The sequence below is a fragment of the Streptomyces sp. NPDC091287 genome (assembly GCF_044768525.1).
GTDB lineage: Bacteria > Actinomycetota > Actinomycetes > Streptomycetales > Streptomycetaceae > Streptomyces.
In genome coordinates this window covers 274,354-386,481 of sequence record NZ_JBIVUV010000001.1, presented here as the reverse complement: position 1 = coordinate 386,481, position 112,128 = coordinate 274,354, and the positions used below count along the sequence as shown (strand labels likewise).

95 protein-coding genes, 2 tRNA genes, 4 pseudogenes and 1 riboswitch (1 of these 102 only partly in view) are annotated in these 112,128 nt (G+C 71.7%); of the genes and pseudogenes, 46 read left to right on the top strand and 55 right to left on the bottom strand.

The genetic code is table 11. The annotated features are described in order from the left end of the window. Positions 1-441, bottom strand: the 5' portion of a protein-coding gene (locus ACIQRW_RS01630; protein ID WP_403752822.1) for a DUF1206 domain-containing protein. The gene continues 402 nt to the left of window position 1, outside the view; only the first 441 of its 843 coding nucleotides appear in the window; it begins with the start codon at positions 439-441; its stop codon lies off the left edge, out of view. A gap of 152 nt (positions 442-593) precedes the next feature. On the opposite strand from ACIQRW_RS01630, the gene ACIQRW_RS01625 reads away from it, so the two are divergent. The 3 genes from ACIQRW_RS01625 (at position 594) to ACIQRW_RS01615 (ending at position 4,077) form a co-directional block, all read left to right on the top strand. After that, positions 594-1,172, top strand: a complete 579-nt coding sequence (locus ACIQRW_RS01625) for a fasciclin domain-containing protein (protein ID WP_403752819.1) — start codon at positions 594-596, stop codon at positions 1,170-1,172. 119 nt (positions 1,173-1,291) lie between these two features. Continuing rightward, positions 1,292-1,792, top strand: a complete 501-nt coding sequence (locus tag ACIQRW_RS01620) for a MarR family winged helix-turn-helix transcriptional regulator (RefSeq protein ID WP_403752815.1) — start codon at positions 1,292-1,294, stop codon at positions 1,790-1,792. Between the two features lie 149 nt (positions 1,793-1,941). Continuing rightward, complete coding sequence (locus ACIQRW_RS01615; protein WP_403752812.1) at positions 1,942-4,077, top strand: MMPL family transporter; 2,136 nt, start codon at positions 1,942-1,944, stop codon at positions 4,075-4,077. On the opposite strand, the gene ACIQRW_RS01610 is transcribed toward ACIQRW_RS01615, so the two are convergent. Together ACIQRW_RS01610 and ACIQRW_RS01605 are read right to left on the bottom strand one after the other, a co-directional pair. Beyond that, positions 4,041-4,592 (bottom strand): hypothetical protein, encoded by a 552-nt coding sequence (locus tag ACIQRW_RS01610; protein ID WP_403752809.1) that lies wholly within the window; start codon positions 4,590-4,592, stop codon positions 4,041-4,043. The two genes, ACIQRW_RS01615 and ACIQRW_RS01610, sit on opposite strands and share 37 nt — an antisense overlap. After that, positions 4,592-5,119 (bottom strand): DoxX family protein, encoded by a 528-nt coding sequence (locus ACIQRW_RS01605; protein ID WP_403752806.1) that lies wholly within the window; start codon positions 5,117-5,119, stop codon positions 4,592-4,594. Before ACIQRW_RS01605 ends, ACIQRW_RS01610 begins: the two co-directional genes overlap by 1 nt. A gap of 202 nt (positions 5,120-5,321) precedes the next feature. Here ACIQRW_RS01605 and ACIQRW_RS01600 point away from each other — a divergent pair, with 202 nt between their 5' ends. Together ACIQRW_RS01600 and ACIQRW_RS01595 are read left to right on the top strand one after the other, a co-directional pair. After that, positions 5,322-7,337 (top strand): FAD-dependent oxidoreductase, encoded by a 2,016-nt coding sequence (locus ACIQRW_RS01600; RefSeq protein WP_403752803.1) that lies wholly within the window; start codon positions 5,322-5,324, stop codon positions 7,335-7,337. A gap of 80 nt (positions 7,338-7,417) precedes the next feature. Next, the gene (locus ACIQRW_RS01595) at positions 7,418-7,948 is read left to right on the top strand and encodes a PadR family transcriptional regulator (RefSeq protein ID WP_403752801.1); all 531 of its coding nucleotides are present in this window, start codon (positions 7,418-7,420) and stop codon (positions 7,946-7,948) included. Positions 7,949-7,994: 46 nt separating this feature from the next. Here the strand turns inward: ACIQRW_RS01595 and ACIQRW_RS01590 are convergent, their stop codons facing one another. After that, complete coding sequence (locus ACIQRW_RS01590) at positions 7,995-8,963, bottom strand: DMT family transporter (protein WP_403752798.1); 969 nt, start codon at positions 8,961-8,963, stop codon at positions 7,995-7,997. Next, positions 8,960-9,940, bottom strand: coding sequence for a phosphatase PAP2 family protein (locus tag ACIQRW_RS01585; RefSeq protein WP_403752795.1), 981 nt, complete (start codon positions 9,938-9,940; stop codon positions 8,960-8,962). Before ACIQRW_RS01585 ends, ACIQRW_RS01590 begins: the two co-directional genes overlap by 4 nt. 160 nt (positions 9,941-10,100) lie before the next feature. Here ACIQRW_RS01585 and ACIQRW_RS01580 point away from each other — a divergent pair, with 160 nt between their 5' ends. From ACIQRW_RS01580 to ACIQRW_RS01555, 6 genes are all read left to right on the top strand, one after another. Next, complete coding sequence (locus ACIQRW_RS01580; RefSeq protein ID WP_403752792.1) at positions 10,101-10,730, top strand: TetR/AcrR family transcriptional regulator; 630 nt, start codon at positions 10,101-10,103, stop codon at positions 10,728-10,730. Positions 10,731-11,028: 298 nt separating this feature from the next. Continuing rightward, positions 11,029-11,823 carry an SDR family oxidoreductase gene (locus ACIQRW_RS01575; protein ID WP_403752789.1) on the top strand — a complete coding sequence of 265 codons (795 nt, stop codon included), beginning with the start codon at positions 11,029-11,031 and terminating at the stop codon, positions 11,821-11,823. A 55-nt stretch (positions 11,824-11,878) separates the two neighbouring features. Next, complete coding sequence (locus ACIQRW_RS01570) at positions 11,879-12,892, top strand: SPFH domain-containing protein (protein WP_403752786.1); 1,014 nt, start codon at positions 11,879-11,881, stop codon at positions 12,890-12,892. Beyond that, positions 12,889-13,788, top strand: a complete 900-nt coding sequence (locus ACIQRW_RS01565) for a hypothetical protein (RefSeq protein WP_403752783.1) — start codon at positions 12,889-12,891, stop codon at positions 13,786-13,788. The genes ACIQRW_RS01570 and ACIQRW_RS01565 overlap by 4 nt, the downstream gene beginning before the upstream one ends. Before the next feature lie 80 nt (positions 13,789-13,868). Beyond that, complete coding sequence (locus ACIQRW_RS01560) at positions 13,869-14,369, top strand: NUDIX hydrolase (RefSeq protein WP_403752781.1); 501 nt, start codon at positions 13,869-13,871, stop codon at positions 14,367-14,369. A 103-nt stretch (positions 14,370-14,472) separates the two neighbouring features. Continuing rightward, entirely contained in the window at positions 14,473-14,877 is a 405-nt protein-coding gene (locus tag ACIQRW_RS01555; RefSeq protein ID WP_403752778.1) for an SHOCT domain-containing protein, read from the top strand. A 147-nt stretch (positions 14,878-15,024) separates the two neighbouring features. Here the strand turns inward: ACIQRW_RS01555 and ACIQRW_RS01550 are convergent, their stop codons facing one another. From ACIQRW_RS01550 to ACIQRW_RS01540, 3 genes are all read right to left on the bottom strand, one after another. After that, on the bottom strand, positions 15,025-15,708 hold the full coding sequence (locus ACIQRW_RS01550; RefSeq protein ID WP_403752775.1) for a DUF1345 domain-containing protein: 684 nt from the start codon (positions 15,706-15,708) through the stop codon (positions 15,025-15,027). Positions 15,709-16,182: 474 nt separating this feature from the next. After that, positions 16,183-16,256 (bottom strand) — tRNA-Pro (locus tag ACIQRW_RS01545). A 50-nt stretch (positions 16,257-16,306) separates the two neighbouring features. Beyond that, the gene (locus tag ACIQRW_RS01540; protein WP_403752772.1) at positions 16,307-18,961 is read right to left on the bottom strand and encodes an ATP-binding protein; all 2,655 of its coding nucleotides are present in this window, start codon (positions 18,959-18,961) and stop codon (positions 16,307-16,309) included. Positions 18,962-19,071: 110 nt separating this feature from the next. Here ACIQRW_RS01540 and ACIQRW_RS01535 point away from each other — a divergent pair, with 110 nt between their 5' ends. Further along, positions 19,072-19,551 (top strand): DUF309 domain-containing protein, encoded by a 480-nt coding sequence (locus ACIQRW_RS01535; RefSeq protein WP_403752769.1) that lies wholly within the window; start codon positions 19,072-19,074, stop codon positions 19,549-19,551. 86 nt (positions 19,552-19,637) lie between these two features. Beyond that, the gene (locus ACIQRW_RS01530) at positions 19,638-20,102 is read left to right on the top strand and encodes a hypothetical protein (protein WP_403752766.1); all 465 of its coding nucleotides are present in this window, start codon (positions 19,638-19,640) and stop codon (positions 20,100-20,102) included. A 26-nt stretch (positions 20,103-20,128) separates the two neighbouring features. Here the strand turns inward: ACIQRW_RS01530 and ACIQRW_RS01525 are convergent, their stop codons facing one another. After that, positions 20,129-20,950, bottom strand: a complete 822-nt coding sequence (locus tag ACIQRW_RS01525; protein ID WP_403752763.1) for a sulfite exporter TauE/SafE family protein — start codon at positions 20,948-20,950, stop codon at positions 20,129-20,131. A 136-nt stretch (positions 20,951-21,086) separates the two neighbouring features. On the opposite strand from ACIQRW_RS01525, the gene ACIQRW_RS01520 reads away from it, so the two are divergent. Continuing rightward, positions 21,087-23,012 carry a DUF2264 domain-containing protein gene (locus tag ACIQRW_RS01520; RefSeq protein WP_403752760.1) on the top strand — a complete coding sequence of 642 codons (1,926 nt, stop codon included), beginning with the start codon at positions 21,087-21,089 and terminating at the stop codon, positions 23,010-23,012. Between the two features lie 64 nt (positions 23,013-23,076). On the opposite strand, the gene ACIQRW_RS01515 is transcribed toward ACIQRW_RS01520, so the two are convergent. From ACIQRW_RS01515 to ACIQRW_RS01495, 5 genes are all read right to left on the bottom strand, one after another. Next, positions 23,077-23,709 carry a lactate utilization protein C gene (locus ACIQRW_RS01515; protein WP_403752757.1) on the bottom strand — a complete coding sequence of 211 codons (633 nt, stop codon included), beginning with the start codon at positions 23,707-23,709 and terminating at the stop codon, positions 23,077-23,079. Further along, positions 23,706-25,283, bottom strand: a complete 1,578-nt coding sequence (locus ACIQRW_RS01510) for a lactate utilization protein B (protein WP_403752754.1) — start codon at positions 25,281-25,283, stop codon at positions 23,706-23,708. Before ACIQRW_RS01510 ends, ACIQRW_RS01515 begins: the two co-directional genes overlap by 4 nt. Continuing rightward, positions 25,280-26,047: a (Fe-S)-binding protein gene (locus tag ACIQRW_RS01505; RefSeq protein WP_403752751.1), complete on the bottom strand. Its 768-nt coding sequence runs from the start codon at positions 26,045-26,047 to the stop codon at positions 25,280-25,282. Before ACIQRW_RS01505 ends, ACIQRW_RS01510 begins: the two co-directional genes overlap by 4 nt. 221 nt (positions 26,048-26,268) lie before the next feature. Further along, positions 26,269-27,000, bottom strand: coding sequence for a FadR/GntR family transcriptional regulator (locus tag ACIQRW_RS01500; protein WP_403752748.1), 732 nt, complete (start codon positions 26,998-27,000; stop codon positions 26,269-26,271). Positions 27,001-27,150: 150 nt separating this feature from the next. After that, on the bottom strand, positions 27,151-27,438 hold the full coding sequence (locus ACIQRW_RS01495; RefSeq protein WP_403752745.1) for a DUF3040 domain-containing protein: 288 nt from the start codon (positions 27,436-27,438) through the stop codon (positions 27,151-27,153). A 291-nt stretch (positions 27,439-27,729) separates the two neighbouring features. Here ACIQRW_RS01495 and ACIQRW_RS01490 point away from each other — a divergent pair, with 291 nt between their 5' ends. From ACIQRW_RS01490 to ACIQRW_RS01480, 3 genes are all read left to right on the top strand, one after another. Further along, positions 27,730-28,683: a HAMP domain-containing sensor histidine kinase gene (locus ACIQRW_RS01490; RefSeq protein WP_403752742.1), complete on the top strand. Its 954-nt coding sequence runs from the start codon at positions 27,730-27,732 to the stop codon at positions 28,681-28,683. Between the two features lie 2 nt (positions 28,684-28,685). After that, positions 28,686-29,378, top strand: coding sequence for a response regulator (locus tag ACIQRW_RS01485; RefSeq protein ID WP_403752739.1), 693 nt, complete (start codon positions 28,686-28,688; stop codon positions 29,376-29,378). A gap of 75 nt (positions 29,379-29,453) precedes the next feature. Continuing rightward, the gene (locus ACIQRW_RS01480; RefSeq protein ID WP_403753462.1) at positions 29,454-30,362 is read left to right on the top strand and encodes a DUF2510 domain-containing protein; all 909 of its coding nucleotides are present in this window, start codon (positions 29,454-29,456) and stop codon (positions 30,360-30,362) included. A 99-nt stretch (positions 30,363-30,461) separates the two neighbouring features. Here the strand turns inward: ACIQRW_RS01480 and ACIQRW_RS01475 are convergent, their stop codons facing one another. Further along, positions 30,462-32,528 carry a phosphocholine-specific phospholipase C gene (locus ACIQRW_RS01475; RefSeq protein WP_403752736.1) on the bottom strand — a complete coding sequence of 689 codons (2,067 nt, stop codon included), beginning with the start codon at positions 32,526-32,528 and terminating at the stop codon, positions 30,462-30,464. Positions 32,529-32,618: 90 nt separating this feature from the next. Then, the gene (locus ACIQRW_RS01470; protein WP_403753459.1) at positions 32,619-33,275 is read right to left on the bottom strand and encodes an alpha/beta hydrolase; all 657 of its coding nucleotides are present in this window, start codon (positions 33,273-33,275) and stop codon (positions 32,619-32,621) included. A 64-nt stretch (positions 33,276-33,339) separates the two neighbouring features. Here ACIQRW_RS01470 and ACIQRW_RS01465 point away from each other — a divergent pair, with 64 nt between their 5' ends. After that, positions 33,340-34,056: a DUF899 domain-containing protein gene (locus tag ACIQRW_RS01465; protein WP_403752733.1), complete on the top strand. Its 717-nt coding sequence runs from the start codon at positions 33,340-33,342 to the stop codon at positions 34,054-34,056. A 96-nt stretch (positions 34,057-34,152) separates the two neighbouring features. On the opposite strand, the gene ACIQRW_RS01460 is transcribed toward ACIQRW_RS01465, so the two are convergent. The 10 genes from ACIQRW_RS01460 to ACIQRW_RS01415 all read right to left on the bottom strand — a co-directional run bounded on the left by ACIQRW_RS01460 (position 34,153) and on the right by ACIQRW_RS01415 (position 52,011). Further along, positions 34,153-34,785: a DUF2461 family protein gene (locus ACIQRW_RS01460; RefSeq protein ID WP_403752730.1), complete on the bottom strand. Its 633-nt coding sequence runs from the start codon at positions 34,783-34,785 to the stop codon at positions 34,153-34,155. 155 nt (positions 34,786-34,940) lie between these two features. After that, positions 34,941-36,107 carry a N(5)-(carboxyethyl)ornithine synthase gene (locus ACIQRW_RS01455; RefSeq protein WP_403752727.1) on the bottom strand — a complete coding sequence of 389 codons (1,167 nt, stop codon included), beginning with the start codon at positions 36,105-36,107 and terminating at the stop codon, positions 34,941-34,943. A gap of 130 nt (positions 36,108-36,237) precedes the next feature. Next, on the bottom strand, positions 36,238-36,549 hold the full coding sequence (locus ACIQRW_RS01450) for an NIPSNAP family protein (RefSeq protein ID WP_403752724.1): 312 nt from the start codon (positions 36,547-36,549) through the stop codon (positions 36,238-36,240). A 43-nt stretch (positions 36,550-36,592) separates the two neighbouring features. Next, the gene (locus ACIQRW_RS01445; RefSeq protein ID WP_403752721.1) at positions 36,593-38,428 is read right to left on the bottom strand and encodes a hypothetical protein; all 1,836 of its coding nucleotides are present in this window, start codon (positions 38,426-38,428) and stop codon (positions 36,593-36,595) included. Beyond that, entirely contained in the window at positions 38,425-42,405 is a 3,981-nt protein-coding gene (locus ACIQRW_RS01440; protein WP_403752718.1) for a DUF5682 family protein, read from the bottom strand. The genes ACIQRW_RS01445 and ACIQRW_RS01440 overlap by 4 nt, the downstream gene beginning before the upstream one ends. 3 nt (positions 42,406-42,408) lie before the next feature. Continuing rightward, positions 42,409-43,677 carry an AAA family ATPase gene (locus tag ACIQRW_RS01435; protein ID WP_403752715.1) on the bottom strand — a complete coding sequence of 423 codons (1,269 nt, stop codon included), beginning with the start codon at positions 43,675-43,677 and terminating at the stop codon, positions 42,409-42,411. Then, positions 43,674-48,917 carry a hypothetical protein gene (locus tag ACIQRW_RS01430; protein WP_403752712.1) on the bottom strand — a complete coding sequence of 1,748 codons (5,244 nt, stop codon included), beginning with the start codon at positions 48,915-48,917 and terminating at the stop codon, positions 43,674-43,676. Before ACIQRW_RS01430 ends, ACIQRW_RS01435 begins: the two co-directional genes overlap by 4 nt. Further along, a complete protein-coding gene (locus ACIQRW_RS01425; RefSeq protein WP_403752709.1) occupies positions 48,914-49,774 on the bottom strand; it encodes a DUF4132 domain-containing protein in 861 nt (286 codons plus the stop codon). The genes ACIQRW_RS01430 and ACIQRW_RS01425 overlap by 4 nt, the downstream gene beginning before the upstream one ends. A gap of 342 nt (positions 49,775-50,116) precedes the next feature. Continuing rightward, complete coding sequence (locus ACIQRW_RS01420) at positions 50,117-51,052, bottom strand: NADP-dependent oxidoreductase (RefSeq protein WP_403752706.1); 936 nt, start codon at positions 51,050-51,052, stop codon at positions 50,117-50,119. Between the two features lie 80 nt (positions 51,053-51,132). Further along, positions 51,133-52,011 (bottom strand): DODA-type extradiol aromatic ring-opening family dioxygenase, encoded by an 879-nt coding sequence (locus tag ACIQRW_RS01415; protein WP_403752703.1) that lies wholly within the window; start codon positions 52,009-52,011, stop codon positions 51,133-51,135. Between the two features lie 123 nt (positions 52,012-52,134). On the opposite strand from ACIQRW_RS01415, the gene ACIQRW_RS01410 reads away from it, so the two are divergent. Further along, positions 52,135-52,608 carry a MarR family winged helix-turn-helix transcriptional regulator gene (locus ACIQRW_RS01410; RefSeq protein ID WP_403752700.1) on the top strand — a complete coding sequence of 158 codons (474 nt, stop codon included), beginning with the start codon at positions 52,135-52,137 and terminating at the stop codon, positions 52,606-52,608. A gap of 467 nt (positions 52,609-53,075) precedes the next feature. Here the strand turns inward: ACIQRW_RS01410 and ACIQRW_RS01405 are convergent, their stop codons facing one another. Together ACIQRW_RS01405 and ACIQRW_RS01400 are read right to left on the bottom strand one after the other, a co-directional pair. Then, a complete protein-coding gene (locus ACIQRW_RS01405; RefSeq protein WP_403752697.1) occupies positions 53,076-53,231 on the bottom strand; it encodes a hypothetical protein in 156 nt (51 codons plus the stop codon). Next, positions 53,231-53,764: a MarR family winged helix-turn-helix transcriptional regulator gene (locus tag ACIQRW_RS01400; protein WP_403753456.1), complete on the bottom strand. Its 534-nt coding sequence runs from the start codon at positions 53,762-53,764 to the stop codon at positions 53,231-53,233. The genes ACIQRW_RS01405 and ACIQRW_RS01400 overlap by 1 nt, the downstream gene beginning before the upstream one ends. 82 nt (positions 53,765-53,846) lie before the next feature. Here ACIQRW_RS01400 and ACIQRW_RS01395 point away from each other — a divergent pair, with 82 nt between their 5' ends. Then, positions 53,847-55,487 carry a DHA2 family efflux MFS transporter permease subunit gene (locus ACIQRW_RS01395; protein ID WP_403752694.1) on the top strand — a complete coding sequence of 547 codons (1,641 nt, stop codon included), beginning with the start codon at positions 53,847-53,849 and terminating at the stop codon, positions 55,485-55,487. A 172-nt stretch (positions 55,488-55,659) separates the two neighbouring features. On the opposite strand, the gene ACIQRW_RS01390 is transcribed toward ACIQRW_RS01395, so the two are convergent. Next, entirely contained in the window at positions 55,660-56,109 is a 450-nt protein-coding gene (locus ACIQRW_RS01390) for a carboxymuconolactone decarboxylase family protein (RefSeq protein WP_403752691.1), read from the bottom strand. Positions 56,110-56,219: 110 nt separating this feature from the next. Here ACIQRW_RS01390 and ACIQRW_RS01385 point away from each other — a divergent pair, with 110 nt between their 5' ends. The 10 genes and pseudogenes from ACIQRW_RS01385 to ACIQRW_RS01340 all read left to right on the top strand — a co-directional run. Next, positions 56,220-57,071: a sigma-70 family RNA polymerase sigma factor gene (locus tag ACIQRW_RS01385; protein ID WP_403753454.1), complete on the top strand. Its 852-nt coding sequence runs from the start codon at positions 56,220-56,222 to the stop codon at positions 57,069-57,071. Between the two features lie 668 nt (positions 57,072-57,739). Then, positions 57,740-58,330: a hypothetical protein gene (locus ACIQRW_RS01380; protein WP_403752688.1), complete on the top strand. Its 591-nt coding sequence runs from the start codon at positions 57,740-57,742 to the stop codon at positions 58,328-58,330. Positions 58,331-58,422: 92 nt separating this feature from the next. Further along, positions 58,423-58,800 carry a SpoIIE family protein phosphatase gene (locus ACIQRW_RS01375; RefSeq protein ID WP_403752685.1) on the top strand — a complete coding sequence of 126 codons (378 nt, stop codon included), beginning with the start codon at positions 58,423-58,425 and terminating at the stop codon, positions 58,798-58,800. 137 nt (positions 58,801-58,937) lie between these two features. Continuing rightward, positions 58,938-59,545 (top strand): annotated as a pseudogene (locus tag ACIQRW_RS01370) (aromatic amino acid lyase); the annotation flags it as partial. A 194-nt stretch (positions 59,546-59,739) separates the two neighbouring features. Next, positions 59,740-61,257, top strand: a complete 1,518-nt coding sequence (locus ACIQRW_RS01365) for a hypothetical protein (protein WP_403752682.1) — start codon at positions 59,740-59,742, stop codon at positions 61,255-61,257. Continuing rightward, positions 61,250-62,095 (top strand): hypothetical protein, encoded by an 846-nt coding sequence (locus ACIQRW_RS01360; protein WP_403752679.1) that lies wholly within the window; start codon positions 61,250-61,252, stop codon positions 62,093-62,095. The genes ACIQRW_RS01365 and ACIQRW_RS01360 overlap by 8 nt, the downstream gene beginning before the upstream one ends. 10 nt (positions 62,096-62,105) lie before the next feature. Further along, complete coding sequence (locus ACIQRW_RS01355; protein WP_403752676.1) at positions 62,106-66,548, top strand: hypothetical protein; 4,443 nt, start codon at positions 62,106-62,108, stop codon at positions 66,546-66,548. Beyond that, on the top strand, positions 66,535-67,695 hold the full coding sequence (locus tag ACIQRW_RS01350; RefSeq protein ID WP_403752673.1) for a Wadjet anti-phage system protein JetD domain-containing protein: 1,161 nt from the start codon (positions 66,535-66,537) through the stop codon (positions 67,693-67,695). The genes ACIQRW_RS01355 and ACIQRW_RS01350 overlap by 14 nt, the downstream gene beginning before the upstream one ends. 220 nt (positions 67,696-67,915) lie before the next feature. Beyond that, complete coding sequence (locus ACIQRW_RS01345; RefSeq protein WP_403752670.1) at positions 67,916-69,586, top strand: tetratricopeptide repeat protein; 1,671 nt, start codon at positions 67,916-67,918, stop codon at positions 69,584-69,586. A 220-nt stretch (positions 69,587-69,806) separates the two neighbouring features. After that, a pseudogene (locus ACIQRW_RS01340) lies at positions 69,807-70,226 on the top strand (tyrosine-type recombinase/integrase); the annotation flags it as partial. Positions 70,227-70,335: 109 nt separating this feature from the next. Here ACIQRW_RS01340 and ACIQRW_RS01335 read toward each other — a convergent pair. Further along, positions 70,336-70,409, bottom strand: a tRNA-Pro gene (locus tag ACIQRW_RS01335). A 127-nt stretch (positions 70,410-70,536) separates the two neighbouring features. Here ACIQRW_RS01335 and ACIQRW_RS01330 point away from each other — a divergent pair. Both ACIQRW_RS01330 and ACIQRW_RS01325 read left to right on the top strand, forming a co-directional pair. After that, positions 70,537-71,247 carry a transketolase gene (locus tag ACIQRW_RS01330; RefSeq protein ID WP_403752667.1) on the top strand — a complete coding sequence of 237 codons (711 nt, stop codon included), beginning with the start codon at positions 70,537-70,539 and terminating at the stop codon, positions 71,245-71,247. Between the two features lie 88 nt (positions 71,248-71,335). Next, positions 71,336-72,238, top strand: coding sequence for a transketolase family protein (locus ACIQRW_RS01325; protein ID WP_403752664.1), 903 nt, complete (start codon positions 71,336-71,338; stop codon positions 72,236-72,238). 327 nt (positions 72,239-72,565) lie between these two features. On the opposite strand, the gene ACIQRW_RS01320 is transcribed toward ACIQRW_RS01325, so the two are convergent. Next, positions 72,566-72,976: an MmcQ/YjbR family DNA-binding protein gene (locus tag ACIQRW_RS01320; RefSeq protein WP_403752661.1), complete on the bottom strand. Its 411-nt coding sequence runs from the start codon at positions 72,974-72,976 to the stop codon at positions 72,566-72,568. 221 nt (positions 72,977-73,197) lie between these two features. Between ACIQRW_RS01320 and ACIQRW_RS01315 the strand changes: the two genes are divergently transcribed. The 3 genes from ACIQRW_RS01315 (at position 73,198) to ACIQRW_RS01305 (ending at position 78,123) form a co-directional block, all read left to right on the top strand. Continuing rightward, positions 73,198-76,698, top strand: coding sequence for a ThuA domain-containing protein (locus tag ACIQRW_RS01315; protein ID WP_403752658.1), 3,501 nt, complete (start codon positions 73,198-73,200; stop codon positions 76,696-76,698). Between the two features lie 8 nt (positions 76,699-76,706). Beyond that, a complete protein-coding gene (locus tag ACIQRW_RS01310) occupies positions 76,707-77,579 on the top strand; it encodes a sugar phosphate isomerase/epimerase family protein (protein ID WP_403752655.1) in 873 nt (290 codons plus the stop codon). A 211-nt stretch (positions 77,580-77,790) separates the two neighbouring features. Then, positions 77,791-78,123 (top strand): hypothetical protein, encoded by a 333-nt coding sequence (locus ACIQRW_RS01305; protein WP_403752652.1) that lies wholly within the window; start codon positions 77,791-77,793, stop codon positions 78,121-78,123. Between the two features lie 109 nt (positions 78,124-78,232). Here the strand turns inward: ACIQRW_RS01305 and ACIQRW_RS01300 are convergent, their stop codons facing one another. Genes ACIQRW_RS01300 through ACIQRW_RS01290 form a run of 3 tightly spaced genes read right to left on the bottom strand, consistent with a single transcriptional unit; the run spans position 78,233 to position 80,972 of the window. Continuing rightward, positions 78,233-79,063 (bottom strand): ABC transporter ATP-binding protein, encoded by an 831-nt coding sequence (locus tag ACIQRW_RS01300; RefSeq protein WP_403752649.1) that lies wholly within the window; start codon positions 79,061-79,063, stop codon positions 78,233-78,235. After that, positions 79,060-80,082 carry an ABC transporter substrate-binding protein gene (locus tag ACIQRW_RS01295; RefSeq protein ID WP_403752646.1) on the bottom strand — a complete coding sequence of 341 codons (1,023 nt, stop codon included), beginning with the start codon at positions 80,080-80,082 and terminating at the stop codon, positions 79,060-79,062. Before ACIQRW_RS01295 ends, ACIQRW_RS01300 begins: the two co-directional genes overlap by 4 nt. Before the next feature lie 26 nt (positions 80,083-80,108). Further along, the gene (locus ACIQRW_RS01290) at positions 80,109-80,972 is read right to left on the bottom strand and encodes an ABC transporter permease (protein ID WP_403752643.1); all 864 of its coding nucleotides are present in this window, start codon (positions 80,970-80,972) and stop codon (positions 80,109-80,111) included. A 256-nt stretch (positions 80,973-81,228) separates the two neighbouring features. Here ACIQRW_RS01290 and ACIQRW_RS01285 point away from each other — a divergent pair, with 256 nt between their 5' ends. After that, entirely contained in the window at positions 81,229-82,251 is a 1,023-nt protein-coding gene (locus tag ACIQRW_RS01285; RefSeq protein WP_403753451.1) for a LacI family DNA-binding transcriptional regulator, read from the top strand. 26 nt (positions 82,252-82,277) lie between these two features. Here ACIQRW_RS01285 and ACIQRW_RS01280 read toward each other — a convergent pair whose 3' ends face one another. The 5 genes from ACIQRW_RS01280 to ACIQRW_RS01260 are packed head-to-tail and all read right to left on the bottom strand — an operon-like array spanning position 82,278 to position 86,472. Next, on the bottom strand, positions 82,278-82,862 hold the full coding sequence (locus ACIQRW_RS01280) for a GAF domain-containing protein (protein ID WP_403752640.1): 585 nt from the start codon (positions 82,860-82,862) through the stop codon (positions 82,278-82,280). Continuing rightward, entirely contained in the window at positions 82,859-83,482 is a 624-nt protein-coding gene (locus ACIQRW_RS01275) for a GTP-binding protein (RefSeq protein WP_403752637.1), read from the bottom strand. Before ACIQRW_RS01275 ends, ACIQRW_RS01280 begins: the two co-directional genes overlap by 4 nt. Then, positions 83,460-83,831: a DUF742 domain-containing protein gene (locus ACIQRW_RS01270; RefSeq protein ID WP_006128964.1), complete on the bottom strand. Its 372-nt coding sequence runs from the start codon at positions 83,829-83,831 to the stop codon at positions 83,460-83,462. The genes ACIQRW_RS01275 and ACIQRW_RS01270 overlap by 23 nt, the downstream gene beginning before the upstream one ends. A 2-nt stretch (positions 83,832-83,833) precedes the next feature. Then, positions 83,834-84,268, bottom strand: coding sequence for a roadblock/LC7 domain-containing protein (locus ACIQRW_RS01265; RefSeq protein ID WP_403752634.1), 435 nt, complete (start codon positions 84,266-84,268; stop codon positions 83,834-83,836). Next, the gene (locus tag ACIQRW_RS01260; protein ID WP_403752631.1) at positions 84,265-86,472 is read right to left on the bottom strand and encodes an ATP-binding protein; all 2,208 of its coding nucleotides are present in this window, start codon (positions 86,470-86,472) and stop codon (positions 84,265-84,267) included. The genes ACIQRW_RS01265 and ACIQRW_RS01260 overlap by 4 nt, the downstream gene beginning before the upstream one ends. Before the next feature lie 423 nt (positions 86,473-86,895). On the opposite strand from ACIQRW_RS01260, the gene ACIQRW_RS01255 reads away from it, so the two are divergent. Further along, a complete protein-coding gene (locus tag ACIQRW_RS01255) occupies positions 86,896-88,341 on the top strand; it encodes a glyceraldehyde-3-phosphate dehydrogenase (RefSeq protein WP_403752629.1) in 1,446 nt (481 codons plus the stop codon). A 117-nt stretch (positions 88,342-88,458) separates the two neighbouring features. On the opposite strand, the gene ACIQRW_RS01250 is transcribed toward ACIQRW_RS01255, so the two are convergent. The 4 genes and pseudogenes from ACIQRW_RS01250 to ACIQRW_RS01235 all read right to left on the bottom strand — a co-directional run bounded on the left by ACIQRW_RS01250 (position 88,459) and on the right by ACIQRW_RS01235 (position 91,356). After that, positions 88,459-88,959, bottom strand: coding sequence for a nuclear transport factor 2 family protein (locus tag ACIQRW_RS01250; RefSeq protein ID WP_403752627.1), 501 nt, complete (start codon positions 88,957-88,959; stop codon positions 88,459-88,461). 62 nt (positions 88,960-89,021) lie between these two features. After that, positions 89,022-89,950 (bottom strand): annotated as a pseudogene (locus tag ACIQRW_RS01245) (oxidoreductase). Positions 89,951-90,050: 100 nt separating this feature from the next. Further along, complete coding sequence (locus tag ACIQRW_RS01240; RefSeq protein WP_403752624.1) at positions 90,051-90,479, bottom strand: pyridoxamine 5'-phosphate oxidase family protein; 429 nt, start codon at positions 90,477-90,479, stop codon at positions 90,051-90,053. Between the two features lie 403 nt (positions 90,480-90,882). Continuing rightward, entirely contained in the window at positions 90,883-91,356 is a 474-nt protein-coding gene (locus ACIQRW_RS01235) for a hypothetical protein (RefSeq protein ID WP_403752621.1), read from the bottom strand. Positions 91,357-91,792: 436 nt separating this feature from the next. Between ACIQRW_RS01235 and ACIQRW_RS01230 the strand changes: the two are divergent. After that, positions 91,793-91,879: pseudogene (locus tag ACIQRW_RS01230) on the top strand (MerR family DNA-binding transcriptional regulator); the annotation flags it as partial. A gap of 151 nt (positions 91,880-92,030) precedes the next feature. Here ACIQRW_RS01230 and ACIQRW_RS01225 read toward each other — a convergent pair. Both ACIQRW_RS01225 and ACIQRW_RS01220 read right to left on the bottom strand, forming a co-directional pair. Then, complete coding sequence (locus ACIQRW_RS01225; protein ID WP_403752618.1) at positions 92,031-93,248, bottom strand: MBL fold metallo-hydrolase; 1,218 nt, start codon at positions 93,246-93,248, stop codon at positions 92,031-92,033. Positions 93,249-93,352: 104 nt separating this feature from the next. Further along, a complete protein-coding gene (locus ACIQRW_RS01220; protein WP_403752615.1) occupies positions 93,353-93,793 on the bottom strand; it encodes a PPOX class F420-dependent oxidoreductase in 441 nt (146 codons plus the stop codon). A gap of 113 nt (positions 93,794-93,906) precedes the next feature. Between ACIQRW_RS01220 and ACIQRW_RS01215 the strand changes: the two genes are divergently transcribed. Next, complete coding sequence (locus tag ACIQRW_RS01215; RefSeq protein WP_403752612.1) at positions 93,907-94,563, top strand: TetR family transcriptional regulator C-terminal domain-containing protein; 657 nt, start codon at positions 93,907-93,909, stop codon at positions 94,561-94,563. Positions 94,564-94,601: 38 nt separating this feature from the next. Here the strand turns inward: ACIQRW_RS01215 and ACIQRW_RS01210 are convergent, their stop codons facing one another. Continuing rightward, positions 94,602-95,603 carry a DUF6745 domain-containing protein gene (locus ACIQRW_RS01210; protein ID WP_403752609.1) on the bottom strand — a complete coding sequence of 334 codons (1,002 nt, stop codon included), beginning with the start codon at positions 95,601-95,603 and terminating at the stop codon, positions 94,602-94,604. Positions 95,604-95,669: 66 nt separating this feature from the next. Further along, positions 95,670-95,996 (bottom strand): hypothetical protein, encoded by a 327-nt coding sequence (locus tag ACIQRW_RS01205; protein ID WP_007449868.1) that lies wholly within the window; start codon positions 95,994-95,996, stop codon positions 95,670-95,672. 194 nt (positions 95,997-96,190) lie between these two features. Here ACIQRW_RS01205 and ACIQRW_RS01200 point away from each other — a divergent pair, with 194 nt between their 5' ends. From ACIQRW_RS01200 to ACIQRW_RS01175, 6 genes are read left to right on the top strand one after another with little or no spacing between them, the layout of a single operon-like run. Continuing rightward, entirely contained in the window at positions 96,191-97,141 is a 951-nt protein-coding gene (locus tag ACIQRW_RS01200; protein ID WP_403752606.1) for an STM4015 family protein, read from the top strand. A 5-nt stretch (positions 97,142-97,146) separates the two neighbouring features. After that, positions 97,147-98,106 carry an STM4015 family protein gene (locus tag ACIQRW_RS01195; RefSeq protein ID WP_403752604.1) on the top strand — a complete coding sequence of 320 codons (960 nt, stop codon included), beginning with the start codon at positions 97,147-97,149 and terminating at the stop codon, positions 98,104-98,106. Beyond that, complete coding sequence (locus tag ACIQRW_RS01190) at positions 98,087-99,244, top strand: STM4014 family protein (RefSeq protein ID WP_403752601.1); 1,158 nt, start codon at positions 98,087-98,089, stop codon at positions 99,242-99,244. The genes ACIQRW_RS01195 and ACIQRW_RS01190 overlap by 20 nt, the downstream gene beginning before the upstream one ends. A 43-nt stretch (positions 99,245-99,287) precedes the next feature. Next, positions 99,288-100,118 carry an STM4013/SEN3800 family hydrolase gene (locus tag ACIQRW_RS01185; RefSeq protein WP_403753448.1) on the top strand — a complete coding sequence of 277 codons (831 nt, stop codon included), beginning with the start codon at positions 99,288-99,290 and terminating at the stop codon, positions 100,116-100,118. Next, positions 100,115-101,497: an STM4012 family radical SAM protein gene (locus tag ACIQRW_RS01180; RefSeq protein ID WP_403752598.1), complete on the top strand. Its 1,383-nt coding sequence runs from the start codon at positions 100,115-100,117 to the stop codon at positions 101,495-101,497. The genes ACIQRW_RS01185 and ACIQRW_RS01180 overlap by 4 nt, the downstream gene beginning before the upstream one ends. Before the next feature lie 7 nt (positions 101,498-101,504). After that, positions 101,505-102,428, top strand: coding sequence for an STM4011 family radical SAM protein (locus tag ACIQRW_RS01175; protein ID WP_403752595.1), 924 nt, complete (start codon positions 101,505-101,507; stop codon positions 102,426-102,428). Positions 102,429-102,434: 6 nt separating this feature from the next. Here ACIQRW_RS01175 and ACIQRW_RS01170 read toward each other — a convergent pair whose 3' ends face one another. Continuing rightward, positions 102,435-103,262: an SGNH/GDSL hydrolase family protein gene (locus tag ACIQRW_RS01170; RefSeq protein WP_403752592.1), complete on the bottom strand. Its 828-nt coding sequence runs from the start codon at positions 103,260-103,262 to the stop codon at positions 102,435-102,437. Positions 103,263-103,436: 174 nt separating this feature from the next. After that, entirely contained in the window at positions 103,437-104,393 is a 957-nt protein-coding gene (locus ACIQRW_RS01165; protein ID WP_403752589.1) for a peptidoglycan DD-metalloendopeptidase family protein, read from the bottom strand. Between the two features lie 2 nt (positions 104,394-104,395). Continuing rightward, positions 104,396-104,556, bottom strand: a riboswitch (cyclic di-AMP (ydaO/yuaA leader). 444 nt (positions 104,557-105,000) lie between these two features. Here ACIQRW_RS01165 and ACIQRW_RS01160 point away from each other — a divergent pair. Next, a complete protein-coding gene (locus ACIQRW_RS01160; protein ID WP_403752586.1) occupies positions 105,001-105,813 on the top strand; it encodes a tyrosine-protein phosphatase in 813 nt (270 codons plus the stop codon). Between the two features lie 48 nt (positions 105,814-105,861). On the opposite strand, the gene ACIQRW_RS01155 is transcribed toward ACIQRW_RS01160, so the two are convergent. The 6 genes from ACIQRW_RS01155 to shc all read right to left on the bottom strand — a co-directional run bounded on the left by ACIQRW_RS01155 (position 105,862) and on the right by shc (position 111,950). Continuing rightward, the gene (locus ACIQRW_RS01155; protein ID WP_003964843.1) at positions 105,862-106,035 is read right to left on the bottom strand and encodes a DUF6126 family protein; all 174 of its coding nucleotides are present in this window, start codon (positions 106,033-106,035) and stop codon (positions 105,862-105,864) included. A 63-nt stretch (positions 106,036-106,098) separates the two neighbouring features. Beyond that, positions 106,099-106,707, bottom strand: coding sequence for a helix-turn-helix domain-containing protein (locus ACIQRW_RS01150; protein ID WP_403752583.1), 609 nt, complete (start codon positions 106,705-106,707; stop codon positions 106,099-106,101). An 81-nt stretch (positions 106,708-106,788) separates the two neighbouring features. Then, positions 106,789-108,186 carry an aspartate aminotransferase family protein gene (locus ACIQRW_RS01145; RefSeq protein ID WP_403753445.1) on the bottom strand — a complete coding sequence of 466 codons (1,398 nt, stop codon included), beginning with the start codon at positions 108,184-108,186 and terminating at the stop codon, positions 106,789-106,791. 91 nt (positions 108,187-108,277) lie between these two features. After that, positions 108,278-109,297, bottom strand: a complete 1,020-nt coding sequence (gene hpnH / locus ACIQRW_RS01140) for an adenosyl-hopene transferase HpnH (RefSeq protein WP_265598038.1) — start codon at positions 109,295-109,297, stop codon at positions 108,278-108,280. Between the two features lie 5 nt (positions 109,298-109,302). Then, complete coding sequence (locus ACIQRW_RS01135; RefSeq protein WP_403752580.1) at positions 109,303-109,950, bottom strand: 1-hydroxy-2-methyl-2-butenyl 4-diphosphate reductase; 648 nt, start codon at positions 109,948-109,950, stop codon at positions 109,303-109,305. Further along, the gene (gene shc / locus ACIQRW_RS01130; RefSeq protein ID WP_403752577.1) at positions 109,950-111,950 is read right to left on the bottom strand and encodes a squalene--hopene cyclase; all 2,001 of its coding nucleotides are present in this window, start codon (positions 111,948-111,950) and stop codon (positions 109,950-109,952) included. Before shc ends, ACIQRW_RS01135 begins: the two co-directional genes overlap by 1 nt. Between the last annotated feature and the right edge of the window lie 178 nt (positions 111,951-112,128).

The following is a 112,128-nucleotide window of genomic DNA, read 5'->3' as shown; positions in this document are numbered from 1 at the left end:
CTTCGACTGCTGGTCCGACGATCCGCCCCCGCTGCCCGAGTCGCCTGCGGCGAAGGACAGGACGGAGTAGGCGACGAATCCGTAGAAGACGGCACGGCCCGCCGCCATGGCCCGCTTGGTGGGCTTGCGGCCGTCGGGCCCGGCCGAGCCGACCAGGGCCTCGGACAGCCGCCAGAGCGCCATCCCCACCAGGGCGATGCCCAGCACCCACAACAGGATCTTCCCGAAGGGCTTCTCGGCTATCTCGCCGATCGCGCCGCCCCGGTCGGCCTGTTTCCCACCGCCTCCGGACAGCGCGATCTGCAGGGCGAGAGCGCCCACGAGAACGTAGATCACCCCACGGGCCACGAAGCCCGCGCGGGCCCCGGCCTCCATCGCGGTACTGTTCGCGGCTCTCTTGGCCTGGCCGCGTCCCTGCGCTGCTACTGAACGGGTATTCATGAATCCCAGTTGCCCCGGTCCGGCGGATCAATGTCATGCGCGCCCGGAAGGTGACTTTCGACGCAGAAACGACGCGGCGCGCGGTCCCAGCGGATGGGCGTCAGCATGGGAGAGAAGGAGAAGACCCACCCCCGCTCGCCGGAGGAGACATCATGACGATCACCCGTCTGCAGCGCACCGCGGCGGCCGCCGCGGCCCTGGCCTTTCCCGCCTCTCTGGCGTTCTTCGCTCCGCAGGCCCAGGCCGAGGCACCTGCCGAACCGTACGGCCCCGCCTGCTCCTCCGTACCGAAGGAGGGCGCGGGCAGCCTGGAGGGCATGGCGAAGGACCCGGTCGCCACCGCCGCGTCCAACAACCCCGAACTCTCCACCCTCGTCAGCGCGGTGAAGAAGGCAGGCCTGGTCGACACGCTCAACAACGCGAAGAACATAACGGTGTTCGCGCCGACCAACGCCGCCTTCGAGAAGATCCCGCAGGCCGATCTGGAGGCACTCCTCAACGACAAGGCCGAGCTCACCAAGGTGTTGACTTACCACGTGGTGGGCGAGAAGGTCACCACCCAGCAGATGGAGGACGGCACCTTCAAGACGCTGGAGGGCAGCAACCTCACGACGAAGGGCTCGGGCACCGAGTTCACGGTGAACGACTCCTCGAAGATCGTCTGTGGCAACGTACCGACGGCCAACGCCACGGTGAATCTGGTCGACACCGTGCTGATGCCTCCGTCGTAGAGACGGTTGCGCCGCCGTCTCCACGCACAGCGGATCCCGTACCCGGACCCCGCGACGGTCCGGGCACGGCGCGCCGGTCCGGGCACGGGATCCGCGCGCCCGTTCTATACGCTGAGGGCGTGACCAGCGCCGACGACCGACCGACCCGCAGCGGCGCCCCGGAGCCCGGGGCGCCGCTCGCGGACCTCCAGGCGTTCGCGGTGGAGCTCCGCCGGATGAACGGCGAGATCAACCGGATGACCCACGGCTTCGCGGCGAACCAGCAGTTGCATCCCACGGACGTGAGCGCGCTCGCGGCCATCCTCGACGCCCCGTCGCCCCTCACCCCGGGGGCGCTGCGCGAGCATCTGGGTCTCACCTCCGGCGCGGTGACCGCCTGTCTGGACCGGCTGGAGCGGGCCGGCCATGTCCGGCGGGCCCGGGAGAGCACCGACCGCCGGGTGGTGCACGTGTACTACGAGGCGAGCGCCCGGACGGCCGCCCGCGACTACTTCATGCCGCTCGCCGAGGCCACGGCACGAGCCAGGGCGCGCTTCAGCGAGACGGAGCTGGCGACCGTCCTGCGCTTCCTCGCCGCCATGAACGAGGAGCTGGGCGAGGCTCCCCCGGCGCGTCGCTGAGCTTTCCCCGCCGGGTCGGGTGCGCGTCCACGGGAGGGTGGGGGCGGCCGTCGAGCCCACCCCCTGCGGTTGTCCGCCGAGCAGTCCCGTAATGTATTTCAACGATTGAGATTGTTCATTACTGAGATATCTCCACCCCCGGGAGAGACATGTCCACCCCTGCACGCTCCGCACGGTCGATCCGCTGGCTTGTCCCCGTCGTGCTGCTGATCGCGTGGCTCGGCGTCGGCGGCGGCCTCGGCCCGTACGCCGGGAAGCTCGGTGAGGTCGCCACCAACGACCAGGCCGCCTTTCTGCCCCAGAACGCGGAGTCCACCCAAGTCATCGACGCGCAGAAGGCGTTCCAGCAGAACGAGACCCTGCCGGTGATCGTCGTCTGGACCTCGGCGGAGCAGGACGCGCCGGTGAGCGACGAGCAGCGGAAGGCAGCCACCGGTGCCCTCTCCTCGCTCGCCGGGAGCGAGGGCGTCGTCGGAGCACCCTCCCCCGCACTGCCGTCGAAGGACGGTCTCGCGCTCCAGGGCATCGTGCAGTTGAGCCCCGGCCTCGGGGACGGACTGCCCACGGTGCTGGAGAGGATCGAGGAGGCGGGCTCATCGGTGCCGGGCACGACGGTGCAGCTCGCGGGGCCCGCCGCGAGTCAGGCCGACCTGTCCGACGCCTTCGCGGGCATCGACGGACTGCTGCTCGGGGTCGCCCTGATCACGGTGCTGGTGATCCTGTTGCTGGTCTACCGCAGTGTGCTGCTGCCCTTCGTCATCATCCTCGGCGCCGTGTTCGCCCTCGCCCTGTCCAGTGCGATCGTCTACGTCCTCGCCGACCACGACATCGTGCGCGTGGACGGTCAGGTGCAGGGCATCCTGTCGATCCTGGTGATCGGCGCGGCGACGGACTACGCACTGCTGCTCACCGCCCGGTTCCGGGAGGAACTCGCCCTCCACGGCGACCGGTTCACCGCGATGCGCATCGCGGTGCGCGAGTCCTTCGGTCCGATCACCGCCAGCGCCGCGACGGTGGCGGCGGGCCTGCTCGCCCTGCTGCTCAGCGACCTCACCAACAACCGGGCCCTCGGGCCGGTGGGCGCGATCGGCATCGTCTGTTCGGTCCTGAGCGCGCTCACCTTCCTGCCCGCCGCCCTGGTGCTGCTGGGCCGCAAGGCCTACTGGCCGGCGAAGCCCAGGCCCGCCGACGACAAGGTGTCCGGCGGCCACGGCATCTGGCACAAGGTGGCCGCCCTCGTCGACCGGGCGCCGCGCAAGGTCTGGGCGATCACACTGGCGGCCCTGATCGCCTGTGCCGCGTTCGCCCCCACGCTCACCTCCAAGGGGGTTCCGCTCGACGAGATCTTCGTCAACGACGCCCCCTCCGTGGCCGCCCAGGAGACGCTGAGCGAGCACTTCCCGGGCGGTTCGGGGAATCCGGTCGTGATCATCTCGGCTGCCGACCGGGTGACCGAGGTCGGAGAGGCCGCCGGCCGTACCGACGGGGTGGCCTCCGTCGCGCCGGTGAGCGCGAGCGGGCGGCCGGGCGGCGAACCGCTCGTCGTCGACGGCAGGGTCCGCATCGACGCGACGCTCAAGGACGCGTCCGACAGCGACGGCGCCAAGGAGACGGTGGCCGCGCTGCGTACCGCGGTCCACGCCGTGCCCGGTTCGGACGCACTCGTCGGCGGCTACACCGCGCAGCAGTACGACACCCAGCGGACGGCGGAGGACGACCGCATGCTGATCGTGCCGGTGGTGCTGGTGATCATCCTCGTGATCCTGGTCTTCCTGCTGCGGTCGCTGCTGATGCCGGTGCTGCTGGTGGCGACCGTGGCGCTGAACTTCCTCGCCACCCTCGGCATCTCCTCACTGGTCTTCACCCATGTGTTCGGCTTCAGCGGCACGGACTCGTCGGTGCCCCTTTACGGATTCGTGTTCCTGGTCGCCCTGGGCGTCGACTACAACATCTTCCTGATGTCCCGGGTCCGGGAGGAGTCGCTGCGGCACGGCACCAGGGAGGGCATCCTGCGCGGGCTCACCACGACCGGCGGGGTCATCACGTCGGCGGGCGTCGTCCTGGCGGCCACCTTCGCCGCGCTGGGTGTGATCCCGCTGGCCTTCCTGCTCCAGATCGCGTTCATCGTGGCGTTCGGCGTCCTGCTGGACACGCTGGTCGTCCGGTCGCTCCTCGTCCCGGCGCTGGTACGGGACATCGGGCCGAAGGCGTGGTGGCCGGGGGCCCTGAGCCGGGAGGGCGCGGACGGTCAGCGCGGCACGGTCGCGGAGGCCGGGTCCCGGTAAGCGGCCAGGGCCCAGATGACGAAGATGTCCAGGGCGATGACGATCACCGACCACAGGGGCGCGTACGGCAGGAAGAGGAAGTGCGCGAAGAGGTTCAGGGAGGCGAAGAGGATGCCGGCCACCCGCGCCCAGCCCGCCCCCTTGAGCAGTGCGGCCCCGGTGACGGCCACGCTGACGCCGAGCACCAGGTGGATCCAGCCCCAGCCGGTGAGGCTGATCCGGTAGAGGTACTCGCCGACGTCGCCGTAGACGTCCCCGTCGGCGAGGGCCGCGATGCCCTCCAGGGCCGCCACGGCGCCCTGGCAGAGCATCAGGATCCCGGCGAAGAGCATCCCGCCGGTCACCCAGAGGCTGTCCGGATCCGGCACCGGTGCGGGGCCGGCCGGACCGTCGGCGCGCTGCCATGGCGCGTCCCCCTGGCCGGGTCCGGTCCGGGGCCCCTGCGGGAAGCCGGCCGGTGGCGGCGTGGCGTCGGGACCGGCCGGGTCGGCGGCCCGGGAGGGGTCCTCGCCCATCAGGACTCCTCCTGCGGCCGGCCGGACTGCGCCTTCGTGCGCTTGCCGACCACCGCGGCGGCGGCGACCGCACTGCCCGCGAAGGCCAGCGCGACCATCCAGGCGCGGTCGAAGACATGGCAGGTGGCATGGTCCACGGAGTAGCGCCCGGGACCGGTCAGCCCGATGGCCGCCGCGGTGAAGCCGAGGAACGCCGGGTACTCGTAGCCGCCACCCTGGGCGAAGAAGCCCGCCGGGGCGTGCACGGCCACCGCGCCGGCCATCGCCCCGGCGGCCGCCGCGCCCGCCGCCGGGGTGGCGAGGCCCAGGGCGAGCAGGACGCCGCCGCCCGCCTCGCCGAGCCCGGCGGCCACCGCGCTGTGCTTGGGCGGGTGGAATCCCATCGCCTCCATCGCGGCCGTGGTGCCCTGGATGCCTCCGCCGCCGAACCAGCCGGCCAGTTTCTGGCTGCCGTGGGCGGCGAGCACCGCGCCGGTGCCGACGCGCAGGGCGAGCAGACCGAGATCACGCCGGTTGAGGCAGACCATGAGGACTCCCGGGGTGGGGGGGGTGGGGTACGGATCCCACTCTCGTCGCCGGGTGACAAGCAAGCGCGGCCGGGTACGCCGTCCGTGGCACGGACCCGTCGCCCCAAGGGCAGGGTGCGACGCAGATCATTGTGCAACTTGTTGCATAAGCGCTTGACGGTGGTCTACAACTGACCCGACGACCCTGTGCGGAGGAGACCTCGTGAGCCTGTACCCGAACCTGCTGAGCCCCCTCGACCTCGGGTTCACCACCCTGCCCAACCGGGTTCTCATGGGATCGATGCACATCGGCCTGGAGGAGGCCGAGCGCGGTTTCGAGCGGATGGCCGCGTTCTACGCGGAGCGCGCCCGGGGCGGCGTCGGCCTCATGGTCACCGGCGGTATCGCCCCCAGCGAGCGGGCCTGCTCCTTTCCCGGCGGGGCCAAGATGACGACCGAGGCGGAGGCGGAGCAGCACCGGGAGATCACCTCGGCGGTGCACGCGGCGGGCGGCCGGATCGCCATGCAGATCCTGCACTTCGGGCGGTACGCGCACCACCCCGACCTGGTGGCGCCGAGCGCGCTCAAGGCTCCGATCAGCGGATTCACCCCGAACGCGCTCACCGATGACCAGGTCGAGGAGACCATCGAGGAGTTCGTGCGCGCCGCCGGTCTCGCGCGCCTCGCGGGCTACGACGGCGTCGAGATCATGGGCTCCGAGGGCTATCTGATCAACGAGTTCATCGTCTCCGCGACCAATCACCGCACCGACCGCTGGGGCGGCAGTTACGAGAACCGTATGCGCCTGCCCATCGAGATCGTGCGCCGGGTCCGCGAGCGGGTCGGCGACGACTTCATCCTGATCTACCGGCTCTCCATGCTGGACCTGGTGCCGGGCGGCTCGACGCTGGAGGAGGTCGTGACGCTCGCGAAGGAGATCGAGGCGGCGGGCGCGACGATCATCAACACCGGCATCGGCTGGCACGAGGCGCGGATCCCGACCATCGCCACCTCCGTGCCGCGCGGCGCGTTCAGCTGGGTGACCGAGAAGGTGCGCGGCGCGGTCTCCGTACCGCTGGTGACGAGCAACCGCATCAACACCCCCGAGGTCGCCGAGGAGATCCTCGCCTCCGGCCGGGCCGACATGGTCTCCCTGGCCCGCCCCTTCCTGGCCGACCCGGAGTTCGTCGCGAAGGCGGCGGCGGGCCGGGCGGACGCCATCAACACCTGCATCGGCTGCAACCAGGCCTGCCTGGACCACATCTTCAGCCTCAAGATCACCTCCTGTCTGGTCAATCCGCGCGCCTGCCACGAGACCGAGCTGGTCATCGGCCCGACCCGGACCCGTAAACGCGTCGCCGTGGTCGGCGCCGGGCCGGCGGGCCTCGCGTGCTCCGTGACCGCGGCCGAGCGGGGGCACGCGGTGACCCTGTTCGACACGGCGGACGAGATCGGCGGGCAGCTGAACGTGGCGCGCCGGGTGCCGGGCAAGGAGGAGTTCGACGAGACGCTGCGCTACTTCCGTACGCGGCTGGCCGAGCTGGACGTCGACGTACGGCTGGGCGCCCGGGCGGACGCCGGTTCGCTCGACGGCTTCGACGAGATCGTGCTCGCCACCGGCGTCGAGCCGCGCACCCCGGCGATCCCCGGCACGGACCACCCGAACGTCGTCAGCTATCTGGACGTGCTGCGCGACGGGGCGCCGGTCGGCGAACGGGTCGCGATCGTCGGCGCGGGCGGCATCGGCTTCGACGTCGCGGAGTTCCTGACCGACGGCGGCGACGCGGCGAGCCTGGACGCGGACACGTTCTTCCGGCAGTGGGGCGTCGACACCGCCTACGCGGAGCGCGGCGGGCTGCGCGCTCCCGAGCGTCCCGAGTCGCCGCGCACGGTCCACCTGGTCCAGCGCAGGACCACCAAGGTCGGTGCGGGGCTCGGCAGGACGACGGGGTGGATCCACCGCACCGAACTGCGCCACCGGGGCGTCGAGATGATCGCCGGAGCCTCCTACGACCTCATCGACGACGAGGGCCTCCACCTCACCGTCGACGGTGAGCGGCGGGTGCTGCCGGTCGACACGGTGGTGCTGTGCGCGGGCCAGGAACCGCGCCGCGAGCTGTACGAGGAGCTGCGCGCGGGGGCCGTCCCGGTCCATCTGATCGGCGGCGCGGACGTGGCGGCCGAGCTGGACGCGAAGCGGGCCATCCGCCAGGGCACGGAGCTCGCCGCCGCGCTGTGAGCTCCATGGACGTACGGGGACCGGGGCGCCCACGAAAGACGGCGCGCTCGCGGTCTCCGTACGTCCTTAGGATGCACCCCATGTCACTGCCGCACGCGATTCTCACCGCTCTGCTGGAGAAGCCGTCCTCGGGTCTGGAACTGACCCGCAGGTTCGACCGGTCGATCGGCTACTTCTGGTCCTCGACGCACCAGCAGATCTATCGCGAGCTGGGAAAACTGGAGCAGGCCGGGCGGATCAGGGCGCTGCCCGCGGCGGTGCCGGCCCGGGGGCAGAAGAAGGAGTACGAGGTACTGCCCGCGGGCCGTGAGGAACTGGCGGCCTGGGTGGCCCTCCCCGAGGATCCCCGGCCGGTCCGCGACCCGCTCCTGCTGCGGATGCGGGCGGCGGCGGTGGTCGGCGCGGATGGCATGGGCGCGGAGCTGCGCCGCCATCTCGCCCTGCACGAAAGCCAGTTGGCGGAGTACCGGGAGATCGAGGAGCGGAACTTCAGCCCCGCGCCGACGACCGACGAGGACCGGCTGCGGTATCTGGTGCTGCGGGGCGGCATCGACCTGGAGACGTTCTGGATCAGCTGGCTGACCCGCGCCATCACCGACCTGGACGGCTGAGCGATCGGAGCCGGCGGCCCGCCGACCGCTTCCGCTCCGCGGCCGGTCAGCCGCTCGCGTGCGCGGGGAGGGGTTCCGGGACGCCCGCCGGGGGTGCGGTGTCCGCGCGCCGGGGGCTGCCGATGACGACCCTGGAGGGCACCTGGTCCCCCGGGACGGCGGCTTCGGGCGGGGCTGCCGGGTCCGTGCTCCGCGCCTGGGCCCGGCTGAGGAGGACCACTCCGCGCACGGCCGCCGCCGTACCGATGAGCGCGAGCACGAGACTGACCGGACCGCCCTGGAGGCGCTCGCCGAGCAGGGCCAGGCCGATCGCGGCGGCGGCTACCGGGTTGGCGAGGGTGACCACCGCGAGCGGTGCGCCGAGCCCGCCCCGGTACGCGGTCTGGGAGAGCAGCAGACCGCCCATCGCGAAGGCGGAGACGAGCAGCGCCACCGTCAGCAGCCGCCAGCTGAACAGCGGGCCGTCGGCGTGGTCGGTGACCGCGACGGTGAGGGTCTGGGTGAGCGCTGAGGCGACCCCGGAGGTGATCCCGGAGGCCGCTGCGTGCCGCAGCCCCGGGCGGGCCCCGGGCCGGCCGAGTCCGGCGACGACCGCCATGGTCGCCGCGCCGACGCCCAGCGCCTCGGGAAGGCTGAGGGTCTCGTGCGGGGCCGAGCCGCCCGCGGTCAGGAGCAGCGCGCCGAGGCCGAGCAGGGTCAGGGCCGTGCCCCGCCACTCGACGCGGCCGACCCGGCGTCCGGCGGCGCGCGCCCCGAGCGGGACGGCGACGACGAGGGTGAGCGCGCCCAGCGGCTGGACCAGGGTGAGCGGGCCGTAGTTGAGCGCGGCGACGTGCAGCAGCGCGCCGGCGGCGTTGAGGCCGACCGCCGACCACCAGGCGCCCCGGCCCAGCAGCCGCAGGACTCCGGTGGACGGGTCGGTGCGGCCGGCGAGCCGGGACTGCGCCACGGCGGCGGCCGCGTAGGCGCCGGCCGAGACCAGGGAGAGCGCGACGGCGAGCAGCGTGGCGTTCATCGCACCGCTCCAGCCCGGGCGGGTGCCTGTGATCCGGCATCCGCGCCGGTCGCGGGCCCGGCGGTTCCGGAGGACGGCGGCGAACCGGCCGCCGCGAAGGTCCCGGGCACGGTGGCCGGCCCTGGAGACCCCGCCGGGGCGGCCGACGCGAAGGCCCTGGGCCCCGCGCCACCCGCGTACGCCGGCACAGGAGACCCTTCGCCACTGCCGCACGGGGCCGGCCGGGGCAGCCGCGCGGGGGTGGTCCGGGCGGACAGCGGCAGCCGGAACACGGCGAGGGCGACGGCGAGCATCGCCCCGACGACGATCGCGTCGAGCCAGTAGTGGTTGGCCGTGCCCACGACGACGAGCAGGGTGAGAGCCGGGTGCAGCAGCCACAGCCAGCGCCACCGGGAACGGGTGGCGACGATCAGGCCGACGGCGACCATCACGGCCCAGCCGACGTGCAGCGAGGGCATCGCGGCGAACTGGTTCGCCATCGTGTCGGTCGCGGGCGTCTGTCCGTACACCGTCGGCCCGTAGAGCTGGCCGGTGTCGACGAGTCCGGCGACCGGCAGCATCCGGGGCGGGGCCAGCGGGAACAGCAGGTGCAGCACCAGCGCGGCGGCGGTGAGCGCGGCGAGAACGCGGCGCGACCGGACGTAGTGGCGGGGGCGGCGCCAGTAGAGCCAGACCAGGAAGAGAGCCGTGGCCGGGAAGTGCACGGCGGCGTAGTAGGTGTTCGCCGCGTGGATCAGGGGCTGGCTGTGCAGCAGCAGCCCCTGGACCGCGCCCTCGCCGGGCAGGTGCAGGGCGCGTTCGAGGTCCCATACGTTCCCCGCGTTGCGGAACGCCTCCTCGACATGACCGTTGGCGGCCCTGCGGCCGAACTTGTAGGCCAGGAAGAGTCCGGCCACGAGAAGGAACTCGCGGACGAGGGGCGGTCGGGCACGTATGTCCGGCTCCTGGTCCGTGGGCTCGGTGCGGGCGTAGGTCACCCGGTGCCCCCTTGGATGCGAAGCGGTGTCAGGACGGCCCGGTGAACTCCACGCCGTATCGATACGCCAGTGTACCGATACGCCGACGTATCGGTACACGCGCGTATCGGTACACTGGCGTATCGAGAACCTCGCCGCACCGCCGCAGGAGGTACAGCCCATGCCGTCGCCCGATTCCGCACAGGAGTCAGCCCTCACGTCCCGCCGGTCGAAGATCACACCGGAGCGGGCGCAGGAGCTCTACGGGGCGGTGCTGGAGCTGTTGCGGGAGAGCGGTTACGAGTCGCTGACGATGGAGGGCGTGGCCTCGCGCACGCGGTGCGGGAAGTCGACGCTGTACCGGCAGTGGGGCTCCAAGCCGGAGCTGGTCGTGGCCGCACTGCACGGCACCCGGCGGATGCGGCTCCCGAACATCGACACCGGGACGCTGGCCGGGGACCTGCTGGAGGCCGCGCGGACGATCGGCGAGGCCTCGGGGAGCGACACCCCGCTGATGCACGCTCTCAGCCACGCGGCGCTGCAGAGCCCCGAGCTGCTGTGCGCGCTGCGCGAGGCGCTGATCCTGCCGGAGATCGCGGCGATCGACGCGATGGTCCGGCGGGGCCGGGAGCGCGGCGAGATCGCGGCGGACCTTCCGGGGGCCGAGTTCGTCGCGGCCCAGCTGCTCGGCGTGATGCGCGCCCGGCCGCTACTGGAGGGGCGTTACGCCGACGCGGCATATCTGACCCGGTTCGTGGAGATGGCGATCCTCCCGGGCCTCGGACTCACGGCGGGAGCGCCGGAGTCCTGACAGACGTGGACGGCCCGCCCCAGCGGATGGGGGGGGCGGTCCACCCGCGCCGCACCGTGGGGACGGGGGCGGCGCACCGCCCGGCCGGCCGGTGACCTCTACGGAGGCCACCGGCCGCCCGTGTGTCCGCACCTCTTCACGGCCCGCCCCGATTTTCCGATCCGTCCACCCTCTGGATTCCCTAACAAGCGCTTGGTAGATTCCGGAAGGAGCAGGCGCGGGGGCGGTTGACGGCAGGACTCGGAAGGCGAGATCCCAGAAGGCGAGACTCCGGAACCAGAGGGGTGAAGGACGGGCCATGGACCAGTCCCACGCGATGGACTTCACCGGCCGAGCGGTGCTGGTCACCGGCGGCACCAGGGGCCTGGGGGCCGCGCTGGCGAGGGCCTTCCTCGCGGGCGGCGCGGACGTCATGGTCTGCGGCCGCGGCACGCCGGCCACCCTGCCGTCGACGGGCGGGCGCGAGGCCTCGTTCCGGGCCGCGGACCTGCGGGATCCCACGGCGGCGGCGGATCTCGTCACCGCGACCGCCGAGCGGTTCGGCCGGCTGGACGTGCTCGTGAACAACGCCGGCGGCTCCCCGGACGCCGACGCGGCGACCGTATCGCCGCGCTTCGTCGAGAAGGTGGTCGCGCTCAACCTCCTCGCCCCCTTCTACACGGCCCAGGCGGCGAATCTGGTGATGCGGGAGCAGCCGGACGGCGGGTGCGTGACCAACATCGGCAGCGTCTCCGCCCACGACCCGCAGCCGGGCACCGCCGCCTACTCCGCCGCCAAGGCGGGCCTGCTCGGGCTGACCCGGGCACTGGCCCTCGAATGGGCGCCGCGGGTCCGGGTCAACCACATCACCGCGGGCCTCATCCGCACCGAGAAGGCCACCGCGCTGTACGGCGACGACGACGGGGCCGCGGTGGCGGACATCGTCCCGATGGGACGACTGGCGGAACCGGACGACGTGGCGCGGGCCTGTCTCTGGCTGGCCTGCGACCTCTCCTCGTACGTCAACGGCGCCGATCTCGCCGTGCACGGGGGCGGCGAGATCCCGGCCAGGCATGCGGCCCGCCGGACCACACGCCCCTTTTCGTCACCTTGACTCAATTCACCTTCACCTCTTATCGTCGTACTGACGAAATCTAAGGGGTCCCATCATGGCCGACATCACCCGGCGCTTCGGCTGGCGCCACCTGCGCTCCGCGCCCACCGCCCACATCCGCCACCACCACCGCGGCCGGCTCACCCACGACGGCCAGGGGCTCAGCTTCTGGTACCGGTCGTTGTCGGCGGCGCTCTCCGAAGTGCCGGTCGACGACCGGGAGCTGGCCATGGCGTTCCACGCCCGTACGGCCGACTTCCAGGACGTCACCGTGCAGGCCACCGTCACCTACCGGATCACCGATCCGGCCGAGGCGGCGAACCGGCTCGACTTCTCCGTGGACCCGGACACCGGGAGCTGGCGCGGCGCACCGCTGGAACAGATCGCCACCCTCCTCACCGAGACCGCGCAGCAGCACACGCTGGACGTACTGGCCCGCACCCCGCTCGCGGCGGCCCTGGTCGACGGCGTCGCCTCCGTACGCGAACGGGTCGCCACCGGTCTCACCGCCGAGCCCCGCCTCCCGGCCACCGGCATCGACGTGGTGGCCGTGCGCGTCGTCGCGATCCGCCCCGAGGCCGAGGTCGAGCGCGCCCTGCGCACCCCGGCCCGCGAGCAGATCCAGCAGGAGGCTGACCGGGCCACCTACGAACGGCGGGCCGTGGCCGTCGAGCGCGAACGCACCATCGCCGAGAACGAGCTGGCCAGCCAGATCGAGCTGGCCCGGCGCGAGGAGCAGCTGGTCGACCAGCGCGGCACCAACGCTCGCCGCGAGGCCGAGGAGAAGGCCGCGGCCGACGGCGTACGGGCCGAGGCGGAGGCGGCCCGCAAGGTGCGCCTGGCCCGCGCGGAGGCCGAGGCGGCGCGCGAGACGGGCGCGGCGCGGGCCGAGGCCCAGGCCGCCTGGCTGCGGGTGCACGGCGAGGCCGATCCGGCCACGCTGCACGCCCTGGCGGCGACCCGGCTCGCGGAGAACCTGCCGCGCGTCGAGAGCCTCACCCTCTCCCCCGACGTCCTCACCGGGCTGCTCGCCAAGCTCGGCCGTCCGGAAGGCGGGGCGGGCGCGTGAGCCTGGCGCCCCGAGCGGTGATCGTCCACCGGCGGACGGAGTACGAGGAGCTGCTCGCCCGGCACGGGACACACGGGCAGGCCGCGTTCTTCCTGTCCAGCCGGGGGCGCTCGATCGACGAGGTGGCCCGCCGCCACGAGGACACCCGGCAGGCGCTGCGGGAGGTGGCGGCGGCGGTGCCGCTCACCTGGCGCAGCTCCCGGGTGGAGCGGGCGGACCTGGACCGCTTCCTGTTCGCCCCGGAGGACGTGGTGGTCGTGGTGGGCCAGGACGGGCTGGTCGCCAACACCGCGAAGTACCTGTCCGGGCAGCCGGTGGTGGGCATCGACACCGACCCGGGGCGCAACCCCGGCGTCCTGGTCCGCCACCGCCACGCCGACGCGGCCGCTCTGCTGCGCGCCGCGACCGCCGCGGGAGGGAGTGCCGAGGAGCTGACCATGGTCGAGGCCGTCGCCGACGACACGCAGCGCCTCCTCGCCCTGAACGAGATCTACCTCGGGCCGCCCGGCCACCAGACGGCCCGCTACCGCCTGGGCCCCGACGGCGAGAGCGCCCCCGGGGAAGCGCAGGCCTCCTCCGGGGTGCTGGTCGGCACCGGCACGGGCGCCACCGGCTGGCTCCGCTCGCTGTGGCTGGAGCGCGGTGGCACCCTGCCGCTGCCCGCGCCGTGCGACACGCGCCTCCTGTGGTTCGTGCGCGAGGCCTGGCCCTCCCCGGCGACCGGGACGTCCAGAGTGGCGGGCGAGCTGGGGCGCGGGCAGGGGCTGCGGCTGACCGTGGAGTCGGACCGGGTCGTGGTCTTCGGGGACGGGATGGAGTCCGACGCCCTGGAGCTGACCTGGGGGCAGAGCGTACGGCTCGGCATCGCGGAGAGGTCGCTGCGCCTGGTGACATGAGCGCGCCCGCCGCCCCGGCCGTCCGGGCCGCTTCGCTACGGTGGTCCGGACCCGGCACCGGAGAGCGGAGAACCAGCACCATGTCAGCCGACCCTGTCACCGAGCCCGCCCGCAACACCCGCCCGCCCACGGCACAGGCGGCCCTCGGGGTCGGCGTGATCGTCGAGGACGGCCGGGGACGTGTACTGCTGGGCCGGCACCACAGCGGTACGTGGGAGCTGCCGGGCGGGAAGGTCGACGCGACGCACGAGTCGATCGCCGCGGCGGCCGCCCGGGAGCTGCGCGAGGAGACGGGCCTGGTGGTCGACGAGACGGCCGTGGACGTCGTCGCGATGGTCCACGACGTGATCGGCGGGATCAACCGCGTCAGCATGGCGGCCTTCGTGCGGCTCGCCTCCGGCGTCCCCGAGGTGACCGAACCGCACCTGATCAGCGCCTGGCGGTGGACCGTGCCCGAGGAACTGCCGACCCCGCTGTTCGACCCGTCGGCACAGATCCTCGCGGCCTGGCGACCGGAGCTGGGCATCACCCACCCGCCCGCGCACGTGCTGCGGATCGCCCCGGACGAGAACCGCGCCTGACGCACCGCTCCTCCGCTCGCGCGCCTCCCCCGTACTCACAGATGCGAGCCAATCGGACCCACTGTATGAATAAGGGACCATCCGTGCGATAGGGAGTAGGCCCATGGACGATTACCCGCTCCTGGACGTCTTTCTGACCATGCTGTACCTGTTCCTCTGGGTCATGTGGTTCTTCCTGCTGTTCAAGGTCGTCACCGACCTCTTCCGGGACCACTCGCTGAACGGCTGGGCCAAGGCGGGCTGGCTGGTCCTCGTCATCCTGCTGCCGTACCTGGGCGTACTGATGTATCTGATCGTCCGCGGTCGCAGCATGCACGAACGCGACGAGAAGCTGGCCAAGGACTCGGAGGCGGCGTTCCGCAACTACGTGCGCGAAGCCGCGACGAGCCAGGGCGGATCCGGCGGCAGCGACCATGTGAAGGATCTGGCGAAACTCGCCGAGCTCAAGGACAAGGGCGCGCTCAACCCCGAGGAGTACGAGCGGGCGAAGGCGAAGCTGCTCGCCTGAGGCAGGGGTTCGTCCGGCGTACTGAGCTACCGGGCCCGTTCTGCCCCACCCCGCACGACGACCGCGCCGACACCGCGGTCGCGGCGACGGTCACCGGCCTCGGGGGACTGTGTTCTGTGTCCGCCTGCGGGGGAAGGAGAACGGTCTTCAGCCGCGGAGCGCGGAGACCAGGCTGGCGACAGTGACCGTGTTGAAGACAAAGGCGATAACCGCGTTCGCCGAGATGGTCCGCCGCATGTCGCGGGAGGTGACGTTGACATCGGTGGTGCCGAAGGTCGTCATGACCGCCACAGCGAAGTAGACGTAGTCGGCCCAGGCCGCAGCCCCTGCTCCGGGGAAATCGAGTGCCTCTTCGTTCTCCACGAGATTGTCGGCCTGGAAGGCAACTGCGAAGGCCACGACGACGCAGGTCCAGGCGATGACGACGAGCGACAGCGCGAGCAGGGCGCGAGCCCCCTCGCCGAAGGTGGTGCCGAGGTGGCCGGGCAGCCACACAACGGCCACGGCCAACGCGGCTGCCGCGATAAGGATGGACGCACCGGGCCCGGGCGCGGTGCCCAGGACGTACCGCTGCAGGAACGTGCCGCGGGCTTCGCGGTCCGCCCAGGAACGGATCCGTTCCGGTGAGGCGCTCAGGAAGGCGGTCAAGGTGATGGCCAGGTACGGGACCAGGTAGGCGAAGAGCACCAGCACGCCGACGTCGGAAGCCGAGATCCGCACGACACTGTCGAGGGGCAGCACCAGAGCCGTGCTCCCCGCGATGAGCAGGCACACGAGTGAGCGGCGTCGTTCGGACAGCCAAGTATTCACGGACGGGGTCCCTCCGGGCATTCACGATGCGGATGCGGCGATGCTGGATGAGTCAACTCCCGCTGAGGCCCTGAGCTCTCGCAGATTCCACGGGGTGGTGCGTTTCGCCCCCGAACGGCGCACGGAAGGCCGCTGACGTGTCGGCTCACGCCTCGGGATGGGGCTCATCGCTCCGGACTCGACCAGGCCACGAAAGCACCCACGCTCCGGCCTCGCTCACCGCCGGCACCCTGGCTGACACACCCGCATCCGCATGCGACACCAGTCAACTGGCCGCCCACGCCCGCATTTCGCCCGCCGGCGCCGGCGAGCACGCCACCGTTCTACGCAGCGCCGGACTCACTGCCCTGAGTCGACACGGCAAACACGCCCGACGCCACCTCACCCCGGCCGGCCGCGCCCACATACACGGGGTCCCCAACTGGTCCCCAGAAATGATCAAGGGCCGGTTTCGGATTGCTCCGAAAACCGGCCCTGATCTGCGACTGTCTCCAGTCGGGACGACAGGATTTGAACCTGCGACCCCTTGACCCCCAGTCAAGTGCGCTACCAAGCTGCGCCACGTCCCGTCGCGTTTCCCCCGGTTTTCCCCGGTTGACCGCGCAGGACAAACATTACCTCACTCCGAGGACCGTATCGACGCCCGTGCCTGTTGGGCGCGGGCCGCGAGCCCCTCGGCGCCGCAGGCCATCGCCTGCTTCTGGGCGCGGGCGAGCTCCCGGTGCGAACCGATCGCGATGCCGTAGTCGACCCGGGCGAGGGCGTGCTCGTAGGCGGAGGGGGACTTCTCCAGGTGTCCCACCGCCTCGGCGAGCAGTTGCGCGGACCGCTCCGGAGGCGCGAAGAGGGCGACGCAGCGCAGGGCCTCCCCCATGGCGGTGGGCGTACCGAACCTTTCGGCGTGCACGCGGTTCCGGGCGGCGAGGTGGGCCGCGCGGGCCGGGTCGTCATCGGCCAGGGCCCGCGCCAGGTCGCCGGCCCAGGGAGCCCAGACGCCGTTGAAGCGTTCGCGCGACTCCAGAGCGGCGCCCGCCGCTTCGAGCTCCGCGATCGCGTCCTCCTTGCGGCCCTCCGCCAGCAGCAGGCGGCCCCGCATGGATGGTCCGTCGGGCAGCACCATGGCGCTGGGGTAGGGCGGGCCGAAGTCGTAGCGGTCGGCGATGCGGCGGGCCTCTGCGGTGCGCCCGCGGGCCAGCAGGGTGTCGATGAGCAGACAGGCCGCGTCCCAGTGGACGGGGAGCCCGGAACCGACGCGGTCGGCGAGACGGAGCCCCTCGCGCAGGAAACCCTCGGCCTCGGCGAGACGGCCGCGACGGCGGTGGACCATGCCGAGCAGGGTGTGCGCGAACGCCAGGTGGGCCCCGCTCCAGCCGGAGATCTCGAAGGCCCGTACCGCTTCGCCGAAGAGGCTCTCGGCGCGGTCCAGCTGGTCGACGAAGGTGTAGGCGATACCGACCATGGTGGGGAGTTCGAAACCCCACTCGGAGTCGGTCCAGCCGAGTCCCCGCGCGGGACTGCCGTCGATCAGGGCGCGTTCGCACAGGTCCACGATGAGCTGGGCGTTCTCACCGCGCACCATGGCGTCGAAGGCGCGCAGCGTGAGCAGTGCCCGCTCCGCGTTGTCGCGGCCCTTGAGGTGGTCGGCGTTGCGGGTGAGCCGCCGGGAGCGGGCGGGTCCGTCGTCCTCGGTGGCCTGCATGCCCTCCCACATGAAGTGCGCTGCCTGCAGCCGCATCAGCCCGGGGCCGGGTGCGGTGCGCGCGGCCTCGGCGGCCAGCGAGAGCGCCGCGTCCTTGAGCTGGTTGTTGTGGGCGAGCGCGGCGGCGAGCCGGAAGGTGGCGTCGACCCGCAGCCCGTCGTCGAGCCCCGGCATGTCCAGGGCGGCGCGCAGGTGCTGGACCGTGGTGGGCGGGGAGCTCAGCAGCGTCGCGCAGCCCAGCTCGTACAGCAGGACGGCCCGGTCCTTGGGGCGCGGCGGCTCCTCCAGTGCCCGTTCCAGGCAGCGCCGGGCCGCTTCGGGCGCACCGACGGCGAGGTGCTGGCCGGCGGCTTCCCGCAGTTGCGCGACCAGTTCCTGGTCGTCGTCCGGGTGGACCTCCAGCAGGTGCCGGGAGGCCGCGGCGGCGCCGAGGCCGGCGCGGGTGATCGCCCAGGCGGCGCGCCCGTGCATGGCGGTGCGGGTGGCCGGCGGGATCGAGCGGTAGACCGCCGTCGCGATCAGCGGGTGGACGAACTCCAACGGGTCGAAGCCGCTGACGATACGGGCGTCTCGCAGCCGGGCCGTGCAGTCGGCGGCCTCCGCCGAGCTCATTCCGGCGAGTGTGGCGGCCAGTTCCTGCGAGATGTCGGTGCCCAGCACCGCCGCGGCCCAGGCGAACCGGTTGGCGTTCGTGCCGAGCCGCTCCAGGCGGGCGACGAGGCCGCTGCCCCTGGCGGAAGCGCCGAGCTCGCGCAGTTCGCCCGCGGATTCCTCCACCGGCGGCAGTTCGCGGTCCTGGACCTTGGCGACCAGTTCGACCGCCTCGTACGGATTGCCTCCGGTGACGGCCCACACCTCACGGCAGAACGGGTCGTCGGCGTGATCACCGAGGCCGGCGCGGACCAGTACGGCGGTGGCTTCCGGAGTCAGAGCCCGCAGGGCGACCCGGGTCACCGTCCCCTCACTGCCGAAGCCGCGCTCGGCCTCGCGGTCGGCGATGTAGTTGGCGTCGCGCTCGGCCAGCTCCTGCGGGCGGTGGGCCTGCACCACCAGGAGCGGCAGTTCACCGAGGCGGGCGGTGAACGAGGCCAGCCAGGCGAGGGATTCACCGTCCGCCCAGTGCGCGTCGTCCACGATGAGCAGTAACGGCCGGTGGCTGAGCCGGGACGCGAGTCGGCCGACGACGAAGTCCAGGCCGTCGCGCACACCCTGCGGATCGGGTTGCGGCCCGCTCGGCTCGGCGAGTCCCAGGGCCGGGGCGGTCGTCTCGTACCAGTCGCCGAACAGGGCGCGGGTCTCGTCGGGCGGGAACTGATCGAGTGCGGGCTGCAGCAACTGCCTTACGACGTGGAACGGTACGGAGGTGACGGTCTCGCCTCCCCGGGCGGACCAGACGGTGCAGCGGTCGGCGGCCATCCTCCGGATCTCCGCGAGCAGTGCGGTCTTGCCGATCCCCGCCTCTCCGCTGAATACCAGGAGTCCGCCGACGGCCTGCGCACCGCAGAGGGCGTCCACCGCCTTCGCGGCGGCGGCGAGTTCCGGTTCACGCTCGTACAACGGTTGGGACGGCTTCATGCCCACCCTTCCCACAGAGGCAGTCTTCTCGACGGTCGAGCCTAGTCGTGCGCGGGTGTTCGTCGACAGGGTTCGCGCGATTCTCCGCAGGTGCGGGGCACAATCGAGTGGTGAACGAGACGCGCAGAGACCGTGATGCCGAGGGCCGGGCGCGCAACGCGCGCCCCCGTGACGGGCTGGGACGCCCCCTGCCGTACGGGACGCCCGGCGTCGAACGACAGCCGGAGGGGGTCGTCCGCACGCCCTCGGAGACGCTCCGGGAGGCGCAGCGACTGCTGGACGCGGGAATGCCGTTCCACGCGCACGAGGTCTTCGAGGACGCCTGGAAGTCGGGTCCGGAGGACGAACGCGAGCTCTGGCGGGGGCTGGCCCAGCTCGCGGTAGGGCTGACCCATTCCGCGCGGGGCAACACCGCGGGCGGCGCGCGGCTGCTGCGCCGGGGCGCGGGGGCGCTCGTCCCGTTCACCGCGTCCGGGCCGCACGGGATCGCGGTCGCGGGACTGTCCGACTGGGCGCGGCAGTTGGCGGACCGGGTGGAGGCAGGCCCGACGGTTGACGCGGCGGCCGAGGCGCCCCGCCTGCGGAGGTAGCCCGAAGGCCGGGGCGGAGCGGGGCCAGGAGCGGAAGAACCGGGTCCGCGGGTCCCGGCTCCGTACAGCTACTACGATCCGGCTCCATGAGCACTTCTGACCAGGACCAGGACCAGCACCGGGACCAGCGCGAGAGAGACGGGGGCACCGGCTCCCCGATAGCCGACGACCACGCGGAGACGGAAGCGTCCACGGAGACGGAGACGGAGACGGCTACGGCTACGACTACGACTACGGCTACGGCTACGACTACGACTACGGTCGGAGGCGATGTTCCTGGTGGTGAGGACGGGAAGAGACTCACCCCGCGCCAGGCCCGGCGGCTGCGGATCGTGCTCTCCTCGGCGGGCATGGCGGCGATGGCCCTCGTGCTCGGGCTGCGCATCGCGAGCCGCTCGTCGGTACTCGTCGTCGGCGTCTACGGGCTCGCGCTCATCCTGTGCGGCGTGGTGATCGAGCTGAGCAGGAACGGACGCACCCGGCTGGCCAGCTGGCTGCTGGGGACCGGGCTGCTGGCCGCCGTGGGAGCGGACTGGCTGCTGCTTCCCTGAGGAGGCGGTCCGGCGGTCCGGCTGCCTCAGATCAGCAGCAGTTGAAGTCCGCCGATCACCGTCGCACCGATGACGATCCGGTCGAAGACCTTCTGGTTGATCCGGTCGACGCATACCCGGCCCAGGTAGGCGCCGGGCAGGACGAACAGCAGCAGGCAGGCGTCGAGCAGCAGGGAGCGGGCGTCGATCAGGCCGAGGCCCACACTGAACGGCACCTTGGACACGTTCAGGATCAGGAAGAACCAGGCCGAGGTGCCGAGGAAGCCGAGCTTGCGAAAGCCGGCCGAGAGCAGATAGAGCGACATCACCGGCCCGCCGGCGTTGGCGACCATCGTGGTGAACCCGCCGAGAACCCCGTAGCCGCGCGCGGCGGTCCGACCGGTGCCGGTAGCGGCTCCGACGCCCTCGGCGGGCCCGGTGTCCGCCTCGGTCCCGGTGTCCCCCTCGGTCCCGGTGCCCGCCTCGGTCCCGGCCTCCTTCTCCGCGATCCGGCGGCGCCACAGGGTCACGCCCGTCATGAACAGCAGGATCGCGCCGATGGAGGTACGGACCGCCGCGTCGTCGGCCCACAACAGGAACAGGGTGCCCGCCACGACGCCCACGGCGACGGCGGGGAACAGCCGGAGCAGGGTGGGCCAGTGGGCGTGACGGCGGTAGACGCGTACGGCGAGAAGATCGCCGACGATGAGGATCGGGAGCAGCACCCCGGTCGATTCGCGGGCCGGGAGAACGGCCGCGAAGACCGCGAGGCTGATCGTATTGGCACCGCTGACAGCTGTCTTGGAGAAGCCGACGAGGGTGGATGCCGCCGCGAGTGCGGCCAGTTGCCAGAGGCTGATGGTGTCCATGTCGGGAAAGATGGTAAGCACACCGGCTTTCCGGCCCCCAGGCCCATGCCCTCGCCCCCCTATGAGCGTTTGATCGATTCAGCCCGCATGTGATCGATCTATTGACCCTCTTCGATCAGTCGCTCAGGATTCCCGCATGACCGTCTCCCTTGGTGCCCTCTTCGAACTCCCTCCGGAAGACCGCGCGTCGAGCCCGTACACCGGATACACCCGCGCCCACTGGGAGGCGGCCGCCGACGGGATGCTGGACGCCGCGTGGAAGTGGGCCACGCCGGGTGGCGCCCGGCTCGACCTGCCCGGCCCCCCGTCGCACTCGGGTGTCCGCTCCGACGGGCTGGAGGGGTACGCGCGCACGTTCCTGGCGGCCGGCTTCCGGGTCGCGGGGGCGGGCGGCAAGGACCCGAACGGCCTGCTGGAGCGGTACGCGGACGGGCTCGACGCCGGTACGCGGACACCGGGCCGGGACGACGCGGAGTCCTGGCCGCTGATCCTGGACCACGATGTGCGGGGGCAGCCCATGGTGGAGTCCGCCTCGGTGGCCCTGGGGCTGCGGCTCACCCGGCCCTGGCTCTGGGACCGGCTGACGCCCGACGTGCGGGACCGGGCGGAGCACTGGCTGCGGGGCGCGCTGCGGCACGTTCCGGCGGGCAACAACTGGTATCTCTTCCCGTACACCGTGGCCGGATTCCTGGAGTCGGTGGGCCGGGGCGACGCGGAGACGGCACGGGCCCGGGAGCGGGCTCTGGAGCTGCTGGAGAGCTGGTACCGGGGCGACGGCTGGTACGCCGACGGGGACGGGCGCGCCTTTGACCACTACAACGGCTGGGCGTTGCACCTGTATCCGCTGCTCGACGCCCATCTGTCGGGCGACGCGCGGGAGTCGGCGCGGCACGGGGCGCGGTTGCGCGAGCATCTGGAGAGCTTCTCGATGATGTTCGGCGGCGACGGGGCCCCGCTGCATTTCGGGCGCTCGCTGACCTATCGCTTCGCCGCGGGCGCGGGTGTGGGTCTGGGCGCGGTGACCGGACACACACCGCTCGCCCCGGGGGCGTCCCGGCGGGTGGTCAGCGGGGCGCTGCGGTACTTCCTGGAGCGCGGCGCGGTCGACGGTAGCGGGCTGTTGAGCCTCGGCTGGCACGGCCCGCACGCGGCGACGCTGCAGACCTACTCCGGCCCCGCGTCGCCTTATTGGGCGTCGAAGGCGTTCGTGTCCCTGTTGGCTCCCGCCGAGCATCCATTCTGGTCGTCGCCGGAGGAGGCGGCGCCGAGCGAGGGACCCGACCGGGTGCTGTCCGTGCCCGCGGCGGGCTTTCTGGTGCAGTCGACGGGGGCGGACGGCGTGGTGCGGCTGCACAACCACGGCAGCGACCATGTCCGCCCGGACGAGGGCGAGTCCGCGGTCGACGAGGACCCGCACTACGCGCGGCTCGCGTACTCCACCGTGACCGGGCCCACCTCGGCGGCGAACACCGCGGACAACCATCTGTCGGTGACGGTCGGCGGGGCGCGCAGCGCACGGCGGCGCATCCATCCGCTCGGGTCCGGGCACGGCGACGGCTGGGGCTGGGCGGCCTCCTGGCACCTGCCGGTCTTTCGGGCGGGCCCGTCCACCGTCCCCGGGCTGCGGGTGGAGAGCGCGATCGTGGCACGGGGCCGCCATGAACTGCGGGTGCACCGGGTGCTGGGCGCGCCGGACGGGGCGCGGGCCGAGCTGACGGGCTGGGCCACCGGCCCCGGCGGCACGGTGCGCTCACGGTTGTGGGGGCTGCACGGCTGGGAGGCCCCCGAGGACGTACGGGTCCCGCAGGGGACGGCGTTCGCCCGTTGGGCGACCGTGCCGCGGCTCGGCGCCGACGTGACCGGCACGGTGGTCCTGGCCGCCCTGGCCTCCCTCACCGCCGCCCCGGAGGCCGACCCGGAGCCCGCCGAGGTGGTGGGCCGGGTGAGGGTGGCCGGTGACACGGTCGAGGTGCGCTGGGCGCAGGACGGGGCGCGGACGCGGATCACGTTCGGCGGTGCGGCGGTGACGGTGGATCACGGGCCGGCGGGCACCGCCGCCTGAGGCCTCTCGTGCGGATCAGGCCGGACCGGGAAGCCCGGCCTGCTCCGAACGCGAGGCCCCGGTGCTACGCGTCCGTGCGGATCACCACCACCAGCGTCCGGGGGCCGTGCACGCCCTCCACCCGCTCCAGCTCGATGTCGGAGGTGGCGGACGGGCCGCTGATCAGGGTCGTCGGCCGTTCGGGCACCAGGCGCGCCACCGCCTCGGGCACACCCACCTCGACGGTGGAGAGGTCCACGACGCACAGGTGCAGATCGGGGACGAGGGACAGCGCCCGGCGACCCTGGCCGGGCGAACCGTCCAGGAAGATCGTGCCGGTCTCGGCGCAGCCGGCGGCCGACGCCGTCACCACCGCGTCCAGGGCGTCGAGTTGTGAGGGCGGGACATCGGCGTCGTCCTGCCGCACCTCGCCGTCGTACCTCGCGAGCCAGTGCGCGTCCAGCCCGGCCGGCACGCCGATGCGGCGGACGCCGTGCTCCCGCAGGACGTCGCCGACGACCTCGGCGGTGCGGCCGGCCGTACAAGGGTGCACCCGCGCCTTGTAGTCGAGGAGCCGGTCGGTGAACAGGGCGAGGCGTTCGTCGTCGGGCAGGACCCGTCCGGTGCGGTAGGCGCGCGGGACGACGACGGCAGGTGTCGGGGCCAGCGCGAGGGCGTCGCGGATCCGGCCCAGCACGGTGTCGCGGGCAGTGTTCATGTCGCGTCCTCCTCGTCGTGCCCGCCGCCGGGGGCCGTGGTGCCGGGTCCGTCCGGAGCCGCGGCGTCGTGTTCGTCGGCCGCGGCCCGCAGGGCGGCCGCGCCCTCGTCGGAGGCGAACCAGGAGCGGAAGGTCTCCCGGGGCGGGGCCGCGGTGTCACGGCTGTCGCTCCAGCCGCTGAGCGGTGGGGGCAGCCGCGAGATCGTCCCGTCGCGCCCCGCGATGACGCGGCCGAGCCCGGACGCCTTCTGCGCGGCGGTGTATACGGCCGGTCGGCGCATCACGGCGGCGGCCGCCTTCATCACCAGCTTCTCCGGTGTGACACCGGTCTGTTCGGTGTGCTGATGGCGCAACTCCACCAGCAGCGAGGGGATGTCGATCTTGACCGGGCAGGCGTCGAAGCAGGCCCCGCAGAGGCTGGAGGCGTACGGCAGGGAGCTGTTCGGGTCGTCCTTCGCCGCGTGCATTCCGGCCAGTTGCGGAGTGAGGACGGCGCCGATGGGTCCGGGGTAGGTCGATCCGTAGGCGTGACCGCCGGTCCGCTCGTACACCGGGCAGACGTTGAGGCAGGCGGAACAGCGGATGCAGTTGAGGGCCGCGCGTCCGATGGCGTCGGCGAGGGCGGCGGTGCGGCCGTTGTCGAGGAGGACCAGGTGGAAGTCGCGCGGACCGTCGCCGGGCGTCGCCCCGGTCCACAGCGAGGTGTAGGGGTTCATCCGCTCCCCCGTCGAGGAGCGGGGCAGGAGCTGGAGGAAGACCTCCAGGTCCTGGTAGCGCGGAATCACCTTCTCGATGCCCATCACGGTGATGAGCGTCTCGGGCAGGGTCAGGCACATGCGTCCGTTGCCCTCGGACTCGACGACGGCGAGCGTGCCGGTCTCGGCGACACCGAAGTTGGCGCCGGAGACGGCGACCTTCGTCGAGAGGAACTTCTCGCGGAGGTAGCGGCGGGCTGCGGCGGCGAGGTGGGCGGGGACGTTGTCCAGATCCGGGTCGACGCCGGGGATCCGGTCGAGGAAGATCTGACGGATCTCGTCCCGGTTGCGGTGGATCGCGGGCACCAGGATGTGTGAGGGCTTGTCGTGGGCGAGCTGCACGATGAGCTCGGCGAGATCGGTCTCGTACGGGGTGATGCCGACGGACTCCAGGTGTTCGTTGAGTCCGGTCTCCTGGGTCGCCATCGACTTGACCTTGATGACCTCGTCGCTGCCCGCGGCCTTCACGAGCCGGGCGACGATCTCGTTGGCCTCGGTCGCGTCGCGCGCCCAGTGCACGGTGCCGCCGCGCTCGGTGACCTTGCGCTCCAGTTGTTCGAGCAGTTCGGGCAGCCGGTTCATGGCGTCGGTCTTGATGGCGGAGCCCGCGTCCCGCAGGGCTTCCCAGTCGGGCAGTTCGCCGGTGACGCTCAGGCGTTTGGCGCGGATGGTGCCGGTGGCGCGGCCGAGGTTGCGGCGGAGCTGGTCGTTGCCCAGTTCGTCGTGGGCGGCGCGGGGAAAGGCCCGGTCGCCGCGGAGGTTGCCGGTGCCGTACGGGGAGCGGGGCGGCGGGGCGGGCATGCCGAGGAACGTGCTCATGCGGTGGCCTCCGTCAGGACGTCGGGCGTGGTGCGGGTCGCGGCGAGGATCCGGGCGAGGTGCAGGGTGCGGGTCCCGGACCGGATCCGGGAGAGCCCGCCGCCGATGTGCATCAGGCAGGAGGAGTCCCCGGCGGTGCAGACCTCCGCCCCGGTCGCCGTGATGCTTGCCGTCTTGTCATGGAGCATCGCGGTGGACGTCTCGGCGTTCTTCAGCGCGAAGGTGCCGCCGAATCCGCAACAGGAGTCGGCCTCCGCCAACTCGACGAGGTCGATCCCCTCGACCGCGCGCAGGAGCCGGAGCGGTTTGTCGCCGACCCGGAGCATCCGCAGCGAGTGGCAGGTGGGGTGGTACGTCACCCGGTGCGGGAAGTACGCGCCGACCCGGGTGACGCCGAGGACGTCCACGAGAAGTTCGGAGAGCTCGTACGTCTTCGCGGCGACGGCGTCCACTCCGGCGCGGAGCGCGGCGTCCCCGTAGCGGTCGGCGACGATCCGGTGCTGATGCCGGACGGACCCGGCGCACGAGCCCGACGGCATCACGACCGCCTCGATCGAGGCGTCGCCGAACCCGTCCGCGAAGTTGCGTACCAGGGGCACGGGTTCGCGCTGGTAGCCGGTGTTGATGTGCATCTGCCCGCAGCAGGTCTGGCCCGGCGGGAACACCACCTCGTGGCCCAGGCGCGTGAGCAGGATCGCGGTGGCCTTCACCGCGTCGGGGAAGAGCGTGTCCCCCAGACAGGTGGCGAAGAGTCCGATGCGCATGGAGCCTCCCCGGTCGGGTTCTTCGCGGCGGTCGAGTGTCCGTCGCGTTTCACTATGAGGTTTCTATGGTCGGACCATACTAGGCACAGGCCGTTGAAGGGAACGTCCGCGCCACGCGTCGTGCGGCACACCGTGCACAAGTCCCGGACAGCGCGTCATGCGGGCACACGCCATTCAGGACACCGCGTGCCGGAGCAGGGGCCCGCTCGGACTGCGTGCTCCTACGGCGTGATGGGGCCTTCCACCAGCGTCCCGTGCAGTCCCCGGATATGCCGCTCCACCAGGTCCGCGGCTTCTCCGCCCCGTCCTTCCCGTACCAGCGCGAGGAGGGCCTCGTGCTCGGCGTTGAGCGCGCGAGCCGTGGCCGGCCAGTCCTCGGCGGCTTCCAGGGCGCGCAGGATCAGCGGCCGCACGGACTCGCGTACGGCGGCGGTGAGCGTGGACGTCAGGGCGTTGCCGGAGCTGCGGGCGATGAGCACATGGAAGCGGGTGTCCAGATCGTTGAAGCCGCTCACCCCGATGCCCTGCTGCGCCATGCCCGCCACCAGCTCCGCCGCCTCGTCGAGGTCCTCGGGCGGTGCTTGGCAGGCGGCGGCCTCGAAGCTGGACCGCTCCAGGACCACCCGGGCCTCCAGAACGTCCTGGAGGCTGTAGCTGCCGAGGGCGAAGTGGAGTCGGAGCAGTCGGCCCAGGGCGTCGTCCGGGTTGCGCACGATACGGGCCCCGGCGTCGGGTCCCCGGCCGGGCTGGGCCACCAGGACACCGATGGTCTCCAGCACCCGGAGCGCCTCGCGCAGGGCGGAGCGGCTGACGCCGAGCACCGGAGCCAGTTCCCGTTCGGGCGGCAGCCGGTCACCGGCGCGGAGCTCTCCGGCGAAGACCCGCTCCTCGATGCTGCGGAGCACGAGTTCATGGGTGCGGGACTGCCGCACGGGCTGCCATTCGACGGGCATCCGTCACTCCCTGCCTCGGCCGGATCCGGACAGGCAGCCTATGTCACACCGAGCGTGTGGTCGGACCTCAGCGAGCGGTCGGACCTGAACGAGTGGTCGGGCCTCAGCGTGTTGATCGGAGATGCGGGCATCGCCGGGAGGGGGCGGGGGTCAGGGGGCGCTGGGGATGTCCCGCCCGTGCAGGCGCCCGCGCTGCGGGTCGAAGAGCTGGGCCGCCGCTCCGGAGACGACCAGGCCGGCGGCGATCAGGAGACCGTGGCCCACGGCGATACCGGTGCCCAGTGCGGCGAGCCCGACGGCGAGCCACACCCAGGCGTGGCGGCGGCGGTACTCGCGCGGGGTGCGCGGGGTCCCGCCGGACATCGCCTCGGCGAACCCGGGATCGTCGTGACGCAGCTGCTCCTCCAGGTCACGCAGCTGCTCGTCGTACGTGGGCATGGTGTCTCCCTCCCGGTACGGAAACCCTCTCGGCTCCTGATGCCCCGGTCCCCGCGGTGCGGCACGGGGCAGGGCCCCCTGGGGCCCTGGCCTCATGGTCGTCGGGGGAGGCCTCCGGGGACCATCGGGGGCAGCACCCATATCCGGGGGTGCGCACCATGCAGACCGGGCGCGCGCGTGGGGTGTCGGAGTGGCGGGTCCGGGCGGCGACGGCCGTCCACCCGCGCAGCGGCGATAGTGGAGGCTGGCAGCGCGCCCGTGCGACCCGACCTCCGAAGGAGCCGTTCGACCTTGTCCCTGTTCTGGCGGATCTTCCTGCTCAACGCAGCCGTGCTGGTGGCGGCCGGCGCCCTGCTGCTGCTCGGGCCGATCACCATCTCCACCCCGGTCCTGCTGACCGAGGCCATGATCCTGACCGGCGGCATCGCTTTCATGCTCGCGGCCAACGCGGCCCTCCTCCGGCTCGGCCTCTTCCCGCTCCAGCGGGTCACCCGCGCGATGACGACCACCGATCTGCTGCGTCCGAGCCCGCGTCCCGAGGTCGCGGGGCACGGTGAGATCGCCGCGCTGATCGAGACGTTCAACACGATGCTGGACCGGCTGGAGGCCGAGCGGGCCACCAGCAGCGCCCGCGCGCTCTCCGCGCAGGAGGCCGAGCGCCGCCGTGTGGCGCAGGAGCTGCACGACGAGGTCGGGCAGACGCTGACCGCGGTTCTGCTGGAGCTGAAGCGGGTCGCCGACCATGCCCCGGAGCCGTTGCGCGGGGAGTTGCGCCAGGTCCAGGAGATCACCCGGGGGTCGCTCGACGAGATCCGCCGGATCGCGCGCCGGCTGCGGCCCGGGGTGCTGGAGGAGCTGGGCCTGGTGAGCGCGCTGACGGCGCTGATCACCGAGACCCCGACGCCGGACGGGCTGACGATCCGCCGCCGGATGGGTAAGGACCTGCCCGAGTTGGGCGCCGAGGCCGAACTGGTCGTCTACCGGATCGCGCAGGAAGCCCTCACCAACACCGTCCGGCATGCCCGCGCCACCCGGCTCGAACTGTCGCTGCGGCCCAGCCCCGGCGGAGTGGAGCTGCGCATCCGCGACGACGGCCGCGGCCTCGGGGACGCCCCGGAGGGGGCGGGACTGCGCGGTATGCGTGAACGCGCGCTGCTGATCGGCGCCGAGGTCTTCCTCGGTTCCGGCCCGCAGGGCGGCACCGAAGTACGTCTCGATGTGCCCGTCCCGAACGGAAGCCAGTGACCATGCCCACCTCACCGTCCATCGCCACGCCTTCCAGGGGCGCGACCGCTCCGACCCGCATCCTGCTGGCGGACGATCACGCCCTCGTGCGTCGCGGCGTCCGGCTGATCCTCGACGGCGAACCGGACCTGACGGTCGTCGCCGAGGCGGGCGACGGCGCCGAGGCCATCGAGATGGCCCGCGCCGAACGGCCCGACCTGGCCATTCTGGATATCGCGATGCCCCGCCTGACCGGCCTCCAGGCGGCGCGCGAGCTGTCCCGGGTGATGCCGGGTCTGCGGATCCTGATGCTCACGATGTACGACAACGAGCAGTACTTCTTCGAGGCGTTGAAGGCGGGGGCGGCCGGGTACGTCCTCAAGTCGGTCGCGGACCGGGACCTGGTGGAGGCCTGCCGGGCGGCGATGCGCGACGAGCCGTTCCTCTACCCGGGCGCGGTGACCGCGCTCATCCGCAACTTCCTCGACCGGGCCAGGGACGGCGAGGACCTGCCGGCGCGGGCCATCACGGAGCGCGAGGAGGAGATCCTCAAGCTGGTCGCCGAGGGCCACTCCTCCAAGGAGATCGCCGAGCTGCTCGTCATCAGCGTCAAGACCGTGGAGCGGCACCGCGCCAACCTGCTCCAGAAGCTCGGTCTGCGCGACCGCCTGGAGCTCACCCGCTACGCGATCCGCGCCGGGCTGATCGAACCCTGACCCACGGGATCGAGGGCGGCGCGGACAGTTCATGTGATTCTCACCCGGTCCGCATAGGGTGCCCCCGTGACCCAGATGACCCCGCCCGGCTGGCATCCAGACCCCGGGCACTCAGGCAATGGCCCCGCTCAGGAACGCTGGTGGGACGGAGCGCAGTGGACCGGCCATGTCCGCGCGTCGCCCGGCGCGGCGCGCCGTCGCGGGATCCGCATCGGTGTCGGTGTGACGGTGGGCGCGGTGGTGCTCGCCGCCATCGGGGGCGGCGTGTATCTGCTCGGCGAGGACAGCGGCGGCCGGCCGGACACGGCGGCCTCCTCGCCGTCCGCCGTCCCCGATCTGCCGGGCGCACCGGACGGCGGTGAGAAGGACGGCCAGGAGGGCGACGGGGGGAACGGCGGGGAGAACGGAGACGGTCAGGGCCCCGGTGAACAGCTCCCGCCGACCGAACCGGGCTTCGCCACGGACCTGGCCGCAGGGATCAGCCTCCCGGTGCCCAAGGGCTGGAAGGGAACCTCCGGGGCGGTCGGCGCCGGACTGACGACGGGTGAGCACCCGTGCCCCGGCGACACCGCCGAGACCTGCGTGCGCGGCGGAGTGTTCTCCGCCCCGGCGGCCGCCATGAAGCTCACCGCGGGGACGCCCGAGGAGGCGGCCAAGAAGGACATCGCCCTCAACGCGCAGGAGTCCTACGGCGGTAAGAGCTACGGGAAGATCTCCTCGCACGAGGAGCTGAAGTCCGAAGCCGTCACGGTGGCGGGCGGCAAGGGCTATGTCGTGCGCTGGAAGGTGGTGACGGAGAAGGGCGACGACGGCTACGTGGAATCGCTGGTGTTCCCCTCCCCCACCTCCAAGGGCATGCTCGTCGTGGTCCGGTCCGGTTTCGACGTCAACAAGGACGCGCCGAAGCTGTCCGTCCTGGACGACATCACCCGCGGGATCAAGGCCGCGTCCGGTGCCGGAGGAGGCGGCGGCGGAGCCGTCTGAACCGCCCCGCCCGGCGTCGCGTGACCGGCGGCGGCCCGGACCGTTCGAACGCGGGGACGGTCCGGGCCCCGCCGTTTCGCTGTCGGGTACTCCGTCTCGTCAGCCCGTGGCCGTTGCCGGGTCGCTGACCCCGGCGGCCCCCGTCTCGACATGACCGGCGAAGCGGCGCAGGAAGGCCGGAGCACCCTCGGCCGTGACGGACACGTCGTACCAGCGCCTTCCCGCCCTCAGGTCCATGGTGCGCGACACGGTGGCGCCGGGCCGGACGGTGACCGACTGCTCCGCTCCCCCGTAGGCGTCGGCGTTGGAGAGCGTGAGGCGCACCTCGGTGTCGCCGGGGTTGGTGAGGGTCAGGTCGAGGTTGCCGCTCCCGTCGTTGTGGCGGGCGGTGACCTCGGGACCGGCGGTGGAACCCGGGCTCCTGAACGTACGGAGGAAACCGTTGGGGCCATGGACCGTGAGGTCGTGGGTACCGCCGGAGTAGGCGGAGTTCCAGGCGTCCGACACCGTGCGGCCGGCCTCGGCGGTGTACGTCCACGGGGCGTCGGTCCGGTTCCCGGAGGTGACGTAGAACTGCGCGCCGGCCGCCGTGCCCGGGCTGAAGGTGAGCGCGATCTTCCCGGTGCCCGCGTCGACGGCGCCGTCGACGTACGGGGCGTACGGGAGCGGCCGGGCGGGTCGGCTGCCCGGCTCCTGCTTCGGCAGCGACCCGACGGCGGGCGGGGTGGGCCGGTAGTCGGGGTGACGTTCGCGGTCCGGGGGCTCGTAGGCGGAGGTGTCCGGCAGGTCGCCGGGGGCGGGCTCGGTGCGGGCGAAGTCGAAGGCGGAGGTCAGGTCGCCGCAGACGGCACGCCGCCACGGTGAGATGTTCGGCTCGCGCACGCCGAAGCGCTGCTCCATGAACCGCAGGACCGAGGTGTGGTCGAAGGTCTCGGAGCAGACGTAGCCGCCGGTGCTCCAGGGCGAGACGACCAGCATCGGGACGCGCGGCCCGAGCCCGTAGACACCGGGGCCGTACGAGGCGCCGCCCGCGTACACCTCGGTCGAGGTGTCGGCCGTGGACAGGCCCCGGTCGGCGGAGGTCGGCGGATAGGGCGGCACGACGTGGTCGAAGAAGCCGTCGTTCTCGTCGTAGGTGATGAACAGGGCGGTCCGGCTCCACACCTCGGGGTCGGACGTCAGCGCGTCCAGCAGCCGCGCGATGTACCAGGCGCCGTAGTTGGAGGGAAAGTTGGAGTGCTCGGTGAAGGCTTCCGGGGCGGCGACCCAGGAGATCCGCGGCAGTGTTCCGGCCCGGACGTCGGCGGCGATGCCGTCGAAGTAGCCGTCGCCGCCGGCCACGTTCGTGCCGGTGCGTGCCTTGTCGTACAGCGGGTTCCCGGGCTGGGCGTCGCGGTACTTGTCGAAGTAGAGCAGCGAGTTGTCACCGTAGTTGCCCCGGTAGGCGTCGTCGATCCAGCCCCAGCCGCCGGGGCCGTCCAGGCCGTCGCCGATGTCCTGGTAGATCTTCCAGGAGACTCCGGCCTCTTCCAGTCGTTCGGGGTACGTCGTCCAGCCGTAGCCGCGCTCCTCGTTGCCGAGGACGGGTCCGCCGCCGGTGCCGTCGTTGCCGGTGTGCCCCGACCAGAGGTAGTAGCGGTTGGGGTCGGTGGCCCCGATGAACGAGCAGTGGTAGGCGTCGCACACGGTGAACCGGTCGGCGAGCGCGTAGTGGAAGGGAATGTCGTCCCGGGTCAGATGGGCCATCGTGGTGGGCGTCTTGGCCGGGATCCAGCGGTCGTACCGCCCGTCGTTGTACGCCCGGTGGCCGCCCGCCCAGTCGTGGTTGAGGCCCTGGAGGAACTGCATCCCCAGGTCGTCGGCGGTCGGGTGGAACGGCAGGGTCTCCTTGCCCGTCGCGTCGGCCTGGTGCCAGACGGACTTCCCGCTCGGCAGCGTCACGGGCCGCGGGTCCCCGAACCCCCGCACGCCTTTCAACGCCCCGAAGTAGTGGTCGAAGGAACGGTTCTCCTGCATCAGGACGACGATGTGTTCGACATCCTGGAGCGTCCCGGAAGCCCGGTGGGCGGGGATGGCGGCGGCGCGGTCGATGCTGCCCGACAGTGCGGCGAATCCCGCCGTCGCACCGGCTATCTGGAAGAAGCGGCGCCGATTCATATCAGCCATGAGTGAGGGGCCTCTTGGAGTGTGGGGAACAGAAGCGAACAGGATGTTCCAAGAGAATCGAACAGAACGGAAGAGGCCGTGACGGATCGGTTAACGCCGAATGAGTTCCTCCAGGAGTTCGGCGAGGAGACCGGGGTGCCCCACGAACGGGGAGTGGCCCGTCCGCCACTCACGTACCTCGGTGCACCGCGCGGCCATCTTCCGTTGCAGAGCGGGGTCGATGGCCCGGTCCTGGCCGCAGACGACGTAGGTGGAGGGCGTGTCCTTCCAGCTGTGATGGAGCGGGACTCCTCGTCCGCAGCCGGGAGCTTGCGGACGGAGCAGGCCGACCGCCCAGGCGGCGAGGGGTTCGGAGCAGCCGTTGTAGAGAACCTCGGTGGCCAGATCGGGACGCAGACTGGTCGATCCGTCGGGCTCGGGGTTGATCGCCTCCTGGAGTCGCGGCGACGCCCCGCCCAGGGTGGCCGCGCTTTCGCCGGTGTCCGGCACGAAGGCCGTCAGATAGACCAGCTGTCCCGCTCCGCGCACTCCGGTGATCACCGACCCGCCGTAGGAGTGGCCGAGCACGAGCGGAGGCTTTGCCGTCAAGTCGACGGCGGCCTGGACCGCCGCGGTGTCGGCGGACAGCGAGCCTCGGTGGAGCTCGGGAACGACGACCTCGATTCCCGCGGTCCGCAAGCGTTCCGCCACCCTGACGAAGTGCTCGGGACGGTGGTACAGGCCATGAACCAGCACAACGGCAGACAGAGCACCCGCCTCCTCACGTAACGTTCCGACAGCTGGAAATGTACGACGACAGCGAGGACCGAAAATGAACAGTCCGGCGATTGTGTCGAGAGAAGAATGGTTAGCGGCCCGGAAGGAACTGCTGGCGCGGGAGAAGCAGTTCGACCGGGAACGGGACGCGCTCAGCGCACAGCGCCGGGCCCTTCCCATGGTCGAGGTCACCGAACCGTACGTCTTCGAGGGTCCGGACGGCACGGCAAGCCTCGTCGACCTGTTCGACGGTCGCAGCCAGCTCATCGTCTACCACTTCATGCTGGCACCCGACTGGGAGGCCGGCTGCACCGGATGTTCGCTCCTCGCCGACAACATCGGCCACCTGGCGCATCTGCACGCGGCCCGGACGTCATTCGCCGCTGTCTCGCGCGCGCCCCTCCCGAGGATCACGAAGTTCCGTGAACGCATGGAGTGGACCTTTCCCTGGTTTTCCTCCCACGGGACGTCGTTCAACTACGATTTCCACGTCACCATGGATGAATCCGTGACGCCCGTGCTCTTCAACTTCCGCACGAAGGAAGAGCTGCGGGAGGCCGGAGTCGGGTCCTGGGCCCTGAGCGGCGAGCAGCACGGCCTGAGCGTCTTCCTCCGCGAGGGCGACCGTGTGTTTCACACCTACTCGACGTACTCGCGTGGCACCGATCTCCTCAACGGCACCTTCAACTACCTAGACCTGACCCCCCTCGGGCGCCAGGAGGAGGCCGGGATCATGGACTGGGTCCGCCACCACGACGACTACGGCGGCTAGGGTCTCTCGTTCGGATCGCTACGGACTCATCCGCTGGAAGTACCGCACGACCCTTCCCGGTCACGCTCTGACGTACCGAGCGGTGCCCTCGTCAGGTCAGGCGGCGCGCTTCACGTGGCGGACCAGCCACATCAGCAGGGCGTCCAGGTCGGCGGCGGCCGAGAGGACCCGGTCGACCGCCTCCGGGGTGTGCAGCCACTCCTCGCAGCCGAGGGGACGTGCGGCGATCAGAGAGCGGTGGCGCAGCAGGTTCGTACGGGGGTGGTCTGTCGGATAGCCGCTCAGGGGGCGTTTCATCACGTCCCCGGAGATGTCGTAGCCCTTCTTCCGCACATCCTCGACGATGGCGGACAGTTCGCGGCCGCTCCCCTCGGAGGCCACGGCTTTGCGGAACATGTCCACCTGGCCGGGATCGGGGTACCACCAGGCGCCCTGGATCCGCAGGCCGTCCAGGGAGAACCGGAGACCGATCTCAACCTTGCGGCCCAGCCGAATCACCGCGCCCTGGTGCTGCCACCACCAGGAGTCGGTGCGGTAGTGCCAGACGGAGAAGTCCTCGTACCGGGGGTCGGCGTCCGCGACTTCGTTGAGGAGGGCGATCATCGGCTGCCGGACCAGGCGTTCGCGGTCCGCGCGGCAGCGCTCGCGGGTCGCGTGGGCCGGTTCGCCCTGGAGCTGCCACAACACGTCCATGGCCTGCTCCGGCCAGCCGGTGAACTGTCCGCGCATGCGCGCAGAATAGCTCACCCCTGATCGGCGCGCGGAGAGCAGGACGGGCAAGGTGCGTAACCCCCGGACCAGGCGGGAGGAACCTCGACGTCTTCGACTTCCGGCTCAGTCACGAGCCCCGTCCCACTCCGGGACCTGGGCCGGACTCGGCTCTCTCATGGCCCGGTTCGGAGCAACGCGTGCGGGTACTGTTCGGCGCGGTGCTGGAAGGCCAGGATCGCGGGGTTCCGGACGGTGCCGCCGCGGATCTCGATCGCCCGGCTGATCGTGCGGTTGTCGTCCCATCCTGCGGGCCCTTCGAGGACCGGCCGCAGGAACGGGATCAGCGCCTCGCTGTTCTCCCAGGTGGCCGCATCCCACAGGTGGGAGGGGCTGTGGTCCACGGCGTAGTAGTGGACCTGGTCGCCGACGGTGAACATCGGCTCGTCGAAGGTGGTGGGCCGAGCCCAGGTGAAGCCCATGCCCTCGTCGCAGGAGACATCGATGACGAGGGTGCCGGGCGCGAGCTTCGGCAGGTCCTCCTCTATCAGGAACATCAGCGGTGCCGCGGTGTCCTGCAGCACGCAGTTGACGATGATGTCGTGCCCGGCGAGGAAATCGGCCAGGGGCTCCGGGCCGTCCTCAGTGAGCGCGATGCTGCGCCGCGGGTCGAGGGTGGCTTCGGCCACTTCGTGGTCGAAGCGCACGATGCGTGCCGAGTGGATGGGTGAGCTGACGGCGGCGGTGCCGCGGGCGGTCAACACGTCCACGTCGTGAACGCCCAGAGCGCTGAGCGCGGTCACGGCGCCCCGCGCGGTGGCGCCGAATCCGATCACCGCCGCCCGCCGCCGCCGCCCGTAGTCACCGGTCGCCCCCGTCAGCTGCATGGCATGCAGCACTGACGAGTAGCCCGCCAGCTCGTTGTTCTTGTGGAAGACGTGCAGGCTGAATCCGCCTTGCCTGGTCCAGTGGTTCATCGCCTCGAAGGCGATCACTGTGAGCTTGCGGTCGATGGCGGCCTGCGTGACCTTCTCATCCTGAACACAGTGCGGCCACCCCCACAGCACCTGCCCGTCCCGCAGCTCCGCCAGATCTTCGTGCACCGGTTTGGCCAGCACGATGACGTCACACTCTGCGATCAGCTCCTCGCGTGAACGGAAGCCGGCGACCCAGGGTGCGAGCTGATGGTCCGGCACACCGAAGTGCTCTCCGTAATCGGTCTGCAGGTAGATGCTGGGCCGAAGGTCGACATCGATGCGTGCGAAGTGTGCTGGGTGGACCGGCAGACGACGCTCGTTCTCTTTGCGGGACTGCGACATGATTCCGAGCTTGAACTGCTGCACAGGGCCCCTTTGATTGTCCCCTGTCTAACACACGCGGGAGCCCGGGGACACCGTGGGCTCTACCCCCGCCGCAGGACTGCACCACGGCCGGCCCCGTACGACCCACCCGACGAGACTTTGCGGACACGACCTAGGAAAGGCCGTCGAGCGGCCGGAGGAAGCGGCGTTCGTACCGTTTGATGCAGCGGGTGTCACGGGCCAGCCGAAACGCCTCCTGGCACTCGGGGTCGGACATGCTGTCCGTGCGGTACTGCTCGTACGCGGCCAAGCTGGGGAAGGAGAAGAGGGCGTAGGCGATGTCGCTGTCGCCCTCACTCGGCAGGAAGTAGCCGTGGTGCGTTCCGCCGAAACGGTTGACGAGGCGGACCCAGCGACGACCGTACTCCTCGAAATCCTCGAGCTTGTCCGCGTCGATCTCGTACTTCAGGTGAATGGTGATCATGCCTGCATGATGCCGTGTGCCGCCGGGAACAGCGGGACAGCACTTATGCGACGCCCTCCTGCGCCGGTTCCCAGGCCGCCGAGCACAGGGACTCGGCCACGGCGGCCGTGTAGCGGGCGGCGGCCAGCCAGTGGGAGGCGAAGCCGTCGGTGTCGGCGGGGAGCAGGCGGCCGAACAGATCGCGGTCGCGTTGGGCCGCCGATGCGCACAGGGCGGTGAGGAGTCCGGCGGCCGTGGGGAGACCCGCGCGGCGGATCCGGCGGCTCTCGGCGGTGACGTCGCCGAGCAGGCCGAGGGCCGCACGGCCCGCCGGGACCGTCTGTTCCACCCGGCGCTCCAGGAGGTACAGCGGCGAGTGCGCTCCGGAGCCTCCGGGCCGGGGCGGGGCGGGGTGCACGGGGGCGTTCGGGTCCGGGAGGTCGGCGCGGCGCAGGCGGTCGAAGCCGAGGTCGATCGTGCCCTCGCCTGAGGGATGCGAGCAGGCGAGAAGGGTGAGCCGGGGGTGGGGGGCGGGCACCAGACGGCCGATGATCCGCAGCCGCGTCCCCGGTGCCGCGGCCAGCAGCATCACGTTGTCGCGATGGGCCAGCGCGGGGTCGTCGTCGGCGACGGTGAGCCGGACGAGAACGCCTCCCTCGCACCGCGCGAGCAGGCAGGATCCGCCCGACTCCCGTACCGCACCGAGGAGTTCGACGTCCAGGAAGAGCAGGTCGCTGCCGCCGCCCTCCGGGTCCGCGTAGCGGGCGGTGGACCGCAGGGCGCGGGCGGCCTGTTCGGACGGCGGCGTCTCCCACAGGGCGGTGAGCGGCGGTTCCGTCCATGCCGCACCCCGGGCGGTTACGGCCTTGACGCCCTTCCCGGCCCCCAGTCTGCCGTCCGGCGATGCCGTCGCCCCGGAGACCGCCAGGCCGGCCCGGCCCAGCTCCCGGTGGGTGAGCGCGCTGTCCCCCAGGCGCACGGCCCGGTCGGCCACGCCCAGGGCGCGTCCGACGCCGCCGGGCGCCACGTCGCCGACCGTGAAGAGGCGGCCGTCGGATGCGGCGACCCAGGTGCGGACGCCGCCGTGCCCCGAGTCGGTGACCACGGGTTCGGTGAACAGGCCGTACAGGCGCAGCGAGCCGTCCGGGCTGTACGGGCGGCGGGCGCGGCCTCGGACGGCGGCCAGCTCTGCCCCGGACGTCGTCCCCACCCGGTGCGCGGTGCCGAGGAGTTCGGCCAGGGCCGTGACGAGGTCGGCGGTGCGGTAGGACGGGTCACCTGCGCGGGCCGCGCGCAGCAGTGTGACGACGGACAGCGCGGCGGCCGCGGCACGGGGCAGCTGCCGGAGCCGGGCGGTGTGCGCGGCGCGGAGAAGGGCCGACTGGGTGACGGCGCCGGCTCCGTCGACGCCGGCCTCCAGCACGACGGCGCCCGCCGACCACAGGGCGTCGGCGGCGGCGCGCTGGGCCGGGCTCGCCACCTCGGGCGTGGAGGTGGAGCCGGGAGCGGGGGCCGTGTCCGTCACGGAGCCGGGTGCGGGGGCCAGGTCCGCTGCCGAGCCGGGTTCGGGGGCCTCCGCGGTGGGCCGGTCGACGAGCTCCGGCGGTAGGTCCGCCGCGGGGGCGGCGCAGGCGGCGGCCGCGCGGTGGACGCATGCCGGGGCGAGGAGGCAGCCGCAGGTGATGGCGTCCGTCGTCGCCACCACGCCGCCCGGGGCGTGCAGGCACAACTCGGTCTCGTCGTCGACCTCGATCGTCACGGTGTCCCCGTCGCGGCGCTTCGGGCGGGCGCCGATCTTTGTGACCGCCGCGTCCAGCCGCTTGCGCAGCCGGGGCGAGAGGTCCTCCACGAGCGTGGCCGTGACCTCCGGTGCGACGGGTGGCAACCGGTCGTCGTTCATGCGGTCTTCTCCCCTATCCAGCGGGCCAGTTCGAGTGGGCTGAGGGCCGCCACGGGCATACCGGCGGCCACGAGCTGCCCGGCGACGCCCGTCGAGTAGCGGGGCCGGCCGGCGTCGTCGAGACTCGCGCACCCGAGGACATGACATCCGGTGGTCACCAGGGCCCGCACCTCGGCCAGCAGTCCGGCGAGGGGCGCGCCCTCCTCGAAGTCGCTGATGACGACAACGAGGGTGCGGCTGGGCACCTCGATCAGACTGCGGGCGTGCCGCAGCCCGGCTGCGATGTGCGTGCCCCCGCCCACGCTCACCTCCAGCAGGAGGGAGAGGGGGTCGTGCACATGGCCGGTGAGGTCGACGACCTCGGTGGAGAAGGCCAGGAAATGGGTGCTCAGAGTCGGCACCCCGGCGAGCACCGAGGCGGTCAGCGCGGACCAGATCGTGGACGACTCCATGGATCCGGAGACATCGGTGACCAGGATCAGGCGCCAGTCGGCCGACCGGCGGGCACGGCTGCGGAACACGGGCTTCTCCGGGATCACCTGGATCGTTCCGTCGGCCGTGCGGCGGGCGGTGGCCAGGTTGGCCCGCAGCGTGCGCGGCAGGTCCAGCCTGCCGCCCGGGCGGCGGGTGGGCCGGGCCTGCATCGTGCCGGTGAGGGCGGGGCGCAGCCGGGTGGTGAGCTGCCGGGTCAGTTCGTCGACCAGGTGGCGGACCAGGGGCCGGAGCGCCGCGAGGCGGGCTTCGGGGAGCCCGCCGGCGTACCGAAGGATCGTCCGGAGCAGTTCCACGGAGGGGGTGGCGGCCGCCGGGTCAAGTTCGGCGAGGACGTCCTGTCGTCCTGTCACGGCCGCGGCGGCGAGGACCTCCTCGCGGACGCCGGGGCCGAACAGCGCGGCCAGTTCCTCGGACCACTCACGTACGCCGGGGAACGACGGTTCCCGGCCACCGCGCGGTCCGGAGCCGCCGTGACCGGGCAGGCCGCCACGGGACCCCTCGCCGTGCCCCGCGCCGTACAGCTCGTCCAGAGCGGTCGCCAGGCGGGCGGCGCCGGACGGCAGTTGATCGGGGCGCCGGCCGAGCACGAGCCGCCAGCGGTCGGCGGGCGCGAGGGTCCGCGCGGGGGCGGCCTCGGTGGAACCCGTGGAAGGTACGGGGGCGGGTGCGGTATCGGGTGTGGGGGTGTGTTCGGCGGAGGGTGCGGGGGCGGCCCCGCCATCGGGCGCGGGCGCGGTGGCAGCCTCGGTGTCGGGTGTGGCGGTGGGGCTCGTTGCGGTGGGGCGGCCGGACGGCGGTGGGATCAGGTCGTCCCGCGCGGGTGGCGGGACGGGCAGGCCGAGGCCGGTCAGGAGCTCGCGGGCCGCGAGGTCGGCTGTCGTCCGGCGGGCCAGCTCGGCCGGGTCGTCCGCGTCGAGGCTGTCCACCCGTTCACCGAGCCGCTCCTCGACGGTGTCCAGCAGCCGGTCCCGGGCGGCCGGGCTCAGGGTGTCGAAGCCACCGCGCAGGGCCGGCAGCCGGGCCAGGAACGCGGTGTCGTCCAGCTCGACGACCCGGTGCAGCAGCGGGTCGAGGGCGCCGACGCCGACGGTCAGGAGCGGGCCCGCCACCGTCAGGACACCGGTGAGGCGGGCGGTGAGCGCGGCCCTGGAGACGCTGTCCACGGCTCCGTCCACCCAGGAGGCGACGCGCCCCCCGAAGGACTCCGCCTCTTCGTGGCCCGTGAGCACCCTGACCGCTCCGGCGGCCGCGGCGATCAACGGGGTGCCGTCGGCGGCCAGCCGGGCGAGGGCGCCGGTGAGCCGGATGCCGCCCAACCGGTCTGCGCGCTGGGCCAGTTCGAGCAGCGCCCGCGCGTCCTCGGGGTCCTCGGAACCGGTCAGACCGTCGACCTGGCGTACCGCGGCCGAGGTCAGCAGTTCGGCCGCGTGCGCGGTACGGGCGGCACGGGCGGTGGTGTCCGGGGCCGTGGAGCCGTCGGGCGCGGCCAGCCCCGGCAGATGGCCGGCGTCTACACGATCCAGCAGGTCGAGGCCGGCGAGGAGTTCGGGAAGGGTACCGCTCGCGGGGAGTACGGCGGCGAGTTCCGTCAGCCGTTCGTCGGCCAGGGCGGGGAGTCCGCACTCGGCGGCCTCCGCGAGGCCGCCGACGACCTGGGCGGCCGTCGGACCACCCTCCGCGCGCTCGGCCGCGTGCCGCTGCCGCAGCACGCCCTCGGCGGCCTGGGCCGAGGTGACACCGCGGGCCCCGGCCGCCGTGAGCATCGCGGCCGTCGCCGGGGTCCACCGCACCTGCCAGCGCGTCGTCAGCCCTTCGCCGCCCGCCGCACCGGCCACCCCCTGCTCCCGCGCGTAGGGGATGCCGCACACCGTCAGCCTGCGCAGCAGCAGTTCGCGGCGTCGGTCCAGGGTGGAGCGCGCCGGGTCCAGCCGGAGGTCGCGCGGTGTCTTCTCGTGCGCTTCCTCCGGCCCGGGAAGCGCGAGCGCCGCGGTCTCGGCCTCGACCGCGGGGCCCAGTCCGCTGCGCGGCGCGGCGGGTGCGGGCCGTCCGGTGCGGGCTCCGACCAGTACGCGTTCGAGGGCCCCGGCGACGGCGCGGCCCGTGCCGTAGGTCTCTCCGCGCCCCAGCACCGTCTGCACGGCTTCCAAAAGTTCACCGCGACCGGGGGCGGGCAGGCCCCGCAGGCGGGCCAGGTCACCGGCCACCCGGACGACCTCGCGGCCGTCCGCCGGGCCGTAGGGGTGGCCCTGTTCGCGCAGGGCGGCGCAGACGCGGACCGCGGTGCGGATCAGCGCCTCGTGCAGGGCCGCCGGGTCCCCGGCCGCGTCCAGGACGGTGTGCTGCCACTCCGGGTCCCGGATGCCGGCCGGGTAGCCGGAGCGTGAGTCGAGCAGCGGGTACGTGTACGGGACCAGGGAAACCGTGCAACCGGTCGTCCCGGCGGTGCCGTGCGGGTGGCCGTCCGCACCCGGCTCGCGCGCGGCGGCCCGATCCGGCGTTTCCGTGCCGGCCGCCGCTTCCGGAGCTGCTGGTGCGTCCGGCGTTGCGGGTGCGTCCGGCATTGCTGATGCGTCCGGCATTGCTGATGCGTCCGGCGTTGCTGATGCATTCGGCGTTGCTGATGCATTCGGTTCTACCGGCGCTTTCGGTTCTACCGGCGCTTCTGACACGTGCGGCGCGGGGCCCCCAGCGGCCGCGGCGGCCGCGGCGGCGGACGGCAGCAGCGCCGGGGTGTGGAAGGCTCCCACCACCACGGCGGGCCGCCGCCCGCTCGCCAGGGCCTCGGCGACATGTCGGCGCATGCACGCCTCGCGCACCAGGTCCGTGCCGTGCACACCACCCCGTGCCTCGGCCTCGTAGCGCAGCGCCCAGCCGGTGAGCAGGGCGGCGCGGCGGAGCGCCTCGGGTGTCGAACCGGGCGCGAGGGCCTCCACCAGCCGGTCCCACAGGTCGTCGCCCTCGCGGCCGGTGAGCCGGGACCGGAGCGCGGCGGACAGCCCGTGCCCCTCCCCCGGCACCGGTGCGGAGTCGGCGCCGGGGACCGGGGCGGGGGTGTCGGGGCCGCCCCCCGCCCAGGCCCGGTCGGCCAGCGGCAGATCGCAGGCCACGGCCGGGACCCCGTTTCTCGCCGCCCAGCGCAGGGCGACCAGCTCCGGCGAGAAGTCAGCGAACGGGTAGAAGGCCGGCCCCCGTTCGCCCGCCGGCCCGGCGCCGGGCCCGTCCGCGGGCACGGCGGCCAGCGCCACCGGCGCCTCGGTCTCCTCGTGGGCGAGCCAGCCCAGCCACGGCTGGAACTCGGCGGGAAGTTCGACGAGGAGGACGTCGGGGGCCGCCGCGTCCAGCAGCGCCGGAAGGGCGGCCGCCAGCGAGGGCGCGTGGTGGCGCACCCCGATCAGGAACGGCAGCCCCGGGCCGGTCGCCGCGAGGGCCGCCACCGCGGCTTCCGAGGTGGACGGCGTCCCGGGGATGGTCGACTCGCTCATCCGTCAGTTCTCCAGCACCGCGCGCAGGTCCCACAGGGCACGCCAGGTGGCCGACCCCTGCTCGGCGCGCCTGCGCACCGGGCCGTCCCAGTACCCCAGGAGCCGTGCCGCGTCGGCGGGGTCGTCCTTGCGGACGACGCCGAGCAGATGGCCGGGCAGGAGGGAGAGCACGTCCCGGTCGCCGGGGAAGTAGGCGGCGGCCAGGCCGAGGGAGCTCGCGACGGAGACCGCCTCCGCCGTGCTCATCACCGTGGAGGGGCGCTCCACCTCCCAGCCCTCCACGGAGCGGCCGTCGCGCAGGTCCCGGAAGGCGGTGACCAGGGCTTCGAGGACCGCGTCGTCCACCTGGTAGGCGGCGCCCACGCGTTCGACGGCTGCCCGCGACTGGTGCCGTACGAGCGCGACCTCGGCGTCCACGTCCCCGATGGGGCCCACGGTCTCGAAGTTGAAGCGCCGCTTCAGCGCGGCGGACATCTCCGAGACGCCCTTGTCCCGCAGGTTGGCGGTGGCGATGAGCGTGAACCCGGGGGCCGCGTGCACCTGGGCGCCCTCGCTTCCCGCGAGTTCGGGGACCGCGATCCGCCGCTCGGAGAGCAGCGACACGAGAGCGTCCTGCACCTCCGGCAGGCAGCGGGTGACCTCCTCGACGCGGGCGACGGCCCCCCGGGTCATGGCGGTGAGTACCGGGGAGGGCACCAGGGCCTGCTCGGTGGGGCCCTGGGCGAGCAGCAGCGCGTAGTTCCAGCCGTACTTGAGCTGGTCCTCGGTGGTGCCCGCGGTTCCCTGCACGGTGAGTGCGCTGGTCCCGCAGACGGCCGCGGACAGCAGTTCGGAGAGCATGGACTTGGCGGTGCCGGGTTCGCCCACGAGGAGGAGCCCGCGCTCCCCGGCGAGGGTGACCACGCACCGTTCGACCAGGGCGCGTTCGCCGACGAACTTCTGCTCGATCACCAGGCGGCGCGGCACCCCGGCACCGGGGGCGGCGCCCTTCGGCAGGCCCAGTGCCTCGCCCGCGCTGCCCGTCACGAAGGTGACGACGGCGCGCGGGGTGAGCAGCCAGCCGGGCGGCCGGGGGCCGGGGTCGTGGGCTGCGAGGAAGGCCAGCTCGGTGGCGTACCGGTCCTCGGGGAGCGTGATCTGACGGTGCTCCCGGCCGGGCGCCGCCGCCCGGGCGGGGAGGCCGCCCGCGGTGGTGCTGTCGGTGGTGGTGCTTTCCGTGGTGGTGCTGTCCGTGGTGGTGCTGTCCGTGGTGGTCGTGGTGTCGTTCGTCATCGACGGCGGCCCTTCCGGGGTGCGCGGGTGTCCAGTTCTTCGAAGGCGGGGGCGTCGCCGTCGCGGACCCGTGTCCAGGCGGCCGCGTACAGCGCGGGCACGGGGAGGTGGGGCAGGGCCCGGGTGGACCCGGCCACGGGGTACAGGCGTTCCTTCCAGGTCTCCAGCGGCAGTCCGGGGGCTCCGCGTTCCAGCCAGCCGCAGGGGAGGAACAGAGTGCGGCCGGCGCGGGAGCGCTTCGCCTCCACGACGAGGCCGGTGGCGGCGAGTTCCGCCCGGGCCTTCTTGATCCGTGCGGGCTTCCACTCGGTCCAGCGGACGCAGTTGCGGTCCGTGGGGTCGGGCAGGGCGAGCAGCATCAGGTAGAGGGCGGCGGTGTCCGCGCTCAGGTCGAGGGCGTCTGCCGCCTCGGCCACCAGGTCCGGCACCGCACGCGTCGGGTCCTGGGCCGGGTGGTGCGGGGAACCGTCGGGGGCGCCCGCCGAGGCCAGCAGGTCGGTCTCCTCACCCAGCAGTGCGCGCAGGGCGAGCAGATCGCCGGTGCCGTGACTGCTGACGGTGCCCTCGACGAGGCCGAACGCCGGGTCGTCGGGGCCGGCCAGGCCGGCCGGGCGAATCAGCAGCTTCTCGTTGGCGCCGTAACCGGGGGCGAGGAGCAGCGCCGCACCGGCCCGGACCAGTCCGTCGGCGTCGGCGCCGCCGGACTCGGGGAGCCCGTGGGCGGCGCGGACCGTGGCGCCGATCGGGCCTCCCGACTCGGTCCAGTGCAGACCGAGGTCCAGCACCAGGTCCGGGTCGGCGAGGCGGCCGCGCAGGGCCGCGAGCCCAACGGGCAGGTGCGCCCGCAGGGGGTGCCCGTACGGCAGCGTGTAGGCGAGGGTGCGCAGGGCGGTCAGGGCGGAGGAGACCGTACCGCGAGCGCCCGTCACGCGCGGGCCCGGGCGACCGGTGCCGTCCTGGACGGCGGTGCCGTGGGCGAGCCAGGTCCGGGAGCTCGCGTTGAGGACCAGGTCGACGGCGCCCGGGGTGGTGCCCGAGAGGTCGAGGTCCAGCTCCTCGGGGACGCGGACGAGGGTGGCCAGGCGCTCCTGCCAGACCTCGGCGGCGGCCCGGACGTCGGGGCCGGTGGACCACAGCTCGACCGGGTCCTCGGGCAGCAGCGCTCGGAGCAGGGCGTGCCGGTCGTCGCGGGGCAGGGCGTCCAGCCGTGCCCCGGCTTCCTCGAAGGCACGTGTCTTCGCACCGAGCAGCGCGAGCGCCTCGGCGCCGGGCTCCTGGACGGCCGCCGACAGCAGGGCGGCGGACTGGAGGGGTCCGATTCCGGTGGCCGTGTGGAACGCCTCGGCGGCCTCCGGGCGCCAGGGTGCCGGGCCCTGCTCCCGTACCAGGGCGGTGAGCCGGGTGAGCCGGTCGCGGGCGATGCCCCGCCGGTGAACGCGCTCGCGGTCCAGGGTGAAGCCGGGGACGGGGCCGAAGGCGCCGGTCGGGTCGTGGTCCAGGGCGAGCCAGCAGGCCGCGTCGTCCCGGGTGTTCCGGCCGCGGTCGGCGAGGACGACGACCGTGCGGGCGCCCTTGCGCAGCACCTGGCCGAGGCGGTGCACGGCCTCGGGGCGTCCCCGCCCGGGCGTCGCTCCGCCGAGCGGTTCGACGAGCTCCACCTGCCGGACCGTGCCCGCCGGGTCGGCCAGCGGGCCCGCGGCGAGGGCTTCCAGCAGCACGAGGAGCCCGGTGCGGTGCTCGGTGGAGGTGGTCTCCGAGGCGGTCCGGTAGGCCAGTTCGGGCAGCTTGTCGAGGAGGGAGAGCCAGGTGAGGGAGTCTCCGGGCACGGTGTACTCGTCCCGCTGCCAGCCGTCCACAGGGGTGAACGGGACCTTCGACGGGGTGGGCGGGCCGAACGCCGGCTCGCCGCCGAGAACATGGTTGACGGCGAGGATCTGGCGGATCACGGTCCACCGGTTCCCCCCTCCCCACCAGTTGCCGTGCATCCGCTCGGAGCCCCAGGCGGAGGCGTCCCGCAGCGTCGCGTCGTCGCCGTGCTCGGGCTCGTGGTCGAAGAACATGCCCTTGGTGCGCGCGGTGTTCCGGGGAGTGGCCGGCTCCACGGGCTCGGGTGGTTCCACATACCGGGCGGCGGAGACGGCCCGGTCCACCGCGTTCCGGACGAGCGCGGTGACGCCGGCGAGGAGCCGGGCGTCGGACACCTCGGGCAGCACCCGGGCGGCGGCCTCCTCGGTCAGCTCCCGCGAGGAGGGCCCGGTGTACTCCTCGACGGCCCGGAACGCCTCCAGGTGCCGGGCGACCGCGGCGGCGACCTCGTTGAACAGTTCCTCCGCCCGGGAGTCCGTCAGGTTCCGCAGGGCCATGGAGCCCCGCTCGTCCCTCGGGCGCAGGGCGTGCCAGTAGGAGACGGGAGGCACGTAGAGAGTGCCCGCCGCGTCGTTCCCGCCGGAGCGGCCGGGGGTGACGGACCACAGGCTGCCGCCGGTGCCGTCGGTGTCCGCCGGATACACCTCCACGGAGTTGTGGTTCAGGGCCGCGACCGGCCTCGATCCGCCGGGCAGGGCGAGGGCGCCGAGCGGCACCGGGGAGCCGCCGCCGGGCAGCGGGTGCGGCAGGGTGACCGTGTGGCCGTCGGGGGTGCCGGCGACGATGCGGTGCCCGTCGGCGGGGGCGGCCGTGCCGGTCTCGGCGACCGTGCGGCGGACCCAGCGGCCGAGGACCGTGCCGTCCGTGCCGAACGGGGTGGTCTCCAGACCGGGCTGGAGGGGCAGCACCTGGCAGTGCTCGGCGAGCAGCCGGGCGCCGTCCCGCACCCCGGAGCGGAGGAAGGCGGGGAGGGACGCGCGGCCGTGCGTGCCGCCGGCCGGGTCGTACTCCAGCCACACCCGCTGCGTGCCCTGGTGGCCCTCGCGCCAGTGGCCGGTGCCGTCGGAGATGACGGCGCGCTGGGGCGGGAGGGAGGTGTCGCCCGCGTGCAGGGCCTTGCCGCCCGTGGCGCGGCCGCCGCCGGGCAGCGGCAGGCAGACCTCGTCCGAGGGGCCGGAGCCGCCCCAGCGGGGGAGTTGCTCGCCGCCGACGGTGAACACCTCGGCGGGGCGGTGCGACCAGTAGCCCCGCTGCTTGCCGTCCTCCCACCAGATGACCAGCAACTCGCCGTCGACGTAACGCAGGGCGATCGTCCGCCAGTGGTCGACGGTGGCGGGGAGCCGCAGGGTGTGCCGCAGCAGAACGCCTTCCGGGCCGACGACGACGGCCCGTTCGAGGGTGTTGAGGATCAGCGCGGGCCAGGCGCCGGTGACGCCGACGCTCTCCTGCCGGTTGCGTTGCCGGCGCGCGGCGGCGGCGGCCTCGGCGGCGAGTTCGGCGTAGGTCTCGTCGAGCGCGGGCCAGCCCAGTTCGTCGAGGACGCCGGTGCGCAGGGTGGCAGCGAGCAGCGGTACGACGTCGTGGCTCTCGATGAGCCGTACGGCGTCCGGGGCGACGTCCGCGACCACGGAACGGAACGACGAGAGCCTGTTGAGAGCGGTGCGCAGCCTGGGAAGGCCTCGCGCGGCCGTGTACTCCTCGGCGCGGGCGGTCAGCCACTCCCGCAGGATGACGGAGAGCACCGGGTGCGCCGCGACCTTCGCCAGGCCGGCGTCGCTCAGGCGCTGGCGGTGTCCGTCGCCCAGGTCCCCGACGTTCCGGCTCAGCAGGGCACGGAAGAACGGGCGTTCGGCGACGGCGGTGAGATCCCGCGCGCCGGGCGTGGTGTCGGTGAGCCACGGGCCGATCGGGAATCCGAGAGACCGCGCGGTCCTCGCGTCCTGGTCGTCCGGCTCGGCGACGGGTATGCCGGAGGCCAGGCAGAGGTCGAGAAGGTCCAGGTCGGCGGTGCGCTGCCAGCGACCCTGGAACAGTTCGACGGGGTGCCCGTCGGCGCGCAGCCGGTCCGCCATCCGGGCGGCCAGATCGAGGGTCCCCGGGCAGCGGCCCGAGGTGACCCGGCTGCGCCCGCGGTGTGCCTCCCAGCGGGCGAGCCAGTCCGCCGGCGAGACGGACGGGGTGGAGAGGGCGGCGGAGTCGGACGTCGCGTCGCCGGAGGGGGCCGGGAGGGCGGTCAGCAGCTCAGCGGCGCCGGACTCGGCCAGCAGGGCCAGCCAGCCTGGTTCGCCGTCCGCGTCCCGGGCGCTCTCGCTGAAGGTCTCCGGGAAGAAGCCGAGGAGCCGGGCCCGCACGGCCGCGTCCCGTCGGGCGAGTTCGATGAGCGAGGAGCGGTAGGTCTCCCAGAACGAGGCGGGTGCGCGGACGACTCCCGGCGAGCCGATCAGATCGGCCACCAGCTCGCGTTCGGCGGCCTCGCGGTCCAGCCCGGCGGCCTTGACCAGCGCGCGCACGTCCTGCGGCAGCGCCGCGTACGGGGGCATGCCGGCCGCGCAGCGCTCGACCAGCAGACGGCGGAACTGCGCCCAGGCGTCCGCCGGTGCGAGCCGGGCCACCAAGTCCCGTACGTACTGCCGGAGCGCCTTGACGGTCAGCGCGCCGACGAGGGCGAACTCCAGGAAGACAGCGCGCTGCCGCTCCTCGTCCACGACCAGCCCGTGCACCCGCTCGGCCTCGCGGGCCTTGCCGAAGAAGGAGGCGGCGTAGGTGGGGTTCTCGGCCTGGAGGAAGAGGCGTGCCACCTGCTCGTAGTAGGTGGGAAGGAAGTGGGGCACGGCCCGGCCGAGCCGGGTGCCGAGCGCGTCGAAGCCCTCCTTGGCCGCTCCGGCACGGCTCTTGGCCTGCCGGCCCAGCCGCTCGATGTCCTTGACCAGGGCCAGGGCGTGGTGCCCGTTGGCCGGGTCGTTGACCAGCGCCCAGGCCGGGAAGCCCAGCGTCTCGCGGCGCACCTGACCCACGACGGGGGCCTCGGCGGTCCGGGCCAGCCCGAGGAACTCCAGGGCCAGGTCCTCCGCTTCGCCGAGTGTGCCGGGCACGAGGCGGACCACGGGGCGGTCGCCGAGGGCGGTGTGCGTGTAGGTGCGGGCGGTCAGCGCGTCGGCGTCGTCCCGGTCGGTGGTGCCGGCCGGGAGGATCGCGCCCGCGTCCAGCAGGGCTGTCGCGCGAGCCCGGGCGGCGGGGCCGGAGGCGCTCCCGCCCCGGGCCTGGCCGGGAAGGGACGCCGCGTCCGCTGCCGCCGCGTCCGCTGCCGCCGCGTCCGCTGCCGCCGCGTGCGCTGTCGTCGTGTTCGCGTCTGTGTTCGTCGTCGTGATGCTCATGCCGCCCGCTCCTCGTCCTCGACGTCGCGGCCGGCGTAGAGCGCCGCCGCCATCCGCATGCCCTCCGACCACGCCACGGGGCCGACCTCGGCTGCCGTCAGCGCGCGCCCCGCGGGGTCGGTCCAGCCCAGGGGGCCCGTCTCGGTGTCGTAGGCGTCGTATCCGTCGTGTTCGCCGATCCAGATGCGCGCCTCGGCGGTGGCGCCGTCCTCGACCACGGGGCAGACCGCGTATCCCCCGCGCGACCGGTACCCGAGCTGAGTGACGCGGCCGTGCAGGAAGCGCAGTTCCTTGAACACGCCGCCGGCGTACGTATCCACGGAGGTGGTCTCCGGGGCGAGGCCCGGCGGGCGGCGCCACACCTCGCGGAACAGCTGCTCCACGTTCTGGCGCACCCCCAGTTCGACCGCGAACTCCCGCAGCTCGTCGAGGTCGTCGAGGAGCACGGGGTGGTCCACGCTGACCACGTCCGGGGTGATGCGGACCGTGTCGCCGTCCAGGTCGACGAGGCCGAGGCCGCGCTCGGAATCGACGTCGCGCAGGAACCCGGCGACCCCGCCGTCCGCGCCGGTGACCACCACGTCCCGCAGGGCCGCCTGCCACGCCGGGTCGGGCCAGACCCTGGCGAGCACGGCTGTGGGAACGGGCAGCGAGCGCACCATCCACTGCTCGACGTCGGTCAGGCACCGGCGTTCGTGCCGCTCCATCCACTCGGTCAACTGCCGGAGACTCACGACCGCCGGATCGTCCTTCAACTTGGCCGGAACGGACTTCAGCCGCCGTCCCTGCCCGTTGCGGCAGACCACCTTGCCCGCCTCCAGAGCGACTTCGTAGTCGCCTGCCGACACCCACCCCATGCGCTGTTCTCCCCTGTTTCCGAACGGCCGCCGAACCGGTGGCACGCTGATGAGACCCGTCGACGGCAACGCACCGTGACGAGTGGGAGAGACTCTAAGCGGCCCCAGTGACAACGGGTTCGGGCCCCCTCCGCAGCGTCCTGCGGCCGGCACCCCCGGATGGAGCGCCCGCCGTGGCGCCGAGGTCCGGTCCTCCACGTCATGGGACCTGCCGGAGCGACCGTCGGCACACCGGGAGTGGAGACGCCGGCGGCCGAGGGCGCCGAGAACCTCGGCCCCCTCGGCCCGGCTGCCCGTACGGAAGCGCGAAAAGCGAGCAGCGGGCGGCCCGATCGGGTGCGATCAGGGAGCGAGCACGACGGTCTTGCCGGGCAGCAGCCCGGCGCCGGCCTCCTCATGGACGGCGGCCAGCTCGGCCACCGGGCGGTGGGCGGCGACGTGGACCCGGAGCTTGCCGGCGTCCACCTTGGCGACCAGCTCGGTCAGCTGGGCTCCGTCGCTGCGGACCCACAGGCTCGCGCTGCGCACGCCCCGGGCGAGGTCCTCGGGGATCGGACCGGCCGTGCTGGCGGATACCCCGCCGTCGGCGACGTAGCGCGTCAACCGCGCCAGCTCCTCCGGCGAGACACGAACGTGGTTCACCACGACCTGGAACGGGCCACCCACAGCTTCCGGGCCCGCGGCCAGGTCGAGGGGGCCGGTGACCCGGTCCGCGCCGTAGCCCCGAAGGCGGTCGGCGTGCCGCGGTGCGTCAACCGCCGTCACGTGGGCCCCCGCGTCGACGGCGAGCTGCACCACGAGGCTGCCCACCGCGCCCCCCGCCCCGTTGACCAGCACGGTCTGACCGGACTTCAGCTCGGCGAGCTCGAACACCGTCTGCCAGGCCGCCAGCCCGGTCAGCGGCAGCGCCGCGGCGTCGACCAGCTCGGTCGTCCGGGGCGCCGGGGCCAGAGACGCGGCCGGGACGAGGACGTACTCGGCGGCGCCGCCTGCGGAGTCGAGGGGCAGCATCGCGACGACGCGGTCGCCGACCTCCGGGCCGGTCACGTCCGAACCGAGTTCAGCGACGGTGCCCGCCAGGTCGAGCCCCGGAACGTACGGGAGCGCGATCGGGATCATCTCGGCCAGGAAGCCGGCGCGGATGTGGTCGTCGACCGGGTTGAACGACGTGGCCGCCACCCGCACCAGCACCTGGCCGGGGCCGGGGACCGGACGCTCGACGTCCTCGTAGCGCAGGACCTCGCTGCTGCCGAACTCGTGGAAACGTATGGCCTTCATGGCACTTTCCTCCAGAGGGTGTTGATACCGCCGCCCACGGATGAGGCGGTCGGGCGGGACGGTGAAGCGCTTCGGGGCGCTCAGGTCAGTTGCACCGATCGCGTCGAGTTGCCCAGCACCATGCGGTCGATGGCGCTCACGGCACTGGCCGGGTCATCGGCGGCGCCGACGGCCAGGAGCAGCGGGACGAAGTGGTCGGCCGTCGGATGGGCGACCGCGGCGCCGGGTGCCTTGGCGCGGTAGTCGGCGAGGGCGTCGATGTCGCCGCCGGCGAGGGCGTCGACGGCCCATTCGTCGAAGGCCGCGGTGTCGGCGGCCAGCTCGGGCCGGTGGAAGACGGCGAAGCTGTGCGTCATGAAGCCCGAGCCGAGCACGAGGACGCCCTCTTCGCGCAGGGGCCGTAGACGTGCTCCGAGTTCGAGCAGGGCGCCGGGGTCGAGGCTGGGCATCGACACTTGCACGACCGGGACGTCGGCCGCGGGATACATGGCCATGAGCGGGATGAAGGCGCCGTGATCGAGGCCGCGGTCGGCGAACTCGTGCACAGGCGTCCGCCCCAGCAGGCCCGTGAGTCGCCGCGCCAGGTCGGTGGCGTCCGGGGTCGCGTAGGGCAGGGTCTTGTACCGGGGGTGGAAGCCGCTGAAATCGTAGTGGAGCGGGGTACCGGCCTCGGCCCGGGACATCGCGACCGGCGCCCGTTCCCAGTGGGCCGAGATGACGACGACAGCTCGGGGTTTGGGCATCGAAGAGGCCCAGTCGAAGAGGTCCCCGAGCCACCGCGGATCGTCGAGAGTGAACGGGGCACCGTGGCTGACGAAGAGGCTGGGCAGGGGCCCGTCGGAGGGATTCCACACCCGCTGTTCACGCGCCTGTGGCAGGACCCGGGCGAGCAGGTCGTCGTATGCCGCGGCTGGAGCACGCGACGGGAAAGGCCGAGCCAGGCTGCTCGTGGCCATCATCGAAATCAACTCCTTCACTTGCCTAGGCAAACATTTTCACTTGCCGAGGCAAGTCAAAAAGTAGCCTACGAAGGGTTGCCCAGGCAAGTGATCCGAGTTGCTCGGGCAAGTATGATGGGGCGCATGGATACTCAGTCGCCCTGGCTCGACGACGACCAGCAGGACCTGTGGCAGGCGCTTCTCACCGTCGTCATCGCCCTCCCTGCGGCCCTCGACCGCCAGCTGCAGCGGGACGCGGGCATCTCCAACTTCGAGTACGGGGTCCTGGCCCAGCTGTCCATGGCCGACGAGGCCACGATGCGGCTCAGCGAACTGGCCCGGCTCTGCGACAGCACCCAGCCCCGGCTGTCGAAGGTGATGGATCGGTTCGAAGCCCGCGACTGGGTCGCCCGCCGAACCGACCCCGCCGACGGCCGATACACGCTGGCCGCCCTGACCGACGCCGGCCGGCGGAAGCTCGTCGAGAGCGCGCCGGAACACGTCGCGCAGGTGAAGCGGCTCGTGTTCGATCCGCTCAGCGCCGCTCAGCGCCGCCACCTGGAGACCGCGCTGACCCGCATCGCCGCAACCGTGCGCCGGGAACTCGAAGGAGGCTGAGCGCCGCCCACGGGCCGATGACCGCTCGGGCATCACGCATGAGGGAGATGGGCGGGTCCCCGTGCAATCCTCCGAGCGAAGCGCAGCTCGACGTTGCGCTTCTTCTCCCGGCAGCGGCCACCGCACCACCGGCGATCCCGACGTTGAGCGGCTCGACGCTTCCAAGGGCACTCGCCAGACCCGCGCCGACCGGAGCGGACAGCGCGTACAGACCTCGGCCCCACGTCAGCAGCGAGGCCACGCCCCGCACTTCGCGGCTCCCGGCACCGCGTTCATCCGTGCGGTGAAGTGGCCCTCGACGGCGTCCGCCCTCCCGCACCCAGATGGCGCCCGAAGATCCTGGCGCCGGCGTGGATGCCGAGGGTGAGCCTGCGCCGGCACCCGGGCTCGGGCCGCTCACGGACTATTCGCCCGACCGTCCTCGACGGCGGGCGGACGCGGCTGTCGGCAAGGTGACCGCACCCGCGTCACACGAAGCGCGTGGTGACGGCCGATCCGAACGCGCAGCGCGTGGTGACGGCCGATCCGAACGCGCAGCGCGTGGTGACGGCCGATCCGAACGCGCAGCGCGTGGTGACGGCCGATCCGAACGCGCGGCCGTGGAGGACGGGCCACGTGGGCATCAGGTCTTCTCCGTCCGCTCGGCGATGTACGTGTTCATGCTCGTGCTCAGGTCGGCGAGCAGGGCCTCGAAGCCGGCTAGCACGTCCGGCGGATGCCCGGCCAGCACGGCGTCCAGGCGGACGCCCAGCGGCTGGAAGAACTCGTCGGCGCGCTCCTGGACATACGCGCTGCTGCGCAGGGTGATGACCCGGCGGTCGGTGTGTTCCCGGCTGCGGATGATGTGCCCGGCCTGTTCGAGTCGGTTGAGCAGAGCGGTCGTCGCGCTCGGGGAGAGCAGGATCCGCTCGCTGAGGCGGGCCGGGGACAGCGGGGCGCCCCGCTCCTCCGCCGCGGCGACCTCCAGCAGTGCGGCGGCGTCCGTGGAGTGCAGGCCCAGCCAGTCGGCGAAGAGGCGACTCAGTTCGGTGAAGTGGCCGCCGTAGGCCCGGAGCCCCTCGATCAGCCGTTCCCGCTGTTCCGCCACACCGCTGTGCGCCGAGTCCTCCACGGCCAACGCCAACGCCACCCTTCCTCCGAGATCCGGCACCCGCATCTCCCCCACGGGCCGCGCCGCACCTGCGGCCTTTTGACAACCTACCGCCCTGAATCTACTTTCTTTATGGAACTATTCCACGATGGAAGGACTTCTTGTGCGTGAACCGACCGCCACCCGTCGGTGGCTCGGCCTGATCGCGATCGCGCTGGGGGTGGCACTGATCGTGGTGGACACCACGATCGTGAACGTGATCGTCCCCTCGGTCATCGAGGACCTGGACGCCACCTCGGCCCAGACACAGTGGATCCAGGAGTCGTACGCGATCGTCTTCGCCGCGCTTCTCCTGCTCACCGGCCGGCTGGCCGACATCTTCGGCGCCCGCCGGATCTTCCTCGGGGGTGTCGTCGTCTTCGGTGCGACCAGCGTGCTGGCCGGGCTCGCGCCTAACAGCGGGCTGCTGATCGTGGCGCGGTTCCTCCAGGGCGCCGGAGCGGCGATGCTGCTGCCGACCTCTCTGTCCCTGCTGAAGGCGACGTTCACCGGCAAGGCACGCGGCCAGGCGTTCGCCGTGTGGGGCTCGACCATCGGCGCTGCCGCCGCGCTCGGCCCGCTGCTGGGCGGCTGGCTCGCCGAGCACGCCTCCTGGCGCTGGGCCTTCGGTATCAACGTGCCGCTGTCCGTGCTCGTCGGGGCCGGAGTACTCCTGTACATGGCCCCCTCGCCCCGGACTCGGGGCCGTATCGACGTGCCGGGCGCGCTGCTCTCCGTCGCCGGTCTCGGGCTGCTCGCGTTCGGCCTTGTCGAGGGACGTACGTACGGTTGGATCGTCGGTGTGCACCCGCTGGAGGTCCTCGGCCTCACCTGGTCCGGCGGCCCCTCGCCCGTCCTGGTGGCCCTGGTCCTGTCGGCCGCCGCCCTGTTCGCTTTCGTGCGGAGGCAGACCGCCCTGAGCCGCAAGGGTGACGCGGACCGGGTCCTGATGGATGTGAGCCTGTTCTCCGTCGCGTCGTTCCGGAGCGGCAACATCGCCACGCTGATCATCGGAATCGGCGAGTTCGGTGTCGTCGCGATCCTGCCGCTGTGGCTGCAGTTCACTCTTGGCTACAGCGCCCTGCAGGCCGGTCTGGCCCTCGTTCCCGTCGCCATCGGCTCCTTCGTCGCCAGCGGCGCGAGCTTCGGCATGGCCGCCAAGGTCGCCCCGCTGGGCCAGCTGCGCGTCGGTCTCGCACTGGAGGTCATCGGGCTCGCCGGGATCGGGCTGATCGCCGCCCCGGACAGCTCCTGGTGGTCCGTCTCCCTGGTGCTCTTCCTCTACGGAATCGGCGTCGGCTTCGCGACCGCCCAGGTCACCAACGTCGTCCTCAACGACATCCCCGAAGCCAGCTCCGGACAGGCATCCGGGATTCAGAGCGCCTTCCGGCAGCTCGGCTCCGCGCTCGGCATCGCCGCCCTGACCACGGTGTTCTTCACCACGCTGAGCACCCGGTTGAACGACCGGCTCACGGAGAGCGGCCTACCCGCCGGCGAGGCGGGCCAGCTCACCGGGGCCGTCACCGACAGCGCGGGAGCCGCGATCGGCCCGCTGGCCGCGAACCCGCAGACGGTCTCCGTCGCGGACGCGGCCCGCGCCGCGATGACGGACGGCGTGGTTCTCGGCGGTTACGTCGCCGCCGGATTCGTCCTCCTCGGGCTCATCGCGTCCTTCCTCATCCCCGCTTCCCCCGCGGCCGGTGCGGTGGAATCCGACCCGGCGGCGGTCCCGGAAGCCGTGACTCGCTGACGGTCCGGCCGTCGTCCTTTCCGACCTCACGCGGATGCGTGAGGCCGGAAAGGACGTCCGAGCCGGAACAGCGCCTTGGCCTCCCGCACCGGAACTTCTCCACGGAACAACTGTTCTCAGCACATCGACCGAGGCCGCGGCACCGGGCCGGTCTTCGAGGTGACCGCCCGGCTCACCAGGTCTTGCCGGCCTGCTCCCGGACCGTCCGGTTGAGGCGGTTGAAGAAGTTGGTCAGCGCGATCTCCAGCGTGATCGCGCCCAGCTGCTCCTCGCTGAAGTACTCGGCGGCGGCGTCCCAGATCTCGTCGGTCACGCCCGGTGCGCCGTCCTGAAGCCGGGTGGCGGCCTCGGTCAGGGCGAGGGCAGCCCGCTCCTCCTCGCTGAAGAAGGGCGTGTCACGCCACGCGACCACGTTGTGCAGCCGCTCCTCCGTCTCACCGGCCTGCTTCGCCGACCGGGTCGTGGCGAACACACAGGGGCTGCATCCGTTGATCTGACTGGCTCGTAGGTGGACCAGCCCCAGCAGCCGCTGGTCGACGCCCCCGGCGTGAACCGCCTTGTAGAGGTGCTGGATCGCCGTGGTCACGTCGGGATCGGCCGGGCTTGTCATACGTGCTTCCATCGGTCCTGCTCCTTCATCGGTTACCTGCGCCCCTCCGGGCCCGTCATCACCCATGACGGAGCAGAACCGAGGAAGGTAACAACGTGGACGAGACCAACCCGACGGGCACGATGGCCGAGACGTTCGAGGCCCAGCGCGACCGGCTGCTGGCGGTCGCCCACCGCATGCTCGGATCGCACGCCGACGCCGAGGACGTGGTCCAGGAGGCCTGGTTGCGGCTCTCCCGCCAGGACTCGGCGACCATCCACAACCTCGGGGGCTGGCTGACCACGGTGGTCGGCCGGATCAGCCTCGATGTCCTGCGGTCGCGCCGGACCCGCCCGGAGGCGTCCTACGACGACCGCCTGTCCGAGCTCGTGGTGACGCTCGACGACCGTCCCGCTCCCGAGGACGACGCGGTGCTCGCCGACTCGGTAGGGCTCGCGCTCCTCGTCGTACTGGAGTCGCTCGGGCCGAGCGAGCGGCTGGCGTTCGTACTGCACGACCTGTTCGCAGTGCCGTTCGACGAGATCGGTCACATCCTCTGCAAGTCCACCGCCGCCGCCAAGATGCTCGCCAGCCGCGCCCGCAGGAAGGTGCGGACGGCGGAGCGTCCGACCGGCGTCGGGCAGGAGCAGCGAGATGTCGTCCAGGCCTTCCTGGCGGCGGCGCGTCGCGGCGACTTCGAGGAGTTGCTGCGGGTTCTCGACCCCGAGGTGAAACTGACCGTCGACACCCCGTCCGGCGTCGTCGTCGCCCTCGGCGCCACCAAGGTCGCAGCCAGCGCGCATCTGTCCTCCGGCGCGGCCGCACAGGGGCGCGCGGTGCTCGTCGGCGGCCTCCCGGGAGTCGTCTCCTGGCGCGAGGACGGCACCCCGCTCTCGCTCCTCGCGTTCACCGTCGTCGACGGCCGGATCACCGACATCACGGTCATGGCGGACCCGGCGAGGCTCGCACTGATGGACCTGCCCGATCCGGCGTGAGTCCCTGCCGGGGCGGCGCGCCCGCCCCGCTCCGGCGTGCTGCGCGCACCGTGCTCGCCGCCGGCCTCTCCAGAAATGATCAAAGGCCGGTTTCGGATTGCTCCGAAACCGGCCCTGATCTGCGACTGTCTCCAGTCGGGACGACAGGATTTGAACCTGCGACCCCTTGACCCCCAGGAGTGAGGGTCGAGGATATTTTCTGGACATAGCAGACTTAATCCGGGCACAAGCTGTGCATGGAAGCATGCATCGTGCACCACCGCGCGTACCGTGTGGTCCCCAACTGGTCCCCAGGATCGCTGTCATGGCGGTGAGGATCGATCTGGCGTCTCTGGTCACCGCAGGGTGAGGGCAGATTGGCCGGCGGACTGTCAGTGCCCGCGCATAGCCTGCCGGCATGTCCTCGACTCGCGATGAGCTTCGCTATGTCATGCTCGGTTCCCTCTTTACACCTGAGGTTCCCCTGGGGTTGACCCGGGGCATCCTCATCACCTGCCACGTCTCGGCGACAGGCAAGGGCAAGCTCCACGGAATCCCCGAGTGCCGCACGCTGCGGTCAGCCGCCTCCGTGAACCAGATCGACGTTCGGCGAAGCCGTGGCGCGGCTCTGCCCCAGCTGTCGGTGGCCTCTGCCCACAGACAGCCTCATCCTGCCGCTCGGCGCCGCCGTGAGCGAAGTGGATTCTCTCGCCATCTGGCTCGACCGTGAGTCCAAGGACGAGGAGGACCTCGAGGCCGAGCGTGACGCCGCCACCGCCCTCACCGCCGGCGAGTACCCGCCCCCCGCCACCGAATCCGGCGACGAGGAGGAGAAAGACGACGACGAGGCCGGGCACGGCGAGGAATGGGAGCGATACGACCGCGCCCGCAACTTCCGCTCCCGACATCACGAGCACTGGCGTCGGCTGCACTCCTACCGGACACGGAGCAACGAGGCCGTGTCCGAGTACCCCTTCTTCGCCCCCTGGGCCGACGGTCTGCAGAGTCGCCTCGCCACGGTCCTCGATGAGGAGCGTCGGGCCTTCGCGGCCCTCGTGCAGCCGATCCGCCTGCTGGAGGCGGCTGTCGTGCGTATCCCGCCCGAGGCGAAAGTCTCCGCAGACCCCGGCCTCGCCGGGTTGGGAGCGGAGGCAGGAGAAGACCTTCCGGCGAGCATGGTACGAGTGGAGTCGGCGAGCCATCTGATCCTGGCGCCGCCTGGAAGATCAGGACTTCTCGGTCTACACCGTCGTCAGCGACGCCTTCGGACGTCGCCGTAAGGGGAAGCCCGAGGCCCACGCCCCTTTCCGCCTACTCACTGCCGACTGGATCCGTCAGGCACGAGAAGAAGCCGGCCGCCCGTCAGTACGATATGGCAGCTGGTGGCGGTGAAGGCCCCCGCCCTCATCCGCCGGGCCGACGGAAGCGTGCACCAGGCCCCCCCCGGAACCCTCCTCGGGGTCGTGGAACACGTCAGGCTCGTCGATGTCCGCTTCCGGCTGGCCTCGGCGATCTGCTGCTGCTCTACATCGACGGCGCCTGCGAGGCACGTCCCCGCCCCAGCACACCGCCCGGCGAGCTGCAGCAGGTGTTCGGCGACGCCGAGCTCGCCGCCGCGCAGTCCGGCAGGCGCGGACTGGACGCGGAAGCGACCGTGAAAGACATCGGCGCGGCCCTGGCCGACCACCACGACTGCTGGGCCAGCGACGACACCGCCTTGCTCGCCTTGCGCGTACCTCCGCCCTCCTGACCCCGGGGCTCCGGGCGGGCCACCAGCACCATCACGTGTGGCGCCGCGATCCAGTGGCACTCAGAAGCGCGGGCCGCTGGAAAGGGTGATCGTGGAAGCGCATCCCCGGTCCCCGACTTCTCCAGGAGCGGTGGGCTCCCGGCGGCCGACGGCCGGTCCCACAGATCCACGGGCCCGCGCACGACGCGGCGAACGCGCTCGAAGAGGTCCTCGCGGTCGAGATCAACACGGCCGCCGAGAACCCGCTGATCTCGGCCAACGACATGGCGGCCTACCACCACAGCTGCTCCTACCTCGCCCAACTCTCCTTGTATTTAGACCACTTCAAGCTGCGGTGACCCAGGTAGCCCGGCTGCCGGTCTCCCGCCTCTCGACGCTGAACAACCCGGGCTTCACCCGCCTGCGGCCCTTCTCCGCGCCCGCCTCCCTCGGCCACGCGGTGCTCTCCCGGGGCGTGGAGGAGCAGGCCAGCTTCGCGTCCCTGGGGGCGCGGCAGACCTTGCGGGCGTGTAAGGCGTACCGGCTCGTCGTGGGCTGCGAACTCGTCGCCGCCGACGAGGCGTTGCACCATCGCGACCTGCGGCTCGACCCCGGTCTGCCGGTCGGCCGCGCCTTCCAGCTGGCGGACGCGGACCTGGCCGTCCGGCCGCTGACGGACGACCTGACGGCGGCGGGCCTGCTCGACCGGTTCATCGAGCTGTGGGTGGACCTCGGGACGGGGGCGGGAACGCCGGCGAGGCCGTAGTTCACGATCCCGCCGGTGATCCCGTTGGCGGATTTTCGGCCTCGGAAAGAGAAGGGGAGAGCGAGACAGACAGTGACATGGACTTTCCACCCAACTCCCCTGCTGGAGGCAGAAAGCCTGACCGCTCTTTCACCACGGGTGACATTGGGCCATTCCAGCCCACCGGCTCCGCCGTTTGATTAGCGTGGTGCAGCATGAACGACAGCCGCGAGCCCGCTTCCGTCGAGCTTTCCGATGACGGCCTGGCACGCAGAGCCAAAGCGCTCGCCTGCACGGCCCCTCTCCAGGCTCTGGACGAGAACAAGGGGAGCCTGCGCTGGGTGGAGGCGAGTGTCTACCAGCTGGCGGAGATCGCGCTGCACACCATCGACCAGGTCACCATCTCGATGGACTTCGACTCCGGGGCCAACCAGCAGAAGGTCGTCGACCAGGTGGCGCGGTTCGCCGCCCTCCAGGCTCCGGAACGTACGGCGGAGGAACACAGCAAGGTGGCACGGCACGTGCTCCAGCGCCTGATCAACGTCGGCACCGTGGACCGGAGTTTCGCCGAGAAGATCGGTTCCATCGACCGCAGCGGTGTCTACCGGCGCTATGACTTCCGGTTCAACCTCCTGGTCGAACGGGCGGGCCCGGACGGAAAGATCTACCTCCGTGCCTCCGACGAGGCAATCAACGTGCTGGTCGGCGCACTCGACACCGATGTGGAGTCGGCGCAGATCGCGGCGGAGGTGAAGCTCGAGAGTCTGATCAGGCGACGCAAGATCGCCGAGGCCAAACTCGCCGCCGAGCAGGCCCGCTACCGGACCGTCCAGTACGGGGAGATGCTGCGCCAGCTGCTCGACGCCACCTCCCGGGACATCCGTGCGGTCGACTGGGAGCAAGAAGTACCGAAGCTGCTCGCGGATGCGCTGATCCACATCGAGGAGCGCTACGACTTCGAGCATCGCATCCTGAGCAACATCAGTGAGCTCCGGGACAAGTCCGACGAACCGCTGCGCAAGCGAAAAGCCGCGGAGTTGGTCACGATCGTCCGCGACTGCATCCGTCGACATATGCAGTTGCAGCAGAGGTTGTTGACGGCGGGCGCCCTTTTCCGGGAGGAGCAGGACCGGCAGCAGTTCGCGGAACTCCCCGTACGGTCTGTACTGGACCTCCACGGACAGCTGTTGACCCCGGCGCTGGGGCTCCCGCTCGGTGACGCGCTGACCGTCGGTAAGGAGTTCTTCAGGGGAGCTACCGGCGCCAGACCCCCTGTCGTACTCGAACTGTCCGGCCTGGTGACTCGATTGCTCCGGCCGATGCCGGAACGTGACCGCCTCGGGGAGGAGATCCCGGAGCCCGACCTCACCGACACGACGGAGAAGCCCGTCTTCTCCCTGGAGGACTGGGCCGCCACCGACGCTCTGCTCGACCTCCGCGACACCCCCCGGCAGCTGAGCGACCTGCTGACCGAAGCCGAGCGCAACGCGCCCAGCACAGCGGCCCTGCTCCTGCACCGGGCGGTCAACGCCTTCAATCCGCATGTCGGCGAAAGTATCGCGCGCGGCGACTCCCGGCTGCTTGTCGGCGTAGCCACCGGAGACCGCTTCGACCACCCCCATTTCGGCGGAGACGGTCTCCTGCTCTACTCCGCCCCGATCGTCTCTCCCCCTGACGCGAGCGATGCCCCAGATCCGAGCCCTTTCTTCCCGAGGAACCTTTGCGATGAGTGACACCTTCACGGTCTCGGATGCGGAGGGCGCCGCCCAGCTGGTGGCCTTCGGCATGCGTCCGCGACTGCATCCTTCGCAGGATCGTGAGTACCTGGACCTCCTCCGTCGTCATCGCGAGGACGACGCCTTCCGCTTCCTGACGAAACGGATCGCGCTCAGCCTCGGTCTCCATGTGGTCGCTGTGGATCCCGGCACCGGCATGGTGCTCGCTCCCGTCAGCGGGTCGGTCTTCGAAACGAGGATCGAGGACTACGCCCGTAGGTCAGGCCATCGCGGAGAAGGTGAGAGAGCCCTGCACGGCATCATCCACCTCGCGGTGGCGGTGCTGGCCTTTCCCCGCCCCGCCGACCTGGCCGATGACGGCTACATCGGCCGGGTCACGGCACGGGTGGTCGACGAGACCGTACGGGAGATCTGCCGGAAATTGGGACGCCGTGCGGCGGAGGCCGAGAGCGCCGAGGACGCCCCGACGGGCGCCCCAGAGCTTGAGCGAGCCTGGCGGGCCTACGCCCGTCGGCCGCAGGTCTCGGAGACCAAGGACGAGCGCGCCGCACCCAATTCGACCCGTGGGATGACCTCCCGCGCTCTGCGATTTCTCACGGAACATGGCCTCCTGGTCATGGTCGAGGACGACGAGACGGAGGAGAACGTCTTCCGCACCACTCCCCGATACCAGGTGCACGTGCGTGAACTGGCCTCCACAGCCGCGTTCGAGGAACTCGTCGGCCTTGGCGTGGTGCCCGACATCACTGGCCCCGGCGGAACGCTCCGCGTCGGCCTGCCGGTCGCGAGGGCCGGGGAACCGCAGGACGTATCGAAGGGCGGCTCCGATGTATGAGTTGTCGAGGGTGGCGCTTCAGTCGGTCGGTCCCGCCGGAGCGCGCTACCAGGACGTCCTCCTCGACTTCAGCGCTGTCGGCCGCCCGGTCTCCGACCGCCGCATGTCGTTGTTTGGCGCCGGTGCGCCCGCTCGCCGCCCGTCACCGGCGACCGTGCTCTTCCTGGAGAACGGAGGAGGCAAGTCCGTACTGATCAAGCTGATCTTCTCGGTGGTCCTGCCCGGCCGCCGGCAGATCGTCGGTACGAGCGGCGGAGGCGTCCTGGAGCGCTTCGTGCTGCCCAAGGACACGTCCCACGTCGTCCTGGAATGGACACACGCCCGCAGCGGCCGCCGCCTGATCACTGGCAAGGTGATGGAGTGGAAGGACCGCCGCGAGTCCTCCGACCCACGGAACCTGCTCGAACGCTGGTACCACTTCCGCCCCACGGCCACGCTGCACCTCGACAATCTGCCCTTCTCGTCGAGCAACCACTATCGGACCCAGACCGACTACCTCAACAACCTGGTGAAGGCGGACGCCGCCGACTCCGCCATGGAGTACGGCGAGTTCGTGCGGCAGGGGGAGTGGACCGAGCGGCTGGCGGACCTGAACTTGGATCCCGAGCTGTTCAAGTACCAGCGGAGCATGAACGCCGACGAGGGCGAAGCGGCGGAGGCGTTCTCCTTCACCAGCGACATCGCGTTCGTGAACTTCCTGCTCGGTGCGGTCCTACCCACGGACCCCGCCAAGGAGCTCGCCGATCTACTGGACACCTACGCGGGGCGCCTGCATCGGCGTTCCGCGCTGCTGATCGAACAGGAATTCGCGCAAGGTGCGTTGAGCATCCTCCAGTCCCTCGCCGATGCGCGTGTGACTGCCGACGAGGCGCGTGTCCGGCGGAGGATCACCACTCTGGAGATGGCGACCCTGATGGGGCGTCTCCGAGCCCGTGCGGGGGCCGAGGCCGGAGCTGTCCGCCGCATCCAGGGCGAGGCCAGGCAACTCGCCGACGACAGCGCCAAAGCGCGGGCTGAGCACGCCCGGCTGGAGGCGGCCACCGTCGAACTGGAGCGCCTGGTGGCTGAACTCCGCTGGCAGGACGCCCGTGTCGAGGCCAATGCGGCACAGGAGGAAGCCAGGCGGGCCGAGGACGAGTCGGCGGCCTGGGCGGTCGCCCCCACGGTGCTGCGGCGCCTCACCGCGGAGCAGCGGCTAAGTGGTCTCCGAGTGGTCGTGGCTGCCGCCGAGAAGGCCGCCCAGCCCGCGCTGGCCGCCAGGGACGAGGCGGCGGCCCTACTGATCCGGGCTCTGCGCGACGGGATGGAGGAGCTGAAGGAGAAGAGCAGCCGGATCGAAGTGCAGGCTGTCGCTGCCGCGGAGCAGGCCGAAGCGGACCAGAAGGTCCATAATGACGCACTCGGCCGAGCGATCGGCCAGGTGAAGGAAGCCCACACGGCTGAGCAGCGTGTACGAGAGGTGCGCGGCCGGATCGCCGATGCGGTGCGCGAGGGCTTGCTCGCCCCCGAGGCCACCGCCTCCAGTGCACTGGAGGAAGCACAGGAAGCCGTGGCGGGCAACGCGCGCAGGCTCGCGGCACTGGAGAAGGAGGTGAAACGGCTCGAAACCGAACAGCAGGAGGCAGCGCGCGCTGTCGAGACGTCCGAGCGGCAACTCGCCGGGCTGCACCGTGGTCTCGACAGCGCCGAACAGAAGTGGAAGGCGGCTGTGGCCCGCAGGGACGCCCTGGGTGTGGACCCCGCGTTCCTCGATCTGCTCGGTCACCGACCGGACCACCTGGAGACCGCCGCAGAGGCGCTGAGGAGCCGTTTGGTAGAGGTTCGGGACAAGGCGGCTGCCGAGATCACGGACCTCCACGTCGCCGAAGCCCAGGACGCGAGGTCCCGCTTCGCCCTGGAGAGCACCGAGCTGCTGCCCGCCTCTTCCGAGGCGACGCGTGTCAAAGAACTCCTCGTGGAAGGCGGCATCACCGCCTGGACCGGGTGGGAGTACCTCGCAGCGATCCCGGACGTCGAACGCCGTCGTAAGCTCGTCCGGCAGGTGCCGCAGTTGGCGAGCGGTGTACTGCTGAACAACCCCGCTCAGTTGCCGGCGGCGGAAGAGCTCGTCAACAGGCAAGAACCCCATCCGAGCGTATTCCTCGCGGTCGGAACGACGGAAGCTGTCACCCGGACACACCCTGATATCAGCGGGGTCGGCTTCATCGTCGAGCCGCATCCGGCGTTGTACGACGAGCGGTCAGCCGACACGGAACGCCGTCAGGTGAGGCAACGGCACGACCAACGTGTGGCCAGACTCGCCGAACTGTCCGAGCGGCGGGCGGCCGCGGCGGCACTGGTGGCCCGGATCGAGGAGTGGCGCAGGGACTTCCCGCCCGGCCGCCTCGCCGAACTCCAGCAGTACATGGAGGAGCGGCGCCTGCTGGCCGAGGCAGGGGAGCAGGAGGCCCGCGAACTGCGTGCAGTTCACGACGCGTTGTCCGATAGACGTCTCGCGGCCCTGGAAGAGGCCGAGCCGGTGCGGAGCGCCCAGCGGGGGCTTGACGAGCGCGCCCACCGACTGACGGTCCTCGCCGACGAGGAGGCACAGGTCCCCGGCTGGGAAGCCACGGCCGTTCTGCGCGGGGAAGCAGGCGAACGAGAGCGGGAGGCGGCCGGGGAAGCCGACCGCGCTGCCCGGCGGGGCCGGGAACAGGCAGCCGCGCTGCTGCGGCAGGTGGACGGCATGCGTGCCTCCGCCAGCAGACTGTCGGAGGAGCTGACCGGCCTACCGTCGGACGTCGAAGTCCCAGGAGTGCCGGAAGGCGCGAGCGCGCCACTGGAAGTGCTCCGGCGCGACTACGCACAGGCGGCCGAGACCTATCTGCGGGTGTCGGTAGGGGACCAGCTGCTCGCGGATCTGCAACAGACCGAGAGGGAGATCTCGCTGATCGCGGCTGAACTGGACGAACACCAGTACGCCGCGGTCGAGTTGGCGGGAGAATTGCTGAACGGCCCACAGGGGACGGATGCCGCATCCCGGGAGCTGGCCCGCCGGATCGCCGATCAGGCCGCACCTGAGCTGCGCCTGCGAGCCTCGGAGCTGAGCGCACACGCGGCGAGCCGGAGGCAGGAGTACGAAAAGTTCACCCCTCCCCTCGCGGAGGTCGACCTGGCTCCCTTCGAAAGACCGCGCCATGTCGGCCATGGCCTGCGCCTCCTGGAAGAGGCGAAGGAGATGCGGAATCAGGCGTCCCGGACGGTCACGGAGCTGGACCGGCACGGACAGCGCCTGAAGGAGTCCCTGGAGGAGACCGAATCGTCACGCAAGGGATTCGAGCTACTACTGATGGGATCCGATGAGTTCGCGGAGTTCGCGCCCATCACCGGTCCCGCCGGCCCCGAACCGTACGGGGACGACCTGGCCGCAGCCGCTGCCGAACACCAGGCGGCCCGTACCGTCCATGACGAAGCACGTAGGCAGGAGACGGTGGCGGAGGACGAGGAGCGGCGCTTCTCCGACCAGCTCGTCCGGCATGCCGGACGAGACCGGTTCCTTCCGCTGGAGACCAGCAGCCGGAGGATCATCCTGGAGATCGAGCGGGCTGAACTTCCCGGACGGGCTGTTGAGTGGGTAGGAGCCATGAGGGGGCGTCTCCGCTCGCTCACCGATGACCTGGAGACGATCGACCGCCACCGGACCGCCATCGTTCGACAGCTGTCCCAACAGGTCGCGGAGGCGTTGGAGACCCTACGTCGGGCCGAGCGGTTCTCCCGCCTGCCCCAGGGGCTCGGTGACTGGTCCGGTCAGAATTTTCTGAGGATCCGGTTCCGGAGCGTCTCCGAGGAGGCCCTGCGCGACCACATGGGCCTGCTCGTGGACGATATGGCCAAGAGCACGGTCGAGGCTCTCGAAACGGGACGGGAGCCTAAGCGCGACGGCCTCTCCCTGATTCTCAAAGGAGTGGCAGCCGGGGTGCCGAGCGGCTTCAAGGTGACGATCCTCAAACCTGATTCCGCATTGCTGGCCCAGAAGGTACCCGTGTCCGACATCCGCGCCGTGTTCTCCGGTGGGCAACTGCTCACCACGGCGATCATTCTCTACTGCACCATGGCGGCTCTGCGTGCCAACGACCGCGGCCGGGTCGGTCATCAGCACTCCGGCGTGCTGTTCCTTGACAACCCGATCGGCCGGGCTTCCACCACCTACCTGCTGCGACTCCAGCAGTCGGTCGCCCGCACGCTCGGGGTGCAACTGATCTACACGACAGGTCTGTTCGACACCAACGCGCTGGACACCTTCCCTCTGGTCATCCGACTGCGCAATGACACGGATCTGGGCGCCCGGCGGAAGTACCTGTCCGTGGAAGGGGTGTTCGGGCGCTATCTGGACGAGTCCTTGGCGACGGGCGCCCCGCAGATCTCCGCCTCCCGTTACTTCGTCAAGGACGAGACTGCCGATGACGACGAGTGAGAAGGCCCTCGCGCTTCTGTCAAGTCTGCACGAGTGGAAGTTCGAGCGTGGCTGGAAAGGCACAACGGGATCCGATGTGAGGATCGACGACGTGCGGCAGGTCTTCCTGCGCATGCCGAGACCCGCGGGGAGAGGCGGAGACCTTCCGCAACGCATCCTCTCGGAGTACCTGCAAGAACTGGCCGAAGCCGGACACCTCAAACCTTCGGTGAAGACGGATCGGGAGCGGAAAGCGCCGTTGCCGCTCAGCGTCAGACTGACCCCTGTCCGCTCCGTGACCAGGAAGATTCCGCCGATGCCGATCTGGGCCGGCGAACTGGCACAGATCGAGGATTACTGGGCTCTGGCCCGGACGACGGACAGGATTCGTGCCGCCTACGAGGCATTGAATACCCGGCTGCACAGCGGACACAGAGGAATGAGTATTCCCCAACGCGAGAGGGCCTTGCAGATCTTCGGCTTGCACCCCTTCTTCCAGCATCCGGATCATCCGGCGGAGAAACTCTTCGACACGCTGGACGCGCAGCCGCTCTTCTCCGACCGGGAACGTCTGCTGAAGTTGCTCAACGCGTTCGATGTCGATCCTCCCCTGCTCAGCAAGGACTTCAGATCGAGGGGCCTGGTGAAGAACCACGCCGGATATCACAAACCCGGTAAGGGAAGCACGCTCCTCGTCATCGAGAACTCCACCACCTACTGGTCGATCTCCCACATGCTCGGGCACATCGGGCGCACCGGTCACCGGATCGGTCATGTCGCGTGGGGCAGCGGCGTCACGTTCCAGAAGTCCATCGGCAGCCTCACCGCGAGGGACCGGATCTCCGACATCGTCTACTTCGGCGACCTTGACCCCAGCGGACTGGCGTTCCCCGCTCGCGCCGAGCGGTACGTCGGCCGCCTGCGGGTCCGCCCGGCCTTCGAGTTGTACGACGCACTGCTGCGGCTCGGCACGCCCAGCCGCAGCCTGCCGAAGGAAGCCTGGAGCACACAGGAACGGGTTGACGAGCTGGTTTCCTGGCTCGATCCCCGCCACCACGACCAGGTGCGCGCCCTCCTTCTCAGCGGCAGTCGACTGGCACAGGAATGGGTCGGCTTCGACCACCTGAGTACCACCGAACGCTGGTACGCGGATGTGCGGGACACGTAACCGTCTCCGCTTCTCCGTCGTTTGACAAGAACGCCACGGCCGGTGCTGTTGCGGACCGCGTGAACCTCTCGGCGCGGAGCCGAGTCCAAGAAAGGCGAGTTGCGTGTCCCTTCCGGAGAATGTGGTGCGTCGGGCGGAGGGCTTCGCATCAGGCCACCCTCTTCCCATCGGCCGGCCCGCGCTGGCAAGCAGAATCATCCGTGAGCTGCACCGCTGGGGGATGGTCGTAGTAATCGGCGGGCCAGGCGTCGGGAAGAGCCATCTGATCGAGCACGGCGTGTACGCGCAATGCGCGGCGGAGTTCGGCTCCGTGGTCACGTGGTCCCCCGGGGTGGCGGAGTACCTCACCTCGCGTACCGAGGAGTTCGTACCGCACTGGCCTCCGCCTGTATTGATGCTGCTCGACGAAGCCGTAGGCCCCGAGTCGATTCCCGATGTCCTGCTGAACCACGGTCTTCAGTTCATCGTCGTCTCGCGCGCGTCGGCAGCCGAATGGCGTCGCCTGCCGAGCTCTCCAACGGTCGTGGAGGTCGGGCCGTTCGACCGTGAGGAGTCAGTCCGGTTCCTCATGACCAACCTTGAGGGACTGGCCGAGGCGGAGGCCGACCGCCTCGCGGAGCACCTGGGCGATCTGCCGCGTGCGCTCGACAGGGCCATCCGCCTGTTCACTCCGGACACGACCGTGGACAGCTTCCTCCTGAGCGTGGGCCGCCACATCGAGCTGCTGGTCCGAGACGAACACCCCGGGGTCGGCCCGTCCTCGGTCGAGGTCGCGATCCGCAAGGCTGTGGACGACCTCCCGGCCGGCGCCGGGGTCACCCAGCGCAGTGTCCTGGGAGCCCTGGCCCTGATGGGTGGCCGACCCTACCCGGTGCCCCGCATGGACGTTCCCCCGCCCTGGCAGCCCTGGCGTTCGGCACTCACCGGCCTGCCGCCCGAGCGGCAGCTCCCGCTGCACAGCCTCTCCACCGTCGTGATGCCGGACCTGGAGCGCCGTGAGCTCCTCACGATGGTCGATGGTGGCGCTCGTGTCGACTGGCTCACCTCGCACCTTGTGCGTCGCGCACTGTCGTCGGCGGACCTCGAACTGGCCGCGCACATGGCCGAGGTGATGCTGCTCGGGACGGTGCCCGACAGCCAGGGCGACGCGGCGTGGGAGCACTGGCCCTCCTGGAGGACGAGCGCCCGCGCCCTCGTGGCCATCGACCCCGGTTGCATGACCACGGTGCCCGGCCGCCGGGCCCTGCTCGCGGCATGCGACTTCCTCATCGAACAGGGGCGCGCCGCCGACGCGCGCGCCCGACTGCTCGCTCTCCGCGAGGCGTGGAGGAACACGGAGGGCATTCCCTCCGAACCCCGGGTGCAAGTTCTCGACCTGTTGGGGCGGGCGTCGTACGAACTCGGTGACCTCCGTTCGGCCTGCCGGTACGGTGAGAGTGCCTTCCGGGCCCGCCGCTTGGCGAACGACCGGTGGAGCCGCGATCCCGTCGCCCTTTCCGGTGCCGCCCACTGGGCGCTGGCCGCGGGGCGCCGGAAGTGGCTCGTGGAACTGCGGAGACTGGCCCGGTGCCTCCCGGACCAGCGGCTGGAGCTCCGCATCGAATCCTTCGACATGCTGGTCCGCGTCCGATCGTTGTACGGTATGTGCCTTGCCGATTCGATCCACGAGCTGCTCTGCGCCCAGCGCGACATCCTCTCCTCCGAGCATCCGCATACTCTCTTCACCATGGACCTCCTGGCGGACGCCTATCACCGGTCGGGCAGGGCCGACGAGGCACGGGAGACCCTGGCCAAGGTGCTGGAGCTCCGAGCCAGGACTCTCGGACCGGGACATCCCCACACGCGAGCGGCGGCCATGAAGTGGTACACGCGGTCCCACGAGGAGGAGTGACAGGAAGGCCGGGGCGCTGCCGACGATCAGGGCCGGCGATCGCCTCAGTTAGGTGAACCCAGCTGTTCCCGTCACCACCTGGTGGGACAGCGGACGTCTCGCCTCCGCGGACGGCATCCACTCCGCTATTCCGAGCCTCGCCCCCCGTCTACGCATCGCTCCCCAAGGCAACTCCGATCTCACGTGGCTGACCGTGCTGAACGAGCGGGCTCTCCAGTACAAGGGCAAGCGGGCCCACAAGGTTCCCATCGTCGAGGAGATCCACTCCCTCATCGCCCAGCGCATCCTGTCCACCGGCCCCAATCCGGACGCCCGCCTGTTCACGGACCCGCGCGGCGGACGCATCTCCACCGCCGTCCTGCGCGACGCCACACACTGGGACGACGTGGTCACCAAGCTCGGCTACGAACATCTGCGCCGCCACGACCCCCGGCACACCGCACTCACCTGGTTCGCCGACGCCGGGGTCCACGTACACGTCCTCCGCAGGATCGCAGGCCACGGTTCGCTGACCACCACCCAGCGCTACCTTCACCCGGACGTCCACAAGACCACGGCCGCCGGGGCGGCGCTCTCGGCCCACTTCAACGTGCTGCGCGCACCACGCTCACTGCCGAGCCCCATCGTCATGACCCGCTGACCCGATCAAGGAGCCCGGACCTCACATGGTCCCCAACTGGTCCCCAAAAATGATCAAGGGCCGGTTTCGGATTGCTCCGAAACCGGCCCTGACCTGCGACTGTCTCCAGTCGGGACGACAGGATTTGAACCTGCGACCCCTTGACCCCCAGTCAAGTGCGCTACCAAGCTGCGCCACGTCCCGCTGCCCGTCTGACCTGGGGTTTCCCCTGGCTGAACGCGCATGAGAACAATACCGCACTCCAGCAGGTGGTCACCAACACCATTCCGCGCTTGACCTCAACCGCGGTTGATGTTGAACGCTCGGTGTCATGACGAACACGACCGCCGCGACGGTACGCGGCCCCCGCGCCTTCCATGACCTCGACCGCCTGATCGCCCTGATGACCGGCGCGGAGAAGCACGCCCCCGCCGCCCATTCCACGCTCGACGCCCTGTGGGTGCTCTACGACAGGGTGCTACGCGTCACACCGGACACGGCCGACGCCTCCGGGCGGGACCGTTTCCTGCTGTCCAAGGGGCACGGGCCGATGGCGTACTACGCCGTCCTCGCCGCGCACGGCTTCTTCGGCGAGGAGCTGCTGCCCGGCTTCGGAGCGTACGACTCGCCGCTCGGCCACCACCCGGACCGGCTGCTGGTGCCGGGGGCGGAGATCGGCAGCGGATCCCTGGGGCACGGGCTGCCGCTCGCCGTCGGAACGGTGCTCGGGCTGCGCGCCCAGGGCCTCACCGACCCCCGGGTATGGGTCCTGATCGGTGACGCCGAGCTGGACGAGGGCAGCAATCACGAAGCCATCGCCCACGCGGGCCCCGCCGGGCTCGAACAGCTCCACACTCTGGTGATCGACAACGATTCCGCCACCCACGGCTGGCCCGGCGGGATCGCCTCCCGCTTCGTGTCCGCCGGGTGGGCGGCGGTGACCGTGGACGGTCGCGACCACGAGGCTCTGTACACGGCGTTCACCACACCCCACCCGGGTAAACCGCTGGCCGTCGTCGCCCGCGTGGAACCCAAGAGCTGACCGCACCGACCGACCCCGTACGACCACCACCGCACCACCACCGCACCACCGCCACTTCGCACACCGGAGCCCTCGGGAGGGACCCTTCATGGACACCATGCGTGACCGATTCATCAGCACCGCTTCGCGACTCCTGGACGAGGAGCCCCGGCTGGCCGTCGTGCTCGCCGACATCAGCGCCGACGGCTTCGCCCCGGCCCGGCGCGCCCACCCGGACCGGGTGATCAACGTCGGAATCCGGGAGCAACTGCTGGTCGGGGCCGGTGCGGGGATGGCGCTGACGGGAATGCGGCCGATCGTGCACACCTTCGCCAGCTTCCTGGTCGAGCGACCGTTCGAACAGGTCAAGCTGGACTTCGGGCACCAGGGGGTCGGCGGGATCCTGGTGAGCGCCGGCGGCTCGTACGACTGGCCCGCCGGGGGCTTCACGCACATGTCCCCCGGTGACGTGGCTCTCCTGGACACGCTCGACGGCTGGACCGTGCATGTGCCGGGCCATCCGGACGAGGCCGAGGCCCTGCTGCGGGAGTCCGTCGCCGGCGACGACCGGGTGTACGTACGCCTCTCGCTCCAGGCGAACCGGGAGGCGCTGCCGGTGAGCGGCACGGCCGGGTTCACCGCGGTCCGCCAAGGGCGGCGCGGGACCGTGATCGCGGTCGGCCCCATGCTCGACAACGTCCTCGCCGCCACCGAGGGGCTGGACGTCAGTGTGCTGTACGCGACGACCGTGCGGCCGTTCGACGCGGCGGGGGTGCGCCGGGCCGCCGGTGCGGCCACGACCGCGGACGTGGTGATCGTGGAGCCGTATCTGGCGGGCACCTCCGCCACCGCGGCGGGCGAAGCGTTGATCGACCTGCCCCACCGGGTGCTCGGGCTGGGGGTGGGCCGCGCCGAGCTGCGTCGGTACGGGCAGTTGGAGGAGCACCTCGCGGCGCACGGGCTGGACCCGCAGGGCCTGCGGAAGCGGATCACCGGATTCCTGCACCCCTGATCCGCACGGCCCACCCACTCGACCCGCTGACCCCGCCCGCCCCGTCAGCCCGGCCGGCAGGCCCGCCCAAGCAACCGGTCCGCCCCGAGCTCCCGCACCGCCAGTCCGGCCCGCACCCACCCGCATGCCCCGACCGGCACGCCCGCCACGTGAGCCCGGCCGCCAGGCACGCCCGTCCAACCGGCCCATCCGCCGGTCCGCCCTTCCGCCCGTCCGCCGGTCCGCCCTTCCGCCCGTCCGCCGCGCACTCCCGCACCGCAGGCCCGGCCCACGCCACCGACGCGGGCCGCACACCCCCGGCCGCCCCCTACAGGTCACCCGCCGCGCTCACCCCTCCCCCTCACCCGCGCTCTCCCCCGCCACCCCGTCCCCCGACACCTCCAGCTCCGGGTGCGCCGCCACCAGTCGGCGCGGGGCGACCTGCCGCCAGGAGTCGGCGAGGATGGCGGCCAGCTCATCCGCGTCCTCCAGGGCGGGCAGCCGAACGCGCATCCAGGCGTAGTGGTCGTCGTGCCCCTCACGGATGAAGAACTTCTCCGGCTCGGCGGCGATCAGCTCGGCACGGTCCTCCCGGGGGCACTTCACGCCCATCGCCGTCTCGTCGTCGCCGAGCGAGGCGAAGATCCTGCCCGCCACCCGGAAGGTGGGCTGCCCCCAGGCAAGCTTCTCCGTGGTGTCGGGCAGGGACAGCGCGGCCGAGCGGACATCGGCGGCAGTGATCGCGGCGTCGGCGGTCATCCCGGGCCTCCGTTTCGAGGGGCCCCGGCGGCTTCTCGCACGGATTCGACCGTATCGCCCGGCACTGACACCCACGCGCGTCCGGGCTCCGCGCCTCGCCCGGCGCGGTGGGCCCTGCAGACCCATTGACCCCGTCGGAGAGCTGAACCTACTCTGAACGGCGTACTTCAGAAAGCGCTTTCTATCCCCCGACTCGGCATCTACCGCACAGGGAGCGCCCCATGAGACGCCGTTCGTTACGCCGGGCCGGCCGCGTCGGCCGAGCCCCCGGCGGCCCCTCCCCCCTCATCGCCGTCACCTCGCTCCTGGCGCTGGTCCTCGCCCTGCTGGTGGCGTCGCCACCCAGCGCGCAGGCCGCCGCCTCGTACCGGGTGCTGGTCTACTCCGAGGTCACCAACTCCGACCACCCCTCGATCCCGGCCGGGGTCGAGGCGGTGCGGAAGCTCGGAGCCGAGCACGACTTCGAGGTTGAGGCCACGGCCGACTCCTCGGTCTTCAACGACGCCGACCTCGGCCGGTTCCAGGCGGTCGTCTTCAACAACACCAACTCCACGCCGGAGACGGGTGACTTGCTCAACGCCGAGGAGCGGGCCGCTCTCCAGCGGTACATCCGGGCGGGCGGCGGCTGGGTCGGCCTGCACTCCGCGTCCGCCAGCGAACGCGACTGGGAGTGGTACGAAGGGCTGGTCGGCGCGATCTTCGACAAGCACCCCACCCCCCAGACCGGCCGGGTCAAGGTCCTCGACCACACGCACCCGTCGACGAAGCACCTTCCCGACCTCTGGGAGCGCCAGGAGGAGTGGTACAACTGGCGCGCCAATCCCACGTCCAAGGTGCACACCCTCGCCCAGATCAAGGTGCGCGACGGGATCGACGGGCTGGACGAGGGCGTGGACCACCCGTTCTCCTGGTGCCAGAACTACGACGGGGGCCGCTCATGGTTCACGGCGGGCGGGCACGACAAGGCGTCCTTCGAGGAGGAGGGTTTCGTCCAACACCTCCTCGGCGGCATCCAGTGGGCGGCCGGCGCGGCGGAGGGCGACTGCACCGCGACGCGCACGGGTTCGTTCCAGCGGACCCCGCTCGCCACGAGTGATCTGGCCGACCCGTTCGAGCTGGCCGTCGCCCCCGACCGCCGGGTGTTCTTCGCCCAGCGGACCGGCAAGCTGAAGGTGATCGACCAGGAGACGATGAAGGTCTCCACCGCGCTGGACTTCGCGTACACGCCGGAGATGACCAGCCAGTCGGACGGGCTGCTGGGGCTGACGCTCGACCCCGGCTTCGCGGAGAACAACTGGCTCTATCTCCTGTACTCCGACAAGGTCGAGAAGCGGCTGAACCTGTCCCGTTTCACCGCGGACGGCAACGCCGTCGACCCGGCGTCCGAGAAGCGGCTGCTGACCGTGCCGACGCTGCGCGGTGAGGGCCGGGCCAACTCGCACATGGCCGGTTCGCTCACCTTCGACAAGGACGGCAACCTGTACGCGGCGACCGGCGACAACACCGACCCGTTCGCCTCGGACGGTTTCACCCCGATCGACGAGGGCGAGGGCCGCCGCGCGTGGGACGCGCAGATGACCGCGGGCAACACCAACGATCTGCGCGGCAAGGTCCTGCGGATCACCCCCGAGGACGACGGCACGTACTCGGTCCCCGAGGGGAACCTCTTCGCCCCGGGTACGGAGAAGACGCGGTCCGAGATCTACGCGATGGGCATGCGCAATCCGTTCCGGATCACCACCGATCCGCTGAGCGGAGCCCTGATGGTCGCGGACTACGGACCCGACGCCCGCGAGGCGAAGGCGGACCGGGGCCCGGAGGGCACGGTCGAGTACACCCGTATCACGGAGGCGGGGAACTTCGGCTGGCCGTACTGCGTCGGGAACAACACCCCTTTCAACGACTACGACTTCGCGACGAAGACGTCCGGGCCGAAGTTCGACTGCTCGGCGCTGGTCAACGACTCGCCGAACAACACCGGTCTGCGGGAGCTGCCCCCGGCCCAGCCCGCCACGGTCTGGTACGCCTACTCCGCCTCGGCCGAGTTTCCGGAGGTGGGTACCGGCGGGGGCGGCCCGATGGGCGGACCGGTCTACGACTACGACCCGGACAACACCTACCGCACCAAGTTCCCGGAGTACTTCGAGGGGAAGGCGTTCTCCTACGAGCTGACCCGGCGCTGGTTCAAGACGTTCTCGTTCCAGAGCGAGGACCAGACCTTCACCGATCCCCGGTTCGACCCTGTGAAGGCGGGGGACCTCCAGTCGATCAACGGCATCTTCGAGGACATGGAGTGGAACCAGCCCTTCGACGCGGACTTCGGTCCTGACGGAGCGATGTACGTCATCGACTTCGGCCTCGGCAGCGGCACCGGCCGGGGCGGCAGCAACGAGGGCGCGGGCATCTACCGGATCGACTACGTCGGCGACGGCCGACTGCCCGACGCCAAGATCTCCGTCGACCGGGACAGCGGAACGGACCCGCTGACCGTGAAGTTCTCCAGCGAGGGCTCCGGCCTGCCCGGCGATCAACCGGTCAGCTATGCCTGGGACTTCGACGGTAACGGCACCACGGACTCGACCGAGACCGACCCCACGCACACGTACACCGCCAAGGGGCTGCACACCGCGCGGCTGACCGTGACCGGCCCCGACGAGCTGACGGCGCTCGCCGTGCAGGACATCACGGTGGGCAACACCCGGCCGGAGGTGACGATCCAACAGCCGCCGGACGGGGGGACGTTCAGCTTCGGGGACACGATCCCGTTCACGGTGAAGGTGACCGACGAGGAGGACGGTCGGAGCGGTCCGATCGACTGCTCGCGGGTCGTGGTGCAGTCGCAGCTCGGCCATGACACCCATCTGCATCCGCTGGACAACTACACCGGCTGCACGGGCGAGATCGTCACGGACGCCGGAGACAGCCACGGTCCGGGACAGAACCTCTACTACGGGATCACCGCACAGTACGAGGACAAGGGCGCTCCCGACGCCCCGGCGCTGACCGGCTCCACCTCGCTGACCCTGCGCACCTCCTTCCGTGAGGCCGAGCACCGTACGGCGACGGGCGGTGCGAACGGCGGCGCGGACGTCGGCAGTCGGGCCGACGCGTCCGGCAGGAAGCGGCTGATCGAGATCGAGAACGGCGACTGGATCGCCTTTGAACCGGTGAACCTCAAAGGCGTGGACTCCGTGACGGTCGGCGCGTCCTCCGGCGGGCTCGGCGGCACGGTGGAGTTCCGGGCCGGCTCCCCCACCGGCGCGCTGCTGGGCTCGGTGAAGATCCCGAACACCGGCGGCTACGAGAAGCTGATCTCTCCGACGACGAAGCTCAAGAACCCGGGCGGCACGACCACGCTGTACGCCGTGTTCACCAACCCGGACTGGGGTCCCGACAAGGCCGATCTCCTCTCGGTCGACTGGCTGCACTTCAACGGTCCGGGTGTGGAGAAGAAGGCCGGGACCAAAGTGACGGTGAAGGCCGGGCCCGCGTCCGGCGCCGCTCCCCTCGCCGTGTCGCTGAGCAGCACGGTCAAGCCCGCTCAGGGCCGCACGATCGCCTCGTACCACTGGGACTTCGGCGACAACGTGAAGCCGTCCGGGCCCGAGGGTGCGACGGCGAAGCACACGTACGACCGCAAGGGCGCCTACACCGCGCGTCTGACGGTCACCGACGACAAGGGCGACACGAGCACCGGCACCGTCCGCATCGACGTGAAGTGAGGAGCCCCATGGGAACGAAGCACGCGAACGGAGCCCGAAGAGCCTTTCTCGGTACGGCGTTGGGGGCGGCGGCCGCCGTCGGGCTCGGCGCGGCCCCGGCCGCGGCCACCGGCCGACGGGGCTGCCGACGCATCCCCCCGTCGGGGATCGGCATGCACCTGTACACCATGCGGACGCCACTCGCGGCGGACTTCGTGGGAACGCTGGAGCAGCTCGCGGAGATCGGGTACGCGACGGTCGGCGTCAGCGGCCGGCACGGCAACTCCCCCGCCGCCATACGGCAGATGCTGGACCGCACCCGGCTCAAGGCCGTGCTGGAACACGTCGGCTACGACATCGTGACCGGCTCCGGGCTGCCGCAGGCGCTGGAGGACGTCCATACGCTGGGCGGCAAGTGGATCGTGGTGCCGAGCCTGCCGGGTTCGCTGCACTCGCCGGTCGGATACCGGGAGGTGGCACGGCAGTTCAACCGGGCGGGTCTTGCCGCCCGGGAGTCCGGGCTGAAGCTGCTCTACCACAATCACGGCGGCGACCATGAGGTGGTGGACGGCGTCAGCCTGTACGACATCCTGCTGAACGAGACCGATCCGGAGCTGGTCGGTTTCGAGCTGGACGTGTACTGGGCGGCCAAGGGCGGCTCATCCGACCCGGGCGAACTGTTCGTCCGGCACCGGGGCCGCTTCCCCGCCCTCCATGTGAAGGACATGGCACCGAACGGGGACTTCGCGGACGTCGGGTCGGGGGTCCTGGACTTCCCGGCCATGTTCGACACCGCGCGGCAGGGCGGGGTCAAGCAGTGGCTGGTGGAGCACGACGCCCCGGCCGATCCGTTCGCCTCGGCACGGGCCAGTTACCGGTACCTGTCCCGGCTGCGCTACTGAGCGAAGGTGCCGGCGGTCCGGCCCCGGGTGCGCGGTACGGCGCCCGGGGCCGGACCGCGTTCAGCGCTGGGCAGACACGCGGCGCCTTCCGGGGTGACAACATGAGCCACCTACCGAACGGGGTGCTGTCGCGGTGAACTTCGCAACGGTCCATTGGTCGACCACCTGCGACGCATGCGGGGCGGCCACACACTGTTCGGGAACGCAGGCCGTGGTGGACGACCGTTTGCACTGGGACGAGGAGCACCGCTGCTCCCGCTGCGCGGCGATGACGCTGGTGTGTGACGGCACACTCCCCGAGCCGCTGCGCGGACGGATGCTCGCCGAGCACGGTTCCTACCGGGTGGCCGTGTCCGACCCCCCGGTCCGGCGGCTGCCTGTCCTCCGTGTTCTGCGGTCCGACGGCAACCGGACACTCCCCGAAGCCCGGGCGCTGCTGGAGCTGATACTCGGCGGCGGCCATCACGGCACCGAGCCCGAGATCGAACTGCTGGCACGGAGATTGCGCGCGGTCGGCATCGCCGCCGTGACCGTACGGTCGTAGCTCCACCCGCGCACCGCGTGCCCCGGTACCCCGCAACGCGACCGTGCCGGGCAGGAGGCCTGCCCGGCACGTACCGTTCAACCGCTTTCTGCCGCCGCTCGGGCTTCCCTCAGTCCTGTGCGGACACCGCGCCCAGCAGATCCCGGATGTGCGCCGCCGCGGCACGAAACTCCGGGCGGCCCAGCGTCTCGCTGTAGTCGCGCTCGGCGGGCAGGCCCACCTCGATGATCTCCGTGACGGTGCCGGGGCGCGGGCTCATCACCACGACCCGGTCGGCCAGGTAGACGGCCTCCGAGATGGAGTGGGTGACCAGCAGGACCGTGGTGCCGGTGGTCCGCCAGATCCGGTTCAGCTCGGTGTTCATCTGCTCGCGGGTGAGGGCGTCGAGCGCGCCGAACGGCTCGTCCATCAGGAGGACCGGCGGTTCGTGGAGCAACGCCCGGCAGAGCGCGACGCGTTGCTGCATACCGCCGGAGAGTTCGTGCGGGTAGGCGTCCTCGAAGCCGGTCAGTCCGGTCATCCGGATCAGGTTGTCGGCCCGTTCGCGCGCCACCGCAGGCTCCATGTGGCGGATCTCCGCCTGGAGCAGGATGTTGCGCAGCGCCGAGCGCCACTCCAGCAGGGCCGCGCGCTGGAAGACGTAACCGATGTCGTGCCGGGGCCCGGTGACGCGCTCGCCGCCGAGCAGGACCTCCCCCGAGGAGGCGGTGAGCAGGCCGGCCACCAGCTTGAGGAGGGTGGACTTGCCGCACCCCGACGGTCCGACGATGGCGACGAACTCGCCCGGCGCCACGTCCAGCGACACATCGCCGATCGCGGTGACATCGCGCTTCTTGCTGCGGAAGCGGACCGACACGTCCGCGAGCCGGACCGCCGCCGCGGGGCCCGCCCCGGCGGCCGACCCGGTGCGCGGTGTCGTCTGCTGCTTCTGCATCGTCATCCCTTCAGCGCCTTCTCGGTGTCCCAGTACTCCGCCACGGCCTTCGGCTTCGTGACCATGCCGGCCTCGGCGAACACGTCGATGGTCTGCTGCCAGTCCGCCTCGGTGTTGACGCCGGGCGCCTTGCCCTCGGTGGCCGCCGTGTGGAGCAGGGTCAGCGTCGTCGCGAACTGCTCGGACAGTACGGCCTTCGGCGGCAGTTGCTCGGAGGCTCCTTCCATCGCCGCCACGGCCGGCTCGGGCGCCTTCTCGGCGGCCGCCCACGCCTCGCTGACCGCCTTCACCATGCGCTCCGCCACCTCCGGCTTGGAGCTGAGGAGCTTCTGCCCGGCGAGCAGCCCGTTGGAGTAGAAGTTCAGCCCGTGTTCGGAGAAGCGTAGGTAGGAGACCGGCTTCTTGGCCTTGTCCTGCATGATCGGGCCCTGGTCGCTCGCATAGCCGAGCAGCCCGTCGGTCTTCCCCGAGATCACCGCGGCGATCTTGCCCGCCGGGTCGGTGTTCTGGACGGTGACGTCCGATTCCCCCATGCCGTTCTTCTTCAGGAAGATCGGGAAGGTCTTGGACAGCGCGTCCCCGGCCGTCCCGGCGATCGTCCGCCCCTTGAGATCGGCCGGCCCGTCGATGCCCTTGGCGTCGAAGGACTGCACGGAGGCGGGGGTGGTCTGGAGGAAGACGCCGAGGCTCTTCACCTGGACGCCCTGGTCGACGCCCGCGAGCAGGGCCGGGGTATCGGCCCAGCCGAAGTCGGTCTGCCCGGCGGCCGTCGCCTGGACCGTCTTCTGGGAGCCCTGGCCCGCCCGGATGTCCAGGTCGATGCCGTGCTTCTCGAAGATCTTCTGCTGCTTGCCGTAGTAGAACGGCGCGTGTTCGCCGTACGGATACCAGTTGAGGGTCAGCGTGACCTTGTCCAGCTTCTTGCCGGAGTCACTGGTACTGGTCGACGCGTCCTCGCCGCCGCAGGCGGTGGCGGCCACCAGGGCGAGGGGTACGACACCGATCAGGAGTCTGCGCGCATGCATGGGCTGGCCCTTCTCGCGACGGGGATTCAGAACGTGGTGGTGGCCGAGGACTCACGCCGGCTGGCGTGCCACGGCAGGAGCAGCTTCTCGGCGATCTCGACGATGACGAACAGCACGACGCCGATCAGCGACATCACCAGCAGCCCCGCGAAGAGCATCGGGGTGTCGAGGTTGCCGTTGGCCTGGAGGATGACGTAGCCGAGCCCTTCGTTCGCCCCGACGAACTCGCCGACGACCGCACCGGTCACCGCGAGGGTGACGGCCACCTTGAGCCCGGAGAACAGGTGCGGCAGGGAGGCCGGGAACCGGATCTTCACGAAGGTCTGCCAGGGCTTCGCCCCCATGGTGGCGGACAGTTGGAGCATCTCGGGGTCGACCGCCTTGAGCCCGGTGACCATCGAGATCACCACCGGGAAGAAGGCGATGAGGACGGCGATGAGGATCTTGGGGGCGATGCCGAACCCGAGCCACACCACGAACAGCGGGGCGATGGCGATCTTCGGCACGACCTGGGCGAAGAGCAGGATCGGGTAGAGCGTGCGCTCCACCGTCGAGGAGTAGACCATCACCACCGCGGCGAGCACACCGACGGCGACCGCGATGACGAAGCCGAGGAGCGTCTCGTACGTCGTCACCCAGGTGTGCTGCCAGAGGTACCCGGTCTTCGAGGTCAGGACGTCGAGCGTGGCGCCGGGCGACGGCACGAGGTAGGGCTCGATCAGCTCGGCGGCCGCGATCACCCACCAGGCCACCAGAGCGGCCAGCAGCAGGGTGAGGGGCCGCCAGCTCTGCTCCGCCGCTCGGGCGAGCCGTTCCCCGGTCGTGGGGCCGTCCCTGCGGGCGACCCCCGCCACATCGGCGGGGCGCTTGGCCAACGCGCTCTGGCTCACGGTGAACTCCCTGGACTTCGGGGGCAGTTGTGGAGACCTGTGCAAGGGTGCAATGCTGCGGACCCTTACCGTGAAGGCGCTTTCAGAAAGCGCTTTCTGGTAAGGTGCCGCCACGCTAATGACTGCTCCCTCGCACGGTCAAGAGGTCGTCCCGAAGTTTCGGGGCCCTGCCACCACCGCACCCCTGGGGGTCGAGTTGAGTGAACGGGAAACACCGGTCCACCCCGATACGCGACGTCGGGCCCCCGCCGCCCATGTGACGCTCGACGCGGTGGCGCGCGAGGCGGGCGTCTCGCTCGCCACCGCGTCCCGGGCGCTGAACGGCACCACCCGGGTCCGCGACGACCTGCGCGGGCGGGTCCGCGCGGCAGCCGATCTCCTCGGCTACATCCCCAACGCCCACGCCCAGGCCCTCGCGAGCCCCGAGGGCAACCGCACGGTCGGGCTGATCTGCCACGATGTCGGCGACCCCTACTTCGCGGGCATCGCCAGTGGAGTGATGCGCGCGGCCGCCGAGCAGGACCTGCTGGTGATGCTGGCCTCCACCTTCCGCGAACCCGCCCGGGAGATCGCGTACGTCTCGATGCTGCGGGCCCAGCGGGCCCGGGCCATCCTGCTGATCGGCTCCGGCTTCCAGGACCGTGCCTGGGAGCGGGCGATGGACGCGGAGCTGGAGCCGTACGTCCGGGCGGGCGGCCGGGTCGCGGTGGTCAGCCGGCACCGGAGCATGCGGGTGGACACCGTGCAGCCGGAGAACCGGGCCGGGGCCGCGGCGCTCGCGGCCTCGCTGGTGGCGCTGGGGCACCGGGAATTCGCGGTGCTGAGCGGGCCTCTCGAACTGACCACGGTGGCCGACCGGTTGGCGGGATTCCGCGAGGGGCTCGCCAGGGCGGGCATCACCCTGGAGCGGGTGGTGCGGGGCGCGTTCACCCGCGAGGGCGGACACGCGGCGGCACGACAGCTGCTGGCCTCGGGAGGCCCGCGGCCGACCTGCGTGTTCGCGGTGACCGATGTGATGGCCGTCGGCGCGCTCGCCGCGCTGCGGGAGGCCGGCGTACGCGTCCCCGAGGACATGTCGCTCGCGGGGTTCGACGACATCCCCGTCGTACGTGAGGTGTCGCCGCCGCTGACCACGGTGGCGCTGCCGCTCACGGAGATGGGCGAGCAGGTGATCGCCCTCGCGTTGCGGACACCGTCGGGGGCGGGGCGCTCCCGGGTGCTGCGGATCGAGGGGAACGTGGTCCTTCGGGGCAGCACCGGTGCACCGCCCGGGAGTTGAGCACGGCGCCACCTGCGGGGGGTGTGTCAGAGAGGGTGATGGCCCTCCCGGTCGTCGATCTGGCGTACGAGCTCATGGGCGAGCGACTTGATGGTGTCGAGCCCGGCCCGGCCCCACGGGCGCGGCACGGTGTCGACGGCACAGACGGTGCCCAGCGCGATGCCGGTGCGGTCGATCAGCGGCGCCCCGAGGTAGGAGCGGATGCCTATGTCGTCCACCACCGGATTGCCCGCGAAGCGCGGGTAGTCGCAGACGTCGTCCAGGACGAGGGCCTTGCGCCGGACGAGGACGTGCGGGCAGTAGCCGTGGTCACGGGCCATGTACCGGCTGCTGCGGTTGCTGCCCGCCGCGACCGAACCGAGGTGCTGGCCGCCGTGGTTGCCCGTCGGGGTGTGCAGTCCCGCGAAGAACTGCCGGTTCTCGTCGATGAAGTTGACCATCGAGAAGGGCGTGGCGGTGACTTCGGCCACCTTGTCGGCGAAGGCGTCGAAGTTGTCGTAGGAGGCGTCGGGGCGTTCGCCGAGATCCAGCTTGCGCAGCCGCTGCGCGCGGGCCGGGCCGTGCCGGTCGGTGGGCGTCAGGAGCATCCGGCCGGTGGCGAAGGATGTCACGGGTGGGCTCCGAAGGTCTGCAGTGGGGCGGGCGCCGTGGTGGCGTTGATGAGGTGTTGTACGAGGGTGACGAGGGCGCCCGTGCCGGAGCTGGCGATCCGGGCGTCGCACAGGACGACGGGCACCTCGGGCCCGAGGTCGAGCGCGGCGCGGACCTCGTCCGGCTCGTAGCGGTAGGCGCCGTCGAACTCGTTGACGGCGACGATGAATCCGATGCCGCGACGTTCGAAGAAGTCGACGGCGGCGAAGCATTCGGCCAGGCGCCGGGTGTCGGCCAGCACCACGGCCCCGAGCGCGCCCTGGGAGAGTTCGTCCCACATGAACCAGAAGCGTTCCTGGCCCGGTGTGCCGAACAGATAGAGCACGTGCTGCTCGGAGAGGGTGATGCGGCCGAAGTCCATGGCGACGGTGGTGGCCGTCTTGGACTCGACGCCCTCCAGATTGTCCGTCCCCACACTGACCTGGGTGAGCAGTTCCTCGGTGCTCAGCGGGGCGATCTCGCTGACCGCGCCCACGAACGTCGTTTTGCCGACGCCGAATCCACCGGCGACCAGGACCTTGAGTGCCACGGGGAAGAACTCGGAGGTTCGGGCGCGGTCAGAGCTGTCGTCGTAAACCATCGAGCACTGCCTCCAGCAGGGATCGGTCGGTGGGCATGTCATGGAAAGCGGGAGCGTGCGCGGTGACCGCGCCGCAGGCGACCAGGTCGGAGAGGATGACCTTGGCGACGACCGCGGGCAGCCGGAGGTGTGCGGCGATCTCGGCGACGGACATCGGCCCTTCGCACATGCCGAGGGCCACGGTGTGCTCCGGGCCGAGCGGAATGTCCGGTTCGATGCCCGTGGCCATGATCAGGGACAGCAGGTCGAACGCGGTGGACGGCCGGGTGCGGCCGTTGCTGATCGTGTACGGGCGGATCAGCCGGCCGGCCGCGTCGTCGAGCAGGGGCCCGTCCTGCGGGGCCGGCATCCTCAGCGCCCCGGGGTGAACGGCGACCCGGTCGGCTGCCGCAGCGGGGTCGTCAGATAGGGGCGGACGCTCTTGACCAGCATCGCCATCTCGTAGCCGAGCACCGCGGCGTCCGCCTCGCGTCCCGAGAGGACGGCGAGACAGGTGCCGGATCCGGCGGTGGAGACGAACAGGAGCGTGGAGTCCAGCTCGACGACCACCTGCCGTACGTCCCCGTTGTCGCCGAAACGGGCCCCGGCACTGCGGCCCAGCGAGTAGAGGCCGGCGGCCAGGGCCGCCATGTGGTCGGCGCTGTCGGGGTCCATGCCGTGCACGGATTTCACCAGCCCGTCGGCGGAGAGCAGGACCGCGCTGCGTGTGTAGGGCACGCGTTGGACCAGTCCGCTCAGCAGCCAGTCCAGGTCCGAGACCTGACCGGACGGGATTTCGGTCGTCATGGTGTCTGCTCCTTGAAGGTGGCGTCTTTTCGGGGTTCCGGGACAACCCGGCCCGGCAGGAAGGGGTCGGCCGCGAGCGCCCCGGGCTCGCCCGGAGCGTGGTCGCGGTCGTGGGCGCTCTCGGCGTGAGTGCCGCGCCGGTACGCGGGGCTGTCGTGCGGGTACGCGTCGGGCGGGTAGCTGTCCGGTACCGGCAGGCCGGCCGTGGGCAGTGCGTGGTCCGGCCGCGACGCCTCGGCCGGGCCGGGGAGGTCGGGCGGGGCGGTGGCGCCGCGTACGGGGAGGGGCGAGAGGGACTCCAGCGGGGCGTCGAGGGCCGTCTGCCCCCCGGTCCCCGTGCCGTCGGGGCCCCCGTATCGGCCGTCGGGGCTCTCTTCCTGGGCGGTCCGGGCCTCGGCGAGATCGACGCCGCGCCGGAAGGCCGCCATGAGACCCGGGTCGTGCAGGGCGTGCTCGTCCTCGATGCGCGGGGCGGGTGCCTCGCGCAACTGCGGGACGAGGGATTCCTGGTTCGTCCGCTTGGGCAGTTCGGGGCGGGAGCGGGACGGAGCCGGGCGGTCGTCGCGCTCGTGGGTGGCCGCCGGGTCGGGCCGGCCGTCGTGCTCGGGCGGGGAGGCGTGCGGCGTGGGGCGGTCGACGCGTTCGGCGCGCAGCGGGAGGGGCGGGGCGTCGCCCACGGGCGGTTGCGGGCGGCTGTTCTGCGGGTGGTCCCCCGCTGTGGACTGCGGGGGGCTGTTCTGCGGGTGGTCCCCCGCTGTGGACTGCGGGCGGCTGTTCTGCGGGTGGTCCCCCGCTGTGGACTGCGGGCTTCCGTTCGGCCTGTGTCCGGGCCTCTGGTGCGATCCGTCCCTGGGCGCCTGGGCCGTACCGCTCTGCGGCGGGGCGGCGGGTGTCCCGGCCTCGACGGGCGGCCGGTGCACGGCGCCGGGCGGCGGCACGGGCACGGCGTCGGGCGACCGCGGGGCGTCGGGGTCGGTCCCGAGCAGCGACTGCGGGAGAACCAGCACCGCCTGCGTACCGCCGTAGATGTTGCTCTGGAGGCGGACGGCGATGCCGTGGCGGCGGGCCAGGGCCGAGACGACGAACAGGCCGATCCGGCCGTCCTGGAGCAGATGGGCGACGTTGACCTGGTCGGGGTCGGAGAGCAGGGCGTTCATCCGCTTCTGCTCGTGCTCCGGCATCCCCAGACCGCGGTCCTCCACTTCCAGGGCGAGGCCGGCGGTGACGTGCTGGACGCGCAGCAGGACCTGGGTGTGCGGGGCGGAGAACACCGTGGCGTTCTCGACCAGCTCGGCCAGCAGGTGGATCACGTCGGCGACGGCGTGGCCCCGCAGGGTGCCCTCCATCGGCGGGACCAGCTTGACCCGGGGGTACTGCTCGACCTCGGCGATGGCCGAGCGGAGCACCTCGGTCATGGTGACCGGGTTGCTCCACTGCCGCCGGGAGACGGCCCCGCCGAGCACGGCGAGGTTCTCCGCGTGGCGGCGGATCCGGGTGGCGAGATGGTCGACGTGGAAGAGGCCCTTGAGGAGGTCGGGGTCCTCGACCTCGTGCTCCAGCTCGTCGAGGATCTGGATCTCGCGGTGGACGAGGGATTGCAGCCGTCGCGCGAGGTTGACGAAGACCTCGACCTTCTGTTCGTTGCCGGTACTGCTGAAGAGCTGGGACGCCTGGACGACGGCGGCGACGGCGGCTTCCTGGGCCCGCGCCATCTCCTGACCGAGCAGGTCGAAGGCGTCGGCCCCGGGCACGGGGGGCTGCGCGGGCGGCCGGGCGGCGACGGCTTCCCTGTTGCGGAGCTGTTCCATCACCCGTTGCAGCTCGGCCTGGCCCTGGGCGCTGGCGCGCCGGAGCGCGAGGGCCCTGTCGAGCACCTGGCCCGCGACGCGGTTGGCGCCGAGGTAGGCGGCCGTGACGGCGGCGACGGCGAGCGCGCCGGATCCGCCGAGCGCCGCCCAGAGGCTCGGCGAGGCGTCGACGGCTCCGGCGCGGACGGTGAAGATGACGGCGGCGGCGCCGCTGAGCACGGCGGCGATGGCGGGGAGCAGCGCGGTCCGCAGCAGCTGGGGCCGTATGCGGGCGTCGGCGGGAGGCCCTGCGGCGCGCGGCCTGTTCGTGGCCGAGTGGGCGCGCGTGCCGGGGCGGCCGTGCCGCCCGCCTTCACGGCGGTCCGGTCGCGCGTCGGGTGCGCGAAGTTGAGACATCAGCGTCCTCGGTACAGGGGGCACCAGGGATCGGCGGTCGTGCCGGCGTCCATGCGGTGGCCCCTACGGTGGTCGGTCAGGCGCGGGTCATCGGTCGGGCAGGCCCGAACGTTATGAGCCCACCGTTGATCACCGGGCACACACGGTAGTCGTCAATGACGTATGCGCGACGGGCAGTTGTCGAACTTGCCCGCCATCCGTCCCACTCTGGTATGACCTCTCGCACGCACGCCCGATTGCGCCGCCTTGACCCCGATTCGACCCGAGACGTCGACAGGCCGCCCACATGCTGGACACTTCAGGCCCGCCGGGGCCGCGTGACGCGCGCCCCTGCGGGGTTTACCCGCAGGTAGGGGACCACCCGATGGGGCGAGGGGGCGGCCGGTTACCATATGAGCGCCGCCTAGCTCGAAAGATAAACTTGTGACTGTCAATGACGACTCGTTCACCAACTGGATGCACCGCGAGGAGATCGCGGAGTCGATGATCCCGATCATCGGGAAGCTGCACCGCGAGCAGGACGTCAATGTCCTGCTGCACAGCCGCTCCCTGGTGAACAAGTCGGTGGTCAGCATCCTCAAGACCCACCGCTTCGCCCGGCAGATCGCCGGTGAGGAACTCATCGTCACCGAGACGATGCCGTTCCTGCGGGCCCTGACGACGCTGGACCTCGGCCCCTCCCAGATCGACATAGGCATGCTGGCCGCGACGTACCGGACCGACGGGCGCGGACTCTCCGTCGAGGAGTTCACCGCGGAGGCCGTCGCCGGGGCGACGGGCGACAACAAGACCGAGCGCCGCGCTTCGCGTGACGTGGTGCTCTACGGCTTCGGCCGCATCGGCCGGCTCCTGGCCCGCCTGCTCATCGAGAAGGCCGGCTCGGGCAACGGCCTGCGCCTGCGGGCCATCGTCGTCCGCAAGGGTTCCGGCCAGGACATCGTCAAGCGCGCCTCGCTGCTGCGACGCGACTCGATCCACGGCCAGTTCCAGGGCACGATCACCGTCGACGAGGCGAACAGCAAGATCATCGCCAACGGCAACGAGATCCAGGTGATCTACTCCGACGACCCGACGACGGTCGACTACACGGCGTACGGCATCAAGGACGCCATCCTGATCGACAACACCGGCCGGTGGCGCGACCGTGAGGGCCTCTCCAAGCACCTCCAGGCGGGCATCGCCAAGGTCGTGCTGACCGCACCGGGCAAGGGCGACGTCCCGAACATCGTGCACGGCGTCAACCACGACACGATCAAGCCGGACGAGCGGATCCTGTCCTGCGCGTCCTGCACGACTAACGCGATCGTGCCGCCGCTGAAGGCGATGGCGGACGAGTACGGCGTGCTGCGCGGGCACGTGGAGACCGTCCACTCGTACACCAACGACCAGAACCTGCTGGACAATTACCACGACTCCGACCGCCGTGGCCGTTCGGCGGCGCTCAACATGGTCATCACCGAGACCGGTGCCGCCTCGGCCGTGGCGAAGGCGCTGCCCGACCTCGACGCCCCGATCACCGGCAGCTCCATCCGCGTCCCGGTGCCGGACGTCTCGATCGCGATCCTCAGCCTGCGGCTGGAGCGCGAGACCACCCGCGAAGAGGTCCTCGACTACCTCCGCAACGTGTCGCTGGCCTCGCCGCTCAAGCGTCAGATCGACTTCATCAGCGCCCCCGACGCGGTCTCCAGCGACTTCATCGGCTCGCGCCACGCCTCGATCGTCGACGCGGGCGCCACCAAGGTCGACGGCGACAACGCGATCCTCTACCTCTGGTACGACAACGAGTTCGGCTACTCGTGCCAGGTCATCCGGGTCGTCCAGCACGTCTCCGGGGTGGAGTACCCGACGTACCCGGCCCCGGCGGTCTGACCGCCCGGCACGCTCTTGCGCGCGTACGTCCCCGGTGCCCGGCAGGCCTCCTGCCGGGCACCGGGCATGTGAGCGGTGCGGGCGGACGGTCGCCTCAGCGCGGGACGGCACCGTCCTCTATGCCTCGCGCGAGGCGTCGGCCGGACCCAGCCGTTCGGTCGGGCCTCCGAAGTCGAGGAACGTGGCCCGCTCGGCGAGGAGCCACCGCCCTTCGACCTTGCGGAAGGTGTCCTCGTAGTGTCCGACCTGGACGGGAAGGCGCGGCGGCAGCATGCCGCCGGCATGACCGTCCACGCGGTAGGTCGTGAAGTACGTGCTCGCGTTCGCCGTCGTCGCGGAGTTGAGGTTCACCAGGATGTTGGTGCACAGGCGGCGGGAGAGCCGGTCGGCGGGACGGCCGCCGAAGTAGGCGCGCAGGGCGTCCCTGCCCTCGATCCGCCGGTCGCCCTCGGCCCATTCCCAGACCCCGTCGGGGGTGAACAGCTCGGCCACGTCGCCGGGTTCACCCAGATCGAGCGTGCGGACGAACTCGACGACCAGCCGCTCACAGGCTCGCTCGGCGATCAGACGGTCCAGGGGGTCCAGTGGCTCCGGGGGATTCGGCGTATCGGTGTCCATCTCCTCTTCCTACCAACCCGCCCCGGGGCCGCACGACATGTTTTCGGCGACCCCGGCACACGTCACACGGCGTCGGCGTCCAGCTCGGTCAGCCGGGCCGACTCGTCCCACAACGCCCTTGCCATGAGCGGGTCCTGGGCGAGCCGCGACTTCCGGGCGGGCGCCGGGGCTCCCCGGGTCTCGCCCAGGCGGGCGGGGCCGTAGTAGGAGCCGCCCGGGGCATCCGGCAGCGTCGCCGCGTACAGCACGGGCAGAGCCCCCGCCGATGCCGGCTGGGTGTACAGCCGCGAGGCACGCTCCAGCCTCGCGGCCCAGTTCCGCCGGCGAGACGCGGCCCGGCCTGGCCCAACTCCGTCGCGGAGAGCCCGGGATGGGCCGCGAGCGCGACCAGGTCCCGTCCTGCGGCGCGGGCCCGCCGGTCCAGCTCGTTAGTGAACAGCAGGTTGGCGAGCTTGGACTGGCCGTAGGCCCGCCACTTGCTGTACGCGCGCTCGGCGTTGAGGTCCCCGAGGTCGATGCGGCCGATACGGTGGCCGAGCGAGGAGAGCGTCACCACACGCGCCGGACCCCGGACTCCGAGGACGGGCAGCAGCCGGTTGGTCAACGCGAAGTGGCCCAGGTGGTTGGTGCCGAACTGCATCTCGAAACCGTCCGCCGTACGGAGTGGCGGCAGCGCCATCACCCCGGCGTTGTTCACCAGGAGGTCGAGCCGCCCGTCGACCTCCTTCGCGATGGCCTCCGCGGCCTCGGCCACACTGTTCAGATCGGCCAGATCGAGGCGGACGAGCCGGGCGTCCGAGCCGGGGACGGCCCGGCGGACGGCGTCCACGGCGCGCCGACCTCGCTCCGGATCGCGGCACGCGAGAACGGTTCGCGCGCCGGAGCGGGCCAGGACGAGTGCGGTCACCGCACCGATGCCGCTGTTGGCGCCGGTGACCACGGCCGTGGAGCCGGAGAGGTCGGGCATGTCGTCAAGAGTCCAGGAGTGCATGGGGCGCACCTCCCCCGTGCCGGCGTCGCCACACATGGCAGACACCCGCAGTGCGGCCCGCCGGGGCAGGACTCCGCCGCGCGCGCCGCGCGGCCGGGGCTCAGACCTGGCCGAGGTCCGAGCTGACCCAGCGCTCGGGGCGCAGGGTGATCACCACCTGCTCGCCGTGGTTCTCCCAGGCGAAGTCCACGTAACCGGCGACCTTCTCGGCCGGGAGGTAGCGCGCCGACACCTCCTCCAGGTCCGCGCGCGTGGCGGGGCGGGTGTCGACGACGGGCCCCTCGACGGAGACGTAGCGGATGGTCGGCTCCAGCCGGTCGACCAGGAGCGTGAACCGGCCCGCCGCGTCGATCAGTTCGGCCTTGCGGGAGGTGCGGCCGGTGAGGATGCGCACGTCGCCGCCCGGTTCGTACTGGTACCAGATGGGCACGCTGAGCGGTGCCCGGTCACCGTCCCCCGAGGCGACAGCCAGTGCGGCGACACGGGGCTCGGAGAGGAACTCTTCGCGCTCTTCACGGGTGAGTGCCACTGCACGCTCCTTCGTACGGGGATTCGGGGCTGCCCCAGTGTGCCCCGTACGCCGGGCCTGTCTCCCGTCACCGGCGCCGGAGTGCGCGGCGTGTCGTACGGGGTGTCCCGCGGCCCGCCGGAAGACACCCCACCATCCCGGCTCCCCTGACCCCAGGAGACACCCCGCGGTCCCGGCCCCCTTGGCCCTAGGGCGTGTTTCGAAAGTCCCGCCTGCTCGGCGACGCCTGGCACTTCCCCAAGCTCTCGGCTTCGCTCGAGCAGGGGAGACCCCATCCCTCGCCGCGTTGTCGGGATCACCCCGATACATCCAGTATCGGGGCGACCCTCCGCCTTGCGATCGCACGCACCAGACGCCGCCGAGCCCGCCCTCCGGGCGGACGGCGCTACTTTCGAAACACGCCCTAGGAGACACCGGGAGCGTCCTGGGACCGTCGTACGACGGCCGCCCCACGCAGGGCGACGGCGCACCAGACGGCCACCAGGAGCAGCGCGACCGCGGCCAGGCCCGCGACTTCGAGGGGCTCCGGCCGCCAGCCCAGGGACAGCCGGGTGCCGATCATGACGGTGCCGAGGAGGACCTCCGACGGGGAGTAGACCGGCACCTTGGCCGCCACGAACCGCAGGAGGGCGCCCAGCACCAGGCCGATCACGGCCCAGGCGAGCAGATAGGGCCAGAGCGCTCCCGGAGCGGCGGGCGGCAGGCCGTACTCCTCCGGGCCGATGCGGAACAGGGCGCCCAACCACCCCAACGTCACTCCGGCGGCGGTGACGAGCGCCGCCCACAGCGCATGACGCCACAGCGGGCCGGACCGCACTCGCTCATCCTCGTGCTCGTCCTGGGTGTCGACGGGGTTCGTGGTCTCGGGAAGATCCATCACACCCGATGAGACGCTCACCGGCCGCCGATCGTTGCGTCGCAGGCGATGTCGGGTACATGCCGAAACATCATGCCCGTCCCGAGGGCCGTAGCCCGGCGGAGACCGGCCCGGCATGGCCCGGACGGGGACTAGGGAGCGGACGCGGACCCGTCCGTCGACCTGTTCGAGGTCACGGCGAAGGACGTCGACGCCACGTTCTGTCTGAGCGTGTCGCCGTCGGAGCCCGAATCGGCGCTGGAGAACATCACGGTGGGCCTCTCCGTCACCGTGGATGAGGGCCGGTGCTGAAACCGGCCGCCACGCCCCGGTGAGCCGGTCTTCCGACCGGCGCGGATACGGGCTTGAAGTTACCGCAGCGGCAACTTCTACGGTCATGGCCAGGGCCGGAGGAACCGGCCCCGTAAGGCGCTCGTGAGGGAGTGAGGACGTGGCGATGGACTGGCCGATCTCCGAGGTCGCCCGGATGTCGGGCGTGACCGCCCGGACCCTGCGGCACTACGACGAGATCGGTCTGCTGCCGAGGCCATCGCCCCGGGCCTGGCCGCATATCAGCGGGCCGCCATCGCCGCCTACACGGCCGCCCGGCTCGCCTGACCGGCACGAGGCCGCCGCCGAGTACCCGGCGGCGGCCGTCAGCGGTGCGCGGCGCGGGCGGGCCGCTCCGCCACGGGTCAGCGCTCTCCGGCGAGGTCGAGATCGCCCAGCGCCGCCGGTGCCGGGCCGGGTCCGGGTCCGGGTCCGGCCTGATGCTCCGTGCGGCGCCACGGGCGGCCGAGGGAGGTCGACAGCGACCGCCACCACGGCTCCACGGGGAGGGTTCCCGCCGGTTCGAACGGCTCGCCCGGCCGGGGGAACGCCACCGACTGCCCAGCCTCCTCGCCTGCGTCCTTCGTCCACTCGCCCGGCTCCGCCCAGGCGTGCGGGGCCAGATTGAAGGTGCCCCAGTGGATCGGCAGCAGTACGCCGTACGGGCTGCCGCCCTGGAGGTCCAGGTGGGCGCGCATGCCTTCGGCGGGGGTCATGTGGATGTCCGGCCAGTACTCCGAGTACGCGCCGATCTGGATCATGGTGGCGTCGAAGGGCCCGTACTCGGCCCCGATGTCCCGGAAACCGGGAAAGTAGCCGGTGTCCCCGCTGTGGTAGATCCGGTGCTCCGGACCCGTGACGGCCCACGACGCCCAGAGGGTGTGCTGCTGGTTGCGCAGCCCGCGACCGCAGAAGTGGCGTGCGGGGGTGGCGGTGAGGCTGATTCCGGCGATGGTCGCGGTCTCGTTCCAGTCGAGCTCGTGCATCCGGCTCGTGGGGACGCCCCAGCGCTCCAGATGGGCTCCGACCCCGAGGGGCACGGCGAAGACCGTGTCGGTGCCGGCCAGGGCGCGGATCGTCGGCAGGTCGAGGTGGTCGTAGTGGTCGTGGGAGATGACGACCACGTCGACGGGTCCGAGCGCGGCCAGCGACAGCGGAGTGGGGTGCAGGCGCTTGGGCCCGGCGAAGGGGAACGGGGAACAGCGCTCGCCCCAGACCGGGTCGAACAGGATCCGCCGCCCGTCGATCTCCGCCAGCACGCTGGAATGGCCCATCCAGGTCAGCCGGAGCCCGGTGGCGGGGGGTGCGGCCAGATCGGCGAGGGTCGTGGCGTGGACGGGCACGGTGCCCGTCGGCGTCCTGCGGCCCCGCTGCTCCTTGTGGAAGTAGATCTTGGCGAACTCGACGGTGGACCCGGAGGGCCTGGTCCGCGCCCCCACCGGGTTCTGGAACACTCCGTCGACGAAATGGGGCGAGCGGCGGATGCGCTCCATCCGCGCTCCGGCCGGATCGGCCCCGAAGGACTCGGTGCGCATCGAGCGCAGTTTCGTGCGGAACGGAAGCAAGTAGTCAGCGCCGGTCACAGCATCTCCTGAGGGAGTCGGTGTCGTCTCATTATGGTCGGCCTGTACGACAGGGCGAGCCCAGAAGATGCTGAACGGGGCAACCGGCCCGGCCGGCGTCGACGTCAGCCACGCGGTTGCCCGTAGACACGGTCGATGCGCAGGGTGAGCAGCACCCTGCGGTCCTCGACCATGGCCCGCCGGTAGTCGTCCCAGTCGGGGTGCTCGCCCCTGACGTCCCGGTAGAGCGTGATCAGCGCTTCCACCGTGGCGTCGTCGGGCGCCGCGGCGGGCGGGGTCAGTTCGGCGGTCCCGTCGGCGACGGTCCAGGCCCAGCGGTCGTCACTGGTGACGTGGTAGCTCGCCCGGGGGTCGCGCCGCAGGTTACGGGTCTTGGCCCGGCCCTCGGTGATCGAGACGCGGACCACCCGCTCCTCGGGATAGAAGGCGTGATTGACGTTGGACAGCTGGGGGCGTCCGTCCTGTTTCAGAGTGACCAGGACTCCGCCGTCGTGCTCACCGAAGAGACGGAGCAGTGCGTCCTGTGCCGGTTCGATTCGCGTCATGCACGATGCAACGTCCGGGCGGTCCGGAGGATTCCGGTGCGCCGCATCCGCCGTGACCTCCTTCGGACGCCGTCCCACCGTCGCTGACCTGGCGTATTGGTTAGGGTGGCCCGGTGGCTAGAGTCCGGTTGAACGTGGCGGAGCGGCGCGAGGAGCTGTTGCGCGCGACGGTCGGGCAGATCGAGGCCCGTGGGGTCTCGTCCGTGCGGATCGCCGATGTGGCCTCGGTGCTGAATGTGAGCAACGCGCTCGTCCTCTACCACTTCTCGACCAAGGAGAAGCTGGTCGCGGCGGCTTTCGCGTACGCGGCCGAGGCCGACCTCGCCCATCTCCGCAAACTGCTGGCCCGCCGCACCACCGCCGTACGACGGCTGCGGACGGCCGTGCGGTGGTACGCGCCGACGGGGCAGGCCAAGGGCTGGCGGCTGTGGATCGAGGGCTGGGCGGCCTCCTTGCGCGATCCCGCCCTCCGGGAGGTCGCGGGCGACCTCGACCAGCAGTGGAAGGCGGAGCTGGCCCAGGTCATCGAGGAGGGTGCCGCGGCCGGGGAGTTCCGGTGCGGGGATCCCCGGTCGGCGGCCTGGCGGCTGACCGCCCTGCTGGACGGGATGGCGGTGCAGACGACCTCGTACGCGGGTCCGCTCTCTCGGGCCACGATGCTGCGGTGGACCGACGAGGCGCTCGCCCGTGAGCTGGGCATTGATCTGGCGGAGCTGACCGGCCCGCCGGCCGTCGAACCCCATGGAACGGATCCTGCCGCGACCGGCTGACGGCCGCGCCCGATCACCCGGCCCCCCGGCTCCTCGGGTCAGGTCTGGCGCACCGGTGCGTAGGCCGCTCCGTCCAGTCCGAAGGTCCAGGCGACCCCGTCCTTCGCAGTCCGGGTGGCGGGCGGCACGCGCAGCCAGTAGGTGCGGTATGTGCCGTCCGGCTCGGGGGTGGAGTTGACCACCTCGACCATCACCACGTCCTCGTCGCCCGCGAGGGAGATGCGCCAGAGGATGCCCGTCTCGTCGCGGTGGACCGGTTCGGCGCCCGACTCGGTGAGATACCGGTCGTAGCCGTAGTACTCCAGCATCACGCGGCGCAGCTCCGCGTTCTCCTCGGCGCGGATCCGCTCGGGTGTGAGGGAGGACAGCTCGGCCAGGAACGCGGCGGGAACAGGCATGCCGCGCCAGGCGTGGAGGGCGAAGCCGTCCCCGTAGGCGAGGGCCGGTCCCTCGCGGTGGTCGAGCCGGCCCGCCTCGTCGCGGTGGAGGACGTCGGGCCGCTCGCTGATGACCGCGGCGTGCTCGTAGGGCCACCACCAGCCGGCGTTGCGGGCCACCTCCGCGAGGCCCGTCAGCCGGTCGCCCCGCCCGTCGAAGGCCGCGAGCCAGGCGGCGTCGTGCTGGCCGAGCACGGCGTCCAGGAGCACCAGCCGCACGGCGCCCTCGTCCTCGGGCCGCGGCGCCAGGTCCGCGACGACACCGGTCCGTATCCGCTCGGCGAGTGCGCCCGTGGTCTCCCACAGCTGGGCCCCGGTGGCGGACCAGAGCGCCGACCAGCCCGCCGGGCCCAACTCGTCGTACGTCCGGCGGCGTTCCTCGGCCCATGGGCGGGTGCGGACCTCCTCGCGCACCGACCGTCCGGCGTCGGTCAGCTTCTCCACCGCTTCGACGGCGGCCCGCGGCGATGCGGCCCAGATGATCCGGTCCGGCTCCGCCAGGCCCGCGGTGCGATAGGCGCGCCGCACACCGGCCTCGGCAGCCGCCCGGTCCGCCCGGCCGGTCGCCGCCGCCACGCTCCGCCAGGAATTCACGTTCTGCATCGGTTGTCCCCGTCCCCTGCTGTGCTCGTTCTGGAAAGCTGTGCTTGCTCCGGCATGGCGGAGCGGTCAGTCCGCCACGATGCGGATCGCGCCGGGTGCGTACTCCCGCTGCCGCACGACGCGGAACCAGCCCTTGGGGAGCGGGATCACCGCGTGCTCCTCGTGCACCACCCGCCCGCCCTCGGGGAGATGGAGCAGCATCGGGCCGAACTGACCCGCTTCCCGGATCAGCCGGCCGGGCCCCTGCACGGCGTGCGCGTGGCCGGTGACCTCTCCCAGCGCGAGCACCAGCCGCCCCCGCCCGTCGCGCAGTTCGCCCGGGGCCTCCAGGAAGGGGGCGGGCACCGCCGACTCCTCCAACTCCATGATCAGTACATCGCCCTGCCGGTACACAGACGTCTCCCCTCGGTCGCGGCACCCGCTGTGCCGACCATGGGAAAAACGCTACGGGCAGGGTCTGACAACGGGCCGCCGCGACGGCCGTGGACGGGTCCCGGTCGCGGCGTTGTCAGTGCGGCTTGATAAACCTTGCGGACATCAGCAGTCCCCAGGATCAGGCAGTCCCCCAGGATCAGGAGTTCAGGGCCATGTACGGTGCGCAGCATCTGCACGAGTTCGGCGGCCTTCCGGTCGTCGACTTCCAGCACACGTCCGACGGGGGCTCCCGGCCCGCCGCGGACGCCGTGGCCTGGCGGGTCTCCGTCGATCCGTACGACGACGACCGGCCCTGGGAGGAGGAGTTCGCCGACTTCCTGGACAAGGTCGACCCGGCCGGCGTCCGGGCTCTGGTCATCGGCCAGTGGGGCGAGGCGTACGAGGAGACCTCCTCCGCGCCGATCGGCCTGGTGATCGCCGCCGCCGACCGGCTGACCTCGCTGGAGGCGGTGTTCGTCGGGGATCTGGAGGCGGAGGAGGCCGAGATCACCTGGATCCAGCAGTCGGACGTGACCGTGCTGTTGGCCGCCTTCCCCGGGCTGACGGAGTTCGGCGTGCGCGGCGGCTCCGAGCTGGTGTTCCCGCCGGCGAAGCACGATCGGCTGCGGTCGCTGACCGTCCAGGCGGGCGGCCTCCCCGCCGAGGTGGTGCGGGGTGTGCTGGACAGCGAACTGCCCGCGCTGGAGCGGCTGGATCTCTGGCTCGGTGTGTCCGCCTACGAGGGCAACACCGATCTCACCGACCTCGCTCCGCTGCTCTCCGGCACCCGTTTCCCCCGGCTGAACCACCTGGGCGTGCGCAACAGCGAGATCCAGAACGAGATCGCGTCGGCCGTGGCCTCGGCTCCGGTCCTCGCCCAACTGCGGGTGCTGGACCTGTCGAACGGGACGCTGGGCGACGAAGGTGCGGCCGCCCTCCTCGAAGGGCAGCCGCTGACCCATCTGGAACTCCTCGATCTCCACCACCACTTCCTCACCGATGAGATGGCGGAGCGGGTCCGTTCCGCCCTGGAGCCGCACGGCGTGCGGGTCGATCTCTCCGAGAAGTGCGAGCCCTGGGGCGACCGGGGTGCCGAGGGCCGCTACACCGCCGTCTCGGAGTAGGCGTCATGACGTATCTCGGCATCCAGCACCTCGACCGCTTCCACGGGCTGCCGGTCCACTCCCCGGAGCCGTCGTCCGGGGCCCTGCCCGCCGCCGACTCCGTCGCCTGGCGGCTGGTGTGCGACTACGGCGAGGACGCCGGCTTCGCCACCCTGTGGGAGCAGTTCCTGGAGACGGTGGACACGACCCGGGTCCGGGCGCTCGTCATCGGCCCCTGGTGGAGCGAGGAGTACACGCCGTTCGCCCCGGTGATGGAGCTGATCGTCGCCCACGCGGACCGCTTCCCGGCCCTGCGCGGGCTCTTCCTCGCCGATGTGGTGGGCGAGGAGTGCGAGGTGTCCTGGCTGCGGATGTGCGACGTCACTCCGGTGCTCGAAGCGCTGCCGCTGCTGGAGGAGTTCGCGGTGCGCGGCTGCGGTCAGGAGGGTCTGGGGCTGCGCCCGCTGCGCCACGCGTCGCTGAAGTCGCTGCGCTTCGAGTCCGGGGGCCTGCCCGGCTCGTTGGTACGGGCGGTCGCCGCGAGCGAACTGCCCGCGCTGGAGCGGCTGGACCTGTGGTTCGGCAGCTCCTGGTACGGCGGCGACGCCACCCTTGACGACATCCGGCCGGTCCTGTCGGGCGGCGTGTTCCCCCGGCTGCGCCACCTGGGGTTGCAGAACAGCGAGATCCAGGACGAGATCGCCGCCGCGGTGGGTTCCGCGCCCGTCGTCGCCCAGTTGGAGACCCTGGCGCTGTCGATGGGCACGCTGAGCGACACCGGCGGCGAGGCTCTGCTCAACGGGCAGCCCCTGAGCCACCTGGCCACGCTCGACCTGCGCCACCACTACCTCACCGAGCCGGTGCTGGACCGCGTCAGGGCCGCGTGCGCCCCGGCCGTCGTCGAGGCGGGCGAGGCCGAGGACGACTACGCGGACCCGGACGACGAGGACGACGAACCGGAACGCTATGTCGCGGTCAGTGAGTAGCGGCGGGGACGGCCCGGTGCCGCGCTTCGCGGTCGTCGGCAATCCGGACAACCGCCGGGTCGCCTTCTTCGAGGAGGCCGTGCGCTCCGCCGGGCTGCCGCCGGCCCGGGTGGTGCCCTGGCTCCGAGTGCTGCGCGGTGAGGCGGTGTTCGCGGCGGGCGAGAGAGTACGGATCGATTCGCCCGGTGAGGACGCCGAAGTGGAGCGGCTGCTCCGCGGGGTCGACGACCCGACCCGGGTGGAGGGTTCGGCCCGGTGGTACGCGCGCTTCACCGCGGCGGTGGACGCGGTGGCGGGCGCGGCCTCGGCCGCCGGCGCCGAGGTGCTGGGCTCCCCCGGTGACATCGCCGTGCTCTTCGACAAGCGGCTGTGCCACGGGCTCCTCGACCGTGCGGGGGTCCCCGTGCCCGCCTCGCCGACGTCCGGTCAGGCGGCGGCACCGGTGCGCGGCTGGTCCGACGTACGGGAGTTGCTGCGCGCGCACCGGATGCCCCGGGCGTTCGTGAAGCTGGCGCACGGCTCCTCCGCCTCCGGGGTGCTGGCGGTGGAGACGGCGGGTCCCGGCCGGGTCCGGGCGAGCACCTCCGTGGAGCGGGACGCGTCGGGTCGGCTGTTCAACTCGCTCCGGGTGCGGCGCTACACCTCGGAGGCGGAGGTCGGCGCGGTCGTGGACGCGCTGGCCCCGGACGGGCTGCACATCGAGCGCTGGCTGCCGAAGGCGTCCCAGCGGGGTCGGGCCGCGGATCTCCGGATCGTGGTGGTCGGCGGCCGTGCGACGCACGCAGTAGTGCGGACGAGCACGAGCCCCATGACCAATCTGCATCTGGGCGGAGCGCGCGGCGACCTCGACGAGGTCCGGGCCGCCGTGGCGGCCGCCGGCGGCTGCTGGCGCGAGGCGCTGGCGATGTGCGAGCGGGCGGCGGCCTGCTTCCCCGGGACGCCCTGTGTGGGCGTCGACCTCCTGCCCACGGCCGGCTGGCGGCGCTTCGCCGTCGGCGAGGTCAACGCCTTCGGCGATCTGCTGCCCGGACTGACCGGTCTGCCGGGCAGCGGCGCCGAGGGCCTGAACACCTATGCGGCGCAGGTCGCCGCCGTACTGGACCGAGCAAGGAACCTCCGTGCCGTCACCCCTTCCTGACCCCGACACGTCCCCGCTGCCCGGCGGTTCCGGCCGGCCCGACATGGGCGAGGTCGTGGGAAGCCACGATCTGCTGCTGGTCACCCTGGACACCTTGCGGCACGATGTCGCCGTCGAGCTGGCGGCCGCCGGGCGGCTCCCCAACCTCGCCCGGCATCTGCCCGGGGGCGGCTGGGAGGAGCGGCATGCTCCGGGCAGCTTCACCTATGCCTCGCACCAGGCGATGTTCGCCGGGTTCCTGCCGACGCCCGCCTCCCCGGGGCCGCATCCCCGGTTGTTCGCGGCGCGGTTCGCGGGCAGTGAGACGACGGCGGACGGCACGTTCGTGTTCGACACGCCGGATCTGGTGTCGGGGCTGGCCGCCGAGGGCTACCGCACGGTGTGCGTCGGCGGGGTCGGCTTCTTCAACCGTCAGGGGCCGCTCGGATCGGTGCTGCCCGGGATGTTCCAGGAGAGCCATTGGGAGCCCGGCTTCGGCGTCGCCTCCCCCACCTCGTTCGAGGAGCAGGTCGCCCGGGCGGAGCAGGTCGTCGCGGCGCTCCCCCGGGAGCAGCGGCTGTTCCTCTTCGTCAACGTTTCCGCCCTGCATCAGCCGAACTGGTTCCATCTGCCCGGGGCGACCCGTGAGGCGGGCGACTCCCGGGCCACGCACGCGGCGGCCCTGGAGTACGTGGACCGGCACATCGGCCGGCTCTTCGCCGCGGCGAGCAGCCGTCGCCGGTGCTTCGCCATCGTCTGCTCGGACCACGGCACCGCCTACGGCGACGACGGCTACACCGGTCACCGGCTCGGCCACCCGGCCGTCTGGACCGTCCCGTACGCCCACTTCTTCCTCGAACCACCCGCACCGCTCGACCCGGGGGCAGCCCGATGACCACCACCGTCGCCGCGGAAGCGGCCACCCCCGTCCGGCCGTACGAGAGTTACGTCTACGCCTATCCGCACAAGACGGCCTACCGGCCGCTGGAGGACCGCCCGTCGCTGCGGTCGCTGTGGGCGGCGGAGCCCAAGGACGCGCTCTCCCTCTACCTACACATACCGTTCTGCGAGGTCCGCTGCGGCTTCTGCAATCTCTTCACCCGGATCGGCGCGCCGGAGGAGCTGACGACGCGCTATCTGGACGCGATGGAGCGGCAGGCCATCGCCGTGCGGGACGCGCTGGGCGACGAGGAGCCGGTGCGGTTCGCCGCGGCGGCGTTCGGCGGCGGCACGCCGACGTTCCTGACCGCCGGGGAGCTGGAGCGGCTCTGCGACATAGCGGAGAAGCGGATGGGCGCCGACCTGCGCTCGGTGCCGCTGTCGGTGGAGACCTCCCCGTCCACGGCGACGGCGGACCGGCTGGCGGTGCTGGCCGAGCGGGGCACGACGCGGATCAGTATCGGTGTGCAGAGTTTCGTGGACGAGGAGGCGCGGGCGGCCGTCCGCCCGCAGCGCCGCGCCGACGTGGAGGCGGCGCTCGGCCGGATCCGCGAGGCCCGGATCCCGGTGCTGAACATCGACCTGATCTACGGCATCGACGGGCAGACCGAGCGCAGCTGGCTCGCGTCGCTGGACGCGGCGCTGGCCTGGCGGCCGGAGGAGCTGTATCTCTATCCGCTGTACGTCCGCCCGCTCACCGGTCTGCACCGCCTGGGCGCGGCGGCCGGCGGCGAGGCGGAGGCCCTGGAGCAGGCCGCCTGGGACGAACAGCGGCTGCGGCTGTACGCGGTGGGGCGGGACCATCTGCTGGCGCACGGCTACGAGCAGGTGTCGATGCGGATGTTCCGGCGGACCGATGCCCCGCGGGAGCAGGAGGGTCCCGAGGACTACGCCTGCCAGACCGACGGCATGATCGGCCTCGGCTGCGGTGCCCGTTCGTACACGGCGGCCCTGCACTACTCCTTCGACTACGCGGTGGACATGCGGGAGATCCGGTCGATCATCGACCGGTTCACCGCCGCCGAGGACTTCTCCCGGGCCGAGGTCGGCCGGTACGTCGACGCGGACGAGGCGCGACGGAGGCATCTGCTGCAGTCGCTGCTCCAGGCGGCGGGGCTGCCGGTGGCGGACTACCGGGCACGGTTCGGTACGGATCCGGGCGCGGATTTCCCGGCCGAGCTGGCGGGGTTCGCGGCCCGTGGCTGGCTGGACGTGTCGGCGCCGGACGGTCTGCTGAGGCTGTCCCCGTCGGGCCTCGCCCACTCCGACGCGCTGGGTCCCGCGCTGTTCTCCCCCGGGGTACGGGCCGCGATGGCCGCGTACGAGCGGAAGTGACGGGGCCGTGGACCTGACGATTCTCTACCGGGGCCCGCTCGCCTCCTGCGACTACGACTGTCCGTACTGCCCGTTCGGCAAGCGGCGGGACAGCCGCGCGCAGCTCACGGCGGACCGGGAGGCGCTGGAGCGGTTCACCCGCTGGGCCGCGGAGCGGACCGGTGACCGGCTGTCCGTGCTGTTCACCCCGTGGGGCGAAGGCCTGGTCCGCTCCTGGTACCGGCGGGCGCTGACCGATCTTTCGCGGCTGCCGCACATCAGACGCGTCGCGATCCAGACGAACCTGAGCTGCCGCACCGACTGGCTGGCGGACGCGGATCCGGAGCGGATCGCGCTCTGGTGCACGTACCACCCGGGGCAGACGCCGTACGAGCGGTTCCTGGGCAAGTGCCGGGAGCTGTCCGCGAAGGGGATCCGTTACAGCGTGGGCGTGGTGGGGTTCGACGAGCACCTCGACGAGGCTCGGCGGCTGCGGGCGGCGCTGCCGGAGGAGGTCTATCTCTGGGTGAACGCCGCCGAGGGGCACATCTACACCGACGAGGAGGCGGCGCGGTGGACGGAGCTGGATCCGCTGTTCCCCTACAGCCGTGATCCGCACCGTTCGGCGGGGCTGCCCTGCCGGACGGGCGAGTCGGTGATCTCGGTGGACGGCGACGGCACGGTGCGGCGCTGTCACTTCGTCAAGGCGGAGCTGGGCAATCTCTACGACGGCAGCTACCGCCGGGCGCTCGGCCCGCGGGCCTGTCCGCTCGCCGTGTGCGACTGCCACATCGGCTATGTACATCTGGAGTCGCTGCCGCTGTACGACGTGTTCGCGGGCGGTGTCCTGGAGCGGATACCGGCAGGACACCCTCCGGGCGCGGGCGCGCCGTCGGACGGGCTCGTGGCACCGGGCCCGTCCCGGCGTGCGCTTCCTCTGCTGGAGCCCTGACCGGTCCTAGAGCGGCAGAAGGTCCGGGCGTTTCGCCTCGACGTGGTCGCCGGAGGACTCTCCGCGCAGCCGTCGGCCGATCCAGGGCACGAGGTATTCGCGGGCCCACTGGATGTTGTCGCGCCGTGCGTCGAAGGGGCTGCGCTGGGCCTGCGGCGGCCAGGGCTGGTCGGGGTCGGCGGGCACCTCGTGGCCGAGGACCTGGGCGGCGCGCAGCGCCACGCGGGTGTGGCCCTCGGGCGAGAGGTGCAGCCGGTCGTTGTCCCACGCGCGCCGGTCCTGCACGGAACGCAGCGACCACAGGTCCAGCACGGGGCAGCGGTAGCGGTCGGCGATGGCCCGCAGGTGGACGTTGTACGTGGCGATCTTGCCGCGCATGTGGCGCAGCACCGGCACGCCCCGGGTGTCGAAGCCGGTGGTGACCATGACGGTGCCGACGGCGTTGCTCAGGTCGGCGACCGCCCGCTCGAAGCGCTCGGCGAGATCGTCGGGGTCCGTGCCGGGCCGGATGATGTCGTTGCCGCCCGCGCAGAAGCTGACCAGGTCGGGGGCCAGTTCCTTGGCGCGCGGGATCTGCTCCTCGACGATCTGGTCGAGGAGACGTCCTCGTACGGCGAGATTGGCGTAGCGGAAGTCCCCGTGCGGGAAGTCCTCGGGGCCGGTCGCCCCGTCGGGGGCCGGGAGCCGGTCGGCGAGGAGCACCGCGAAGCGGTCTGCCCAGCCGAGGTAGGTCCCGTCGGGGCCGGGGTCGCCGACGCCCTCGGTGAAACTGTCGCCAATCGCCGCGTACGACCCGATGGTGTGCTGCTGGTTGTTTCTCGAATCGTCTGCCACAAGCACTTATCCTGCATCGTGCGATGTGACCTACGCGACCGTAATACGGGGTTGACGGGTGGTGAGATAGACCACCCGGTCAGTTTTTGGTAAAGCCGGAATAAGTGGAGGGGCGGTGCGCCGCCGCGCACCGCCCCTCGATCACTTCTCGCCGCGTCCGGTCGGACGGAGACGTCAGACGGAGACGCCGTGCTGACGCAGGTACGCGATCGGGTCGATGTCCGAGCCGTAGCTCGGGCCGGTGCGGACCTCGAAGTGCAGGTGCGGGCCGGTGGAGTTGCCGGTGGAGCCGGAGAGGCCGATCTGCTGGCCGCCGGTGACGGTCTGGCCGACGGAGACGTCGAGCGAGGACTGGTGGGCGTACTGGGAGTACATGCCGTCCTCGTGCTGGATGACGACCTCGTTGCCGTACGAGCCGCTGTTGCCGGCCGAGACCACGGTGCCCGGGCCGATGGCGAGCACGGGGGTGCCGGAGGCGGCCTGGAAGTCCGAGCCGGTGTGGTAGCCGCTGGACCAGCTGGCGCCGGAAGCCCGGTACTGGGTGGTGACGTTGGCGCTGGCCAGCGGGGCGGACCAGCCGGAGCCGGTGGCCTCGGAGGAGCCGGTCCCCGACGGGCTGCCGGAGCCCTCGGAGTCATCGGCGGAGACGGTGTCCGCCTTCGGGGCCTCCTTCGGCGCGGCCTTCGGCGCCGGTGCGGCCTTCTTCGGGGCGGCCTCGGGAGCCGCGGACTTCTCGGCCGGGGCGGAGCCCTTGGCGCCGAGGGTCAGCTTCATGCCCGGGTGGATCAGGCTGGGGTTCTCGCCGACGGTGGAGCGGTTGTCCTGGTACAGCTTCTCCCACCCGCCCTTGAGCTGGTGCTCGGCCGCGATCTTCGCCAGGTAGTCGCCGGAGACGACGGCGTACGTCTTCGGGGCGGCCTTCGACGCGGCGGGGGCGGTGGCCGGGGCGGTGTGCGCGGCGGCGACCGAGGCGGCGGCGGGCTTCGCGGCCGGAGCGGCCTGGTCCGCCGCGCTCGCGACGGTGGCGCCGATGAGCGGGAGGGCGAGTGCGGCGCCGCCGGTCCCTGCGACGAGGACGCCGCGGGAGATCGGGCCGGACTTCGGACGACGGTGCTTACCCTTTGCGGGCATGGGAAGTTCCTCTCCGGCGCCTGCGAGGTGAGCTGTCGGGTTCGGGCTGGAGATGCCCGGTCGCGTTGCGGCGACTTCACCCCGAGCCGGTCCGGATCGCTCCGGATCGGCGGCTTACCTGGTTCCCCCGCTCCTGCCACGCGTGAGTGGGTGGGTGCGAATTCCGGGCGGCGGCAGGATTAGGCGGTCCGTCCGGATTGCGGCGACCGTAAGCGAGCAAGGACGAGCAGAACAAGCCATCGGTTGCGCACCGGAATCATCGATTCGATATCGCCCCGGATTTCCCGTCACACTCCGTGGATTACGGATCTTGGATTTCCGTACGGGCAATGGGAATACTCCGGGGCACGCTCGCCACGGACGGTCACGGATATGATCCCGCTCACCTCCGAAATCCCATCTCCCCCATTAGCGGGGCATGTTCTGCGAAATGCACCAATACGGACACGCGGTCGGCTTCACCCCTGACGCCCGGTCAGGCCGACCCCCTCGGCACCCCGCACCGGGGTGCGCGACCGTGATGATTTTCCGTCGAATCGATGTCGTATCGTCACGGGAGCGCCCTCGCCGGCGAGCCGCGCCGACGCCAGAGATCCCAGGAGCCACCGTGACGCAACAGGTGCCGCAGGTCCCGCCGACAGAGACCGTGCTGACCGGAGTCCGTAACTTCCGCGACGTGGGCGGGCTCCCCACCGCGGACGGCCGGCGCACCGCTTTCGGGCGGCTCTACCGGAGCGGCCACCTGGCGCACGCCACGGCCGAGGACGCGGCCTTCCTCGGCGGGCTCGGGCTGCACACGATCTTCGACTTCCGCCACTCCGCCGACCACCGGCTCGACGGATACGACATCGAGTTGACCGGTGTCCGTAATGTCAGCATTCCGCTCTCGGACCCGGCCGACGGCGCGGAGTTCTGGCGGCTGGTGAGCGACGGGAACATCGAGCAGTTGCGCTCGGTCCTCGCGAACGGCAAGGGCGTCGACCGCATGATCCGGATGTACCGCGCGACGATTCTGGACCGCACCGCCGAGCACAGCCGGGTGCTGCATTCCCTGGCCGAGGACAGCGTCCCCGCCCTGATGCACTGCGCGGCGGGCAAGGACCGGGCCGGTCTCTCGATCGCGGTCGCCCTGCTGGCGGTCGGCGTCGAGCCGGAGGCGATCGAGGAGGACTACCTCAAGTCCAACGATCCCCACCGCCGCTACGCCGTGAAGCGCTCCGACGCGTCCGACACCGGCATGTCGCCCGAGGTGCTGGAGCTGCTGGACCCCCTCTTCGGGGCGCGGCCCGCCTACCTCGCGGCGGCCTTCACGACCATCGAGGAGCACTGGGGAACGACGGATCGCTACCTGTCGGAGGGGCTGAAGGTCTCCCCCGGGACCCGGGAGCGGCTGCGCGAGCGCCTGCTCGACCAGGGCTGACCCGGACGGGAAGCGATCCGTCCGGGACGGGCGGTCGTCCGACCGCCGTCACTTGCTCCCGGCCACCACGAAGAGCAGGTAGAGGAAGCCCGCGATGACGTGGCCCGCCACCAGATAGGCGAAGAGCCGGATGATGACGCCGCGCGGCATCCGCTTCTCCTGCGGGTCCTCGTTCTCGCGGCGGCCGGGGCCCAGCGGGTCGTAGTGCTCGGAATCGGACATGACGGTCCTCTCTGTCGGCCTCGCGGCCGGTGGAGCGAAGGATGCAGCCGGCGGGACGGCCGGTCAGCGCGCGTGGAGGGCGTTGCCGAGGCACAGCTCGGCGGCGGGGCTCTGGAGCAGGGAGTGGACGAAGAGCAGCTCCGCGCCGCAGCGGTCGATGGCCGCGATCCGGTGCGGGGTGAGCGAGTCGAAGTGAGCGCTGTCGCCGGGTTCGAGGTCGTGGACGGTGTCGCCGAGCCCGATCCGCAGCCGCCCCTCCAGGACGTACAGCCACTCCTCGCCGGGATGGACCCGGACCAGGTCGCCCTGGGCCCCGTACGGAACGCGCACCCGCAGCGCCTGCATCGCGCGGCCCGATCCGCCTGCCTGCCGGTACATCCAGCCGTCGGCCTCCGCCCCCTCGAAGCCGCCGCCGCGGACGATCGCGTCCCGTTCGGGCGGCTGCTCGCCGAGCAGCTCGGAGACCGTCGTACCGTAGATACGGGCGAGGCCCAGCAGCATCGGCAGCGAGGGCTGCCTGCGGCCGGTCTCCAGCCGGGAGAGATGGGCCGGGGAGAGTCCGGCCCGGCCGGCGGCGGCCTCCAGCGTGAGGCCGCGATCGCGGCGCAGGTCGCGCAGTCGGGGTGCGACGCCGGGGAGCTCGTCCGGCACCCCCTCGTCCGGAGGGTTCATGGCTCCATTGGGCCAGGATCTTTCCTCTGGGGCAAATAACTTGCCTCAGAGGCAATTCTCATCGTTCCCGCAGCTGAGCGGTCAGCGATGGGCCACGGCCTGCTTGACCAGCGTCCGGCCGAAGTCCCACATCAGTCCACCGCCGCTGTGCGCGTCGTCCATGACGGATGTGAAGGCCGCCACGAAGCGGTCCACCTCCGCGTCCCCGATGACCAGCGGCGGGATCAGCTTGATCACTTCCAGGTGGTCGCCGGAGACCTGGGTGAGGATCCGGTGCTTCTGGAGCAGCGGCACCACGACCATCTGCGCGAAGAGGCCCTTGCGGGCCGCCTGGAGCATGGTCCAGCGGCTGCGGAGCTTGAGCGAGGACGGCCTGCCGAACTCGATGCCGATCATCAGCCCGCGCCCGCGGACCTCGTGCAGCAGCTCGTAGCGGTCCACCAGGGCCGCCAGCCGCTCGCGCAGCAGGTCGCCGGTGCGCCGGGCGTTCGCGACGGTCTCCTCGTCCTCCATCACCGTCAGCACGGCGAGGCCGGCCGCCATCGCCTGGGCGTTGGAGCCGAAGCTCGCGGAGTGGACGAGGACCCGGTCCATCGAGGAGTAGACCTTGCGGAAGATCCAGTCCTTGCCGAGGGTCGCGCCGACGGGCACATAGCCGCCGGAGAGCGCCTTGGCGACGCACACCAGATCGGGCTCCACCCCCTCCTCGTGCTGGTAGGCGTAGAAGTCCCCGGTCCGGCCGAGGCCCGTCTGCACCTCGTCGACGATCAGGAGCGCCTTGTGCCGGTGCAGCAGTTCCTGCGCCCCGCGCAGATAGCCGGGCGGCGCGGCGTGCACGCCCTTCCCCTGGATGGGCTCCACGACGAGGGCTGCGACGTCGCCCCGCTCCAGCTCGCGGCGCAGTGCGTCCAGGTCGCCGAGCGGGACGGCCGTGTCCGGCAGCAGGGGGGCGAAGCCGTCGCGGAAGCCGCTCTCCCCGTTGACCGAGAGGGAGCCGGTGGTGAGGCCGTGGAAGGCGTGGTCGCAGTAGAGGACCCGGGGCTTCCCGGTGGCGTAGCGGGCGAATTTCAGCGCCGTCTCGACCGCCTCCGTGCCGCTGTTCCCGAAGAAGACGCGGTCCAGGTGCGGGCTGTGGGCGAGGAGCTTCTCGGCGAGCAGTCCGGGCAGCGGCTGGCAGTCGAAGCGGGTGAGGTCGGCGAGCTGGGCGTCCAGGACGTCGTGCAACGCCTGGCGGACGACGGGGTGGTGGCGGCCGAGGCCCATGACGCCGAACCCGGCGAGCATGTCGAGGTAGTCGTTGCCCTCCGCGTCCCAGAAGTACGCGCCCTCGGCCCGCTCGTAGACCTTGTCGAAGCCGATGGTGTGCAGCATGCGCGGAAGCTGGTGGTTGAGGTGGCGTGCGTGCAGGTCGTACCGCTCGGCCCCGCGCTCGGCGAGGAGCCGAGCCAGGTCGAAGCCCTGGGATCCGCCGTCCGTCATCGCCCGCTCTTCCCTTCGGGTGTGCTGCACCATGGAGGCCGGCCACCCCGGGAGACCCGTGGCGGCCGGCCGTACCTCGTCGGACACCGCCTCAGCGGTTGCTGCTGATGGTCTCCCGCGCCGCGCGCAGGGATTCCTTCAGGGACCCCATCGTGGCGAGCACCGCCGTGGGCTCGTAGCCGCAGTGCGCCATGCAGTTGGCGCAGCGCGGGTCCTTGCCCCGGCCGTACTTCTCCCAGTCGGTCTCCTCGATGAGCTGACGGTACGTCGGTACGTAGCCGTCGTTCATCAGGTAGCAGGGGCGCTGCCAGCCGAAGAGCGAGTAGTTGGGGATCGCCCACGCGGTGCACGGGAAGTCCGCCTTGCCCTCCAGGAAGTCCAGGAAGAGCGGTGAGTGGTTGAGCCGCCAGCGGGCCCGGTTGCCGCCGGCGAAAGCCTTCTTGAACAGCTCGCGGGTCTGCTCGACGCCCAGGAAGTGCTCCTGGTCGGGGGCCTTCTCGTAGGCGTAGGCGGGAGAGATCATCATCTCGTCGACGTGCAGGTCGTCGTTGAGGTAGTTGAGGACCTCGATGATGGTCTGCGGGGTGTCGGTGTTGAAGAAGGTGGAGTTGGTGGTGACGCGGAAGCCGCGCCGCTTGGCCTCCTTCATCGCGGCGACGGCCTCGTCGAAGACGCCTTCCTTGGCGACGGACTCGTCGTGCCGTTCGCGCAGTCCGTCGATGTGCACGGCGAAGGCGAAGTACGGGGACGGGGTGAACTTGTCGAGCTTCTTCCGCATCAGCATCGCGTTGGTGCAGAGGAAGACGTATTTCTTCCTCGCGACGAGCTGGCGCACGATCTCGTCGATCTGGGGGTGCATCAACGGTTCGCCACCGGCGATGGACACCATGGGAGCGCCGGATTCGAGCACCGCGCCCACCGCCTGGGCGACCGGCATGCGCTGCTTCAGGACACCGGCCGGGTGCTGGATCTTCCCGCACCCCTCGCAGGCGAGGTTGCAGGCGAACAACGGCTCCAGCTCGACGATCAGCGGGAACTTCTCACGCTTGCGGAGCTTCTGTTCGAAGAGATACGTCGCGACCTTGATGGACTGACGGAGCGGCATGGCCATCTGGCTCACCTCCTGGGGAGCAGTAAGGATCGGTGCCATTCATAGAAAGCCGGAAGGACGGCACGAAGAACGCGGAACGCCGATATTCCACCGCGTACGGTGCCGATACGGACGAGCTCATGCTCTGGAGCGTCCACGACCACTCGGACGGCCGCAACCGGGCGGGGCCCGTGACACAGGGCGGTACGCAGTGTCGCGGCGGACTCCATGTCCACCGCGATGGCCCCGCCCGCCCGCAGCGCGGCCCGCTCGGAGCCCCGTACGACGTGGTCGGAGCCGGTCAGCGGGCCGGTGTGGACCCTGCGGCCCGGAACGGCCCTGGCGAGCGCGGCGACCAGGACGCCGGTGCCCGTGCAGAGTGTGGTGCCGTCCGCGTCCCGGGTCTCCTCGGCGACGACGAGGTCCCCCGGGTGCATCCCCGGGGCCAGGCCGGCGCAGAAGCCGGAGGCGATCACAGCGGCGTCGGGAATCCCCCCGGGGCCCAGGAGACGCGCCACGGCCGCCTCCGCCGCCCGGGGGCCCATTCCGGTGCGCAGCACCCGGACCGGGCCAGGGGCGCCCCTGCCGCTGCGCAGGGCCACCTGCTCGATGCCGAGAGCGCAGGCGACCAGCAGGGGCGTCGCCGGGCTCCCTGGCTGTCTCGGATCGCCCATCAGGCCCCCTCGGCGGCGGTCGCGCGGTCGGCGAACGGGTCGCCGTACACATAGCGCCCGAGTGCGGTGAGAGGGAAGACCTGCCGGTAGAGGTGGTAGTTGATGGAGAAGTCCCAGGGGAAGCCGGTCCCGGTGAAATACGGCTCGTCCCAGGAGCCGTCGGCCTGCTGCGCCTCGGTCAGCCAGGTGACGCCGCGGGCGACCCGGCGGGTGTCGCGGCGACCGGCCGCGAGGAGCGCGAGCAGCGCCCAGGCGGTCTGGGAGGCCGTGGACTCACCGTGCCCGATCCACTTCTCCTCCTGGTAGGAGCGCAGGTCCTCGCCCCAGCCGCCGTCGTCGTTCTGGACGGACTCCAGCCAGGCGACGGCCCGGCGGATCGCGGGATGCCCGGTGGGCAGTCCGGCCGTGACCAGGGCGGGCACCACGGACCCGGTGCCGTATACGTAGTTGACGCCCCAGCGGCCGAACCAGGCTCCGCACGCCTCCTGTTCGGCGAGCAGCCACTCGATGCCTTCGCGGGTACGGGGGTGGCTCGCGAGCCCTTCGACGGCGAGCATCTCCACGACATGGCCGGTGACGTCGGCCGACGGCGGGTCGATGACCTCGCCGAAGTCGCAGAAGGGCAGGCGGTTGGGGAAGGGGCTGGTGTTGTCGGCGTCGAACGCACCCCAGGCGCCGTTGCGGGACTGCATCCCGAGGTTCCAGCGGACCCCGCGGTCGATGGCCGCCTGCATCCGGGCGGGGTCGGGGTGGCGCACCCGGCGCAGCGCCAGGACGACTTCCGCGGTGTCGTCGATGTCCGGGTAGTTGTCGTTGTGGAACTCGAACGCCCAGCCTCCCGGGGCGAGTTCGGGCTTTCGTACCGACCAGTCGCCGGGTCTGGTGATCTCCTCGGCCAGCATCCAGTCGGCGGCCTTCACCAGGGCGGGGTGGTCGGGTCTGAGTCCGGCGTCGGCCAGCGCGATGGTGGCGAGGCAGGTGTCCCAGACGGGCGACTGGCAGGCCTCGACCATGCGGGCGCCGTCCTCGCGCCGGACGGCGAACCGGTCGAGCGAGGCCAGGCCCGCCTTCATCACCGGGTGGTCGAGGTCGTAGCCCAGCAGGTGCAGGGCGATGATGGAGTAGACGGCGGGCGGCTGGATCCCGCCCCAGCAGCCGTCGTTCTCCTGGCGCTCGATGATCCAGCGGGCGGCCAGGTTCATGGCGACGCGGCGCAGTGGGCGCGGGGCGACCTTGTGGTAGAGGTGCAGCCCTTTGTCTAGGCGCTGGAAGATTCCGTCCCAACTGGCGGGCGGGGCAAGCTTCCTGGGCGGGTTGGGGTGGTCCGGGTCGGTGTGCAGCTCGTCCAGGGCGAAGGGCGCCGGGCGCACCGGGCGTCTCGCGGAGACGATGGTGAGCGGCACGATGGTCTGCCGGGCCCAGCAGCCGAAGTCGTAGATGTTGAGCGGGACCCACTTGGGGAGGAACATCAGCTCGGGCGGCAGCTCGGGGAGGTCGTCCCACTTCCACCAGCCGAACAGCGCCAGCCAGATGCGGGTGAAGACGCGGGCGGCCGCGATGCCGCCCTGTTCCCTGATCCAGCCGGAGGCGCGGGCCATGTGCGGCTCGTCGGGGCGGTCCCCGGCCAGCCGCAGGGCGACGTACGCCTCGATCGTGGCGGAGAGGTCGGCGGGTCCGCCGTAGAAGGTGTTCCAGGTGCCGTCGCCGAGCTGTTCGCCGCGGATGAAGAGGGCGGTCGCCCGGGTGGTCTCGGGGTCCTGGATGGAGAGGAACTGACGCAGGAGCAGGTCCTCGGCGTCCATCGTGACGTTGGTGGCGAGGTCGCCCTTCCACCAGCCCTGCTCGTCCTGTCTGCCGAGGAGGTGCTCCACCGAGCGTTCCGCGGCCCGACGCGCGGCGACGGTCACATCGTCCGCGGTGGTTGTCGTGTCGGTCGGATCGTGGGCCGTGGCCTCGGAGGGGTTCGCGGTCCCGGTCGATCCGTCGGTCGTCGCTGTCATGAGCTTCCCCTTACGTGCAGTCGGTTCTCTGCTGTGCTGGGGTCACCGTCGGGGGGGGCCCCGGGGGGGGGGGGGGCCCCCGCCCGCGGGGGGGGGGGGACGCGGGGTGGTGACAGTTGTTGAACCCCCCACAAACCCCGCGCGGGGGGCGGGTTTGTGAAACCCCGGGGGCGGTGAA

Excerpts from the sequence above, each read along its gene's own strand:
- ACIQRW_RS01625 (WP_403752819.1), top strand. The coding sequence starts at position 594 with ATGACGATCACCCGTCTGCAGCGCACCGCGGCGGCCGCCGCGGCCCTG.
- ACIQRW_RS01615 (WP_403752812.1), top strand. The coding sequence starts at position 1,942 with ATGTCCACCCCTGCACGCTCCGCACGGTCGATCCGCTGGCTTGTCCCC.
- ACIQRW_RS01610 (WP_403752809.1), bottom strand. The coding sequence starts at position 4,592 with ATGGGCGAGGACCCCTCCCGGGCCGCCGACCCGGCCGGTCCCGACGCC.
- ACIQRW_RS01605 (WP_403752806.1), bottom strand. The coding sequence starts at position 5,119 with ATGGTCTGCCTCAACCGGCGTGATCTCGGTCTGCTCGCCCTGCGCGTC.
- ACIQRW_RS01595 (WP_403752801.1), top strand. The coding sequence starts at position 7,418 with ATGTCACTGCCGCACGCGATTCTCACCGCTCTGCTGGAGAAGCCGTCC.
- ACIQRW_RS01590 (WP_403752798.1), bottom strand. The coding sequence starts at position 8,963 with ATGAACGCCACGCTGCTCGCCGTCGCGCTCTCCCTGGTCTCGGCCGGC.
- ACIQRW_RS01580 (WP_403752792.1), top strand. The coding sequence starts at position 10,101 with ATGCCGTCGCCCGATTCCGCACAGGAGTCAGCCCTCACGTCCCGCCGG.
- ACIQRW_RS01575 (WP_403752789.1), top strand. The coding sequence starts at position 11,029 with ATGGACCAGTCCCACGCGATGGACTTCACCGGCCGAGCGGTGCTGGTC.
- ACIQRW_RS01570 (WP_403752786.1), top strand. The coding sequence starts at position 11,879 with ATGGCCGACATCACCCGGCGCTTCGGCTGGCGCCACCTGCGCTCCGCG.
- ACIQRW_RS01560 (WP_403752781.1), top strand. The coding sequence starts at position 13,869 with ATGTCAGCCGACCCTGTCACCGAGCCCGCCCGCAACACCCGCCCGCCC.
- ACIQRW_RS01555 (WP_403752778.1), top strand. The coding sequence starts at position 14,473 with ATGGACGATTACCCGCTCCTGGACGTCTTTCTGACCATGCTGTACCTG.
- ACIQRW_RS01550 (WP_403752775.1), bottom strand. The coding sequence starts at position 15,708 with ATGCCCGGAGGGACCCCGTCCGTGAATACTTGGCTGTCCGAACGACGC.
- ACIQRW_RS01540 (WP_403752772.1), bottom strand. The coding sequence starts at position 18,961 with ATGAAGCCGTCCCAACCGTTGTACGAGCGTGAACCGGAACTCGCCGCC.
- ACIQRW_RS01530 (WP_403752766.1), top strand. The coding sequence starts at position 19,638 with ATGAGCACTTCTGACCAGGACCAGGACCAGCACCGGGACCAGCGCGAG.
- ACIQRW_RS01525 (WP_403752763.1), bottom strand. The coding sequence starts at position 20,950 with ATGGACACCATCAGCCTCTGGCAACTGGCCGCACTCGCGGCGGCATCC.
- ACIQRW_RS01520 (WP_403752760.1), top strand. The coding sequence starts at position 21,087 with ATGACCGTCTCCCTTGGTGCCCTCTTCGAACTCCCTCCGGAAGACCGC.
- ACIQRW_RS01515 (WP_403752757.1), bottom strand. The coding sequence starts at position 23,709 with ATGAACACTGCCCGCGACACCGTGCTGGGCCGGATCCGCGACGCCCTC.
- ACIQRW_RS01510 (WP_403752754.1), bottom strand. The coding sequence starts at position 25,283 with ATGAGCACGTTCCTCGGCATGCCCGCCCCGCCGCCCCGCTCCCCGTAC.
- ACIQRW_RS01505 (WP_403752751.1), bottom strand. The coding sequence starts at position 26,047 with ATGCGCATCGGACTCTTCGCCACCTGTCTGGGGGACACGCTCTTCCCC.
- ACIQRW_RS01500 (WP_403752748.1), bottom strand. The coding sequence starts at position 27,000 with ATGCCCGTCGAATGGCAGCCCGTGCGGCAGTCCCGCACCCATGAACTC.
- ACIQRW_RS01495 (WP_403752745.1), bottom strand. The coding sequence starts at position 27,438 with ATGCCCACGTACGACGAGCAGCTGCGTGACCTGGAGGAGCAGCTGCGT.
- ACIQRW_RS01485 (WP_403752739.1), top strand. The coding sequence starts at position 28,686 with ATGCCCACCTCACCGTCCATCGCCACGCCTTCCAGGGGCGCGACCGCT.
- ACIQRW_RS01480 (WP_403753462.1), top strand. The coding sequence starts at position 29,454 with ATGACCCCGCCCGGCTGGCATCCAGACCCCGGGCACTCAGGCAATGGC.
- ACIQRW_RS01475 (WP_403752736.1), bottom strand. The coding sequence starts at position 32,528 with ATGGCTGATATGAATCGGCGCCGCTTCTTCCAGATAGCCGGTGCGACG.
- ACIQRW_RS01465 (WP_403752733.1), top strand. The coding sequence starts at position 33,340 with ATGAACAGTCCGGCGATTGTGTCGAGAGAAGAATGGTTAGCGGCCCGG.
- ACIQRW_RS01460 (WP_403752730.1), bottom strand. The coding sequence starts at position 34,785 with ATGCGCGGACAGTTCACCGGCTGGCCGGAGCAGGCCATGGACGTGTTG.
- ACIQRW_RS01450 (WP_403752724.1), bottom strand. The coding sequence starts at position 36,549 with ATGATCACCATTCACCTGAAGTACGAGATCGACGCGGACAAGCTCGAG.
- ACIQRW_RS01445 (WP_403752721.1), bottom strand. The coding sequence starts at position 38,428 with ATGAACGACGACCGGTTGCCACCCGTCGCACCGGAGGTCACGGCCACG.
- ACIQRW_RS01440 (WP_403752718.1), bottom strand. The coding sequence starts at position 42,405 with ATGAGCGAGTCGACCATCCCCGGGACGCCGTCCACCTCGGAAGCCGCG.
- ACIQRW_RS01435 (WP_403752715.1), bottom strand. The coding sequence starts at position 43,677 with ATGACGAACGACACCACGACCACCACGGACAGCACCACCACGGACAGC.
- ACIQRW_RS01430 (WP_403752712.1), bottom strand. The coding sequence starts at position 48,917 with ATGAGCATCACGACGACGAACACAGACGCGAACACGACGACAGCGCAC.
- ACIQRW_RS01425 (WP_403752709.1), bottom strand. The coding sequence starts at position 49,774 with ATGGGGTGGGTGTCGGCAGGCGACTACGAAGTCGCTCTGGAGGCGGGC.
- ACIQRW_RS01420 (WP_403752706.1), bottom strand. The coding sequence starts at position 51,052 with ATGAAGGCCATACGTTTCCACGAGTTCGGCAGCAGCGAGGTCCTGCGC.
- ACIQRW_RS01415 (WP_403752703.1), bottom strand. The coding sequence starts at position 52,011 with ATGATGGCCACGAGCAGCCTGGCTCGGCCTTTCCCGTCGCGTGCTCCA.
- ACIQRW_RS01410 (WP_403752700.1), top strand. The coding sequence starts at position 52,135 with ATGGATACTCAGTCGCCCTGGCTCGACGACGACCAGCAGGACCTGTGG.
- ACIQRW_RS01405 (WP_403752697.1), bottom strand. The coding sequence starts at position 53,231 with ATGCCCACGTGGCCCGTCCTCCACGGCCGCGCGTTCGGATCGGCCGTC.
- ACIQRW_RS01400 (WP_403753456.1), bottom strand. The coding sequence starts at position 53,764 with ATGCGGGTGCCGGATCTCGGAGGAAGGGTGGCGTTGGCGTTGGCCGTG.
- ACIQRW_RS01395 (WP_403752694.1), top strand. The coding sequence starts at position 53,847 with ATGGAAGGACTTCTTGTGCGTGAACCGACCGCCACCCGTCGGTGGCTC.
- ACIQRW_RS01390 (WP_403752691.1), bottom strand. The coding sequence starts at position 56,109 with ATGGAAGCACGTATGACAAGCCCGGCCGATCCCGACGTGACCACGGCG.
- ACIQRW_RS01385 (WP_403753454.1), top strand. The coding sequence starts at position 56,220 with ATGGCCGAGACGTTCGAGGCCCAGCGCGACCGGCTGCTGGCGGTCGCC.
- ACIQRW_RS01375 (WP_403752685.1), top strand. The coding sequence starts at position 58,423 with ATGGCAGCTGGTGGCGGTGAAGGCCCCCGCCCTCATCCGCCGGGCCGA.
- ACIQRW_RS01365 (WP_403752682.1), top strand. The coding sequence starts at position 59,740 with ATGAACGACAGCCGCGAGCCCGCTTCCGTCGAGCTTTCCGATGACGGC.
- ACIQRW_RS01360 (WP_403752679.1), top strand. The coding sequence starts at position 61,250 with ATGAGTGACACCTTCACGGTCTCGGATGCGGAGGGCGCCGCCCAGCTG.
- ACIQRW_RS01350 (WP_403752673.1), top strand. The coding sequence starts at position 66,535 with ATGACGACGAGTGAGAAGGCCCTCGCGCTTCTGTCAAGTCTGCACGAG.
- ACIQRW_RS01345 (WP_403752670.1), top strand. The coding sequence starts at position 67,916 with ATGGTCGTAGTAATCGGCGGGCCAGGCGTCGGGAAGAGCCATCTGATC.
- ACIQRW_RS01330 (WP_403752667.1), top strand. The coding sequence starts at position 70,537 with ATGACGAACACGACCGCCGCGACGGTACGCGGCCCCCGCGCCTTCCAT.
- ACIQRW_RS01325 (WP_403752664.1), top strand. The coding sequence starts at position 71,336 with ATGGACACCATGCGTGACCGATTCATCAGCACCGCTTCGCGACTCCTG.
- ACIQRW_RS01320 (WP_403752661.1), bottom strand. The coding sequence starts at position 72,976 with ATGACCGCCGACGCCGCGATCACTGCCGCCGATGTCCGCTCGGCCGCG.
- ACIQRW_RS01315 (WP_403752658.1), top strand. The coding sequence starts at position 73,198 with ATGAGACGCCGTTCGTTACGCCGGGCCGGCCGCGTCGGCCGAGCCCCC.
- ACIQRW_RS01310 (WP_403752655.1), top strand. The coding sequence starts at position 76,707 with ATGGGAACGAAGCACGCGAACGGAGCCCGAAGAGCCTTTCTCGGTACG.
- ACIQRW_RS01300 (WP_403752649.1), bottom strand. The coding sequence starts at position 79,063 with ATGACGATGCAGAAGCAGCAGACGACACCGCGCACCGGGTCGGCCGCC.
- ACIQRW_RS01295 (WP_403752646.1), bottom strand. The coding sequence starts at position 80,082 with ATGCATGCGCGCAGACTCCTGATCGGTGTCGTACCCCTCGCCCTGGTG.
- ACIQRW_RS01275 (WP_403752637.1), bottom strand. The coding sequence starts at position 83,482 with ATGGTTTACGACGACAGCTCTGACCGCGCCCGAACCTCCGAGTTCTTC.
- ACIQRW_RS01270 (WP_006128964.1), bottom strand. The coding sequence starts at position 83,831 with ATGCCGGCCCCGCAGGACGGGCCCCTGCTCGACGACGCGGCCGGCCGG.
- ACIQRW_RS01265 (WP_403752634.1), bottom strand. The coding sequence starts at position 84,268 with ATGACGACCGAAATCCCGTCCGGTCAGGTCTCGGACCTGGACTGGCTG.
- ACIQRW_RS01260 (WP_403752631.1), bottom strand. The coding sequence starts at position 86,472 with ATGTCTCAACTTCGCGCACCCGACGCGCGACCGGACCGCCGTGAAGGC.
- ACIQRW_RS01250 (WP_403752627.1), bottom strand. The coding sequence starts at position 88,959 with ATGGACACCGATACGCCGAATCCCCCGGAGCCACTGGACCCCCTGGAC.
- ACIQRW_RS01235 (WP_403752621.1), bottom strand. The coding sequence starts at position 91,356 with ATGGATCTTCCCGAGACCACGAACCCCGTCGACACCCAGGACGAGCAC.
- ACIQRW_RS01220 (WP_403752615.1), bottom strand. The coding sequence starts at position 93,793 with ATGACGCGAATCGAACCGGCACAGGACGCACTGCTCCGTCTCTTCGGT.
- ACIQRW_RS01210 (WP_403752609.1), bottom strand. The coding sequence starts at position 95,603 with ATGCAGAACGTGAATTCCTGGCGGAGCGTGGCGGCGGCGACCGGCCGG.
- ACIQRW_RS01200 (WP_403752606.1), top strand. The coding sequence starts at position 96,191 with ATGTACGGTGCGCAGCATCTGCACGAGTTCGGCGGCCTTCCGGTCGTC.
- ACIQRW_RS01195 (WP_403752604.1), top strand. The coding sequence starts at position 97,147 with ATGACGTATCTCGGCATCCAGCACCTCGACCGCTTCCACGGGCTGCCG.
- ACIQRW_RS01190 (WP_403752601.1), top strand. The coding sequence starts at position 98,087 with ATGTCGCGGTCAGTGAGTAGCGGCGGGGACGGCCCGGTGCCGCGCTTC.
- ACIQRW_RS01185 (WP_403753448.1), top strand. The coding sequence starts at position 99,288 with ATGGGCGAGGTCGTGGGAAGCCACGATCTGCTGCTGGTCACCCTGGAC.
- ACIQRW_RS01180 (WP_403752598.1), top strand. The coding sequence starts at position 100,115 with ATGACCACCACCGTCGCCGCGGAAGCGGCCACCCCCGTCCGGCCGTAC.
- ACIQRW_RS01165 (WP_403752589.1), bottom strand. The coding sequence starts at position 104,393 with ATGCCCGCAAAGGGTAAGCACCGTCGTCCGAAGTCCGGCCCGATCTCC.
- ACIQRW_RS01155 (WP_003964843.1), bottom strand. The coding sequence starts at position 106,035 with ATGTCCGATTCCGAGCACTACGACCCGCTGGGCCCCGGCCGCCGCGAG.
- ACIQRW_RS01150 (WP_403752583.1), bottom strand. The coding sequence starts at position 106,707 with ATGAACCCTCCGGACGAGGGGGTGCCGGACGAGCTCCCCGGCGTCGCA.
- ACIQRW_RS01145 (WP_403753445.1), bottom strand. The coding sequence starts at position 108,186 with ATGACGGACGGCGGATCCCAGGGCTTCGACCTGGCTCGGCTCCTCGCC.
- hpnH (WP_265598038.1), bottom strand. The coding sequence starts at position 109,297 with ATGGCCATGCCGCTCCGTCAGTCCATCAAGGTCGCGACGTATCTCTTC.
- ACIQRW_RS01135 (WP_403752580.1), bottom strand. The coding sequence starts at position 109,950 with ATGGGCGATCCGAGACAGCCAGGGAGCCCGGCGACGCCCCTGCTGGTC.
- shc (WP_403752577.1), bottom strand. The coding sequence starts at position 111,950 with ATGACAGCGACGACCGACGGATCGACCGGGACCGCGAACCCCTCCGAG.